Source organism: Thiopseudomonas acetoxidans (assembly GCF_030362935.1).
Classification (GTDB): Bacteria; Pseudomonadota; Gammaproteobacteria; order Pseudomonadales; family Pseudomonadaceae; genus Thiopseudomonas; species Thiopseudomonas acetoxidans.
The window spans coordinates 1-114,562 of record NZ_JAUCDY010000008.1 but is presented as its reverse complement, the minus strand read 5'-3'; the positions used below and the strand labels follow the sequence as shown (position 1 = coordinate 114,562).

The following is a 114,562-nucleotide window of genomic DNA, read 5'->3' as shown; positions in this document are numbered from 1 at the left end:
AAGAACGCGCTATGGAGTCCCAGTTACTACGCCGGTAGTGTTGGTGGTGCGCCTATTTCAGTGATACGCCAATACATAGAGCAGCAAACCCGACCCCATTAAGGAAGGCTACAGCCTTCCAGCGCTATCCTTCCCCGCACTAAAAGTACGGGGCTTGTCGCGCATTTTGGTCATCGCGCAGAAGGATGCGAACGGTAAACACCAATACCAATAACGCATGCAAAATCAAAATAACGTTCATCAACTACCTATAAATGAAAAAAACCACAGCAGGGGTTAATTTGCTGTGGTTTTTATTGTGTCAAAACAAAACTTTACTCGCTTTGTTTCTGCATCTTTATACGCAATGCAATGACTTTATGTTGCTTAGTCAGCATATGGGTGACGCAGAACGATGGTTTCGTTGCGGTCCGGACCTGTTGATACGATATCAATAGGCGTACCGACTAACTCCTGCAAACGCTCCACATAAGCCCGCGCATTCGCTGGCAACTCATCCATACTAGTCAAGCCCAGAGTAGAGTCTAACCAACCCGGCATTTCTTCGTACACAGGCGTTAAGCCGTCATAGCTGTCGGCATCGCTGGGTGCATCAGTGAGCACTTCGCCTTGAGCGTTCTTGTAAGCCACACAAATCTTAACGGTTTCTAAGCCATCCAACACATCCAGCTTGGTTAAACAAATACCGGAAATACTGTTCACTTCGGCGGTGCGACGCAAAATAACCGCATCAAACCAACCACAGCGACGCGCACGACCTGTAGTAGAGCCAAACTCATGGCCTTTTTCAGCCAAATACTGACCCGTTTCATCAAACAGCTCAGTAGGGAAAGGACCCGAACCCACACGTGTGGTGTAGGCCTTGGTAATACCCAAGATATAGTCCAGATATAGAGGACCAAAACCTGAACCCGTTGCTGTACCGCCCGCCGTGGTGTTGGAGCTGGTCACATACGGATAAGTACCGTGGTCGATATCCAGCAGCGCACCCTGCGCGCCTTCAAACATAATGCGTGCATTCTGCTTGCGCAGTTCATGCAGGCGCGCCGTTACATCTAACATTAACGGCTTAAGCGTTTCGGCATAACCCAGCGCATCGGCTAAAGTTTCCTCATAGCTTACTGGCGCAACTTTATAGAAATGCTCTAGAGTAAAGTTATGTAATTCCATCACTTCTTTGAGCTTAATAGCAAAGCGCTCTGGATTAAATAAGTCGCCAATTCGCAAACCACGACGCGCTACTTTATCTTCGTAAGCTGGGCCAATACCACGACCCGTTGTGCCAATCTTACCCTCGACACGAGACGCTTCACGCGCCTGATCCAGCGCCACGTGATAAGGCAGAATCAGCGTACAGGCTGGGCTAATGCGTAAACGCTCACGTACCGGAATACCTTTTTCTTCCAGCTTGATAATTTCTCGCATCAAAGCATCAGGAGCAACGACCACGCCATTACCAATCATACATTCGACGTTTTCACGCAAAATGCCTGAAGGGATCAGGTGTAAAACAGTTTTCTCACCGTCAATCACTAGAGTGTGACCTGCGTTATGGCCGCCCTGAAAGCGCACCACCGCATCGGCTTGATCGGTCAACAAATCAACAATTTTGCCTTTACCCTCATCACCCCATTGAGTGCCGAGAATGACTACGTTTTTACCCATAGGTATTTGCCCTCATACGTGCAAATAAGTAAGCCGTCGAGACGGAATTAAAAAGAAATTTTGTTAACGCACCAGCTGTTGTTTTGCCATTCTATCTGTCGGTCACAACCAGCGGCTTGCTGTGCATCTGGTAACTCTTGACCGGGCAAGGCTTGAATCACGCGCTCGCCTTCGCTACGTAGCTGCTGCATTAGCTGCCACAGCTGCGCATCGGATCTAAGCGGTGCCCAAATTGCACCCTTATTGACGACTTCTATTTTGCGCCCCAAGCTAACCACGGTTTTGAGATCCGTGGAAAAACCGGTTGCAGGACGTGAGCGACCAAACACAGCGCCAATATCATCATAGCGCCCGCCTTGTGCAATCGCTTGGCCTACGCTAGGTACAAAAGCAGCGAAGACAACTCCCGTGTGGTAGTTATAACCGCGCAACTCACTTAAATCTAAATAAATAAACAAGTCTGGATAACGCTGCTTGATTGCACTGGTAACTTTTTCCAAGTCTGCCAAGGCTTCAGTCACCTCGCCCGGTGCTTGGTCCAGCAGCTCATAGGCACGCTTTACAACCTCGGTATAGTTACCGCACAGACTGCTTAATGCATTGAGCATGCCGGCTAACTGCACGTCCAGGCCAGCAGTAAGCTCACGCACCTCACTAACGGCCTTGCGCTGTAAAGCATCAAACAGCAACTCTTCCAGCTCAGACGAAACACCAGCAGCTTTGGCTAAAGCGCGGTAAATGCCGACATGACCTAAATCCAAGTGCACTTGTTCAACGCCAGCGTGCTGCAGAGTTTCCAGCATCAAGCTGATAATCTCTATATCCGCGGCCGCACTCGCATCACCGTAGAGTTCAGCACCTATTTGAATAGGACTGCGTGAATTGGATGAGTCGCGCGCCCGCGTGTGGACCACGCTGCCGGCATAACAAAGACGGCTTGGACCTTCACGGCGCAAACTATGAGCATCTAAACGCGCCACCTGCGGCGTAATATCAGCACGAAAACCCATCAACTGACCACTTAATGGGTCCGTCACACTAAAGGTACGCAAAGCCAGTTCTTGCCCTACGCCAGTCAACAAAGAATCTAAAAACTCGATATGTGGTGTTACCACATATTCATAACCCCAAGCTGCAAAGAGATCCAATACCTGACGGCGTGCGACTTCAATCAGCGCTGCCTCTTGCGGCAACACCTCTTCAATACCATCAGGTAGCAACCATCTTTCTAATGTTGCCATGTATTAGATCCTCTTTTTTATCACTAACAACTTGGGTTTAAAAATTCAACTACTCACACGCGCAAAAAAGCCGGGAATTTCCCGGCTAATGCTAGATGGTGTTTATTGTCACCATCTAGCTATGCTTATTGAAGCGAGTCATTCGTCGGGAGTATAGCAAAAAAATATTCTTCTTTGCAGACTTTATCCCTTCGAGAGTCGGTTAAGGCTTCATACTCTCCATATAACGGAAAAACTCGTTATCTGGCGTTAGTACCAGCACATCTTCTTTACTGGAGAAGCTCTCACGGTAGGCTTGTAAGCTACGATAGAAGCTGTAGAACTCTTTGTCCAAACCAAAAGCTTTTGCATAAATCGCGGTTGATTTAGCATCTCCCTCACCGCGAATTTCTTCCGCTTCACGATAGGCTTCAGCCAGCAACACGCGACGTTGACGATCAGCATCAGCGCGAATACCTTCGGCCAACTCTTTACCCTTAGCACGGTGCTCACGGGCTTCACGCGCACGCTCAGAAATCATCCGTTCAAACACACTACGGTTAACTTCACGGGGTAAATCAATGGACTTGACCCGCACATCAATCACTTCAATACCTAGTTCTTTTTGCGCCAACGCATTTAGGCTTTTGGTGATACTAGCCATCAACTCATCACGTTGACCACTGACCACCTCATGCAGGGTGCGCTTACCAAATTGGTCACGCAAACCCGCTTCCAGACGACGTGCCAAACGCTCATCGGCTACCTGCTTAATGCCTGAAGTTGCTGTGTAGTACTGGTTCGCATTGGCAATACGCCATTTAGCAAACGCATCCACCATCACTGCTTTTTTCTCTAGCGTCAAAAAGCGTTGAGTCGGTGCATCCAAGGTTAACAAGCGGCCATCAAACTTGCGCACTTGGTTAACGTAAGGGATTTTCACATGCAAACCCGGCGGTACATCAGCTTGCGCAACCTTACCGAACTGCAGTAACACTGCACGTTCTGTTTGCAACACAATATAAAAACTATTCCATGCCACTAAACCCAGAACCGCAACAGCGATCAGGGCAAATATCGATTTATTGCTCATTTAACGACTCCCCCGTGAACGTAAACTACGCGATATAGCATCATTACTCGCCGGAGTATTGAGTGTCGACGAGTCAACGGGCTCATTGCTGATACGCGCTGCAGGAGCAGACTGACCTTGCTGTAACATCTTATCTAAAGGTAGATACAGCAAACTATTTTGTCCTTTATCACCGGTTAATAACACCTTACTAGAACGACTATACATCTCTTCCATGGTGTCCAAATACAAACGCTTGCGCGTTACTTCAGGAGCTTTGTGGTACTCAGTCACGAGCTTGGTAAAACGCTCAGACTCACCCTCAGCACGAGCTATTACTTCTTCACGATAACCATTAGCTTCTTCAAGGATTCGCTGCGCTAAACCGCGCGCTTCTGGCACGACACCGTTGGCATAGGTTTCAGCGTCGTTTTTCTCGCGCTGCTCATCTTCACGCGCTCGAATCACGTCATCAAAGGCTTCCTGAACTTCTTTAGGTGCCTGTGCGTTCTGTACGTTAACCCCCGTCACCACGATACCGGTACGGTACATATCAATGAAACGCTGCAAACGCTCACGCACATCAACGGCTAAAACCTCACGCCCTTCAGTCAGCACCTGATCCATTGATGTTGAACCCACTACGTGACGCAAGGCACTTTCAGTGGCTTGCTGCAGGCTTATTTCTGGGCCATCTACGTTCAATACAAAGTCTTCTAGGTTGCTAATTTTATACTGTACGGTCAGCGGTACTTCGATGATGTTTTCATCTTCCGTCAACATCGGACCTTGACGCGTATATGCACGCTCACGGGTCACGTTGTGCTGGAATTTTTGCTCAATCGGCGGGAAATAAATATTCAAGCCTGGGCCAACCGTTTCATGGTATTTACCCAAACGTAAAATCACCGCACGCTCTTGCTCATCCACCTTATAGACAGCAGTGGATAGCCAAAAGCCAACCAATACCACCAGTGCAATCAGTACGATTGCAACACCGCCACCAGAGCCTTGACCGCCAGGTTTCTTTTTACCGCCAAAAATTGAATTAAGCTTATCTTGTAGCTTGCGCAACGCTTCATCGAGGTCTGGCGGCCCTTGACGACCACCGCCTTTTTTGTTGCCACCACCCCAAGGGTCCTGATTATTCGAGTTTCCACCCGGCTCATTCCAAGCCATAGCGTTCTCCATCTAAAACAAAATTAAAAAGCTACCCAAGAGCAGCCATGCAAGTTAGAAATTTCTATCATTGTAAAGCAACTCGTTGTTTACGTCATGGGGGCAGTGCACTCCATTAAACAAACTGGCTTTACTGCTGCACATAACGCTGTACAAATTCTTCGTAATCTACGCCTTCATCACTTAAGGCGCGCTTAAGATCAATCAAAGGAATGCGCACACTTAAACAACTTTCACCCTGTTCGGTATGACTTTCTTGCTGCACAGCACTTAAAGCAAAAAAACGTGCCCTCAGTCGCGCTAAGTCATGCGGCAACTGCACCTGCGCAACAAACAGATCCTCAGCCAGCAACTCACTTACTGCCTGTAGCAGTAACTCAATGCCCTGCCCTGTTTGCGCGGACAACCACACCCTGTGCGGTTTACCCTGCTCATTGCGCTGTATGTGCGGCTTTACTGACTCTAGCAAATCAACTTTGTTGTAGACCTCAAGCACAGGGACTTGTTCTGCACCTATTTCTTTGAGGACCTGATTGACCTGCTTTATTTGCTCATCACGCTCAACCGCTTGCGCATCCACTAGGTGCAACAATAAGTCTGCGCTAGCTGACTCCTCAAGCGTGGCACGAAAAGCTTCAACCAGCTTATGCGGCAAATGACGAATGAAACCAACGGTATCCACCAAGGTAATGGGGCCAATATCAGGCACCTGTATTTTGCGTACCGTCGGATCCAGCGTGGCAAATAACTTATCCGCTGCATAGACAGTGGCTGAAGTCATCGCATTAAACAGCGTGGATTTACCGGCGTTGGTGTAACCCACCAAAGATACCGCTGGGATTTCCGCACGTTTTCTACTGCGCCGCGCCAACTCACGTTGGTTGCGTACTTTTTCAAGACGCGCTTTGATTTGTCGCATGCGAACGCGCAGCAAACGGCGATCTGTTTCCAGCTGAGTTTCGCCCGGACCTCGCAGACCAATACCACCCTGCTGACGGCTCAAATCCGTACGACTGCGCACCAGTCGCGTACTGATATGCTCTAACTGCGCCAGCTCAACTTGCAGCTTACCCTCATAGGTTTGCGCTCGCTGAGCAAAAATATCCAAAATTAAACCAACCCGATCAACCACACGACAATCTAAAGTGCGCTCTAAATTGCGCTCCTGACTGGGCGTTAAGCTCAGATTAAAAATAACTAAATCGGCTTGCTGTTCAGCAACAAGTTCACGCAGCTCTTGCGCCTTACCCGAACCAATAAGATAGCGTGCTGTGGGTTGAGTTCTGCCAATCGAAACAAAGCTTACAATCTCAGCGCCAGCCGAGAATGCAAGCTCTTTAAACTCTTCCGGTTCTTCGCGCTCTGTTAAGTTAAAACTATCTAGGTGCACCAAAACAGTACGATCAGCTCCCTTTAACTGAACATCGCTCAATGACGCACCTGCTTACTCATCCTGGGCATTCTCTTCATCAGCACTCAGAAGACGCACTGGACGACTAGGTACAACTGTAGAAATGGCATGCTTATAGACCATTTGGCTGACGGTGTTTTTCAGCAAAATCACAAACTGATCAAAGGATTCGATCTGACCTTGCAACTTAATACCGTTCACCAAATAAATGGAAACAGGGACGTGTTCCTTACGTAATAGGTTTAAGTAAGGGTCTTGTAGTGTGTGCCCTTTTGACATGGCGCAATCTCCTTTAGAGGATAAATTTTAAAGCCAAGCATAAATCTGGCTAATTGTTGTATTACTTACTGCAATATGGAGCTTTGTTTAAGGGTTTTCAAGGTCACGGCTAACTTATTGTCATCTAGGCTATCCAGCCAAGTTAACTCCTGCCAGCTACGCAACCAAGTAAACTGTCGTTTGGCCAACTGCCGAGTCGCTGCAATGCCTTTGGCCAGCATCGCATCGTATGCATATTGACCCAGCAAATAATCCCAAACTTGTCGATAGCCTACCGAACGCATGGATGGCAGCTCGGCATGCAAGTCGTCACGCTGCTGTAAAGCTCTGACCTCATCAATAAAGCCTTGTTCCACCATCTGCTGAAAGCGCTGCTCGATGCGTTGATGTAAAACTGAGCGTTGCTGCGGCGCAATGGCAAAAACCGCGACATTGTAGGGCAACTGCGCCCTGTGTTGTTGATTGTTTTTTTGCCGCAAGCGGTGTTCAGTCATTGTTACCCCGCTGACCAACCACACCTCTAAAGCACGCATAATGCGCTGGCTGTCATTGGGGTGAATGCGCGCTGCTGATTCGGGATCAACCTGCTGCAGTTGTTCGTGCAGCACATCCAACCCCTGCTCCGTTGCGCGCACATCCAGTGCAGCACGCACCTGCGCATCAGCTGGTGGCATGGTCGCCAAGCCCTCTAGCAGAGCCTTGTAATACAGCATGGTGCCGCCAACTAACACCGGTACTCGTGCTTTAGCCGCGGCTTGCGCCATCAAAGCTAACGCATCTTCACGAAACTGTGCCGCAGAATAACTTTCAACAGGATCAATAATATCGACCAGATGATGTGGAAAAGCAGCCAACACCTCGGCGCTCGGTTTGGCGGTGCCGATATCCATGCCACGATAAATCAGTGCCGAATCGACACTGATTAACTCGCAAGGAAAACGCTGTGCCAATTCAATGGCTAGATCCGTTTTACCTGAAGCCGTCGGCCCCATGATAAAAATAGCGCCGGGTAACTGCTGTGTATTCATAACCTGACTTATTGGTTCGCCATAAACTGCAGCAACCCTTTATCCTTGAATACCCGCTCCAAGGCATCACTCATCACCCAGCTAATCAAGCGGTTATTGGCTGAATCAGTTGGCGGTTTCACAAAGCCTTTATCTAAGTTGGCGGTATATCGACCACGATAAACCTGACCTTCTTTATGTACCTCGACCGCAAACACTGCCGTTAACTGCACCTTGCTCGCCACCGTGCGGTCTTCGACTACGCTGTATTTCAAATCGGCAATACTCAGTCTAAGTTGGCTACCTGCTTGGCCTTGCGGCACGGGAATAAAGCCGCGCATCCGCAACGCCGCTTCAGCTTCGGCTTGCAAGCGCGGAAAAGTGGTTCTGCCTTCAACGGTAAGTGTATTGGACTCAGCATATAAGCCGCCTCGGTGACCTATCACCGAAGTAGTGCGCTGATCATCAACCGCCACTGATACCGTCTGCCCGTTGGCTACGCGCTCTAATTGCCCCGCGATGCGTGGCTCGGGGTAAAGCTGCTGCGGACTTAAACCACAACCACTGAGCCCCAGCATAAACAGACCCACAACAGCTATAGGTACTAATAATTTTTTCACTTATTTAAGCTCCATTAAATCCCAGTAAAAATATGTCTAAATATGGCATACAGCCTTTAAAAAGACTATGCGCAAGATGCTTATTTAGCATCCCTTCGCGCCACAAACAGTGCTAAGTCAGAGTGCTGTTGTTAGGTAAAGTTTCTTCCAGCAACTGCTGCTTACGCTGTTTGGATAAAGGCGTACGCGCCGCCAAATAATGCTGATTAAAGCGTACAAACCACTCAGTTAAAGCATCAGCGGCCTGTCCGTCTTCTGCCAACTGCAAACAGAGCGCTGCCACCTCTGCAGTAGACAGATGCTCTATGTTAACGGAACGGCGTAAATGATAGCGCGAAACCTGTTCCGGTCTCAGGCTTAAAATGGGCAGATGCTGTAAATAAGCGGATTTACGAAACATTTTTCGCGCCTGCTGCCACGTTCCATCTAACACAATAAACAGAGGGCGTTTTTGTACTGCATCTTGTTCATGGGTCTGCATCGATTCGAGCTGCAACTCATGCACTACCTGTTGACTAGGCTGTGCATACTCCTGCGGGAACACCAAATAGGGCTGCCACTGTGGATCAGCCAGCACGTCAAGCAGCGCCGGCTCAACCTCAGTACGCGCCCAAGCAAACGCAAAGGTCTCCGCCACCACATCCGCAATAAGCCAGCCGGTATTACTGGGTTTGAGCGGCTCGGCATCATACATCAGTAAACACACCGCACTGCGCGCAGCAACCTGAGGCTGCCAAGCACAAATACAATACTCCTGCGCCACGCGGCAGCGCGGGCAGCGTACCAATAATGCGCCGCGCGCCTGAAAAGGCTTTTTACTGATAGCTAATCGCTTGGCTCGCAAGCGTGCTACGGCATGGGGCATATATGCGTCCTTAGGCAAAACAAACGAGCCGTATGTTAAACCTCTGTCAGTACTAGGCAAGAAAAACTTTTCTTGCGAGAAATGTTTCGCCCTGTGTTCTGTGCAAAGTATTGCAAAAACTATTATTGATGCAGGTCACGCCCAGCTTATCCGTTGATGGCATATTGACCAGCCATTCAAGTTAACGAGGAAATCATGCGTCGCGAACCTATAGTTTTGTTTGATGATGGAATACATCAATGTCTTTTATTCGATGACCTAGTCACGGGTGAAGGCATACAGTCTAACCAGTTTATGCTCACCAACAGCGGTCAGTCATTGCTGTTAGATCCGGGCGGAGACCTGACCTACACCCCTCTTTCAGTGGAAGTTTCCCGCAGAATTACATTGAGCGAACTCACCTACATTTTTGCTTCGCACCAAGACCCTGACATTATTGCTGCACTGGATAAGTGGCTACTCCACACCAAAGCTCAAATAATTACCTCGCAGTTGTGGGCGCGCTTTTTACCCCACCTAACCGCCAGCTATTTAACTGCCGCACACGGCATTAGCACCTCTGAACGAGTCATCGCCCTACCCGACTCGGGCAGCGTTTTTAACCTAGGCAAAGCACCGTTAAAAGCAATGCCGGCGCACTTTCTGCACTCTGTTGGCAACTTCCAGCTTTACGATCCAACCAGCAAAATTCTGTTTTCTGGCGACATGGGTGCTTCGTTAGTTGATGATGCGCAGCCCGTAACAGATTTCGCCGAACATATTCAGCACATGGATGACTTCCACCGTCGCTATATGGTGAGCAACAAAGTCATCAAACTATGGGTCAACATGGTACGCAAACTGGATTTGGACATAATAGCTCCTCAGCACGGCCGCATCTTTAAAGGCAAGGCAATGATTGATGCCTTCCTTAGTTGGGTTGAAAACCTTGAGTGTGGCATTGATGTACTGACACAAGACGATTACTGCGAACCCAAATAAGTAGCCACAGCCATAAAAAGCGAGTCAAGCAGCGCGCCAGCGACAAGTTGTCTGACGCGCTCACCTTTTGATTGTCCTATGCTCTACGTTAATGCTAGGCCTATACAGGCCTTGACGTCGAACACAGAGCTGGAGTTATTGAGCGCTCCAGTTTCTCAACTAGGATATTGAGCAATGAAAATCGCAGTAACCAGTCAAAATCACAAAACCATTACTAAACATGCCGGACGCTGCCGCAACTTCTGGGTATTCACCATTGAGAATAAGCAGATTGTCGACCGTCAATTATTAGAGCTACCCAAAGAGCAGTGCTTTCACGACAGCCCCGGGCACGCAACACACCCACTGGATAATGTCGACGTATTAATTAGCGCTGAGATGGGCCAAGGCTTGGTCAGACGCCTAGCGGAAAAAGATATACTCGGGTTGGTAACCACGCAAACCGATCCTGAAACAGCGGTTACTTTGTACTTGCAAGACGCTTTACCTACCGTGGCGCCTGAAGATCATTCACACGGGCATCATCATGAGCACTAAGCAGTGCTTAATCTGTACTGAACCTTGAAATTATGCAATTCAGCCGCATCTTCTTAAACATTCGTAAAGGTGAGTTAAGGTACATCTGTTCTGCTAGCCCAACTCGCCTCACTGCAATTTGAAGAGGACCTATACTCATGCGAGTCGATCGTTTAACCAGCCAATTACAAGTTGCTTTATCCGACGCCCAATCCATAGCGCTAGGCCGTGACCACACTGCCATCGAGCCTGTACACCTCCTACTGGCTTTACTTGAACAACAAGGCGGTGCAATTCGCCCGCTACTGATGCAAGTGGGCTTTGATGTATCCGCATTGCGTGCTGCGTTGGATAAAGAAATTAATCAGTTACCCGTTATTCAACAACCCACTGGTGATATCAGTCTGTCGCAAGACCTAGCGCGCCTGCTGAACCAAGCAGACCGCTTATCACAGCAGAAAAAAGACCAGTACATTTCTAGCGAATTAGTGCTGCTCGCGGCAATGGATGACAACACCAAGCTGGGCAAGATTCTGCTCGGTCAAGGCGTCAGTCGCCAAGCACTAGAGAACGCCATTACCAACCTACGCGGCGGTGCTAGCGTTGACGACCCCAACGCTGAGCAATCACGCCAAGCGTTGGACAAATACACCATTGACCTAACCGAGCGTGCCGAGCAAGGCAAGCTGGATCCGGTGATTGGCCGTGATGATGAAATTCGCCGCACCGTGCAAGTGCTGCAGCGCCGCACCAAAAACAACCCAGTGTTAATTGGTGAGCCGGGCGTGGGTAAAACCGCGATCGCCGAAGGCTTGGCCCAGCGTATTATTAACGGTGAAGTGCCGGACAACCTTAAGGGTAAGCGTTTGTTATCCCTAGATATGGGCGCGTTGATTGCCGGGGCCAAATATCGTGGCGAATTTGAAGAGCGCTTAAAATCCCTGCTCAATGAGCTGGCCAAGCAAGAAGGCCAAGTGATTCTATTTATTGATGAACTGCACACCATGGTCGGCGCGGGTAAAGGTGAAGGCGCGATGGATGCAGGTAATATGCTCAAACCCGCCCTAGCCCGCGGTGAGCTGCACTGCGTGGGTGCGACCACATTGGATGAGTACCGCCAGTACATTGAAAAAGACGCTGCGCTAGAGCGCCGCTTCCAGAAAGTGCAGGTGGATGAGCCCAACGAAGAAGACACCATTGCCATTTTACGTGGCCTGAAAGAGCGTTACGAAGTGCACCACGGGGTCAGCATTACCGACGGCGCGATCATTGCTGCGGCCAAGCTGTCACACCGCTACATCACCGACCGCCAGCTGCCAGATAAAGCCATCGATCTCATTGATGAAGCGGCCAGTATGATTCGCATGGAGATTGACTCCAAGCCTGAAGCACTGGATCGTTTGGATCGTCGTTTAATTCAACTAAAAATCGAACGTGAAGCATTGAAAAAAGAAGACGACGAAGCCACCAAAAAACGCCTAGCTAAGCTGGAAGATGACATTACCGAGTTTGAACGTGAATACGCCGATTTAGAAGAAATCTGGAAATCTGAAAAAGCTGAAGTGCAGGGCTCGGCTCAGCTACAGCAGCAAATCGAGCAATCGCGCCAAGAAATGGAGCTGGCACGCCGTAAAGGCGATTTAAACCGCATGGCCGAACTGCAGTACGGTATTATTCCAGACTTAGAGCGCAGCCTGCAAATGGTCGACCAGCACAGTAAGACTGAAAACGTCCTGCTGCGTAACAAAGTTACCGAAGAGGAAGTCGCAGATGTGGTTTCCAAGTGGACCGGTATTCCTGTGTCGAAGATGCTTGAAGGCGAGCGCGACAAGCTACTGAAGATGGAGGATTTACTGCACACCCGCGTGATTGGCCAGAACGAAGCCGTTACTGCAGTTGCCAATGCGGTACGCCGTTCACGTGCAGGGCTGGCTGATCCGAACCGCCCTAGTGGCTCATTTTTATTCTTGGGTCCTACGGGCGTGGGTAAAACCGAGCTATGTAAGGCACTAGCTGAGTTTTTATTCGACACCGAAGACGCCATGGTGCGTATTGATATGTCTGAATTTATGGAGAAACACTCGGTCGCCCGTTTAATTGGTGCGCCTCCGGGTTATGTCGGTTATGAAGAAGGCGGTTATCTAACCGAAGCCGTGCGTCGCAAACCCTATTCTGTGATTCTGCTGGATGAGGTGGAAAAAGCCCACCCGGATGTGTTTAACGTCTTGCTACAAGTGCTGGAAGACGGTCGTTTAACTGACAGCCATGGCCGTACGGTCGATTTTCGCAACGCTGTAGTGGTGATGACGTCCAACCTTGGCTCGATGCAAATTCAAGAGCTGGTCGGCGACCGTGATGCACAACGCGCCGCAGTTATGGATGCGGTGGGCGCACATTTCCGTCCTGAATTTATCAACCGTATTGATGAGCTGGTAATTTTCGAGCCGCTGGCCAAAGAACAGATTGCTGGCATCGCGCAGATTCAGCTGGGTCATTTACGCGCACGTATAGCGGAGCGTGATCTGACACTAGAACTCACTGATGAAGCACTGGAGAAGCTGATTGCTGTAGGTTATGACCCGCTGTATGGCGCACGTCCATTGAAGCGCGCGATTCAGCGCTGGATTGAAAACCCACTGGCGCAGCAAATACTCTCCGGGCAATTCAGCGAAGGCAGTCACATCAAAGCTAGAGTCGAGGGCGAGACTATCGTTTTCGAATAATTTCTATAACCCAACCAACAAAAAGTGCAGGCTAATCACCTGCACTTTTTTGCTTCTAGGCTGGCGAACTCACTACCTGCTGGCCAGCTAACACACGCAAAATCAGTTTCAGCAACAGACCATACAAAGGCACAAAAAACAACATGCTGACCGCCAACTTGGTTACATAGTCCACTATGCCAATCTCCACCCAGTGTTGCGCCATAAAGGGATCTGAGCTGTGCCAAAACGCTATAGCAAAGAACACCAATGTATCCAACATACTACCGAATATCGTCGAAGTCGCTGGGGCAACCCACCACTGGCGCAAAGAGCGCAGGCGATCAAATAACTGCACATCCAGCAACTGTCCAACCACATAAGCGGCAAAACTCGCAACTGAAATACGCAGTACAAACATATTCATACTGGACAGCGCTAGCCAACCATTAAACTGACCTTCCTGAAACAGCACGGAAAACACGTACGACACCAGCAAAGCTGGCAGCATTACATAGCCAATAACTTTGCGCGCCGGCTGTTTACCGAGTAATCGCACGGTTAAATCGGTCGCTAGAAAAATAAAAGGGAAGCTAAAAGCACCCCAAGTGGTTTGCCAACCAAAAATCTGAAACGGGAACTGCACCAGATAATTACTAGCAATGATGATCAGGATATGGAACGCGACCAGAACGGCAACGGCCACACGCATGCGTGTAGAGGACATTTTGAGCATAAGAAACCTTTTTGAATACTGGGGTTAGGGAACCCATAAACCAGCGGCAAGTATACGCTGTTAAACAAAAACTGCATCTTTGTTGCACGCAGGCATAATGCCCTGCTGTCTGTCCACTTGAACATAGGCCTAGTAAAAGCCGATAATAGCCAGCTATTTTCTCCGCCTGACTATGAGACCTGCATGAAAGATCATATCCGTCATCTAATCCAGACTGCCCTTAATACCCTTAGCACCGAAGATCAGCTTCCGGCTGAACTCAACGCCAATGTGCAGGTGGAAAATGCGCGCGATAAGACTCACGGCGACTTCGCCAGCAATATTGCCCTGATGCTAGCCAAACCCGCCGGCATGAAGCCGCGCGATCTGGCCGAAAAAATCATGGCTGCCCTGCCGCAAGATGCGCAAATCAGCAAAGTGGAAATCGCTGGTCCCGGCTTTTTAAACTTCTATCAAAACCACGCCGCCCTTGCCCAACGCTTGGATGCTGCGCTGAATGATGATCGGCTCGGCGTGCCGGTAGCCGAACCCAGCCAGCGCATTGTGGTGGACCTATCCTCACCAAACTTGGCCAAAGAAATGCACGTAGGCCATTTACGCTCCACCATCATTGGTGATGCGGTCGCCCGCACGCTGGAGTTTTTAGGCCATGACGTGATTCGTCAAAATCACGTGGGTGATTGGGGTACGCAGTTCGGCATGCTGCTGGCCTACCTACAGGAAAACCCTGAGGCGCAGCAAACTGAATTAGCCGACTTAGAAAACTTTTACCGCGCTGCCAAACAACGCTTTGATGAAAGCCCCGAGTTTGCCACCCACGCCCGCGAGCTGGTGGTCAAACTGCAAGCCGGTGATGCGGAGTGCTTGCGCCTTTGGCAGAGTTTCAACACAGTTTCTCTAAGCCACTGTCAGGAAGTCTATGATCGCCTAGGTGTGAAGCTGGGCATGGACGATATACGTGGTGAAAGCGCCTACAACAACGACTTACCCGAGATTATCCAAGCCCTGCAACAACAAGACTTGCTCACCCTCGACCAAGGCGCGCAGTGTGTGTTTGTCGACGGCTTTAAAAACAGTGAAGACCAGCCGCTGCCGCTGATTGTGCAGAAAGCCGATGGTGGCTATCTATATGCCACCACTGATTTAGCCGCTGTGCGTTACCGTCAACAACAACTCAACGCCGATCGCGTACTGTATTTTGTCGACCAGCGCCAAGCCCTGCACTTTCAAATGGTATTTACTGTGGCGCAGCAAGCAGGCTTTGCCAGCAAGGATATGCAACTTGAACACATGGGCTTTGGCACCATGAATGGCCCGGATGGCCGTCCATTTAAAACCCGTGACGGCGGCACAGTGAAACTGATTGACCTGCTCAACGAAGCCGAGCAGCGCGCCTACAATTTGGTCAAAGAGAAGAACCCAGAGCTAGACGAAAGTGATCTCAAACAGATTGCCCAGGCGGTGGGGATTGGTGCGGTTAAATATGCTGACTTGAGTAAACACCGCGCCAGCGATTACAGCTTTAACTTTGAGCAAATGCTTAGCTTTGAAGGCAACACCGCGCCCTACTTACTCTATGCTTACACCCGTGTGGCCAGTGTGTTTCGCCGTGCAGAGCAGTCCATGGATGCACCGATCGAGGGCGTGATTGAGCTAGCCAGCGAGCCCGAGCAAACGCTCGCTGCCAGTCTGGCGCGCTTTACTGAGGTGCTGAATAATCTGTCCGACAAAGGCACGCCGCATATTCTCTGTACCTACCTGTACGAGCTGGCCGGATTGTTTTCCAGTTTTTATGAGCAATGCCCCATTTTATCGGTTGAAGACAAGGCCACGCGCGCTAGTCGCTTGCGCTTGGCTGCCTTGACAGGGCGCACCCTGCGAACGGGTCTTAATTTACTGGGACTACAAACCCTGGAGCGTATGTAAGTATGGCAGCACGCAAAAAAGCAGCCGCACCAAAACGCGGTGCGAGTCGCTATCAAGAACCGGCAAAAAAACCTGTGCATCCAATTGTCTGGATTCTTGCTGGTCTTATTGTGGGGCTCTTTATCATGTCCCTGTTTCAGCTTGAGCCGGGTAAAGACGATATCAAGCGTGATAAAGAAGCAGAAAACAAAAAAACACCCTCAGCAAAAATTGACAACACTTCTCCAGCAAGCACGCAAGAGAGCAAGCCGAAGTTTGAGTTCTACACCATACTGCCCGAATCTGAGGTAATCGTACCGCCAGACGTCTTGCCGGAAAAAGCACCGCCACCACCCAGCGAAAAAGAAATCGCTGCTACTAAGAAAGCCGATGCTGCACGCGCCAAAGCCATTCTAGAAGGTAAAACTCCGCCCCCGGCGCCGCCACGCAAAGAGGTAACCCAGTTTTATTTACAAGCGGGTTCGTTTCCATCACGTGAAACCGCAGAAAGAGTGCGCGCACAATTACTGCTTACAGGACAAAACGTGCATATCGAAACCGGTCAGGTGGCCAGTAAAACATGGCACAGAGTATTGGTCGGTCCCTTTGCCAGCCGTGAACAGCTTGATAGCGCTCAACAACAACTCGCCAACAGCGGCTTTAAAAACCTTCTGCTGCAGCAACGTAAAGCTAGAATTTAACGCAGCGCCACGCCAAACGCCCTGTTGGTGCACAGTTTCTGGGCAATACGGATTAAAAAACCAATTAATACATTGCCCAGAAAAACCAAGCGCGCAAAAGTTGCGTTCCAACAGAAGGTGAAGAGGCAGTTAAAGGCTTGAGTTTACATCCCTTTGCATCTATCATTCGCCACGTCTTGGGGGAGTAGTCTACTGTGGTAACACAGTGTGTATGTCAACATCCTTGATCGGCAGATCATGGCATACACGACCTTAGGGTTTGACGAGACTCATGACACTGACAGCTTACCGGGTGGATAGCTGTCAGTGTCATGATTCTCGTAATAAATCCACCCTCGGAACTCGCACATGTTTGAAAGTTTTTTTGTCTCTACTGCGATAGTTGCTATTGCTGAAATTGGCGACAAAACCCAACTGCTCGCCTTTATTTTAGCCGCGCGTTATCGCAAAGCCTTACCTATCATTGCCGGCATTTTCATTGCCACCGTTGCCAACCATCTGCTCGCTGTTTCTGTTGGTCATCATGTTGCCAAGCTGTTTAGCCAGCAAGTGCTGTTATGGATCTTAGCCGTAAGCTTTTTACTGGTTGCCGCTTGGACTTTGATACCCGACAAAATGGATGATGAAGAAGGGTTTCTCAGTCAGTACGGTCCTTTTATAGCCAGTTTAGTCGCATTTTTTATTGCCGAAATGGCCGATAAAACCCAAGTTGCCACAGTGATGCTTGCCGCACAATTTCCGTACTTCTGGGCCGTTGTGATGGGAACCACTCTAGGCATGCTCATCACTAATGTACCGGTAGTTTTAGTTGGTCACTTTGCAGCAGAACGCTTACCCCTTAAACTTATCCGCAGCATTGCCGCACTCGGCTTTTTAGCCTTAGCTATCTACAGCGCAGCGCAAACACTAAACTTGCCGCTTTAAAGGAAACATAATGTACTTAACTATCTCTCTTTCACTTATTGCTGGACTGGTGCTACTGGTTTTCGGCGCTGAATTTCTCGTGCGTGGTGCAGCGCGTATTGCGGCCATGCTGAACATTTCCCCGCTTATCATTGGTTTAACCATTGTAGCTTTCGGCACCAGTACGCCGGAAATGGCTGTCAGTACCCAGTCAGCTTGGAGCGGTCAAGGCGACTTAGCCATAGGCAATGTTATCGGTAGCAACATTTTTAATGTGTTGTTTATTCTCGGCTTATCTGCGCTGATCACACCGCTCATAGTCTCACGCCAACTTATTCGTCTTGATGTTCCCGTGATGATTGCAGCCAGTATCCTTGCTTGGGTATTAGCTATTGATGGCTCGTACAGCCGCCTTGACGGGGTTATTCTCTTTAGCTGCGTCGTACTCTATACCAGCTATTTAATCTTTAGCAGTTTACGCAAATACAGACTGGGTAAAATGTCGGTGGATGACAGTGAATATGCTGAGCATGTCAATCCTGGTCGCTTCACCGTTGTTAAAAACATTGCGTTCATATTAGCGGGCCTAGTGCTGCTGCTGTTAGGCTCAAAATGGCTCGTGAATGGAGCAGTCGACTTGGCTAAGCTACTGGGGCTCTCCGAACTGATTATTGGTTTAACCGTGCTGGCGGTCGGTACCTCATTACCCGAGCTTGCCACATCCCTGATAGCCGCTTGGAAAGGTGAGCGTGATATTGCTGTAGGCAATGTAGTGGGCAGCAATATTTTCAACATGCTCTGTGTTTTAGGCTTGGCTGGACTGGTATCTCCCCTAGCAATCCCCATCGCCCCTAACGCGCTGAGCCTTGATTTTCCGGTGATGCTGGCCACAACTATCGCCTGCTTGCCCATTTTCTTTGCCGGTTATCGTATCAGCCGCTGGAACGGTGCTTTATTTTTCTTTTACTACATCACTTACACCTGTTACTTAATCCTGCACAGTCAAGAGCATAATCTTGCCCAAACCCTCAGCGATGCGATGCTCGGCTATGTTGTTCCTTTAACGGGTATCAGCCTATTCGTGATAGCCTTCCGTGCGTACTACAAGCAACCAAGCCTTTTACAGAGATAATAAAAACATGGCAAAGCGCAAACTTTCTCGCCGCCAAAGCTGGCGAATTGACAAGATTCAAGCAGAACGCACAGCACGAGCACAGCGACGAGAAGAGCGCACCTTAGAAGAACTGGATGGCAGTGACTTAGGAAGCGAGCAAGAAGGCTTGGTTATTTCCCATTTCGGGGTACAGGTCGAAGTAGAGGCGAGCTCAACCGAACTTGCCGGACAACGCTTGCGCTGCTATCTACGTGCCAACCTGCCCGCACTTGTTACAGGAGATAAAGTAATTTGGCGCGCTGGCAATCAAGGGCTGGGCGTAATTGTCGCTCAGCTGCCGCGCCAATCCGAGCTCTGTCGCCCTGATATGCAAGGCAAATTAAAACCGGTAGCAGCCAATATCGATCAAATATTGATCGTGTTTGCACCCTTACCCGAACCGCACGCCAATTTAATTGACCGCTATCTGGTTGCCGCCAGCCATGCGGGGATTAAACCCATTCTGCTATTAAACAAAGCCGATTTACTTGGGCAAGACAAAACGCATAAAGCCAAGAAGCTGCTGGATATCTACCAAAAACTTGGCTACTCGATTCTGCAGGTTTCTGCTTACAGCGGTTCGGGCATGCAGGAGCTGGAAAACGTACTCAAAGAACGTGTCAGCGTGGTCGTCGGCCAGTCGGGCGTGGGCAAGTCATCACTAATCAACCGCCTATTACCCGAAGCACAAGCGGCAGTCGGTGCGCTGTCTGAACTATCTGGCAAAGGCACTCACACCACCACCACAGCGCGTTTATTTTACTTTCCAAACGGCGGCAGCTTAATTGATTCACCCGGCATACGCGAGTTTGGTCTTGCGCATGTGAGCATTGACGATATTGAAGCGGGTTTTATTGAATTTCATCCGTTTTTAGGTCGCTGTCGTTTTCGCAACTGCAGCCACGAGCATGAACCCGGTTGCGCGCTGCTGGAAGCCGTTGCGCAAGGCCACATCAGTCATGAGCGCCTGACAAGCTTTAAATCTCTAACCGCCAATTTATCTGAGCGCTAGCAAGCACTAGCGCCTTGACCCACAGATATCTAGATAAGCACATACAGCTAAAACTATAAACGCCGATCAGGCTGCATATCCAGCAAACCGTCCTCGAACAGATTTAACCGCTCACGCATTGGCTTGGTCTGCTCTATAACCTGCTCTTTAGACTGATTCACTTCTTCGTTGGTTAAACCCGTCTCCGTGCCTTCAATTTCTTCTTGTGCACGCTTAGTCAGAACCAAAATATCAATGCGGCGATTTACAGGATTATATGGGTCTTTGCGATCAAACAACATAGACGATGCATAACCAGAAACACGCGCAATCTGCGCTTCCTCAAGCCCACCAGAGCGTAAAGCACGTCTGGCCGAATTGGCACGGCTGGCTGATAGCTCCCAGTTACCAAACTCTGCTGCACCCGAGTAGGGCTTAGCATCTGTGTGACCGCCGATGCTGATTTTATTAGGCACGGCGCGGAATGAGCCAGCCATCATATAAAGAATATCTTCAAAGTGCGGTTGCAGCTTGGCACTGCCTAAGGAAAACATGGGCCGGTTTTCCGCGTCGGAAATCTGAATACGCAAGCCATCTTGAGTGATAGCAAGCGATATTTGATCAAGATAAGGCTCTAGCTCTTTGCTTTCTTCTAACTTATTTTGCAACTCAAGCAATAATAAGTTTAGCCGCTCCTGCTCTAATTGCTCCAACAGGTTAGCGCTTTCTTTATCCAAGCCTTGCGATTGCTCTGTATCAACACGCAAGCTAATTTCATCATTGATTTCCGGATTGATAGTCGAGGTTGCAGAGGGTGTTGGCGTGCCGCCCAAGTCAATCACATAGGGACTGGCGCTTTGACTGTAACCAACGGGGTCTTGGAAATAACCAGAAATAGCTTTTAATTGCTCAGGTGTCGCTGAAGATAGCAGCCACATCACCAAGAAAAAAGCCATCATCGCTATAGCAAAGTCAGCAAACGCAATTTTCCATGAGCCTCCATGGCTACCACCTGAGACCTTTTTTACACGCTTAATTATTATGGGTTGGTTACCACCGCTCACTGACTAACTCCTGTCTTAACCGCCGCGAACGGCTTGCTCAAGCTCAATAAAGTTAGGTCGGTTAGCAGGCAGTAAGACCTTGCGACCAAATTCAACCGCTAAGCTGGGCGGCAAGCCTGAGGCTGAAGCCACCAAGGTTGCTTTGATCGCTTCGTACAAATTCAGCTCTTGCTTACCATCGTAATCCAGACTCGCGGCCAATGGCCCAACAAACCCGTAGGACGCCAAAATGCCTAAAAACGTACCTACCAGAGCCGCACCGACGTGACGACCAATTTCATTTTGCTCCGCTTCACCCAGCATCGCCATGGTCACCACAATACCCAAAACAGCAGCAACGATACCAAAACCCGGCAGCCCATCAGCAACCTGGTGTACAGCATGGCCCGGATGCTCCAGCTCACTTTTAAGGCTGTCGAGTTCCATATCGAACAACCCTTCAAACTCGTGGGGCGCCATATTACCGGTCGACATAATACGCAGATAATCACAGACAAACTCAGTCATGCGCTGGTCTTTTAATATGGCTGGATATTTACTAAAAATAGCACTAGCTGCTGGATCTTCGATATCCGACTCAATCGCCATCATGCCTTCACGTCGGCTTTTGTTGAGCACTTCATACAGCATTTTCAACACATCCAAATACAGTGTTTTATTAATGCGTGTTCCAAACATTTGTAAAGATTTTTTAACAACGTGACTTACGGTTTTGTTAGGGTTTGCCTGCATGAAAGCACCAAAGGCAGCACCAAGAATAATCAGCACCTCAAAAGGTTGGATAATGGCTGCAATCTGCCCTCCGGATAAAACGTATCCTCCCAACACACTACCAAAAACAACTAAAATCCCTACAATTTTTATCATAAAAAATCACACATTCTCGTTATCAAATTGTCTCATTGGCGTAGCTACTTAAAAAGCCATTTGGGTGCTAAACTGGTCCTGTTGCAATGGTAGATTATGCCATATTAAGCAAATATATAATATCTAACTCAGCAACAATCACCACATATCGGCCAAGATAGGAATATCTTAACCTCAATCAAGAGCTTCTGAAAAACGTTACCGAGGACGCTAACACAAGGCGCAACGACCAACGGGAGTAACAGCCAAAGGCTGACCTGAAGGGCGAGCGCTAGCGAGTCAAAACGTACGAAAAAGCGCAGTTTGTTTACATAAGTAAATAAGCATTATTCGCTTCGCTCCCCCTTCGGGACGTGCTAAAGCACGTTCAATCTAAAGATTGTGAGTACGTTTTTTAACGCGGTGGTAGCTAGACAGGTAGTTATTTAAAGGCTTCTCAAAATTAAGTCGCGGATTATAGTCCTTTTAGATGCGTAACAACACACCTAAACCCACACCAAAAAAGCTAAACGAATGGTTAGCTCTTTTAGACAATACAAAGCTGCCTGTTCCAAGCGGTCACAAGCGACGTGTGGAAACTGCGCTAAGCAATCCACGCAGCAGTTTAGGTGATATCGCTCAGGTTATAAGTTCCGCCCCTTCGATTGCGCTTATTTTCTTCCGCGAAGCCAATAAGCAACACAGCTCATTTAGCAAGCCTGCCCAGCATTTAGAAGCCGCCTTGACCCGACTAGGCATGACCCAATGTAAACAGCTTTTAAGCCGGTTAGACGACACACCCGAAGCAGAGATACACAAGCCTCTTAGACAGCTTTGGCTTATCAGCCAGCATGCTAATGCACAGGCCAATGCGCTCTTTGCCACCAAACTGGCTAGGATCTGGCAGGATATTCACTGGGGCAGCCTATTATTTCTTTCCCCTTTATGGCCGTTACTCACGCGCCATCCAGAGCTGTTCAAGCTGTGGGAGCAGCGCGTATTGGGCAATAAAGAGCCACAGTATAAAGTGGAACATGAATTATTTGGTACGTCCTTAACCTTATTGTGTCAAGCTTTGGCCGAGCGCTGGTCACTACCAGAGTGGGTTATTGAGGCGCACCGCATGCTTAACCAAAAGCGCCACATAATGGTGCGCACCCTCAGAGTTGCCAAATTACACGCACAGCCTTTAAAGCAGCAGCGGTTACTGGATGAGCAGAAAGATATTTTCCTTTGGTTTAGACAGCCTGCCAACACCATTATTTTGGCTAACGGCCTAGCAATAGACGCCCATTACTCTTGGTCACATGAGCATTGTTTACGCTGGCAACGATTTACCGCCCTATTCCTTGGTTGGCCGCTAGATAAAGTGCAAAAACACACACATCTAAATGCAGTGGAGCATGCCCGCCAACTAGGCAAGACGGATTTATGGCATCCCGCGCAAGCCTTACTCTGGCCATGGACAGCACGCCGTATCTGCAGACCTAAAAATGGCTTGCTAGCTCAGGACAGTGACCCACAACACTTACTGCCACCCACCACAGAAGACCTTAAAGACTGGCAACAGCAAGCCCAAAGCATGCTACAAAGACCCAGCCCTTTCGTTAACCATGCTCAATTACTGGAAAGTATGGCAAAAATGCTGGAAACGCTTGGTTTATCACGTATAGCGATGATTGCAATATCGGCAAAAACACAACAATTACGTCCTATTTACCAGCGCGGCTTTGCGTTTGCGTTGCAGCAACCCTTAACGCAAACAGCACAAAGTCCGTTCATGCAAAAGCTGCTCAAGAAAAACACTCAGCTGTATGTGCAGGATAAAAACCTGGCCCAACTACAAACACATTTAAGCCAAGACTTTACTGCGGCTATCGACAGCAGCCACTTTGTGATGGGCACGCTATGTTTGGACTATCAGCCCATAATGCTCATTATTGCTGATGCACAAAACCGGCAACTGCACGCCAATAGCCTTAAGGTGTTTAACGCCAGTTGCCGATATTTTGAACAAGCTTTAACCATTATGCGGTGCCGCACTTAACTCAGTTGCAGCACCAGTTTACCGTTCACCTGATTACTGGCTAGGCGTTCAAACGCAGCTACCGCATCGGTAAAGTCAAACACCTCTTCAGCTTGTGGCGTCAACTTACCCGCCGCAAACAGCGGCCAAACTTGATCTTTCAACGACTGTATCAGCGCCGCCTTAAAGTCATCATCACGTGTGCGCAGCGTTGACCCTATTAGCTGCACACGCTTGCCTAATAGCTGAGCCAAATCCAGCTCCACACGGCGCCCACCCATTAAACCTATATTCACCCAACGGCCGTCCACCGCCATCATTTTTAGGTTTTGCACCGCATAGCTCGCACCCACGGGATCGAGAATAACGTTAAAGGGCGCAAAGTCTTGCAGCCCCTCAATTCCATTACCGCGTAAAACACCGCCTTTGGCTCCTAAGGACTGGCAATACTCTAAACGTTCCTGACTGCCTACACTTACCCAGCAGTCGATACCCTGCGCCTTGCACAGCTGAATAGCGGCAGAACCCACGCCACTAGCACCCGCATGAATAAGCACTTTATCGCCCGCTGTTGCTTGACCGAGTTGAAACACATTCAACCAAGCTGTGGCATACACCTCAGGCAATGCAGCTGCTTCCAGTAAAGACATGCCTTCAGGAACTGGCAAGACGTGCCGCCCATCAATACAGGCTTCCTCGGCCATGCCGCCGCCAGCGAGTAAAGCACAGACTTTATCGCCTATTTCCCACTGCGCGCCATCCCCCACTTCAATGACGGTTCCGGCACACTCCAGTCCCAGAATATCGGTCACGCCGGGGGGTGGCGGGTATAAACCCGCCACCTGTAATAAATCTGCGCGATTCACGCCAACAGCCGCAACCTTAATACGTACTTGACCTGGACCACAATCAGGCGCATCAACCTTAACGAGCTGTGGCTGACCTTGATTTGCTTGCAATGCTTGCATACTGCCTCCATAGTGTACTTATCTTGTGTTGAGGGGAACTCTACCCCATTTCCCAACACTAATTCATACCAATTTAGTCAAAGCCCAATTATATGAATCAGACCATCGCCCGCACTTTTCTTGCCTTTTTATTAAGCCTTTTCCTTATTACTCCAGCCTTAGCAATCCCCAAGACTGAGCAATGGGAACACTTGCAACCTGAGCGTGCACAGGTTATCGCCAGCTTAAATATTGTTGAGCTACTCAAACGTCATCACTACAACAAGCCTCCCTTGGACAGTGAGCGTTCACAAAAAATATACGACAGCTACATCAAGATGCTAGACCCGGCGCGCATCTTCTTTACGGCTGAGGACTTAAAGCAGTTTCAGCCCTGGCAGACAGAGTTTGATAAATTCCTAACCAAAGGTGATTTACAGCCCGGCTTCACCATCTACAAACGCTACTTAGCGCGCTTTAATGGTTACCTAAATTATGCACAGACCCAGCTTGCGCAAGGCATCAACAGCTTCGATTTCAGCGTCGATGAAAGTTTCGAAACCGACCGTGAAAAAGCCGACTGGCCACACAACCAAGCTGAACTGGAAAACCTCTGGCGCATGCGTCTTAAAGATGAAGTATTGCGTTTAAAAATTACGGGCAAAGAAGACAGCGCTATTTTAGAGCTGTTGACCAAGCGGTATAAAAACCAACAAAAACGCCTGCTACAGACCCGCAGCGAAGACGTTTTCCAAGCCTATATCAATGCTTTTACGCAAAGCTACGACCCGCATACCAGCTACCTATCCCCTGAAAACGCTGAAAACTTCGATATCAACATGAGCCTTTCCTTAGAGGGCATTGGTGCAGTACTACAAAATGATAATGAATACGTCAAAATAGTACGCTTAGTACCTGCAGGACCGGCAGAAAAAAGCAAACAACTTGCACCTGCCGATAAAATTATTGCCGTTGGTCAGGGGAAAAAAGAGCTGGTCGATGTGATTGGCTGGCGTTTAGATGAAGTCGTCAAACTCATTCGCGGTCCTAAAGGTTCTATGGTACGCCTTGAAGTAATTCCAGCCAGTAATGCGCCTAACGATCAAAGCAGCAAAGTCGTCACCATTACCCGTGAAGCGGTAAAGCTGGAAGAACAAGCCGCTAAAAAATCCATTTTAGAACTGGAGCAAAACGGTCGCATCAGTAAAGTGGGCGTGATTGAAATCCCCACCTTTTATCTAGACTTTAAAGCTTATCGCAGCGGTGACCCTAACTACAAAAGCACTACCCGTGATGTTAGAAAACTGATAAGCGAGCTCAACCAAGAAGGCGTGGAAGGCATTGTGATTGACCTACGCAATAACGGTGGCGGTTCATTGCAAGAAGCCACCGAGCTTACGGGTTTGTTTATTGAACACGGCCCTACTGTATTAGTGCGCAGCAGCGATGGTCAGGTGGATATATTAGCGGATGAACAACAAGGCGCGTTTTACCGCGGCCCACTGACTGTGCTAGTTAACCGCCTATCAGCCTCCGCTTCAGAGATTTTTGCCGGCGCCATGCAGGACTACCACCGTGCCTTAGTCATTGGCGGACAAACCTTCGGTAAAGGCACCGTGCAAAGCATACAACCGCTTAATCACGGTGAACTGAAGCTCACGCTAGCCAAGTTTTATCGTGTCTCAGGCAAAAGCACACAGCATCAAGGCGTTATCCCCGACATTCACTATCCTGCAGATTTTGATATCGAACAAATCGGCGAAAGCAGCCTTCCCGAAGCGATGCCATGGGACAGCATTGAGCCGGCGGTTAAACCTTTTGCCAACCCTTTCAAGCCGTATTTAGATCAACTACAAACCCGCCATGAGCAGCGCACCGAGAAAAACCCAGACTTTATTTATAACCGTGAACGCTTAAATCTAGCGCAACAGCTCATGCAAGAAACTCGAGTAAGCCTGCATGAGCAAAAAAGACGCGCACAACAGCAACGCATAGAAAAAATGCAACTTGCGCTAGAGAATCAAAAACGTGTGGGCAAGGGAGAGGAGCCGTTAGCAGCTTTAGACAAACACGAAGACGATGACTTTAACGCTCACCAGGATGAAAACTCCGCTAAGGATGCTAAAGAAGATGCCTACCTAGTCGAAGCAGGGCACATTATGCTCGACTGGCTCAATCTCAGAGCCGTTGCCAAGCACCCATAATCGACTGCAGTAAAGGATGTGCGAGACTCCTGCACATCCTTTACTGAAGCGTTTAAGCCAGAACTAAAACTGCTGTCAACACACTAGGAACCAGCAGTGTTGCCACGACATTGGCGGCCATCGCGGGTGTATGTTCCGCTAACCGCTCGCCGTAACGCCACGCTGTCAATAAAGAAAACAGGCTAAAAGCCCAAGGTATCAGTGCCGTTAAAGCCCAAACCGGCCACACTGCATTGATCACCGCTGCAACAACAATCACAGGCACCACAAGGGTTCCCAGCCCATACGCATACACGCCAGACTTCACTCCATACCTAACCAGTAAATGACGTCTGCCCGCTTGGCGATCTGCTGCTATGTCGGGAAACTGATTCAGTAGTAATAAGTTATTGACCAAGAAAAAAACGACCAACGAGGCACAAAATACTGAGCTATTAAACTGACTGGTTAACACATAGTGAGCGCCTAACACCATAACCCCGCCAAAGCCCAGCCCGGGCGCAGCCCAGCACAGAAAAGCGAAGCGATTTAATACCGAGGTATAGGCTAACACTAGAAACACACCCACAATGCCTAACGGCAGCAACCAAATCCCAACCTGCCAAACCAAATAACAGCCAATCAAACAGGTCGCCAACAGGGTCGCCAGAGCATGCCAGAGCACATAACGAGCGGCTTGCGGTTTTTCCGGCAAAAAACCCGTACCCCCACTGAATGGAGTACGCTGAGTATGCAGGTCGAGTCCTGACTGAAAATCCAAATACTCGTTAAGCAAATTGACACTCATATGGGCCAATACAGACACCAAAAACAGCAACAGCAGCATGCCTATATTGACACTAGCAATCGTACCCCAAGCTGTGCCTAGCCCTAATAGCACGCAAATAGGCGCCAACAGTACAAAAGAGAAACGACTTGAACGCAGCAGCGCTTGTAACACGAGGTTCTCATCGTCACCTGTAGGTGCTGTGAGTGTATCTGTTGATATATTTTTAAGACTTTCCATACCACAACTTCCTTAATCTTTACTTGCTAGGAAAATCAATTCCAAACTCACGCAACGAAGTCACCAACTCAGCTAAGGGTAGACCCACTACAGAACTATAGCTGCCCGTAATGCTGCTAACAAAAACCCCACCTAAGCCCTGAATGGCATAACCGCCTGCCTTGTCATGTTGCTCGCCGGTTTGCCAGTACCAAGCCACTTCCGCTTCCAATACGTTGCGAAAAAACACAGTGGTATTCACTCTTTGGATACGGGTTTTATGCTGATTTTTAAGTGCAAAGGCAGTCATTACCACATGCGAACGCCCCGACAATGAGCGTAACATTGCTTGAGCATGCTGCTCATCCTTGGGCTTACCCAGCACCTGATCGCCCTGCACCACGATGGTGTCTGCGGCTAAAACAACGGCATTTTCTTGATCAGCCAAAGAAGCAATACCAAACTCTGCTTTTTCTTTGGCCATACGCTCTACGTAATTGATGGGTGTTTCTTTGTCTCGTTTCTGCTCATCAATATCAACATTAATCAGTTGGAAAGGGATACCTAGCTGACCCAATAACTCACGTCTTCGCTGTGACATAGAGGCTAGAAAAAAACTCATGCGCAAACCTTCTTAAATATGTTCGTTCATTGTAACACCATGAAAAACCCTACGACGAAGCGTCACTGCAAGTTCATAAAAGCATCAATAAACTTGCTTATTGCTGTTACATAACCAGCAAATTATCTCGATGTATTAATTCTTCTTCTGCTGCGGCATGACCCAGTATTAAACTGAGTTCTTCAGAGCTATGGCGCATAATCTTACGGGTTTCTTCGATGCTATAGTTGACTAATCCGCGCGCAATCTCTCGCCCCTGCTCATCAGTACAGAGCACCATTTCGCCTCGGCGAAATTTACCTTCCGCCGCCACCACACCCACAGGCAACAGGCTTTTATGTCCATCAAGCAGGGCTTTTACCGCACCTGCATCAAGCGTCAGTGTACCGCGCGTTTGTAAATGACCCGCCAACCATTGCTTGCGGGCGGTTTCCCGGCACTGATCAGCCGTAAGCAATGTACCCAACGCTTCACCCTCTTTGAGACGGTCAATAACGCGTTCGATGCTGCCACCAACAATAATTGTATTCGCCCCTGAACGAGCGGCTAAACGAGCAGCCCGTAATTTGGTTTGCATGCCACCACGTCCCAGAGCACCTGCACTGCCGCCGGCTGCGTTATCTAAGCTTGGATCTTCGGCACGCGCCTGCACAATCACCTGTGCCTGTGGGTTATTGCGTGGATCCGCATCATACATACCATCACGGTCGGTCAGAATGACGAGCAAATCCGCTTCAACAAGATTGGCTACCAAGGCAGCTAACGTATCGTTATCACCAAAACGAATTTCATCAGTGGCAACGGTATCGTTTTCATTAATGACAGGTACTACCCCAAGACCCAACAAAGTGGTTAGGGTGTTGCGAGCATTCAAATAGCGTTTACGATCCGATAGATCATCATGGGTGAGCAGTATCTGCGCGGTACGCTCGTTGTGCTCAGCAAAGCTGCTTTCCCACGCTTTAACCAAGCTCATCTGCCCAACTGCCGCCGCCGCTTGCAACTCATTAATGGCACTGGGGCGCTCCAACCAGCCTAGACGGCTCATGCCCGCCGCCACAGCTCCGGAAGACACCAACACCAAATCTATACCTGCTTGGCGTAGCGCCACCAGCTGACGCACCCAAACAGCCATAGCATTGCGATCCAGTCCGCGACCATCAGCGGTTAACAATGCACTGCCAATTTTTACCACCCAACGCTGGGCTTGAGTTACCTGTTCACGCATAAAAAACGTTCCAAAAACTATTTGTTCTGAAGGGCGTACCGCAGCGATGACACCCTAAACCAAGGTGCTATCTGACATAGAAAACTTCTGCTGCGTCTTCATCGTCTTCATCCCAATCATCCTCTTCTGCGTCATCGGCAGCCTTAACACCAGCTCGACGCAAGGCACGTTGGTCATCCAAAGCTTGCAAACGAGCGCGGCCTTCATCTTCGATACGCTGATCCAGATCGGTTAGATACTCTTTGTACTCTTCATCTTCAGCTAAGCGTAAATCACGCTCATCCAGATAGCGCATAATCGCCTGACTGAGTTCCTTAGTGCCTTCATGATCCAATGCGGAAATCATAAATACGGGACCTTCCCAACCAAGCTGCTCAATCACAGCTTGCTTGCGCTCTTCACGCTCATCATCTAGAAGCTGATCAATCTTGTTGAGTACCAACCAGCGGTCACGCTCTGCCAAGGACGGGCTAAAGGCTTCAATCTCATCCACAATAACCTGCGCGGCTTCGGCTGGGTCGCTTTGGTCAATAGGCGCCAAATCAACAATGTGCAACAACAAACGCGTACGTGTTAAATGTTTGAGAAAGCGTATCCCCAATCCTGCGCCCTCGGCAGCGCCTTCGATAAGACCTGGGATATCAGCTACCACAAAGGTTTTATAACCACCTACACTAACAACCCCCAAATTAGGCACCAGTGTGGTGAAAGGATAATCCGCCACTTTAGGCTTGGCCGCAGAGACAGAACGAATAAAGCTACTTTTACCCGCGTTGGGTAAACCAAGTAATCCCACATCCGCCAACACCTTCAATTCCAATTTCAAATTGCGCGCTTCACCTGCTGTACCGTCAGAGGTTTGGCGCGGCGCGCGATTGGTGCTGGATTTAAAGCGGGTGTTGCCTAAACCATGCCATCCCCCTTGCGCCACCAGCAAACGCTGACCATCTTCAAGTAGGTCGCCAATCACCTCTTGCGTATCCGCATCAATCACAGTTGTGCCAACAGGTACTTTAAGGATCAAGTCCTCACCCTTAGCACCGGTACAGTCGCTACCACGACCGTTCTCTCCACGCTGGGCATTAAACTTGCGTTTATAGCGGTAATCCAACAGTGTGTTATGGTTATGGTCAGCCTCTAAAAACACCGAGCCGCCATCACCGCCGTCGCCTCCATTAGGGCCACCAAATTCAATAAACTTTTCACGGCGAAAACTCATGCAGCCATTGCCGCCATCGCCCGCTTTAACACTAATTAAAACTTCATCAACGAACTTCATAAAGATCCCCTACGCTCTTAAAGCGCTTACGCGCAGGATACAGCAAACCCATAAAGTCCGCCTTAAAGAGCCTATAAAAAATAACGTTTTTGCCGCCATTTAGCCTTGGCAAAAACAAAAAAGCCCCGTCAAACTGACAGGGCTTTTTTGTTATGGATTATTTAAGCAGTCACTACACTTACGTAGCGGCGGTTAAATGCACCCTTAACTTCAAACTTAATCACACCTTCTTGCTTAGCAAACAGCGTGTGATCCTTGCCCATGCCTACACCGTAGCCAGGGTGGAATTCTGTACCGCGCTGACGCACGATAATGTTTCCTGCTTTAACTGCTTGGCCGCCGTACATTTTCACGCCTAAGCGTTTCGATTCCGAGTCGCGACCGTTGCGGGTACTACCGCCAGCTTTTTTCGTTGCCATGAGTTCAGTTCTCCTGTAGAAATCTCAAGCGCTTAGGCTTGAATACCAGTGATTTTGATTTCAGTGAACCACTGACGGTGGCCCTGACGCTTCATGCTGTGCTTACGACGACGAAACTTGATAATACGAATTTTGTCGTGACGGCCCTGCGCAATAACTTCTGCAGTAACCTTTGCACCATCAACAACAGGAGCACCGACCTGCACTTCTTCGCCGTTGCCGACCAGTAATACTCGGTCAAAAGTAATATTTGCGCCGGTTGCTTCTTCCAGCTTTTCAATTTTCAAGTAATCGCCTTCAGCGACCTTGTACTGCTTACCACCAGTTACAATAACTGCGTACATATTTTATCTCCGTAATTCCTGCTCACCCAAGGCTTTATCTGTATTAGTATCGCTTGGCATGGCTGTTAAGTGCTGGATTAAGGCAATTAACAATTGCGTAAGGCAGGTTTGCCTAGTTAACAGAATGCAGGTTTTGCCCAAACAGACAGCGCCTTTATTCCTTAAAGTTCAGGGCGCGAATTGTACGCAAGACTGCAATACTAAGCAAGCCCCTGACAAGCGACTTTTCTTGACTTATTGTATACCTCCACCTAGCATTCAGTGCAGTCTATTAGGAGCTTCAAAAAATCATGCAACCACAGAGCTTTTATCGCGTCGTCACTGAGGACTTTGCTAAGGTCGATAGCCTTATAAAACAGCAGCTTGTCTCCCAAGTACCTTTGGTAGAAAAAATTGGCGATTATATCGTTTCCGCTGGCGGTAAACGTTTACGTCCATTATTGGTGCTGCTCGCTGGTAAAGCGCTGAATAAAAGTGATGAAGATCTTTGTTTGCTGGCCGCTGTGATTGAGTTTCTACACACCTCAACACTATTGCACGATGACGTAGTGGATAAGTCCGATATGCGCCGTGGGCGTGCTACCGCTAATGCTAACTGGGGTAATGCACCAAGCGTATTAGTGGGCGATTTTTTATACGCACGCTCCTTTGAAATGATGGTGCGCTTGGCTTCTTTACCGGTTATGCAAATTATCGCTCACGCCACCTGCGTTATCGCCGAAGGTGAAGTGTTACAGCTCACCAAAATACGCGACGCCAGCACCACCGAAGAAATTTACATGCAAGTCATTCGCGGTAAAACCGCCATGCTATTTGAAGCCTCCACCCATAGTGCAGCTGTGCTGGCCAATGCTCCGCCAGAACAAGCCGAAGCACTGCGTTTATATGGCGACCGCCTAGGCATTGCATTCCAGCTGGTTGATGATCTGTTGGACTATCAGGGTGACGCTGACTCTCTAGGCAAAAACGTGGGTGATGACTTAGCCGAAGGCAAACCCACCCTACCGCTCATCGTCACCATGCGTAGCGGTACTGCCGAACAAGCAGCCCTAGTACGTACCGCCATTCAAAAAGGCGGCACAGAGAATTTCGAGCCTATTCGACAGGCTGTTCACGACAGCGGCGCTTTGACCTACACCGCACGCTTAGCACAAGAATATGCAGATAATGCTATCCAGTGCTTAGCCCCACTGCCTGAGTCTGAATACAAGACGGCTCTGATTGAACTCGCTCAGTTTGCTGTTCAGCGAACCAAGTAGGCCCTACACCTCACCGCACGTTTAAAGTGCGGTTTCTGCGCTCTAAAACCACTCAATTTAATGCCTTTAATCACGCTCGATTTTCCGCGCAACCAGCTGCTTTTTGCAAAATAAATAAGGCATAATGCTGTAATCAAATCAGACTAACAAGTCGCCGGTAGTTTGTTTATGCAAGCACTGATTCCTTATTCTAACCAACGAAAGAGAATAAACGCATGAGTATTTTAAGTGAGTTCAAAACCTTTGCTGTAAAAGGCAACGTTGTCGACATGGCTGTAGGTATCATCATTGGTGCCGCTTTTGGTAAAATCGTCACCTCATTTGTCGGTGACGTCATCATGCCGCCACTGGGCATTCTTATCGGTGGAGTCGACTTTTCCGATTTAGCCATCACCCTTAAAGCAGCAGAAGGTGATTTACCAGCGGTGATAATCGCTTACGGCAAGTTTATCCAGACGGTGATCGACTTCATCATTGTTGCTTTTGCTATGTTCATGGGCATTAAAGCCATTAACAAGCTCAAGCACGAAAAAGCAGCTGAAGAGCCCGCTGCAGAGGAGCCAGCCGCTGAGCCAGAAATCACCGCGCAAGAGCAATTGCTGACCGAAATACGCGACCTGCTTAAACAACAACATCGACCCTAAGCAAACACCCCCACAATTTGTAGGTTGACGCGCAAGGCTGGACTCGCCCCCTTAACCGGTCGACCTGCAATGCACAAGCACACGCATTCGCTGCTGTGCTTTTTATTGTGCGTAATAAGACTGTTATGCAGAGTTAATGGAAATGCGTCAGCCTTTATTGATAAGACGATCAAATTGCTTGATGGCTCGGCGCAAAGCCACTGTCTGGCCTAGCTGTTCTGCATAAACCACATCAGCCATTTCCGCAATAGCCGACTGGCTTGGCAAGGGGACTTGTTTTTCTAGCACGATCCGCATCCGCGGCAACAAAACCCATTGCAACCACTGTTCGAACGTCAGCGTATCTATACAAAACGGCTCTTGACTGAGCAGTGCTTGCTCATTGGGCGGGCTTTGTGTCCACCAACCCAGCTCGCGCAATTGCTGCTCAATACAGTGCAAACAATCCGCCAAAGAAGATAACTCACGCATTACAGACTAATCCGTGCTCTTTGGCGCGCCTGTGCAGCACCTGCCGCATCACCACGTTTTTCACGCGTCTCGGCAATCAGATCCCACAATCCCGCTTGCAGTGCTGGGCGTCCTGAACTGAGGCTTAGACCACGCTGTGCAATCTGCTCTGCTTGCTGCGCATCGCCTTGAGCCAAGCGTACTTCTGCTAAGCGGTATAGCACTTGTGGCTCACGCGGTGCGATACGTTGAGCACGCTCTAGACTGGCAGCAGCGCCATTAAGGTCACCCTGATTTTGTTGCTGCTGCGCGGTGCTGAGCAATGCCAGCACCGGCGGTTCAATTTGCGTCACCACAGCACTAGTCTGCTGCTCAGCCGCAATAGGTGTGGGCGTAGAGGGCGCGGTGCTCTCAAAGATTGACTCGGGCGTATGCAAGGGCGCATCAAACTCTTCGCCAAGAATCGGCGCGCTGGGCGTGTAAACGGTTTCAGGTTTCACATACTGGCTTTCAGGAGCACCGTAAGCTACCGGCGCCTCATTGCGCGAATCAGTAACCACTGCACCCTGTCGTGCATCCCTATCACGCATAACCCCAGGCGTAACCGGCGAACCTGAATCAACCACCGGAATCGACGGGCGTAATGTTCCACAACCAGACAGCACGGTGGCTGCCAACAAAAAAACTAAACTTTTATTTTTCACGCAAAATAATCCTCTGCTACCTGTTTAACCAACCTTTGATCCAATCTTTAAAACCACTTTCGCTTTTCTGCTTTACCTCTTCAGCAGGTTCAACCACCTCACCACAGAAATCGCCCAGCGGAGGCTCACTGCCTTTTAGGTAAGGCATTTTAACCACGCCAGCACAGCTACGGCTGACCGCAAAGCCCTGCACAGGATCAATTAGCACCTCAACTACGTTATCTGGCGGCACCTGCGCCAATGACGTCGGGCGCGCACTCTGCATAAAATTCGTCCATAACTGCAAAGCACCTGAGGCACCGGTTAACGAGGTCTGTCCGTTATCATCACGTCCCATCCATGCCACGGCTAAAATATCTTGTCCGTAACCGGCAAACCAACTGTCACGCAAATCATTACTGGTACCGGTCTTGCCAGCCAAGCGTAAATTCTTCGGCAGCTTATTATACGCAGAACGCCCTGTTCCTTCAGTCATTGCTCTGCGCAACGCTTCTTGGGTCAGATAAATAGCACCCGCATCAAAACGCTGCTCCACTTGCAGCGGATAACGCCCTAATGGTTCACCCTCGGCATTGAGCACGCTACGAATAGCACGCAAGGAGCTATTAAAACCCCCATTGGCCAGTGTTTGATACAGATGCGCCGTTTCAAACGGGGTCATACTTCCCGCCCCCAACAACATGGACGGATAAGCAGGCCAATCACGCTGCAAACCCAAACCTTTGAGTGTTTGCAGCACTTTTGGTAAGCCTAAATCCAAACCCAGTTTGGCCGAAGAAAGGTTGTGGGAAAATGCCAAGCCTTGGTATAAAAATATTGTGCCGTGCTCTTTACGATCATAGTTTTGCGGTGACCAAATCCGCCCTTTGGCATCCTGTACGGAAAACGCCTCATCCTGCAAATAACTGGTTAGCGTATATTTTTCTGGTTGTTGCAAGGCGGTTAAGTAAATCGCCGGTTTCACCAAAGAGCCAATCGGCCGTAGTGCGTCTAAAGCACGGTTAAAGCCTGCATAGCGCGGCTGGCGACTGCCTAACAAGGCTTGTACCTCACCTGTTTCCGGGTGAGTGACCACCATAGCAGTTTCAATCGCCTCAATACCCTTGCGTCCTGCTAATCCCTTAAACGTACGTTGCAAAGCATCTTCGGCTTTACGCTGTAAAATCGGATCCATACTGGTAAAAATGCGCAGACCTTCCTCGGTTAAATCCTGATCGCGGTAGTCTTCACGCAACTGGCGTTTAACCAAGTCCAAAAAAGCGGGATAGGTCGTATTGGCTAAACTGCCTTTTTTACTGATCCCCAAGGATTTTTTCTTGGCCTGTTCAGCGTCTTGTTGGCTAATAACGTCCTGATTGGCAAGCAAGTCAATCACCAGGTTGCGTCGCTCCAACGCACGTTCGGGCTGGCGTCGCGGATTATAAAAAGACGGCCCCTTCACCATGCCCACCAGCAAAGCCACTTGATGCACCTGTAACTCGGCCAAGGGCTGACTAAAATAATACTGACTGGCCAGACCAAAGCCATGGATAGCGCGCTCGCCGTCTTGGCCTAAAAACACCTCGTTTAAATAGGCTTCCAGTATTTCGTCCTTGTCGTAATGCATCTCCAACAGCAACGACATCAAGGCCTCGGTCGCCTTACGTTTTAAACTGCGCTCACTGGTAAGGAAAAAGTTTTTCACCAGCTGCTGCGTGAGCGTACTGCCCCCCTGACGCAACCCTCCAGCACTGGCATTCACCCACACCGCACGGGCAATGGATTTAGGTGACACACCCCAGTGCTGATAAAACTCTCTATCCTCGACCACCACCAGCGTTTGCGTTAATAATTCAGGCACTTGATCCAAACGCACCAAGATACGGTCTTCTTTATGCGCCGGATACAAACCGCCAATAAGCAAGGGTTCAATGCGCACCACCGCAACAGGCTTCCCCTGCGCATTGGTCAGTTTGGTTATATAACCATTGGTAAAACTGACACGCACACGCTGCGCGGATTCAGTCCCTTCATAAAAACGAAAACCGCGGCTATGGAACTCAATGGTGTTGGCATTTAACGAATAGGTACCAATACGCTCGGCGCTTCGTTCACGTTGATAGCCCAAGGCATTCAACTCGATCAGAAAATCTTCCTGTGCCAGCTTGCCGCCAACATACAATTCAAGAGGACGCGCATACACTCGCGCCGGAACAGTCCAGCGCTTACCTGAGAAGCGCTCCTGCACCACAGCATCCAAATAAACCATGACGGCTGCTAACACCAGCAGTGCTACCACAGCTAATTTAAACAGGAGCCTTAGCCAGCGACCTGAGCGCGGTGATGGTTTTTTTTTGTTCTTTTTACTGCCTCTGGTTGGTCGGCTTGTTCTGTTTTGCTGACTCATAACCGATCAAACCTGTAGATGTTTTGCATAAATACTTTATCTCAATGCTTGCGCTGACCATTCTAGTTGCGATAATGGCGCTAATTATAAATTGTAAAACAAGGAATTCCCGTGACTGACCCTTTAATTTGCGCGTTAAAAAATCCTGAATTCTACCCTCATCCGGTCGATAGCATCCAGGTCATCGAAACCCATATTTCATGGGTACTGCTTACGGGGCCTTACGCGTACAAAATCAAAAAACCCGTTGATTTTGGTTTTCTTAATTTTACCTCACTCGAGGATCGTAAGCACTTTTGCCATGAAGAGCTACGCCTCAACCAACGCCTTACCGCTGACTTATACCTTGAAGTACTGCCTATTACCGGCACTATCCAAGCGCCACAGCTCAACGGTGATGGCCCTGTACTTGATTACGCGCTAAAAATGCGGCAGTTCCCGCAGAACCAACTGCTTAGCGAAATGCAAAAAAACAGCGAGCTTAACGCAGGACATATTGATGCGTTAGCCCAACAAATTTCCCAATTTCATTTACAAGCGCCTCAGGTTTCAGCTTCACACCCACTGACTGAGCCGCAAGCCATCATGGCACCGGTAAGGCAGAACTTCGAGCAAATCCGCGCCATGCTCAATGAAAGTAACGATTTGCAGCAACTTGATGCACTAGAGGCTTGGGCAGAGGATAGCTTCGCGCGCTTGCTTCCCCTATTAGAGCAACGCAGCCATAATGGTTCCATCCGCGAGTGCCACGGCGATATTCACCTAGGTAACGCCACCGTGCTGGACGGTCAAGTCACTTTGTTTGACTGCATTGAGTTTAACGAGCCGTTTCGTTTGATTGATGTGGTTTCAGACGCTGCTTTTCTAGCCATGGACTTAGAGGACCGCGGTTTACACAGCTTAGCCAACCGCTTTATTAATACGTGGCTTGAGCAAACCAATCAGTACCAAGCCTTGCCGCTGCTTAATTTCTATAAAGCCTACCGCGCCATGGTACGCGGCAAAGTCAATCTGTTCCGCCTCGGACAAGAGCAAGATCCCACTGAACAAGCAGCGATTTTGCAGCAGTATCGCAGCTACGCCAATTTGGCTGAAAGCTACTGCGCCATTCCAGCGCGTTTTCTTGCCATCACCCATGGCACTTCAGCCATTGGCAAAAGTACTGTCGCCATGCAACTGGTTGAATCTTTAGGCGCCGTACGAATTCGTTCTGATTATGAGCGCAAGCGTTTATTTGGCGAACAGGATGCCGCACAGGGCAATGCTGTCGGCGAAGGTATTTACAATGCCAGCGCCAGCGCAGCAACCTATCAGCATATCCATGAACTCGCCAAGCTTGCCTTACAGTCCGGCTACGCCGTGGTGTTGGACGCAACCTACTTGCGCGCCGACTCTCGTCAGCAAGCCGGTGACGTGGCACAGGCGTGCGGTGTACCTTTTCTTATCTTGGATTGTCACGCACCGGAAGCAGTGGTGCAGAAGTGGCTGAACGAGCGTCGACAGGCTGGCCAAGACCCTTCTGATGCCACTGCAGAGGTCATTGCCGCCCAGCAAGCCAACCGAGAGCCGCTGAATGCCGAAGAACAACTGCAAACCCTCAAGGTACAAACTGACGATGCCAATTCCATGGCTGGGCTGGTTGGTTTGCTCAAGCAACGGCTACCGGGCTTTTAAGTAGGACATCACCCAACGCTAGCCTGCAACAATTTAGGCTTAAGGCTGTTGTTGCAGGCTAGCTTTGTTCATTGCCAACCACTGTAAGGTGATGATGCTAGGCGCGTTGTCAATCTGACCTGTTTCCAGCATATGCATGGCTTGAGCGAAACTCACAACCCGCGCACGAATGTCTTCGCTCTCTGCGGCCACACCCATGACTCGCCCATCCACTCCTTCCGTTGAGCACAGACCCAAATAAAGATGCACGCGCTCATCAGAGCCGCCGGGGGAAGGGTAATACTGCATGATGGGAATCAGCTGAGTAAACTCCAAGCCGACCTCTTCCTGCGCCTCGCGTGCTGCCGTTTGCTCAGGTTGTTCATCCTCATCAATCAATCCTGCAACTATTTCAAGTAACCAGGGATGCGTGCGATTATCTAACGCGCCGATACGAAATTGTTCCAGAAACACTAGGGTGTCGGTCTGCGGGTTATAGGGCAGCACACACACAGCGTTACGACGAACAAAGAGTTCACGGCTGATTACGGGTCCCATCGCACCGGAAAATAGCCTGTGACGTAGACTGAGCTTTTCTAGCCGGTAAAAACCCTGATAACAGACTTCTCGTTCGAGTATTTGCACATCTTGCTCAGACATGATTATTCCTGTTGTAACGCGAGAAGGGTTTGCGGTAATTGGCTGAGGCTATGCACCTGTGCATCTGGGGCGCGTTCGCCTTGCCATGGTTGTTGCTGTGGGTTAAACCAAATGGTACGCATGCCAACGCGCTGCGCACCAAAAATATCATCAAGGGGGTTGTCGCCTATATGCACGGCACGCTGGGCTGTGACCTGTGCTCGCGCTAACGCGGCTTGAAATACACTGGGATCAGGCTTGCTTACACCCAACGCATCAGCACTCAGGGCAAAGCTAAAATACTCTCCCAAGCCCACTCGACGCACATCGGCATTACCATTGCTGAGCGCACCTAGAACAAAATTTTGTGCTAACTGACCCAATACGGGCTTGGCATCCGCATACAACTGCACGTTTTGGCGGGCGCTCAGAAACACCTGAAAGGCGGCCTCAGCCGTTTCCTGCGCTACAGGCAAGGCATCACCTGCCTCTAGGCAGGCGCTTAATAAAACCCGGTATCTAAGCTCACTGACGCGGTGTACTAGCTCCGGTGTTTGACTCAGCACAGCGGCACGCAGGCTGTGCAAGCGTGGCACATCAACCACTCCTAGATGCGGTGCTTGTTGTGCCAGCCAATCCTGTAGCTGCTGTTCAGCTTGGGCAATCACTGGCTGCACCGGCCAAAGAGTATCATCCAAGTCAAAGGTAATTAATTGAATACTCATAAGGGTCTCTGCACAACTGATACAGCCGATGCTGGCTGCGAGTTGTTTACAGGTAAAGATATGCGTTGCAACTTGGCTTATTCAAGGCTGGTTCAGCCCTTTAATGCAAAAGACCACCCTAAGGTGGCCTTTAATTTCAGCGTTAAGCTTGTTCGGCCTTAGCCGCCGCAACATCCTTAATTGACAATTTGATACGGCCGCGGTTGTCAACGTCCAGCACCAGCACATCAACCATCTCGCCTTCTTTCAGATAGTCTGTGACTTTTTCTACACGATCATTGCTGATCATGGAGATATGCACCAAACCGTCTTTGCCTGGCAGAATGTTTACAAACGCACCAAAGTCGACAATACGCTCAACCTTACCGTGGTAAATCTTACCAATCTCGGCTTCGGCGGTGATGCTCAACACGCGGTCGCGTGCAGCAATAGCGTCTTCTTTCGTGTCACCAAAGATCTTGATGGAACCATCGTCTTCGATATCGATAGAGGCATTGGTTTCTTCACAGATGGCACGAATGGTTGCGCCGCCTTTACCAATCACGTCACGGATCTTGTCAGCATCAATACGCATGGTCAGCATTGACGGTGCGTTTTCAGACACTTCAGTGCGTGATGCTGCCAATACCTGATTCATCTGATTCAGAATATCGATACGTGCAGTGTGTGCCTGATTAAGGGCAATTTCCATGATTTCTTCGTTGATGCCTTCAATCTTGATGTCCATCTGCAGTGCGGTTACACCCAGAGCGGTACCAGCAACCTTGAAGTCCATGTCGCCCAAGTGGTCTTCGTCACCCAAGATGTCGGTTAGGACGGCAAATTTTTCGCCTTCTTTTACCAGACCCATAGCGATACCCGCCACTGGACCTTTCATAGGTACACCAGCATCCATAAGTGCTAAGGAGGCACCACACACAGAGGCCATGGAGCTAGAGCCGTTGGATTCGGTAATTTCAGACACTACGCGTACGGTGTACGGGAAATCATCAGCGCTTGGTAGCATCGCCGCCAAACCACGACGGGCTAGACGGCCGTGACCAATTTCACGACGACCCGTAGCACCCATACGACCACATTCACCTACAGAATAAGGAGGAAAGTTGTAGTGCAGCATGAAGTGATCACGCTTCTCGCCTTCGAGCGTATCTAAGAGCTGTGCGTCACGGGCAGTACCTAAAGTTGCCACCACCAGTGCTTGTGTTTCACCACGGGTAAACAAGCATGAACCATGGGTTTTACTCAGCACACCGACTTCGATATTGAGCGGACGTACCGTTTGGCCATCACGGCCATCAATACGCGGCTTACCGTTCACGATGTTTTCACGCACGGTGCGGTATTCGATCTCACCAAACGCATCTTTAACTTCTTGAACGCTTGGACCTTGTTCAGCGTCTTCGTTAACCAGCTGGGCAATCGCCTGTTCGCGTATCTCGCCTAAGCGAGCATAGCGGTCAAGTTTGATTGTGATGGTGTATGCCTTGGAAATTTCTTCGCCAAACTGATTGCGAATCGCATCCAACAAAGCAGTATTTTCTGCTTTTGGCTGCCAGTCCCAAGTAGGTTTAGCTGCCAGAGCAGCGAATTCTTTAATGGCTTGAATAGCAACCTGTGATTCTTCGTGGGCATAGAGCACTGCACCCAGCATTTGGTCTTCGGTTAACTCCTGTGCTTCTGACTCAACCATCAATACGGCATCTTCAGTACCAGCAACAACCATGTCGAGCAAAGATGCCTCGAGCTGCTCGTAGTTTGGGTTAAGGATGTAACCGGCCTCAGGGTGGAAGCCTACGCGTGCAGCACCAATAGGACCTTTAAACGGAATGCCTGAAATAGCCAGCGCTGCAGAAGTACCAAGCATAGCGGCGATATCTGGATCGGTCTTTTTATTGGTGGATACTACCGTACAGATAACCTGTACTTCGTTGTTAAAGCCATTAGGGAATAATGGACGGATTGGACGGTCGATAAGACGCGAGGTCAGCGTTTCTTTTTCTGATGGACGCGCTTCACGCTTGAAAAAGCCACCAGGGATTTTACCCGCTGCGTAGGTTTTTTCTTGGTAGTGCACGGACAGCGGGAAAAAGTCTTTGCTGGGATCAGCTTGCTTAGCGCCCACTACGGTGACTAATACTGATACGTCGTTATCTACTGTTACCAGAACTGCACCAGACGCTTGACGCGCGATGCGGCCTGTTTCTAAAGTTACGGTCGATTGACCAAATTCAAATGTTTTAATAACCGGATTCACGGTAGTTTCCTTCTCTTATGTTGCCTTTGGGGGAAATCGCAGACCTGTTGGGTAACGGCCCAAACAGTTCTAGCCAAATACTTACTGTTTCTTAAAAAAGAAAAGCTGGTGCCCGAAGCGCAACGGCATACAATACTGCCGTACTCCAAGTCACCAGCTTTTGTATCACGTCACTACAACTTAGCGACGCAGACCCAAGCGGGCAATTAATGCCGCGTAGCGAGACAGGTCTTTACCCTTCAAGTAGTCCAACAGCTTACGACGTTGGTTAACCATACGAATCAGACCACGACGTGAGTGGTGATCTTTTTTGTTTTCTTTGAAGTGTCCTTGTAGCTTGTTGATGTTTACAGTCAAAAGTGCAACCTGCACCTCTGGAGAACCTGTATCACCTTCAGCTTGCTGGTACTCGCTAACGATTTGGGCTTTTTCTTCAACGCTTAGTGCCATGATTGGCTCCTTAATATGGACAGGCCGGGAAAATCCCGTACTAATAAAATAGGTATGACCGCGCCTGCCAACAGCCACCCTTATATTTCTACTGCATTTACTGCAATTAGAAAGACGCTATTGTGACCGAATTAGGCGCCTTGGTGCAACCTGTCCGTCATCATCAATTTCTGCTACGCCAATAAACTCATGTTTGTGGTTGTACACCCGCATCAAACCACTGCTGGGTGCGCTGGGCGAGCGTACTGGTTGACCATTCTGCCAAAAAAACGCTGTATGTTCCGTCAGCTCGACTTTAGGCCAATCCAGCAGTCCTGCATCAGTGGGCAACAAGTACTGATCTAGAGCTTCGCTACCCGATTCTTCTTGCAGCTTGATTAGCTCGTCTAAAGTCACCGTTTGTGCCAGCGAAAAAGGACCTGCACTGGTGCGTCTTAACTCAGCCACATGAGCACCGCAACCCAGCGCGTTACCAATGTCTTCAGCTAAAGTACGAATATAGGTGCCTTTACTGCACGCGACATGCACACGCAATAGATCACCCTGCAAATCCAACAACTCCAGTTCTGCTATGTGCACAGGACGTGGCTTGCGTTCAACCACCTCACCAGCACGGGCCAACTTATACAACGGCTGGCCGTCTTTTTTCAGCGCTGAATACATGGGTGGTACTTGCATAATGTCGCCACGAAACTGCGGCAACACGGCTTCCACATCGGCCTGCGTACACTGAACTTCTTTTTGCTCCAGCACACGACCTTCACCATCTGCTGTGTCAGTAGTAACACCGAGACGAATCAGCGCTTCGTAACTTTTATCCGCATCCAGCAAATAACGCGAGAACTTGGTTGCCTCACCAAAACACAAAGGCAAAACACCGGTAGCCAACGGATCAAGGCTGCCAGTGTGGCCGCCTTTCTCTGCGTTGAGCAGCCAACGAACTTTTTGTAACGCGCCGTTGGAGCTAAAACCTACAGGTTTATCTAATAATAAAATACCGCTGACGCTGCGGCGCTCGCGTTTAACCTGTTGCGTCACTTACTCGTCTCCACCCGCGGGTTCATGACTGCGGTCGCTGGCGACAGCCTTTTCAATCAGTGCAGACATATAAGCACCACGACTGATACTTTCGTCATAACGAAAATGCAGCTGCGGGACACTACGCATCTTCATGGATTTACCCAACAACATGCGTAAATAACCCGCCACTTCGCTCAGCACCTCTAGGTTTTGCTCAATGTCTTCTGCGCTGTCGTTATTCATTAGGGTGATAAACACTTTTGCATGCCCCATATCACGACTGACATCCACACCTGTGACAGTGATAAAACCTAAGCGCGGGTCTTTAACTTCGCGCGGGATGAGCATCGCCAGTTCTCTTTGAATCTGATCGCCCACACGCTGGGCACGGCTGTATTGCTTTGCCATAGATTTACCTATAAGCGGCAAACGGCACGCTCAAAAGAACGTGCCGTTTTGGTTTGGGGTTGTAACTTAAAGTGTACGAGCGACTTCGATTTTTTCAAAGACTTCGATTTTATCGCCTGGACGTACGTCGTTATAGCTCTTCACTCCGATACCACATTCCATACCGGCACGTACTTCGCTGACGTCATCTTTAAAGCGGCGCAAGGACTCCAGCTCGCCCTCAAAGATTACTACATCATCACGCAATACGCGGATTGGACGGCTACGCAAGACGGTACCTTCGGTCACCATACAACCGGCAATTGCGCCAATTTTTGGTGAGCGGAACACGTCACGTACTTCTGCAATACCAACGATTTGTTCACGTACATCACTGCCAAGCATACCGGAGAGCGCCTTCTTAACGTCTTCGATAATATCGTAAATAATGTTGTAATAACGCATATCAAGACCTTCGGTCTCAACAATCTTACGAGCACCGGCATCAGCACGAACGTTAAAGCCGAAAATTACCGCATTTGAAGCCAGTGCTAGGTTTGCATCACTTTCGTTAATACCACCTACACCGCCAGCAACAATGCACACTTCAACTTCGTCGTTACCCAGCTCAGACAAGGAGGACTGCAGTGCTTCTAAAGTACCGCGCACGTCAGCCTTAACCACGATGTTAAGCACTTTCTTTTCATCTTGGCCCATGTTTTCAAACATGTTTTCTAACTTGCCTGCAGAGGCACGCGCCAACTTAACTTCGCGGAACTTGCCTTGACGAAAGAGTGCAATTTCACGTGCTTTACGCTCGTCCGTCACTACAGTCATTTCATCACCGGCTTCCGGGGTACCGTCTAGACCGAGAATCTCTACAGGAATAGAAGGACCTGCTTCTTTAATTGGCTTACCGTTCTCATCGAGCATGGCACGCACGCGACCAAAGTTAACACCCACTAACACCATATCGCCTTGGTGAAGCGTACCGTTCTGTACTAACACAGAAGCCACTGGACCACGCCCTTTATCTAGGCGCGACTCAATCACCACACCACGACCTGAGGCGCTTGGAATAGCTGTTAGCTCTAATACTTCAGACTGTAGCAATACCGCTTCAAGCAGCTCATCAATACCCGTACCTTGCTTAGCCGATACATGGACAAACTGGGTATCACCACCCCACTCTTCTGGAATGACACCGTGGACACCGAGGTCATTTTTAATGCGATCGGGATCAGCTTCTGGCTTATCAATTTTGTTGACCGCTACAATGATAGGTACGCCCGCAGCCTGTGCGTGCTGAATACCTTCAATAGTTTGCGGCATCACGCCGTCATCGGCTGCTACGACCAGAATAACGATATCGGTCGCCTTAGCACCACGTGCACGCATAGCTGTAAAGGCCGCGTGACCCGGGGTATCCAAGAAGGTGATCATGCCGCCTTCCGTTTTAACGTGATACGCACCAATGTGCTGGGTAATACCACCGGCCTCACCAGTTGCCACTTTGGCGCGACGAATATAGTCAAGTAGAGACGTTTTACCGTGGTCAACGTGACCCATCACTGTTACTACAGGTGCACGCTGAATCGCCTCACCTTCCAGCATGATGGATTGAGCTAGCTGCTCTTCGAGCACATCATCACTGACGCGCTTAACCTTATGACCCATTTCTTCTGCAATCAGAATGGCGGTATCTTGGTCCAGTACTTGGTTAATGGTTACCGGCGAGCCAAGTTTAAACATAAACTTAACCACCTCAACGCCTTTAACCGACATTTGCGCGGCCAGTTCAGCAACGGTAATGGTCTCGCCTACACGAACTTCGCGCACTAGCGGGCCCGTTGGTGCGTGGAAACCATGCTCATTGCGTTTCTTGGCCTTACCGCGACCACGTCCGCGACCACGAGTGCGTCCGTCTTCATCATCATCGCGCAAAGCTATTTTAGGCTTAGCCATACGCGGCGCAGGTTTACGATCACGACGCTCGTCTTCTTCGCGTTTGGCAGGACGACGTGGCGGCTCTTCTTTTTTGCGTTCAGGCTGCTTGGTAGCCGCTGGCTCTACGTCAGCCGGCTTCGGCTTCACCTCTGCCGTCGGCGTAGGCTCAGCAGCTGCTTGTGGGGCGGCAACTTGTGCTTGAGGCTCTGGCTGAGCTTCTTTTTTTGCTACAGCGGCCACAGGTGTTTCTGTTTTCGCAGGCACTTCAGGCGCTACTTCAGCTTGTTTCGGGCTGGCAGCCGCTTGCGCTGCTTGTTGCTGCTCGAGTTCTTTCTGCTTTTCAGCTTCCAGTTCTTCCGGGCTGCGTTTTACATAGGTGCGTTTTTTACGCACCTCAACACTGATCGTTTTGCTACCTGGCGCACGAATTGTTGTGGTCGTTTTACGCTGCAGGGTAATTTTTTTAGACTGCTCGGACTTCTCTCCAGCACCGTGCTGCAAATAAGCCAATAATTTTTGTTTCTCGGCATCACTAACAGTCTGATCCTTATCCGTGTGGGGCAACCCAGCTTCTTGCATTTGCTGTAGTAACCGCTCAACTGGGGTATCAACTGTAGTAGCCAGCTCTTTAACTGTGACTTGCGTCATGAACTTCTCTCCTCAAGCCGCAACGTGCTTATTCAAACCAATGGGCGCGGGCGGACATGATTAACTTGCCGGCATTTTCTTCATTCATACCGCTAATATCAAGCAATTCATCGATGGATTGCTCGGCAAGATCTTCACGATTCATTACACCACGTGCTGCCAATTCCACCGCTAGCTCTTTTGTCATACCTTCCAAATCAAGTAAATCTTGCGCCGGTTGGTTATCCGCTAGTTTTTCTTCGGTAGCAATTGCACGCGATAGCAGCCTGTCCTTAGCGCGAGCACGAAGCTCTTTAACGATGTCTTCATCAAAACCATCAATTTCCAACATCTCTTCCATGGGCACATAAGCAACTTCATCAAGGGTGGTAAAACCCTCTTCAACCAAGACCTGTGCTACGTCTTCATCAACTTCTAACTCATCAATAAACATACGCAGGGTATCGCCTGCTTCTTGTTGTTGACGCTCTTGGATATCTGTATCCGTCATTACGTTAAGCGTCCAGCCACTGAGTTGCGAAGCCAAACGTACGTTTTGACCGCCACGGCCAATGGCCTTAGCAAGATCATCCTCACTCACAGCAATATCCATCGCGTGTGCATCTTCATCAACAATAATGGCAACCACATCTGCAGGGGCCATCGCGTTGATCACAAACTGTGCTGGATTTTCATCCCACAAAACTATGTCTACCCGCTCACCATTTAGTTCAGTGGTAACCGCTTGCACACGAGAACCACGCATACCAATACAAGCACCCTGTGGATCAATACGCTTATCCTTGGAGCGTACCGCAATTTTCGCACGCGAACCTGGGTCACGCGCCGCGGCCATGATCTCAATTAACCCCTCAGAAATCTCAGGCACTTCAATACGGAATAGCTCCATAATCATTTCAGGTGCTGTACGCGATAATACCAGCTGTGAACCGCGATTATCTTGTCGTATTTCTTTTAGGTAAGCACGTACGCGTGAACCAACGCGAAAATTTTCACGTGGAATGATATCTTCACGGCCTAAAACAGCCTCGGCGTTATTACCCAAGTCAATAATCACGTTATCACGAGAGACTTTTTTCACTGTACCTAGGATAATTTCGCCCAGCTTACTGCGGTAAGACTCAATAATCTGAGCACGCTCAGCTTCGCGCACTTTTTGTACAATTACTTGCTTCGCTGTTTGTGCGGCAATACGCCCAAATTCTATGGATTCAACTTCCTCTTCAATCACATCACCAACAACCTTGTCCTGATATTTCTCAGGCAGCATATCTGGCGTATATTGGAAAGCCGGATCATCTAAGTGCTCATCATCAACGACATGCCAAATACGAAAGGTTTTGTAATTGCCGGTTTGTCTGTCGATTTCTACACGCAGTTCAACTTCATCTTCATAGTTCTTTTTGGTTGCGGTTGCTAATGCAATTTCTAATGCCTGAAATATATCTCCGGGCGGTACGCCCTTTTCATTAGAAACCGATTCCACTACCAGTAAAATTTCTTTACTCATCGCATGCCTCACACGCTTTAGCCTAAACAGCTAGACCATTTTATTAGTCAAAATTAGGGACGATATTTGCCTTTTCAATTAACTCAAAAGGCAACAGGTATTCATAGTTGTCTACCTGAATAACCACATCATCCTCTTCAATCCCGCGTATCAATCCTTGAAAGTGGCGCCGCTCTTCAATAGGCGCTCTTAGCTTTATTTTTGCGTTCTGTCCTATAAATGCAGAAAACTGATCTAGGGTAAATAAAGGACGGTCCATGCCAGGCGAAGAAACTTCCAAAGTGTACTCACCACTCACTGGGTCCTCTACATCCAATACCGCGCTAAGTTGGCGACTGACGAGTTCACAATCGTCTACCGTAATGCCATCTTCATGCTCAATATAAATGCGTAAAACGGAGTGACGACCCTGAGATAAAAATTCAATACCCCAGCACTGAAACTCTAACGCCTCAACAATTGGTGCCAACAAATCCTGCAATTTTTGCAGCTTAGTCATCCGGCCTCCGCAACTAGCCATTAACCAAAAATAAAAAAAGGGCACTAGGCCCATAATTTCAAGACGCTAAGCTAAGAGGTAACAAAAAGCCCCTATGCAGGGGCTTTAAAATTCATCTAGCTTTGTGCCAACTGGATTGGCTGCAAACGCGCTAGCCAACTTCTAAAGTCGGCGCAAATTTTACCTCTGCACGCTTACTAAGTCAAGCAAACAACAAAGCCCGCTAGAGCGGCCTTTGTCTTAATTGGTACCGAGGAGGGGACTCGAACCCCTACAGCCTTTAGGCCACTACCACCTCAAGGTAGCGTGTCTACCAATTCCACCACCTCGGCAAAACAATTAGTCCAACTGCGGAATACTGTCTTCACTCTCTTTTCTTTCTAGCGCAGGAATCTCAGCAGCCTCGCCCCCAAGCTTGGCATCCTTAGATATTTCCTGCACAGCTGGCGGCAAACCGAGGGTATCCAAACCCTTAGCCTGCTGTTTTGCATAGTAAGCCAAGCCCAAGCTTGTCGCAAAAAAGATAACCGCTAAAACCGCTGTGATACGGCTAAAAAATGTCCCTGTACCCTGCGCACCAAATACAGTCGCCGAAGCACCCGAACCAAAAGAAGCACCCGCCTCTGCACCCTTACCTTGCTGAATCAGCACGAAACCAACAATTGCAATAGCAACTACAAGGTGACCAATAATTATAACCGTTTCCAGCATTTTATTTACCTGCGGCGCGACAGATCGCACCAAATTCATCTGCTTTAAGTGAGGCGCCGCCAATCAGCCCGCCATCGATATCTTTCTGTGTAAAAAGCTCTACTGCATTAGCCGCTTTCACACTACCACCGTACAAAATTCTTAGCTGTTGGGCTATTTCTGCATCGTAGCCTGCTATGTGCTCACGCAAGGCCGCATGCACTTCTTGCGCTTGTTCTGGCGTAGCCGTTAAGCCTGTACCTATCGCCCAAACTGGCTCATAAGCCAAAACAGCATCAGCTAAAGCCTGCACACCAGCGCCTGCAATTACTGCATCGACCTGTGCCGCCACAGTGCTTACTGCTTGGCCTTGCTCACGCTGAGCCAGAGTCTCACCCACACATAAAACGGGAGTCAGACCTGCTGCTTGCGCGGCAATAAATTTGCGGCATATTACCTGATCATCTTCAGATTGCAACTCTCTTCTTTCAGAATGACCTACTAACACCAAGTCGCAGCCTACATCACGCAACTGCATAGCTGATGTTTCACCAGTCAGCGCACCTTCTTCTAGCTGTACCGCACAATCTTGTGCACCAAGCTGAATCCTTGAGCCTTGCACGATCTGCTGTGCAAGCTGCAAATGGGGCAAACTTGGAAAAACCGCCACATCAATGTTCTCAGGCAATTTCTCGCCCTTTAAAGCATTTAGCAAATCTGCAACGCTCTGCAGGGTGCCGTTCATTTTCCAATTACCAGCAACCATCGGACGACGCATAAAAAACCTCATGTTCTAAAGTGGGTGCAGATGTTACTCAAGCAGCGCATTCGATGCAAGTAAAATCACTGGCAGACATGCTCTACCACTTGCGCAAGCTGCTGTGCATAGCGCATTACCTGCGCCTCATCCTGCCCTTCAACCATCACACGCACTAAGGGCTCAGTGCCGGACTTGCGCAACAGCACTCGACCGCTTCCTGCCATTGCTTTAGTCACCTGCTCACAGGCTGCTTGCACATCTGGATGTTCAACGGGATTCTGTTCAGCACTGACATAACGCACATTGATTAACGTCTGTGGCAATTTTTTCCAAGCCAAACGCTCTTTTGCCAAACTTTGTCCACGACGCTTTAACGCTAAGATAACCTGCAATGCAGCAATAATTCCGTCACCGGTAGTATGATGCTGCGTGCAAAGAATATGCCCTGAACTTTCACCACCTACAACCCAGTTACGCTCCTGCATCTCTTGCATAACATAGCGGTCACCTACTTTGGCGCGCACAAAAGGAATGCCGCGCTCTTTTAATGCCAACTCCAGACCGTAGTTACTCATTAAGGTACCAACTACACCTGTGCCTTCCGGCAGGCGATCGCGCTCCTGAACATCTGTGGCAATGATAAACAGCAAATCATCCCCATCAAGAATGACGCCGGTATGGTCTACCATTTGCACACGATCACCATCACCATCAAAAGCAATGCCGAAATCAGCGCTGTGCTCGACCACTGCCTTTTGCAAAGCACCCAAATCCGTGGCACCAACACCTTGGTTGATATTCACGCCATCGGGCTGATTGGCAATGCTGATAACTTCAACACCTAGCTCACTAAACACATTAGGAGCAATCTTGTAGGTGGCACCGTGAGCGCAATCTATTACCACTTTCAAGCCTGAAAAATCACTGCTCGTCGGCACACTGCTTTTACAAAACTCGATATAACGACCTGCGGCATCATTCACCCGAAACGCTTTACCTAGATGCTCTGACTCCACAACCTGCATGGGCGTTTCGATTAGTTCTTCGATCATCTCTTCAAGCTCATCGGGTAGTTTTTTACCATGGGATGAAAAAAACTTAATACCGTTATCATAATGCGGATTATGTGAAGCACTGATAACGATGCCTGCTTCAGCCTTAAAGGTACGTGCCAGGTAAGCAATGCCTGGCGTAGGCATAGGACCCAGCAACATAACATCGGCACCGGCGGCCGATAAACCCGCCTGCAGTGCTGACTCGAACATATAACCGGAAATACGCGTATCTTTACCTACTAAAATCCGGCAGCGCCCTTGTTTACGAAATGCCATACCGGCAGCCCAGCCAAGTTTCAGCATAAACTCGGGGGTAATGGGATGCTCCCCGACGCGACCACGAATTCCATCGGTACCAAAATATTTTCTGCTCATTGTATTCTTTCCTTAGCTGTTCGTACTGCTTGAAACATCTTAACCGCATCTATAGTAGCCGCCACATCATGCACGCGTAAAATATTGGCACCACGCTCTAAAGCCATCACTGCTAAAGCCAAGCTGCCATACAGGCGCTCTGTTACAGGCTTATCCAATACTTGGCCTATCATGCTTTTACGTGACACCCCTACCAGCATCGGCAACTCTAATTGTCGCAATTCAGTTAAACGATTAAATAATTCTAGATTATGTGACAGGTTTTTCGCAAAACCAAAACCGGGATCAATCAGCAGCTTATCACTTGAAATACCGGCTTGATTACAACTCTGGATTCGTTCGCGCAGCAAGGCAATCACCTCGGCAGCGACATCCTCATAATGTGGTGCATCTTGCATATTGTGCGGCTCGCCACGCATATGCATAAGGCACACTGGCAAACCTGTTGCTACCGCTGCTGGCAACGCACCCTCACGACGTAAAGCGCGCACATCATTGATAAGACCTGCACCCAGCTTGGCGCTTTCACGCATCACTTGCGGTGTAGAGGTGTCAACAGAGACAATAACATCCAGCTCTTTGGTTATGGCTTCAACCAAAGGAGCTACACGCTCAAGCTCTTGCTCAACAGTTACAGTCTGCGCGCCGGGGCGGGTAGATTCGCCACCAATATCAATGATACTGGCACCCGCTTGCACCATTTCTCGGGCACGCGTTAGCGCCTGCTCAAAATGGTTATAGCAGCCACCATCTGAAAAAGAGTCGGGGGTAACATTGAGAATGCCCATCACATGGGGCACGGAGAGATCTAGGCTATGCTGACCGCAGCGCAAAATTCGGCTGTGCATGCTATTCCTTAAGCAGCGCCCCCCGGATGGAGGGCGCTCTGAACGATTAATATTCGCCCGCAGGACCACCTATAGGTGTTTCAGGACGTGACTCTGGTTCGCTCGGCTTTTCAGCGTTAGCGCTAGGTGGTGGTGTACTATCATCTTTCCAACCCTTCGGTTCACGCACTGTACGACCGGACATGATGTCATCAATTTGATCGCTGTCGATCGTTTCATACTTCATCAGCGCTTCAGCCATAGCATCTAACTTGTCACGGTTTTCGACCAAAATACGCTTGGCTGTTTCGTAGGATGAATCAATGATCTCACGCACTTCCTGATCGATAAGCTTAGCTGTTTCACCAGACACCTTACCAATATGGCTGCTGCCACCACGACCCAAGTAACTTTCATTTTCATCTTCGGCATACAACAAAGGACCTAATTTTTCTGACAAGCCCCACTTAGTTACCATATTGCGCGCTAACTGTGTGGCGCGCATAATGTCATTAGAAGCACCCGTTGTTACACCCTCAAAACCTAGCGTCATTTCCTCAGCAATACGACCGCCATACAGGGAGCAAATTTGGCTGATAATACCGCGCTTGGACAAACTGTAGCGATCTTCCTCAGGCAAGAACATAGTGACACCCAAGGCGCGCCCACGAGGAATAATAGACACTTTATACACAGGATCATGCTCTGGAACTAAACGACCCACAATGGCATGCCCTGCTTCATGGTATGCGGTATTAAGCTTTTCTTTTTCCGACATCACCATGGATTTGCGCTCAGCGCCCATCATGATTTTATCTTTCGCCAACTCGAACTCTTTCATGCCCACCAAGCGCTGATCAAAACGCGCGGCAAACAAAGCAGCTTCGTTAACCAGGTTAGCTAAGTCTGCACCTGAGAAGCCTGGCGTACCACGAGCAATAACCGCCGCGTCCACATCCTCATTTAGTGGCACTTTACGCATATGAACTTGCAGAATTTGCTCACGACCACGGATATCTGGCAAGCTCACCACCACTTGACGGTCAAAACGACCTGGGCGCAGCAAAGCAGGGTCCAGCACATCAGGACGGTTGGTCGCGGCAATCACGATCACACCGTCGTTGTCTTCAAAACCATCCATCTCAACCAGCAGCTGGTTCAGGGTTTGTTCACGCTCATCGTTACCGCCGCCCATGCCTGCACCACGATGACGACCGACCGCATCAATTTCATCAATAAAGATAATGCAGGGTGCGTGTTTTTTCGCTTGCTCGAACATATCGCGCACTCGCGAAGCACCCACACCGACAAACATTTCCACAAAGTCTGAACCGGATATAGTAAAAAACGGCACTTTCGCTTCACCGGCGATAGCCTTAGCCAACAGGGTTTTACCGGTACCGGGTTGACCTACCATCAATACGCCGCGAGGAATTTTACCGCCCAAGCGTTGGAATCGACTTGGATCACGCAAAAACTCAACCAGTTCACCCACTTCCTCTTTAGCTTCATCACAACCGGCAACATCGGCCAGTGTAGTTTTAATCTGGTCTTCAGCCAGCAGACGCGCTTTGCTTTTACCAAAGCTCATCGGTCCGCCCTTACCGCCAGCGCCACCTTGCATTTGGCGCATAAAAAACATGATGATGGCGAAAATTATTAAAATCGGAAAGCTGGCAACCAATAGCTGCATCCAGATGCTTTGGCGTTCTGGTTGCTTACCAACAATGGTCACTTGGTTATCTATCAGGTCGCCCATCAAGCCGTTATCCTGAATGGCAGGACGCACGGTTTCGAAACTCGAACCATCAACACGACGGCCTGAGATGGTAAACCCATCGACCGTCACTTGCTGCACCTTGCCGGCATTAACCTCTTCAATGAAGGTGCTGTAATTTAGCTTGCCGGTATCTGGCGATGCGGAGAAATTATTCATCACGGTCACTAAGACAGCAGCAATCACCATCCACATCAGTAGGTTTTTGGTTAAATCATTCACTTCTATCTACCCTCTGCTGCTCAACCCGCAACACTTAAAAACTTCACTACAAAGTTACACCACTTATTTCAACTTCGCAGAATCAGTTGTAACTATACATGAAATTGCATTAATGAATTATGAAACTCAGGGACGGAAACCGCGTGCTAATAAATACTGTTCGCGGGAGCGATCTCTTGATGAAGCAGGCTTGCGCATCTGCACTTTTTCAAACTGTTGCCTCACTTCTTTTAGGTACTCATCAAAGCCTTCACCGTGGAAGACTTTAATTAAAAAATCACCACCAGGACGCAAAACCTTAATGGCTAAATCAAGTGCAAGCTCACACAGCAACATCGCCGCCGCCTGATCAGCTGTCCTTATACCACTCATATTGGGGGCCATATCGGAAATTACAAGATCCACAGGTCTATTATTTATGACAGCCATTATTTTATCGAACACCTCCTGCTCGGTAAAATCACCTTGAATAAAAGCGACATCGGCCATACCGTCCATGGGCAAAATATCGGATGCAATCATGCATCCTTTTTCACCCACGATGCGACTGGCTACCTGCGACCAGCCTCCTGGCGCACTGCCTAGGTCAACCACGGTCATACCGGAGCGCATGATGCGATCTTTTTCTTGGATTTCTAACAGCTTATAACTGGCGCGGGATCGATACCCATCTCTTTGCGCCATTTTGACGTAAGGATCATCGAAATGTTCCTTTAACCAGCGTCCGCTACTTTTCGATCGTGCCACTGCTTACCTCTTAGCACTCACTAGGGTAAAATACCCAAACTTTATTATTCATTTCGACTCAGAGGTCGCCCATTATGTCGCTCACGCAAGAGCAAAAGAAACACTTTAAATCCATTGGTCATCACCTTAAGCCCGTGGTTACTGTCGCCGAGCAAGGTTTAAAAGAAAACCTAATGGCTGAATTAGATCGCGCGCTCAACGATCATGAGTTGATTAAAATTCAACTGCGTATCGCTGAACGCGAAGACCGTCAGGCCATTTTAACCGAACTGTGCCAGCAAAGTAGCTCGATCTTAGTGCAAAGCATCGGCAAGATGGCGCTTGTTTACCGCAAAAACCCAAAAGCCAACCCTAAACTATCTAACCTGCTGCGCTCTTAAAAATTCCTGCAAGTCGGGCTTGCGCCCGACTGCTCAGTTTTCAAGACAGTCTTAAAGTGAACGTTCAGGCGCTTCAGGCAAGGGCTGGATGAGCAACAACAAGCCCATACTCAACAACCCACCATAAGCAAGTCTTGCCCAAGGCGCTGCCGTTAGCTGCATCGACTGCGCAACGAGCAAAAGTAGGCACAGAGCCACAGCCATCACGACTAACAGCCCACGCAGCTCAGTAATCCATTGCATTAAAGGTTTGCTACGCCACAGTGCAAGTATTTGTATGCCCAGAGCCATCAGCGTTAACACCAACAACCCCGGGCGCACCACAGCATGCACTTCACTAAGCAACAGCGGCGCCAGTCCAATTTGCTGCAAAGCTGGCATAAAAATCAGCAGATAACTGGCATGAGCGCCCACCCATAGGGTTTGCGCCAACATCCAAATCACTGCCGCGGTATGCAGCATGCGTAATTTAAATATGTTTCACCTCAAGGATTTCGTACTCAACCACCCCCGAAGGTGTTTGCACTGCAGCGATTTCACCCTCTTCCTTGCCAATCAATCCGCGCGCAATGGGTGATGTGACTGATATTTTATTTTGTTTAAAGTCAGACTCATCTTCACCAACAATCTGGTAGACCACGGTCTCATTCGTATCCAGATTGCACAGCTCTACCGTGACACCGAAAATAACTTTTCCAGTGTAAGGCAGCGCAGTAACATCAATAATCTGCGCTGCGGATAAGCGCCCTTCGATATCTTGGATACGCGCCTCAACCATGCCTTGCTGCTCGCGTGCAGCATGGTATTCAGCATTTTCCTTTAAATCACCCAACTCACGTGCCGTAGCAATGGCATCAGTAATCTGTGGGCGCATCACGGTTTTTAAATGTTTTAGCTCCTGCTCTAGGGCTTTCGCTCCTAGAACAGTCATAGGATATTTACTCACACACTCATTCCTGCATGTAAATCTTGCAGTCGGCGCACAGTCCGTTCCGGACCAAATTTAAGCGCCTGACACACCGCCTGCCCTGCCGCCATAGTGGTGGCAATATAGACTTTGTTCTGCAAAGCGTTACGACGAATCGAGAAGGAGTCGGCAATGGACTGACGCCCCTCGGTAGTATTTATAATCAATGAAATTTCTTGGTTTTTAATCATATCCACAATATGTGGACGACCTTCGGTAACCTTGTTGACACGACGAACCGGTAAATTCGCTGCCTCAATTACCTTAGCCGTACCTGAGGTGGCAACCACACTAAAGCCTTGCTCTAACAGCTCTTTCGATAGTTTGGCCACATTAGCTTTATCGTCATCACGGACACTGATAAAGACACAGCCGCTAGTAGGTAAGGTCTCACCGGCACCCACTTGGGCTTTGGCAAAGGCTTCAGCAAAACTGTCGCCGACACCCATCACCTCACCGGTGGATTTCATCTCAGGTCCTAGAATAGTATCAACCCCGGGGAATTTAGCAAAGGGAAACACTGCTTCTTTCACACTAAAGAACGGCGGAATGATCTCTTGAGTGAAGCCAATTTCAGCCAATGTCTTACCCGCCATCACGCGTGCAGCCACTTTAGCCAAGGACTCACCAATACACTTAGACACAAAAGGTACGGTACGTGAAGCGCGCGGGTTGACTTCCAGCACGTAGATATCTTCGCCCTGCACCGCCATTTGCACGTTCATCAAACCCAGCACACCTAGCTCAAGCGCCATACGGCTGACCTGTTCACGAATTTGGTCTTGCACGGCTTGCGACAATGAATACGCCGGTAGGGAGCAGGCGGAGTCACCCGAGTGCACGCCAGCTTGCTCGATATGCTGCATAATTGCGCCGATAACCACTTGCTTACCATCACAAATTGCATCAATGTCTACTTCAATGGCGCTGTTGAGGAAGTGATCCAGTAGCACTGGGCTGTCGTTAGAGACTTGCACGGCATCACGCATGTAACGCTTGAGCTCTTCTTCATCATAAACAATCTCCATCGCTCGCCCGCCTAACACATAGGAGGGACGCACCACCAACGGATAGCCGATGGCTTTGGAGTGTAAAATGGCTTCTTCTTCACTACGCGCTGTGGCGTTTTGCGGCTGCTTGAGCTGTAAACGCTGCACCATCTGCTGGAAACGCTCACGGTCTTCGGCACGGTCAATGGCATCTGGGCTGGTACCAATAATAGGCACACCAGCTTGCTGTAAGGCACGGCAAATTTTTAAGGGCGTCTGCCCACCGTATTGCACAATCACGCCTTTTGGCTGCTCAATGCGCACAATTTCCAGCACATCTTCTAGAGTGACCGGCTCAAAATACAGGCGATCGGAGGTGTCATAATCGGTTGAAACGGTTTCTGGGTTACAGTTGACCATGATGGTTTCATAGCCATCCTCACGTAACGCTAGCGCAGCATGAACACAGCAATAATCAAATTCAATCCCCTGACCAATACGGTTGGGGCCACCACCCAGAATCATAATTTTATCGCGCGTTGAGGGCACGGCTTCGCACTCGTCTTCATAGGTGGAATACATATAAGCGATATCGGTAGCAAACTGCCCTGCACAGGTATCCACGCGTTTATACACGGGTAACAGTTCGAACTGTTGACGGCGTGCACGTACTTCTTTTTCTGAAACAGCGAGCAGTTTTGCCAAACGTGCATCACTAAACCCTTTACGTTTTAGGCGCAGCAGGTTAGCGCGATCCAGTTGGGCAAAGCCCATTTGTCTTAGCTGTTCTGCCTCTAAATACAGATCCTCAATTTGCACGAGGAACCACGGGTCGATCTGGGTTAATTGGTGAATCTCATCACGACTCATGCCCGCACGAAAGGCATCAGCGATGTACCAAATACGTTCAGCACCGGGCACGGTGAGTTCACGACGCAAAATAGTGGCAAGTTCTGGATCATTCTGGTCAACAATCGCATCCAACCCACTAACCCCCACTTCCAAACCACGCATGGCTTTCTGTAAGGATTCTTGGAAGGTGCGCCCCATCGCCATCACCTCACCCACGGATTTCATCTGCGTGGTCAAACGCGCATCGGCTTTAGGGAATTTCTCAAAGGCAAAGCGCGGCATCTTGGTGACGACGTAATCAATGGTCGGCTCAAACACTGCCGGTGTGCGCCCATCAACAATGTCATTCGCCAGCTCATCCAGGGTATAGCCGACCGCCAACTTGGCCGAAATTTTAGCAATGGGGAAACCGGTTGCCTTAGAGGCCAGCGCTGATGAACGCGACACCCTAGGATTCATTTCAATCACCACCATACGCCCATTCACTGGATTTATGCCGAACTGCACATTGGCGCCACCGGTTTGCACGCCAATTTCACGCATAATCGCAAAGGAGGCGTTGCGCATGATTTGATATTCTTTATCGGTTAATGTTTGCGCCGGTGCTACGGTTATGGAATCCCCGGTATGCACGCCCATGGGGTCAAAGTTTTCAATCGAACAGACAATGATGCAGTTATCCAGCTTGTCGCGCACCACTTCCATTTCAAATTCTTTCCAACCAATCAGCGACTCATCAATCAGCAGCTCTTTGGTGGGTGATAAATCTAAACCGCGGCTACAGATTTCTTCAAACTCTTCACGGTTGTAGGCAATGCCACCACCTGTGCCGCCCATGGTAAAGCTGGGGCGAATAATGCAGGGAAAGCCCACCTCATCCAACACCTGATAGGCTTCATCCATGGTATGGGCAATACCAGAGCGCGGACACTCTAAGCCAATGGCACGCATGGCTTTATCAAAACGCGAACGGTCTTCGGCTTTATCGATGGTGTCGGCGTTAGCACCGATCATTTCAACGCCATATTTCGCCAACACGCCTTCGCGCTCTAATGCCAGCGCGCAGTTAAGTGCGGTCTGCCCACCCATGGTCGGCAAAATTGCATCTGGCCGTTCTTTTTCAATGATTTTATCCACGGTTTGCCACTGAATCGGCTCAATATAGGTGGCATCGGCCATCGCCGGGTCGGTCATGATGGTGGCTGGGTTGGAGTTGACTAAGATGACTCGATAGCCTTCTTCGCGCAGTGCTTTACAGGCTTGCGCGCCAGAGTAGTCAAACTCACAGGCCTGGCCGATGACAATCGGGCCGGCGCCAATAATTAAAATGCTGTTAATGTCGGTACGTTTTGGCATGGGATTCTCGTCGTGTTAGGTCAGGGTTGCGGTGGCCAGCTTCACGCCAAAGCTGACGAACATGGCACCAACGCTGGTTAGTGCGCCGGTCGCCAAGCGCTTACGCTGACGAAACCAGTGCGCTAAGCGTGCGCCGGTAAAAATCAAAAGACTGAGATACAGAAAACTAATGATCTGCACAATCAATCCCAGAATCAAAAATGACACACCCGGGTGGGCGTAACCCGGGTCGACAAACTGAATAAAGAAAGACACGAAAAACAAAATGGCTTTCGGATTGGATAGGCTCAGCATCAAGGCCTTGCGTAACGGCTGGCCGATTTTTTGCTGCTCAATACGCTCACTGGTCAGCGACTTGTCACGCATATTGCGCCACGCAGACAGCAGCATATTAATCCCAAGCCAGCACAAATAGGCCGCGCCAAGGTACTTGAGCACACTAAAAAACATAGGCTCAGTGCGCAGCAATGAAGCAATGCCAATGGCTGATAACAGCATCAGAATCGTATCGCCGATAAACACACCGCATGCCGCACTGTAACCTGCGCCTACGCCACGCTGAGCGGCAGTTGCCAGCACAAACAAAGAGTTCGGCCCCGGCAGCAGCACAACAAATACCGTACCCAGCACGTAGGTCCAGATATCCGTAACGCCCAAACTAATTAGCATGACGGATTATTACCCTCAGCTTGCATGGCTGTAATAAAGCGGTCAATAAAAACCGCGCTGGTATTAGGCTCTGCGCTCAACTCAGGCACGCCTTGGAAACCAAACACCGGTTTATCAAGGTACTGCAGCCCCTGAGCACTACCATCAAACAACGACACATGCGTCAACTTCAACGCAACTGGCAAACGCTCTGCACTCACAGCAAAGCTGTGATTCTGTTGGGTGATCATGCATTGCTTGGTAGCTATGTCTTGCACTGGCTGGTTAACACCATATTGACCGCAAGCCAGCTTATGTGTCTGTGCTCCCGTGGCAAGCGCCAACAGTTGAAAACCCAAGCCAGTGGCCAATACCGGCACAGACGTACTGAGCAAGGCTTTAACGGTGTTAATCGCCTCGCTACAGGCGGCTGGATCGCCTGGCCCGCCCGACAACACTACGCCCTGCGGTTGTAACGCGAGCACTTCATGCACCGCCGTATTGGCAGGTACAACAGTGACGCGACAACCCTGGCTGACCAATGCACGCAACAGACTGCGACGTACGCCAAAGTCATAGACCACTACATGCTGTTTGAGCTGCGTGGTATCCACCTCTGGACAGGTATTGCTAGCCAGCTGCCAACTCGCCTGCGTCCAGGTATACGGCTGCTGTGTGCTGACACTAGCAATCAGTGCTTGCCCCTGCAGACCCGCATAGCCTTGCGCCAACTCCAAGGCGCGCGCCTCTGTCGCTTGCGCACCGCTGACAATGCAGCCGCCTAAATTACCTTTTTCACGCAGAATACGCGTCAGGCGGCGTGTATCAATGCCGGCAATCGCCACGACCTGTTGCGCCGCCAAGTAATCAGACAGGCTCTGTTCATCACGCCAACTGCTTGCCAGTAACGGCAAGTCGCGGATAATCATGCCTGCGGCCCAAACTCGCTCAGACTCCGCATCATCTGCGTTAGTACCGCTATTGCCTATATGCGGATAGGTAAAGGCAAGTAGCTGCTGTGCCGATGCCGGATCGGTCAGGCTTTCTTGGTAGCCGGTCATGGCGGTATTAAACACCACCTCCCCGACTGTCTGCCCCTCACAGCCAAGTGCTTGACCATGAAAAATGCTGCCATCAGCAAGGGCGAGTATGGCTGGCTTATTCAAACAGACCTCCGATTGATGCGTTGTTTGCGTACGTTCAGGCGAAAAAAAACGGAATGACGTGTTGACATCATTCCGTTTCTTTAAATATTTGCATGCTGAATACGCTTCTAGTGGATACACTAGCGACAAATTGTACGGGTTTTTTCAGCAAACAAAAAGCGTCAACAACGACTTTTTTAACGTTTTTATTTCAGCCCTAATACATCCTGCATATCGTACAAACCCGCTGGCTTACCCACTACCCAACGTGCTGAACGTGCCGCGCCTTTAGCAAAGGTCATGCGACTTGATGCTTTATGGGTAATTTCTATGCGCTCACCGTCGGCAGCAAATAAAACCGTATGCTCACCCACAATGTCGCCGGCACGAATTGTCGCAAAACCAATGGCTTCACGTGTACGTGCGCCGGTCTGGCCTTCACGACCGTACACCGCAACTTTGGCTAAATCGCGGCCTAAGGCATCGGCTACCACTTCACCCATGCGTAAGGCTGTACCAGACGGGGCATCCACCTTATCACGATGATGGGCTTCGATAATTTCGATATCAACGTCATTGCCCAGCACGCGTGCGGCCGTTTCAACCAATTTAAAGCACAGGTTGACACCCACACTGAAGTTCGCTGCAAACACAATAGGAATCGTATTGCATGCTGCTTCCAACTGACCACGTTCTGCCGAATTAAAGCCCGTGGTACCAATAACCATGGCTTTTTTTGCTTTACAGCAAATCTCAATATTTTTCAGGGTAACGGTAGGGTGGGTAAAATCGATCAGCACATCAAAACTGTCGAGTACCTGAGTCAAGTCACCAACAATCTGAATACCGATTTTATCTAAACCCACAACCTCGCCGACATCAGCGCCAATTAAACTACTGTCAGGACGATCAACAGCTGCAGTCAGCACCATTTGTGGTGAAGTTTGCACTGTCTCGATTAGGGTTTTGCCCATCCGCCCTACGGCACCTGTAATAGCCACTCGTAGCATAGTTTTTCATCTCTTAGTTGAACTAGTGTAGGCGATAGCCTAATAGTAGTTTATTTATTAAACAACTATACCAGTTGCTTATTTATCACCGAAAAAACGCTTCATGCCATCAAACCAACCCTTGGCTTTTGGCGAGTGTGAATTGTCTTTTAACGTTTCACGCAACTCTTCCAACAACTCACGCTGACGCTTATTCAGGCTGACTGGCGTCTCTACTACCACACGACAAATCAAGTCACCTACACCGCCACCTCGTACCGGAGTAACGCCTTTGCCACGCAAGCGAAATAGCTTACCGGTCTGTGTGCCCTCAGGGATTTTAAGCTTTACACGCCCGTCCAGTGTTGGCACTTCAAGCTCTCCACCCAAAGCCGCATCAACAATACTGATGGGGACTTCGCAATGCAGATTACGTCCGTCACGCTCAAAGAAATCGTGCGCCTTAACATTGACCACCACATAGAGATCACCTGCCGGGCCACCTTGCACGCCTGCTTCGCCTTCGCCACTTAAACGAATACGATCACCGACATCTACGCCAGCTGGAACTTTAACCGACAGCGTTTTAGTCTCTTCCACTCGACCCTGTCCGCGACAAGTCTGGCAAGGATCAGTAATAGTTTGTCCACTACCATGACAGCGCGGACAGGTTTGCTGCACAGCAAAGAAACCTTGCTGCATCCGAATTTGACCTACGCCCTGACAGGTACTACAGGTTGAAGGGCTAGTCCCTTTTTTCGCGCCGCTACCGTCACAGGTTTTACACTCTGCTAGCGTAGGCACACGAATTTCTACCGTAGTACCGCGTACAGCTTCTTCTAGGGAAATCTCAATGGTGTAGCGTAAATCACTGCCACGCTGTGGTCCGCCACGCGAACGCCCCGCACCGCCGCCAAAGAAATCACTAAACACATCACCGAAAATATCCGAGAAGCCTGCTCCGCCCTGACCGGCACCACCCATTTGCGGATCAATTCCGGCATGGCCAAACTGATCATAGGCTTGGCGCTTTTGTGCATCTGAAAGCACTTCATAAGCCGCTGTGGCTTCTTTAAACTTATCGTCGGCGTCCTTATCATCTGGGTTGCGGTCAGGATGGTACTTCATCGCTAAACGGCGATAAGCCTTCTTAATTTCCGCTTCACTCGCCCCACGCTCAACGCCGAGCACTTCATAAAAATCACGTTTTGACATAACTCACTTTCACTCCGGTATGCTCGCCGGCTAGAAAGATCAACGCGGGAGCAAGCTCCCGCGTGATCATGGTTAGCATTAAGTGTTAACTGCTGATGACAACAAGATTACTTCTTGTCATTGTCCTTGACTTCTTCAAACTCAGCGTCAACCACATCGTCCGCGTCATCGGCCTGACCTGCTTGCGCAGCATCACCCTGAGCTTGCTCTGCTTCGGCGTACATTTTCTGCGCCACAGGAGCACTGGCTTGTGACAAGGCTTCGATTTTGGCATTAATGGCATCTTTGTCATCGCCTTTGACGGCTTCTTCTAAGTCTGCCAAGGCTGCTTCAATGGCTGTTTTTTCATCAGCCGTCATTTTGTCAGCAGCTTCGGTGAGCATTTTCTTAGTACCGTGCACCAGCTGATCGCCTTGGTTGCGCGCCGTTACCAGCTCTTCGAACTTACGATCTTCCTCAGCGTTAACCTCAGCATCACGCACCATTTGCTCGATTTCTTCTTCACTCAAGCCGGAGTTAGCTTTAATAACAATAGACTGCTTCTTACCGGTCGCCTTGTCCACTGCTGATACGTTCAAAATACCGTTAGCATCAATGTCGAAGGTCACTTCAATCTGCGGCATGCCACGCGGCGCAGGTGGAATATCTGTCAAATCAAACTTACCGAGCGACTTGTTTTGTACTGCTTGCTTACGCTCACCCTGCAGCACGTGAATGGTCACTGCGCTTTGGTTGTCGTCTGCGGTTGAGAACACCTGAGATTTCTTGGTTGGAATCGTGGTGTTTTTCTCAATCAACGCGGTCATTACGCCGCCCATGGTTTCAATACCTAGGGTTAGCGGGGTCACGTCTAGCAACAATACGTCTTTTACATCACCGGCCAGTACCGCGCCCTGAATCGCAGCACCCATGGCGACTGCTTCATCTGGGTTCACGTCTTTACGCGCTTCGGTGCCGAAAAAATCAGCAACGGTTTTCTGCACTAAAGGCATACGGGTTTGACCACCCACCAAAATTACGTCGTTGATAGCCTTAGCATCCAAGCCTGCATCCTGTAAGGCAATGCGGCAAGGCTCAAGCGTGCGCTTAACCAAGTCCTCAACTAAGGACTCTAATTTAGCGCGTGTTACTTTTACCGTCAGGTGCTTAGGACCACTGGCATCTGCAGTAATATAGGGCAGGTTCACATCAGTCTGCTGCGCCGATGACAGTTCAATTTTGGCTTTTTCAGCAGCTTCTTTTAGACGCTGCATCGCCAGCGGGTCACCTTTAAGGTCCATACCGCTTTCTTTCTTAAACTCATCAACCAAGTAGTCGATCATGCGAATATCGAAATCTTCACCACCTAAGAAGGTGTCACCGTTGGTGGCCAACACTTCAAACTGATGTTCACCATCGATTTCAGCGATTTCAATCACCGACACGTCAAAGGTACCACCACCCAGGTCATAAACGATGATGGTGCGGTCGCCTTTGGCTTTATCCATACCGTACGCCAACGCGGCAGCAGTCGGTTCGTTAATAATCCGCTTAACATCCAGCCCCGCAATACGGCCCGCATCTTTTGTGGCTTGCCGCTGGCTGTCGTTAAAATACGCTGGTACGGTTACCACGGCTTCAGTAACGGTTTCGCCAAGGTAATCCTCAGCGGTTTTTTTCATTTTCTTAAGCACTTCCGCAGAAACTTGCGGGGGCGCCATTTTCTCGCCTTTTACATCGATCCACGCATCGCCATTGTCAGCTTTAACGATAGTGTAAGGCACCATTTTAATGTCTTTCTGCACCACTTCTTCATCATAACGACGACCGATCAGACGTTTCACCGCATACAGAGTGTTCTGTGGGTTGGTCACGGCTTGACGCTTAGCAGATTGACCCACCAAAATCTCGCCATCGTTGGTGTAGGCGATAATGGATGGGGTGGTACGGCCACCCTCGGCGTTCTCAATAATCTTTGCAACACCGTTTTCGAGGACTGAAACGCACGAGTTAGTGGTTCCTAAGTCAATACCAATTATTTTGCTCATCTTGCGACTCCGATAATACGGCCCTTTCAGCGTTAGTCTGTTCAGGCCTTAACTTAAATTCTTGTATGTTTAATGGGGCTATAGATTTTAATTTCAAGCCTGCTCGTCAATTTTCACTGGCGGCTCTGCAGGCGCTTTGCTAACCACGACCATGGCAGGACGCAACAAGCGATCATGAATCGAATAACCACACTGGAATACCTTAAGCACGCTATCCGGCTCAGCCTGGGTGCTTTCTTGAATACTCATGGCTTGGTGTAGTTCAGGATTGAACGGCTGACCATGAGGATCGATACGCTCAACATTGTAACGTCTCAAGGTATCGAGCAGCTGCTTGAAAGTCAGCTGCATACCTTCACGCATGGGCCGTAGCGTCTCATTAGTAGCGTCCGCCACTTCAAGGCCGCGCTCTAAACTATCCACCACTGCAAGCAAATCACCGGCAAATTTTTCTAGAGCAAACTTATGCGCTTTTTGCACATCCTGCTCGGCGCGGCGACGGGTATTTTGAACTTCTGCCGCAGCGCGTATCACTTGTTCTTTTGCCTCTGCCAACTGAGCCTCTAGTTCTTCAATGCGCGCATTAACATCTATCTCAGGCTGTGCCTGTTCAGTGTCTTGCTCCGCTAACTCTGGCTCTTGCGCTGGATTCTGCTCATCGGACATACCAGTCTCCTTTCATGTTTTACAAAAATAAAATGCTTAAAGAATTAATGTCAGCTTATATGGGGGCAACACGTCCACGCTTCAAGTGCTAACACGATCTTTTTGCTTATTTAACGCGTATTGATAGCCATACCATGAACATTGACCCTGTTAGATCTTTGTAATCCAGCCACATCAAGCCTGAAACAAGACCGCCAAACTGCAAATAAAAATCTAGCATGCTCTTGATCGACAAAAACAAACACTGTATAAATAAACAGTCATCTTGCAATAAGTGAGCGCAACATGCTTATACAATTATCTGTGCACAATTACGCTATTGTCGAACATCTTGACCTTGAATTAAAACAAGGCATGAGTGCGATTACCGGTGAAACCGGTGCGGGCAAATCCATTATGCTCGACGCACTTAGCCTCACGTTGGGCGCCCGAGCTGACAGCGGTGCCGTGCGACCCAACAGCGATAAAGCGGATATCCTTAGCAGCTTTGACATCAGCCAAATACCCGAAGCACAACGCTGGCTTAGTGCACGTGATTTGGATAATGACGGGCAATGTTTGTTGCGGCGCATTATTACTCAAGAAGGTCGCTCGCGCGCTTACATTAACGGCACGCCCTGCACGCAAACCGATCTCAAAGAGCTGGGCGCTATGTTAATTGATGTGCATAGCCAACACGAACACCAGTCGCTGTTAAAAACTGACACGCACAGACGCCTGCTGGATGAGTTTGCCGGACTCAAGCCCCTGGCAGCAGAAGTCAGCCAACTCGCACAACAATGGCGCGAACAAAGCAACACCTTGGCGCGCCTGAGCCAAAACAGCGACGAGCAACAAGCTCGCATTCAATTACTCAGTTATCAGCTAGAAGAACTGGAAGCCCTGTCCCTAGGTGACACCGAGCTTAGTCAGTTGGAGCAAGAACAGCACATCCTAGCGCAATCGGCACAGCTAATTGAGCACTGCCGTTTTATTATTAACATCTGCAGTGACAATGAAGACAGCACTGTATTAAGCGCACTTAACAGCAGCCTTACGCGCAGCCGTGCCTTTCAACAGCCGCCAGCCGCCTTACAGCTGTGTGATGAACTGCTAACCAGCGCCCAAATCCAAATCGAAGAAGCCGTCGGTGAACTTAACCGCTTCCTTGATAGTTTTGACTGTGATCCAGAACGTCAGCGTTGGGTTGAGGAACGTCTAGATAGCATCTATACCTTGGCACGCAAACATAAAGTCCAGCCAGAAGAACTTAATCATTTGCAGCAACAATTGCTGCACGAGCTGGAAACACTCCAAGGCGATGACTGCAAACTGGAAACACTGGTTGGGAACATTGCCCGCTGCGAAAAGGCATATCAAAAATCCGCGGCTCAGCTATCCAAAGCCAGAACCACAGCAGCCAAACAACTAAGCCAAGCCGTTAGCGCACGCATGCAAGATTTAGGTATGCCCGGCGGACGTTTTAATATTGAATTACAGCCGCATGCTGATAACAAACCCAACGTGCAGGGCGCAGAAAATATTGAATTTTTAGTCAGCGCCAACCCCGGCCAACCTTTAAAAAGCCTAGCCAAAGTGGCTTCTGGCGGCGAATTGTCACGCATTAGCTTGGCGATTCAGGTGATTACTGCACAAACGTCCCGAGTACCTACACTGGTTTTTGACGAGGTTGATGTGGGTATTGGCGGCCCTACTGCAGAGATAGTGGGCCAACTTTTGCGCCAGCTTGGTGGTGAGGGGCAGGTGATAACCGTCACCCACCTTCCGCAAGTTGCAGCGCAGGCGCATCAGCATCTGTACGTCTACAAAGAACGCGGCAAAAACGCTACCAGCACCGCCATTAAAGAGTTATCTGATGCTGAGCGTGTCGAAGAAATCGCTCGCATGCTGGGCGGTATCGACCTTACCGATGAATCTCTAGCCCATGCCAAGCAAATGCTTAGCGGTGCAGTCAACTGAACGACTAACCGGTACAAAATGCTAAGGGATGCCGCACACTAATGCAGTGTCTTGCAGGTTCAATATCCACCCCATACGCCAAAACCTCCACTCCGGCCCGCTGCGCTGTAACGAGCGCAGCAGCGTAATCTGGGTCTATTTCCTTGGCAGCACGCACGGCGGTAATTCCGGTTAAATTAACGCAATAGAGCAACACCGCCCGCTGACCTGCTAAGGCGAGCTGCGTGAGTTCGCGCAAATGCCTAGTGCCACGCGTGGTTACCGCATCAGGAAAGGCAGCTACACTGCTATCAGCAAAACCCAGGGTGACGCTTTTGACTTCAACAAACACCTGCTGCGCGCCAAATTCAAGGCAAAAATCTGCACGGCTATTTTCTTCACCGTAACGTACTTCACGGCGCAACCGCTCAAAACCGGCCAACTCTTTGATAATGCCAACCTGCAATGCCTCTTCAATCAACGCATTAGCGCGATTGGTATTCACACAAGCCAAACGACCCTGAGGAGTTTTCACTATTTCCCACGTTGCTTTAAGTTTGCGCTTGGGATCATCGTTGCGCGTAAACCACACCTGCGCACCTTCGGCCATGCAGTTTTTCATCGAGCCGGTATTTGGGCAATGCGCTGTAACTACAGAACCATCAGCACATCTAATATCAGCAAAAAAGCGCTTGTAACGCTTAATTAAGTGCCCTTGCTCTAACTCTGTAGCGAATTTCATTGCGCTGCTTGCCAGCCAATAAGCCCTTGCTTAATGCGCGCAACTGCTTCCTGCAAACGTGGTATCGGACGAGTATAGGCAAAGCGTACATGCTGACTGGACTTATACCGACCAAAATCCACTCCTGGAGTAATGGCTACATGCTGGTTTTCCAGAAAATAACGGCAAAACTCAAAAGCATCGCAGCCAAAAGCAGAAATATCGGCGTACAGATAGAACGCGCCTTGCGGCTCGACTTCAATCTTAAAGCCCAATTCACGCAGCGCTGGCAGCAAATAATCACGCCGCGCAGCAAACTCATCTCGGCGCTGCTCGAAAATGGCCTGCGCCTCTGGCTCAAAACAAGCTAATGCAGCATATTGCGACAATGTCGGGGCGCTAATAAAAAAGTTTTGCGCCATTTTCTCCAGCTCTGGCACGGCATCCTCTGGTGCAACCAACCAACCCAAGCGCCAGCCGGTCATGCCGAAATACTTCGAAAAGCTATTTAACACAAAAGCATTGTTATCCACTTCCAGCACGCTGGCCGCATCCATACCATAAGTCAGCCCATGATAAATTTCATCCACCAATAAATGCCCACGTTTATCGGACACGCTCTGGCTTAGCGCCTGCAATTCTTCTCTGCTTAATACAGTACCTGTTGGGTTCGCTGGTGAAGCCACCAAAGCACCTACACACGAATCATCCCAATAGCGCTGCACCAAATCAGGGGTCAGTTGATAGTTCGTCTCGGGTCCGACCGGCACCATTTGCGCACCCCCCTCAACCAAGCGTAAAAAATTACGGTTACAGGGATAGCCAGGATCTGCCAGCAACCAGTGCTTGCCCGGGTCAACCAATAAGGCGCTGGCTAACAACAGTGCGCCTGACCCACCTGAAGTAATCACAATGCGCTGTGCTGGCACCGACAAACCATAACGTGTTTGATAATAACCGCTGATTGCCTCACGCAACTGCGGCAAACCCAACGCCGGGGTGTAGTTTGTGTGCCCAGCGGCTAAAGCAGCCTGACCAGCCGCCACTATTGGCTCGGCGGTAGTGAAATCCGGCTCGCCAATTTCCAGATGAATCACATCATGGCCTGCCTGCTGCAATTCATTGGCTCGCTGCAATAAAGCCATCACATGAAAGGGTTCAATTGCACGACTGCGCGCACTGTAAGCAAAACTCATTATTTTTCCTTTATAGCCTCATCAATTGCCTGACACAGCTTTTGCAAAGCATTAAACATTTGCCAGCTAGGCCGCTCCAACCCATTATCTGGCACGGTAATCATTGGTGTTTTTATTGTTTCTGGCCAGCTATCACGCAATTGATCATGGGTGATCACAATCAAATCCGGCTTGGCTGCCAACACAGTCTCCAAGTTTACTTGGGGGGCTAGTACGGGTAATTGAGCGAAAACATTTTCAGCACCACAATAGCTCAACGCATCAGAAATAATTTGCCCGCCGCCAAGGGTGTACATGGGTTTATCCCATAACTGATAAAACACACGTATCGGTTTTTTTCGTTGATAGCGTTGCTCTAAAGAATCAAGCTGTTGATGGGCTTGCGCAGTAAGCTGTTTGCCTCGCTGTGTAGCATTCACCAAGGCACCGATTTCCGTAAACTGCCGGGCAAGCTCACGCAACGTTTTAGCCTGCGCATGATAAACTGGAATGTGTAACTGCTGTACTTGCTGGAGCTGACGCGGGCTGATACTGCCGGGCCAGTTTAGTAATAAATCTGGCTGCAGCTCAAGCAAGCGCTCGATATTGAGCTGCCCTAAACTGCCAACCTTAGCCACTGACTCAAGCTCTTTCGCCAAAGGCCCGGCATCCAGCACTCCAACAAGGTAATGCTCTGCCTGAAGGTCTTGCATTATTTCGGTTAACGATGGCGCTAGACTGATGACGCGTTCAGCGGCGCTAGCCGGAGCCAGCCACAGCAACAGCATCAGACTGCAGAGTGTACGTACCATACTTGTCTCGGAGTGCGATAAAGCCAAAACAATAGCAAGCTACAGAGTAGCAGGAGTGCTTTTGCGATGGATTCTAACCCCAGTGTTGCACCTAAAGTGGCGCAGTAAGCCGGCAAGCTGGCAAACCAAAGCGCTCTTTGCCGTACAAGAAAATAATCCTGCCACAGGCCTATTTCCTGCAACCGTTGCGGCTCTTTGCCAAGGCAAATCAGGCTTTGTTTAAATTGATGGAAACATTTGCGGCTAGCAAAAATGGTTAGCAAACTGAGCACAAAAAACAGCAATCCCCAAGGTTCTTGCTGTAAAACGGTTGAAAACTTAACTTGGCCTGCAGCAAAGAAAAGTGCCAATAACACCAGCAAAGGTCGCCACCACTGCCATGCCAAACGTCGTTGTAGAATTGCCAGCATGATTAGTCGTGATGCTCATCTTGATGTTGTCGACCGAGCAAATGCCCTAGCTTGTCAGCTTTGGTCGCCAAATACAGTGCGTTATACGGATTTTCGCCTACCTGTAAAGGCTTGCGCTCACTGATCAGCACACCAAACCCCTTCATGGCTGAAACTTTACGCGGATTATTGGTCATCAGCTTGAGTGATTTAACACCCAGATAATCCAGCATCGGCTTACAAATAGAGTAATCACGTAAGTCTGCTGCAAAGCCCAACAATTCGTTGGCCTCCACGGTATCCGCACCACCATCTTGCAACTGATACGCACGGATTTTATTTAACAGACCTATGCCGCGACCTTCTTGGCGCAAATACAGCAGTACACCCCGCCCTTCTGCAGCAATTGCTTGCAACGCCGCATGTAACTGAGCACCGCAGTCACAGCGCTGGCTAAATAAAGCATCGCCCGTCAAACACTCAGAATGCAGACGTGCGAGTACCGGCTCGCCATCGGCAATTTCACCTAGCGTCAATGCAATATGCTCTTTACCGGTTTCTTCATCTAAAAAACCATGCATGGTGAATTCAGCAAAAGGTGTGGGTAGTTTGGATGCGGCAACAAAAACGACAGCCACCAGAGAACTCCTAGGATTCTAAAAGGACTGAATTGTACTGCTTTATGGCAACAGTGTCCTGAATAAATTACAGCTTCATAGCTGTAGCTTTCTAGTCTCTTAAACTCACCTGCACAGATCCGGCACAGAACAATATCAATCTAAATGATAATGACTTGCATTAACATTTAGATTCATTTAATCTGCGTCACCTGTTAACACTCAAACAACAATCCACCACTAATAGGGACTTGCAATGACCGCAAAATTCCATCCGCTTTATGCGGCAATACTGCTCTGCACTGCCACTTCTCTTCAGGCCGCTGATAACTTACAACTCGACAAAACCACCGTAGTCAGCACGGCCGCAGGTTATGAGCAAAAAATCACTGATGCACCTGCCAGCATTTCAGTGATTAGCAACGAAGATCTACAGAGAAAACGCTACAGCAACCTAGCCCAAGCTTTAGATGACGTTGAAGGTATTGATATTAAGCAAGGCACGGGGAAAACCGGTGGGCTGAATATCAGTATTCGTGGCATGCCCAGCGAATACACCTTGATTTTGATTGATGGCCGTCGGCAAAACCCAGCAGGTGACGTCACCCCTAACGGTTTTAACGAAACCTCTACCAGCTTTATGCCGCCCATGTCGGCTATTGAGCGCATTGAGGTGATCCGCGGCCCGATGTCCACCCTGTACGGCTCCGACGCCATGGGCGGGGTGATTAATATCATCACTAAAAAAGTTTCAGCTGAGTGGCACGGCAGCGTTACCGCCGACTACACCTTGCAAGAAGAGCGTGATTTTGGTGATTCCGGTGGTACCAGCTTTTATGCCAGCGGTCCGGTGGTTGATGAGTTAGTTGGCCTGAATGTGCGCGGTAGCTTCTGGGATCGGCAGGAGTCCAAGCTCAAGTACAGTGACGGCACCCGCGTCAGCTCACGCGGCATGTCCCCCGTTTCCGGTCAGAAATTCAATATCGGTGGCCGTCTGGATTTTACTCCGACTGACAACCACGACTTTGCGCTGGATTTTGAGAAGGGGCGCCAGCGCTATGACAACGACAACTGCCAGCTAGGAACATTAGATGGAAGAGATGATAATTGCCTTCCAGGCCCAATAGTTGCGTCAGGCTACTCGGATGAATTGAAGTTTGAAAGAACTCAGTATGCTTTAAGTCATGCTGGCCGTTTTAATGCCGGAACGTTAGAAAACGCTGTAACATACAACACGACTGAAACACTAGGCCGGACCATTTTTGGCGACATCATTGGGCAATCACCAAATACTACTCACCTACCTCATGTAATTGCTGGCGACAGTCGGAAATTGAAGGGCGATGAACTGGTAATCGATACTAAGTTCGTTAGCACGCTGCTCGAAAACCACATTACTACAGTCGGCGCACAGTATCGAGACTCCCAACTCAAAGACAGTGTGGCTACTAGTACGTTCAAGCAAGAGTCAGCTGCTGCATTTGCTGAGAACGAATGGCGTTTTCATCCAGACTTTGCTCTGACTTTGGGTGGCCGAATGGATCGTCACCAAGCCTTTGGCAGTCACTTTAGTCCTCGTGCCTATCTGGTCTGGAACAGCACGGATAACTGGACATTCAAAGGTGGCGTGAGCCAGGGTTATAAAACACCAGACATCAACGACTTGCATAGCGGCATCAACGGTGCCACCAGCCAAGGGAAAACCATCACCATCGGCAACCCCGATCTTAAGCCGGAAAAAAGCACCAGTACCGAACTGGCCGCCTATTACGACAACTTTGCAGGCTTCAACGCCAATGCCACCATCTTCCATAATAAATTCAAGGACAAAATTGGGTCAGGTCCAAATATTTCCTGCCCATATAACACCAACAATGAATGCAGCCAATCCATCAATATTGGCGAGGCCGTAACCAAAGGGTTCGAATTAGCCGCTCGTTGGCAGTTCCTTGACAACTGGAGTGTTTCAGGCAACTACACCTACACCGATAGCGAACAGAAGAAAGGCAAAGACAAAGGCGCACCTCTGACCAACACTCCCAAGCATGTGGCCAATGCCACTCTGCATTGGGATACCACTGACCGCCTGAGCCTGTGGCTGAAAAACGAGTATCGCGGCAAGCGTGCACGCTTTACCTCTAAAACAGCCAATCTCGATGCCAATGAACAAGCAATCTATGGCATCTATGGAAACAAAACCAAAGCTTACAATCTGTTCCACCTAGGTGGCTCATATAAAGCAACAGACGCCCTTATCCTGAATGCCAGCATCTACAACTTGCTGGATAAAAACTTTGTTAAAGGAAAAAAATATTCGTATGTAAGTCGAGGCAAAGTTGTTGAGTCTCACGCAACTGCCTACGCCCACTCAGGCCGCTCTACCACAGGCACCGTCGAAGAAGGTCGTCGTCTCTGGCTATCTGCCACCTACGCCTTCTAACATTCGCCATAACACCGCGCGGTATCCCCGCGCGGCCGTTTATGCCCGCCAAACCACTGACTCGTCTGTGGGAGCACAACTTTAGGGGGGCATTCCACATTCCACACTCACAATCGCGCATAAGATGCGCTCCCACAAAAGCTGTACCCAAAGACCGGCAACACAGCGACCGCTCTACTGTGGGAGCGCAACTTTTGCGCGAATGAACATTCACCATAAAACTCCGCATGCACGATAAACCCCATCACGCAAAAGTTGCGCTCCAACAAAGTATCTACGTTTTAAATTCGCGCTTAGGCTTCTTGATTGGGATCAATTTACTTTCCTGCACAACTCTCTACTATCACCACATCTTGTGCCGTCAAGGCGCACAAAACACAACATACAGTGCAGAGACCCTTCATGAACGCCATTCAAATGATATTAAAAGTCAGCAAAAGAGACGGTTCTGCGCATCCGTTTAATGCTGAAAAAATCGAACGTGCCATTATCGCAGCCGCACAGGCCACGCAAGAATTTTCTACTCAAGAAGCCGCCGCGCTCTGTCAGCACGTCATCGACCAGCTCCCCCAACAAGGCACACTCGATATTGAACGCATTCAAGACGCCGTAGAAATGACACTGATGCAGGCCGGTTACTACCACACTGCCCGCGCTTACATCGTCTATCGCGAAAAACATCAACGTCTGCGCCGTGACAAGCAAGATTTGGTTGAAGTGGCGTCCTCCATGAACGAATACCTAGACCAAGAAGACTGGCGCGTTAAAGCCAACGCTAATCAAGGCTACTCTCTGGGCGGCCTGATTCTCAATGTGTCCGGCAAGGTCACCGCCAACTACTGGCTTAACGAAGTCTACAGTCCTGAAATTGGCACCGCGCATCGCAATGCTGACTTACACATTCATGATCTGGATATGCTCGCCGGCTACTGCGCTGGCTGGTCATTACGTACCCTATTAACCGAAGGGTTTAACGGTATCCCTGGGCGTGTTGAGGCCGGCCCACCCAAGCATCTCAGTAGCGCCATGGGGCAGATGGTGAACTTTCTGGGTACGCTGCAAAATGAGTGGGCCGGAGCCCAGGCCTTTAGTTCCTTTGATACCTACCTAGCACCTTATGTGCGCAAAGATAACCTGAGCTACAAGCAAGTACGGCAAAGCATGCAGGAATTTATCTACAACCTCAACGTGCCCTCGCGCTGGGGTACACAAACTCCCTTTACCAACCTGACCTTTGACTGGGTTTGCCCTGAAGATCTGCGTGAGCAAATCCCCTACATTGGCGGCGAAGAAATGCCCTTCAGCTACGGCGATTTACAGACGGAAATGGAGCTGATCAACCGCGCCTATATCGACGTCATGCAAGCAGGTGATGGGCTTGGGCGTGTATTCACCTTCCCCATTCCCACCTACAACATCACCAAAGACTTTCCGTGGGACAGCGAAAACGCCGACCGACTCTTTGCCATGACCGCACGCTATGGCCTGCCCTATTTCCAAAACTTTATTAACTCCGACATGGAGCCCAACCAAGTACGCTCTATGTGCTGCCGCTTACAACTAGATGTGCGCGAGCTACTCAAACGTGGCGGTGGGCTCTTTGGTTCGGCAGAACAAACCGGCTCTCTGGGCGTAGTGACCATTAACTGTGCGCGACTGGGTTATTTGTATCGTGGTGATTCGGCTGGACTCTACCAGCGCATGGATGAACTACTGGACATGGCCAAGCAAAGCTTAGAAGTCAAGCGTAAAGTGATTCAACAACACATGGATGCCGGACTCTACCCCTACACCAAGCGCTATCTGGGTACGTTACGTAACCACTTCTCCACTGTTGGCGTGAATGGCCTGCATGAAATGCTGCGCAATCTCACCAATGATCAAGAAGGTATGCACACCCCAGCCGGACGCGCACAGGCCATCAGGTTGCTCGATCATGTCCGCGCACGCCTAGTGGAATTTCAAGAACAAACCGGCAACCTATACAACCTCGAAGCCACACCTGCCGAGGGCACCACGTACCGTTTTGCCAAAGAAGATCAAAACCGTTTTCCAGATATTCTCCAAGCCGGCAGCCAGGATGCACCCTACTACACCAACTCATCCCAGTTACCTGTTGGCTTTACCGCAGACGCCTTTGAAGCACTGGAGCTACAGGATGAACTGCAATGCAAATACACCGGCGGCACAGTGCTGCATCTGTATATGAACGAACACATCTCATCAGTGAAAGCCTGTAAAACCCTTGTGTATACCGCACTGAGCCGCTTCCGCCTGCCCTACATCACCATCACACCCACCTTCTCGATTTGCCCAAAACATGGCTATCTATCTGGCGAGCATGAATTCTGCCCGCAGTGTGATGCCCTGTTAAAAGCAGAACTGGTTCAAGAGGCTGCTAGCTAATCACCGCGGCACAAGTATTAGCAAAAATGTGAACGCAATGCGGATTTTTTACAAATTCAGGCCTAAGTCATGTAAACCCTGTGCCGCCATAAATGACGACGCAGAGCCTAGATGGATGTACTCGCTGCGCGTTTGCGGTACTCAAACCCCAAAACCCACAACCTATCCGTATCCCAACACTACAAACACAAAACCAACCAAGAGGAAATACCCATGCAAAACCAAACCCTCCCCCTAGAACGTCGTCAACGCTGTGAGGTCTGGACCCGCGTGATGGGCTATCACCGCCCCGTCAGTGCTTTTAACAAAGGCAAGCAGTCTGAGCACCGCGAGCGCCAGCACTTTACCGAAAGCGCCAGCCGTTAACCGTGTCGCGCACTGATTTAATCCGTGTTGGGGGGCTCGTCCCCCTGACCACCATCGACTACCCCGACCATCTTTCCTGCGTGCTGTTTTGCCAAGGCTGCGCATGGCGTTGTCACTACTGCCACAATCCTGATTTGATCCCACCCACAGGCGCAGACAACATTGCTTGGTCAGAGGTATTGGAGTTTCTGCAGCGTCGCCAAGGCTTACTGCAAGCCGTAGTTTTTAGCGGTGGTGAAGCCACCTTACAGCCGCACTTAGCTCAAGCTATGCAACAGGTCGCAGATTTAGGTTTCAAAATAGGCTTGCATACCGCTGGCATTAAGCCCAGCGCTTTGGCGCAAGCACTGCCTTGGTGCGACTGGATCGGCTTTGATGTAAAAGCGCCCCAAGGTGCGGTGGATTCCATCACTCAGGTAATCGGCAGCGATGCCGCCAACTGGGACAGTTTAAGACTGTTACTCGACAGCGGCGTGGACTATGAGTGTCGCACCACGGTGCATTGGGACCTGCTCAACCCAGAGCAACTCAAACTACTCGCCGCACAACTGGCCGCTATGAGTGTTCGGCGCTGGGTGATTCAAATCGCCCGTAACGGTAATCTACTCAACCAACAACTAGCAGCAAATCAGCAGCCGCTTGAATTAGAGCAACTGTGGCAAACCCTTGGCTCAAGCTTCGCTGAGTTTGCCGTGCGCGAGCATTAACATCCGCGCACCCCCACCAAACAAAAACATCAGTCCACAAAAAACGCTTCTAATGCTTGCTCTAGTCGCTCGACCGCTACTACTTCCATGCCTGGGGGTGCCTGCTTAGAAGCATTTGCTTTGGGAATGACGGCGCGCTTGAATCCATGCTTGGCGGCTTCTTTAAGTCGCTCTTGGCCGCTAGGCACGGGTCGAATTTCGCCCGACAGACCAATTTCGCCAAACACTAACAAATCATGCGGCAAAGCTTTATTACGCAAACTCGAGATGATGGCCGCCATTAACGCCAAATCTGAGGCTGTTTCCAAAACCTTAACGCCACCTACTACGTTCAAGAAAACATCCTGATCATAGCTAGCAATACCACCATGACGGTGCAGTACTGCCAGCAGCATCGCGAGGCGGTTATAATCCAACCCCAGCGTCACGCGCCTTGGATTCGCTAAATGGCTGGTATCAACAAGCGCCTGCACCTCTACCAGCATAGGTCGCGAGCCTTCCCAAGTCGCCATCACCACACTGCCGGGCACTGCTGTTTGCGCACGGTTAAGAAAGATAGCCGAGGGGTTCGAGACTTCTTTTAAGCCGCGATCGGTCATACCAAAAACGCCCAACTCGTTAACTGCACCAAAGCGATTTTTAACCGCGCGCAGCATACGCAAACGGCCATCCGCTTCGCCCTCAAAATACAGCACGGTATCCACCATGTGTTCCAGCACCCGCGGGCCTGCCAATGAGCCTTCTTTGGTAACATGGCCGACCAGAAAAATGGCCGTATTGTTTTGTTTGGCATAACGCACCAACAGTGCCGCGCTTTCGCGCACTTGCGCCACACCACCGGGTGCTGATGCTAGCTGCTCGGTAAAAATAGTTTGGATAGAGTCAATCACCATGACCTTGGGACGTTCACGGCTAGCCACGGCAAGAATGCTTTCGATGCAGGTTTCTGTCATCACCTTCAGCTTATCCAAAGGCAACTCCAAACGCCGACCACGCATGGCGACCTGCTGCTGCGACTCTTCGCCTGTTACATAGAGTGCGGGGATATGCTCCGCGATATTGCAGAGAGTTTGCAGCAAGATAGTGGACTTACCAATGCCGGGATCGCCACCAATAAGTACGACAGAACCATCCACCAAGCCACCACCGAGTACGCGATCAAGTTCTTGGGAACGGGTAGAAAATCGGGGGATTTCTTCAACGCTGACTTGCGCGAGAGTTTTGAGTGTTACTTGCTCACCTGTCCAGCCACTACGGGTGTTTTTACTGGGACTGGGGGTTTCAATGAGCGTTTCTAAGAGCGTGTTCCATGCTCCACAGTCTGGGCACTGGCCTGCCCATTTTGGCTGGGTTGCACCACAATCGGTGCAACCATACATCCGTTTAGCTTTAGCCATTTATACCACCCTGCAAACAAACCAATAAAGCTAGGCAGTATAGAAAGCCAAAGACGCAGCCGCAAGGAAGGGAATTATTCCATAGATAAAAGCAGCTCGATTAATGTCCGCTGCCGCCACAACCGCCACAGCAACTTGAGGCTGCTGGCTTGTTTAGCTCACCCAGGAGTTGCTCACGCAACTGAGAATATTCTTGCTGAGCTTGCGCATCAGCACCTGACTGAATCTGAGTGTCTAACTGCGCGTAGCGCTGCGCTTTTTGCGCAAAAGAACTGTCGGCCATACTACGGTTAAGTAGCTTATCTGCCAGTTCTGGGTTGTCACGTAATAATGGATGATTTTCAACATTCATAGCTGCATGCTCCAGTTATTCGAAAATAATACTACATAGAGCACTAAGACAATCGACCCGCCAAACTGCACGGGTCGATTGCTTAGCTTGCGCCCTAATACTCGGGCGTAGCCTAAGCTTTCGGGCGGAAAAACCCCCTTGATGCTGATCAAGCAAAAAAAACAGATCAGCTCAACACCTCTAGCAATTCAACATCAAAAATCAATGTGCTGTGCGCTGGAATACTACCTACGCCCTGCGCACCGTAAGCCAGCTCACTCGGCACATACAAACGCCACTTGCTACCTGCCTTCATTAATTGAAGCGCCTCTGTCCAGCCAGCAATAACGCCAGAAACCGGAAACTCAGCAGGCTGACCACGCTGGTAGGAGCTATCAAAAACAGAACCATCAATTAAAGTGCCGTGGTAGTGCGTACGCACGTTAGATTCACGAGTAGGTTGAGCACCTTCACCTTCTGTCAGTACTTCGTATTGCAGTCCCGACTCAAGAGTAATGACGCCTTCTTTTTTAGCGTTTTCGGCCAAAAACTCAAGCCCAGCAGATGCTGCTTGCTCAGCTTTTACAGCAGCCTCGGCTTCCATTTGCTCGCGAATCACTGCGAAACTTGCATTTAATTCTTCTGGCGTAACCGGGCTAGGCTCGGCATTAAAGCCTGCTCGCAAACCTTCCATTACCGCCTCAATATCAGTATTTGGCGGTGGATTCTGGCGTAACTGGTCGCCCATTTGACGGCCAATACCGTAACTTACTCGCGCTTCGTCAGTGGTTAGATTTAGTTTGGACACGCTCACCTCGTTTAATGTTAGTCAATTTATGGGAATACTCTGTGTGCAGTAATCAATCCGTCACAACCCCAATCCCGCGCAATGCTAACAGATAAGCCGGATATTTTGTTTGCAAACCTTGCAAGAGAATGCACTCACTACGCCTAACCTTCAAAACCTCTAAATGAAAACATAATGTGCTACGAGTTGTTTATACCCACACCGCCAAGAACTACTTACCCCCTACCCAATAGTAGTGCTTGTACTTAATTCATTAGCTTTGTTAAGATTTCATGTTGAATTTCTGGGTATTTTTTACACGCCCCTAACTTCTACCGACTTACCTATTTAGTTAAAACTTGGAGACGCACAATGAAAGCACCCGTACGTGTTGCTGTCACAGGCGCAGCTGGTCAGATTGGCTATGCTTTATTATTCCGTATTGCCAGTGGCGAAATGCTCGGCAAGGATCAACCTGTTGTTTTGCAGTTATTGGATCTACCACAAGCACAAGACGCACTCAAAGGCGTAATGATGGAGCTGCAAGACTGTGCATTTCCACTCTTAGCTGGCATGATCGCTTCCGATGACCCAGAAGTAGCTTTCAAAGATGCACAAGTAGCTATTTTAGTAGGCGCTCGCCCACGCTCAAAAGGCATGGAGCGTGCTGACCTATTGGCTGCTAACGCAGAAATCTTCACCGTGCAAGGCCGCGCACTCAACAAAGCCGCTGCCCGCGACGTTAAAGTATTGGTAGTAGGCAACCCTGCGAACACCAACGCTTACATTGCCATGAAGTCTGCCCCAGATCTGAACCCAAAGAACTTCACCGCTATGCTGCGCTTAGACCACAACCGCGCGCTAAGCCAGGTTGCTGAGAAAACCGGTAAAGATGTTAAAGACATCAAAAACCTGTGCGTTTGGGGCAACCACAGCCCAACCATGTACGCCGACTACCGCTTTGCCACCATTAACGGCGAAAGCGTAAAAGACATGATTAACGACCAAGAGTGGAATGCTAACGTATTCCTACCTACAGTTGGTAAGCGTGGCGCAGCAATCATTGAGGCGCGCGGTCTTTCTTCTGCAGCTTCTGCGGCTAACGCTGCCATTGACCACATCCGCGACTGGTGGTTAGGTACGAACGGCGAGTGGACCACTATGGGTGTTCCTTCCGACGGTTCTTACGGTATCCCTGAAGGCACCATGTTCGGCTTCCCTGTTATTTGCGCTAATGGCGAATACGAAATCGTCCAAGGTCTAGAAATTGATGCGTTCAGCCAAGAACGCATCAACGTGACTCTGGATGAGCTAGAGCAAGAAAAGCAAGGCGTTGCACACCTGCTGTAATGACCTAGATGCCCAGCTGGCTAGCGCTAGCTGGGCTCTTTATAGCTCGATAGCCCAACTCTCTAGGCAAGCTTCTTTATGCACACCCAGACTCTGTGGCTTCTGTTCTGTATGGCCTTTATCTCTGGGGCCTTCATGCCGTTACAAGCCGGTATTAACGGCTTATTGGCTCGGGAATTATCCAGCACCCTAACCGCAGCAACCCTCTCTTTTATAATTGGCACTATAGGCCTGTTAATCGTCATGCTTTATCAGCGTGAAACCATCACCCTCAGCAGCTTAAAAAACCTTTCCTGGTGGCATTGGACCGGCGGCTTTATGGGCGCTTTTCTTGTTTTTACGGCTGCGTTCGTCGCCCCTCGTATTGGCGCTCTATTATTTATGGCTCTAGTACTGGCTGGACAATTAACGGCTGCCGTCTTGCTCGATCAGCAAGGCTGGGCCGGTTTTCGTGAAGCACCCATTAGCCTTAGCAAAACTCTTGGCTTGACGTGCATCCTCGCCGGCGTATGGCTTATACGTCGCGGCTAGCACGCACGGGAACAACACTGTGGTAGCGCGAAAAGAAATTCATCTGCGAAAAAGTTGCGCTCCAACAAATATCCACGCGAAGTCTCCAACAGCCCAGCGCAAAACATCCTTAGTCGTATTTTCTGTTAAAGTTGCTGACTTTTAACGCAAAGTTAGGCATATTTGCCCGATTGGTCGATTTTCAAGGAATACGCATGGGCAAAATATTAGTGTTACATGGCCCCAACTTAAACCTACTAGGTACACGCGAGCCCGATGTATATGGTGCCGCCACCTTGGCACACATTAACCAGAGTTTACAGCAACAAGCTCAAATCGCTGGTCACCAGTTAGAGTTTTTACAAAGCAATGCTGAGTTTCAGTTGATTGAGCGTATTCATGCCGCTAAAAACGAGCAAATCGAGTTCATTTTGTTTAATCCTGCTGCATTTACTCATACAAGTGTCGCTTTACGTGACGCATTGCTTGCGGTGAGCATCCCATTCATCGAAGTGCATCTTTCCAACGTTTTTCAACGGGAAAAATTTCGTCATCATTCCTACTTTTCAGATGTAGCCGTAGGGGTGATTTGTGGTCTCGGAGCACAAGGCTATAACCTTGCTTTGCAGGCTGCTATTGAACATATCCAACAAAAACATTAACTTGGAGTCAATCTCAATGGATATCCGTAAAGTAAAAAAACTAATCGAGCTACTTGAAGTGTCAAATATTGACGAACTGGAAATTCACGAAGGTGAAGAGTCTGTTCGCATTAGCCGTCACTCTAACAAAGTAGCTGCCGCCCCCGTATATACTCCAGCGCCTGTTGCTGCGCCTGCACCCGCTGCAGCTGCTGCGCCAGTAGCAGAAGCAGCACCTGAGCTCAAAGGTACAGTGATACGCTCACCTATGGTGGGAACCTTCTACCGCGCACCATCACCCACCTCGGGCAACTTCGTTGAAGTGGGTCAATCCGTTAAGAAAGGTGATGTTGTCTGTATTGTTGAAGCGATGAAGATGATGAACCACATTGAAACCGATGTTGGCGGCACCATTGACAGCATTCTGGTCGAGAACGGGCAACCTGTTGAGTACGACCAACCTTTATTCACCATAGTTTAATTGCTCCAGGAGTCCACAATGCTGGAAAAAGTCCTGATTGCTAACCGTGGCGAAATTGCTTTACGCATTTTGCGTGCCTGTAAAGAAATGGGCATTAAGACGGTAGCTGTTTATTCAAGTGCGGATCGCGATTTAATGCATCTATCACTGGCCGATGAGACCGTATGTATCGGGCCTGCGCCGGGCGCACAATCCTATTTACATATTCCATCCATTATTGCTGCTGCTGAGGTGACAGGCGCTACTGCGATTCACCCAGGTTATGGTTTCCTCGCTGAAAACCCAGACTTTGCTGAGCAAGTTGAAAACTCTGGCTTCACCTTTATCGGTCCCAAAGCAGATGTTATTCGCATGATGGGTGACAAGGTTGCCGCTAAAGCCGCCATGCAAGCGGCGGGTGTTCCTGTAGTTCCTGGCTCTGAAGGCGAGTTGCCTGAAGACGAGGAAGAAGCACTGCGCATTGCCCGCGAAGTTGGCTATCCTGTCATTATTAAAGCTGCCGGTGGTGGTGGTGGTCGTGGGATGCGTGTCGTGCGTAGCGAAGAAGACTTAATTCGCGCCGCCGTACATACCAGAAACGAAGCAGCTGCTGCGTTTGGTAACCCTGTTGTTTATCTTGAAAAATTCTTGGAAAACCCACGTCACGTTGAAGTTCAGGTTATGTCCGATGGTCAAGGCAATGCCGTCCATTTCGGCGACCGTGACTGCTCACTACAACGTCGTCACCAAAAGGTTATCGAAGAAGCGCCGGCTCCATTTATCGATGAAGAAGCACGCCAAAAAGTATTCGCCCGCTGCGTACAGGCCTGTAAAGATATTGGCTACCGTGGTGCAGGTACCTTTGAGTTTTTATATGAAAACGGTCATTTTTACTTTATTGAGATGAACACCCGTATTCAGGTAGAACACCCTGTAACCGAAATGATTACCGGCTTTGATTTGCTCAAAGAAATGCTCAATATTGCCGCTGGCAATCCATTGTCCATCAAGCAAAGCGATATCAAATTCCGTGGCCATGCGTTTGAGTGTCGCATTAACGCTGAAGATCCAGACAACTTCATGCCAAGTCCTGGATTTGTTAAGCATTATCACGCGCCTGGCGGTAACGGCGTGCGTATGGATTCCCATCTCTACAGCGGCTACCGCGTGCCACCTAACTATGACTCGCTGATTGGTAAGATCATTACTTGGGGTGAAACACGCGAAGAGGCGATGGGCAGAATGCGCAACGCTCTGGATGAAATCATCATTGATGGCATCAAGACCAACGTTCCTCTGCATCGCGATCTAATGAATGACAAAGGCTTTATGAAAGGTGGTGTGAACATTCATTATCTCGAGAAAAAGCTCAAGATGTAATTGCTCGCTCAATGTGCTTGTAGTGTGGGCAGTCTATAAGCTGCTCACGCTACACACATCAATACCTTCCCCATGCACTCCTCTTCACCAAGCGCGAAAAAGTTACGCGCCTACCAAAAACTGCGTTCCAAAGCACCGCTCTTGTGGGAGCGCAGCTTCTGCGCGATGCGAACGATAAAACCAACTCAAGCGCTACCTGTTAAGGAACCTCTGAATAACGTTACCGAGGACGCTAACACAAGGCAAAAACGTGCGAAAAAGCGCAGTTTACACCGAGTAAATGAGCATTTTGAGTACGTTTTTAACGCAGTGGTAGCTACGCAGGTAGTTATTCAGAGGCTTCTTAATCCTAATCGCCCAAAAGTTGCGCTCCTGTAGGTTTTCAACAGGCGTTGCAACAGCAATTAAGTCTGGCGGCGGGCGGTTTTTCGTAGATCTTCTGCGCTGATAAAGCCAACAACCGAATCTCGGCTTCCTGATTGTGGGCTGTTAAAGATGTGCGGCTTAATCTTGCCGATGACATGCATTTCACAGGGTTTGCAATCAAACTTCAGCGTTAATACTTCATCGCCATGCATCAACTGCATATCACTTACTTTATTCTGTACACCGGTATAGCCTTTAGCCTGCTTGGGGCACAGATTAAAAGAGTAGCGCAGGCAATGCTTGGTTATCATCACCGGCACATCACCCTTCTGCTCGTGCGCTTCATAGGCCGCCTCAATCAGCTGAACACCATACTGATGGTAAAACTCGCGCGCTTTGGCGTTATACACGTTAGCTAAAAAAGATAACTGTGTATCTGGGTAAACCGGTGGTGGCGTGCTTACCGCTTTGCGTCCACCTCGAGGGCGTGCTACTAAACGCGCTTGCTCAAGTCGTTCAATCGCCTCGCGGCGCAAAGTTTTTAATTGTGATGCCGGAATAAACCAAGCCTGCGCCGCATCTACTTGCACTGATTCGCTATGATAAATGGTGTTACCTAACTGGCTAAACAGCTCTTCCAATTGCTGCAGGCTTTTTTGCGCATCTTTCGCAACCCCAAAAGGACCAGCCAGCTCAACGACCGCAGCAGCACCCTCCTCACTCTCCACTCTTGCCAACAGACGTTCAGCATCCAACTGCAATTGCCAGCGTACGAATACGCGTCGTTCAGCAGACTTTTTCGTGAGCGCTTGCTGCCAGTTGTGATCCATATTGCGATTGAGTGCACAGGGTAGTTTCATCCGTGCAAACTCTGCCGGCATTTCATTAGGTACCAACTGATACTGCCAAAACTCCTGACCGTCTTGTTCATACCGCACCAGCTGCTGCACGGTATTCACGCGAAATCCAATAACCTCACGTTTATGCAACACATTCAAACCGTCACCGTTGGCTAAAGGCACTGTTGTCTGCACCTGCAGGGATTTTTTGCCTGCGGTTAAAATTTCGCCCACTGGCAAACCGACAAATTTGGGCGAATCAAAAGCGCCAATATCTGTTTTACGTTCATTAACAAAGTAATCCGTGCTGCCGCGATGAAAGCTTTGCTCTGGGTCAGGGGTAAAGAAGTGTTCGGTAACGCCACTAGAGGCACGCACTAATTCAGGGCGCTCCGTCAAGATGGCATCGAGCAACTGACGGTAATGAGCGGTGATATTTTTCACATAGCCCATATCCTTGTAGCGCCCCTCGATCTTAAAGGAGCGCACGCCTGCATCGACTAGGTGATGTAAATTGGCTGTCTGATTATTATCCTTCATAGACAACAAGTGTTTCTCAAAGGCGACTACACGCCCTTGATCATCTTTAAGAGTGTAAGGCAACCGGCAAGCCTGTGAGCAATCCCCACGGTTTGCGCTGCGCCCAGTTTGCGCGTGGGAAATATTGCACTGCCCTGAAAAGGCTACACATAATGCGCCATGAATAAAAAACTCAATGCTTGCGTCTACTGACTGGCTAATGGTTTGAATTTCTTGCAAGTTCAACTCTCGCGCCAGCACTAATTGTGAAAACCCCACTTGCGATAAAAACTGTGCCTTTTCTAATGTGCGGATATCACACTGGGTACTGGCGTGTAGCTCAATCGGCGGAATGTCTAGCTGTAACACGCCCATGTCCTGCACGATTAATGCATCGACGCCTGCATCGTACAGCTGGTTAATCTGCTGCTGCGCTGGCTCAAGCTCATCGTCATGCAAAATGGTATTCAGCGTGACAAATACCTTGGCGTGATAGCGGTGAGCAAACTCCGTTAATCTTGCAATATCAACCACCGAGTTACTGGCATTATGACGTGCACCAAAGCCTGGCCCACCGATATACACCGCATCAGCACCATGCAAAATAGCTTGTTGCGCGATTTCCACATCGCGTGCAGGACTTAATAATTCTAAATGATGGGCAGGTAAAGACATAAGTAACAAAACACTCAATAATAAAAGCGTAGGAAGGATTATAAAAAATTATCGCGCAGTCGATCATACAGGCATATGACGGCCGGGGCATATTGTTAAAGCGACTGTTGGAGCAATGCTTTGGAACGCAACCCTCGGTAGGAACAGGTCATACCTGCGACAGCTGTGTGTTAGACGGCACGGTGTTGGCAGGTGTAGCAACACGCGTAACAGTTTTGGTGGGAGCACAACTTTTGCGCGATTGGGATTAACCTGCAGCACTGAAGCTTACTGCTCGTCCCCATCGCCAGAAGCAGGTGGATTTTCCGGCAGCATTTGCGTTGGTTTTATCGCTCGCATCGCGCAGAAGCTGCGCCCCCACAAGAACGGTGCTCCCACAAGGCTATCTGCACAGATTAATTCGCTTTATAGCAGCAAAAATTATTACGGCCTGCCTGTTTAGCCTGATACATTGCACTGTCCGCACAGTCAATAAGCTCATCGGGGGTTTGCGCATCACTTGGAAACAGCGCCACACCAACCGAAGCTGAGATACTCACGCTGACATGCTCTAGTTGAAATGGCTGCGCCAATGAATGAACAATTTTCTTGGCCACATGCTGCGCCGCAGAACGCTCTAAAATGCCTGCCAGCGTCACAGTAAACTCATCTCCACCAAGACGCGCAACATTGTCCGTATCGCGCACACAGGCTGACAACCTCTTGGCCGCTTTCACCAGTAACTCATCGCCCGTAGCATGGCCGTACTCATCATTGACCGCCTTAAAGCCATCCAAGTCGATATAAAGCAAAGCCAGCAAGGTGTTTTCCTGCGCTGCGGTTGCAATGGCTTTTTGTAACTCTTTAATAAACAACTCACGATTAGGCAAATTGGTCAGGCTATCGTGGTGGGCCTGATGCCATATCTGTTTATCTTGTAATTTACGTTCAGTAATGTCTTCTTTTACCGCAACAAAATGAGTAACAACCCCGTCTTCATTTTTAATCGGTGATATACGTGCCATTTCCCAGAACAGTTGACCGTTTTTAGCTTTGTTAAGCACTTCACCCTGCCATACATGACCACATTTTAGGGCTTGCCACATTTGCTGGTAAGTTTCTGGCTTGGTTTGTCCTGACTGCCAAATACGTGGATTTTTACCAATCACCTCTTCGGCTTGATAACCGCTCATAGCCTCGAAACTTGGGTTTACATACTCAATAACACCATCAATATCAGTAATAATGGCCGCTGCTGGAATATGCTCCACCGCACTCGACAACTTAAGCAGTTGCGCTTCGGCTTTTTTACGCTCGGTGATATCACTAAAACTCACTACCGCACCCAGTACACGCCCCTCAACAAACAATGGGTGCGAGCGATATTCAACTGGAAAACTACTGCCATCCATGCGCCAAAAAATATCCGTATCGTCATGGATGATGCGCCCTGAGCGCAACGTGTCATACAGCGGACAATCATCGAATTCGTGCATTTGACCATCCGCCATGCTGTGGTGAATCACGTCGTGCACTGATTTACCCAATAATTCTTCAGCCTTGTGCATACCCAACAAACGTATGGCTTCAGGGTTAACCAGAGTGCACAAGCCTTGCCCATTCATACCGATAATCCCTTCACCGGTAGACTCTATAAACAAGCGCAACTGAGCTTCTGCTTGCGTGCGCTCACTCACTTCTGTACGTAACTCAGCGGTACGCTGCTCCACCAGTTTCTCGGTCTGTATTTTAGCCGTTTCTAGCGTCAGCAGTTGATGACGGTAACGTGACAGGGTAACTAACGTCAGCATGGACAGTATTAACCAAACAAGCATATGCGTCAGACCAATACTTCTGAGCTGCTCCGTTTCTGCCAAGAACAACGGCTCAACCGGAAAAGAGACACTCAGTCCGCCGCGGATATCACCCAGCTTATAACCTTGATGCTCATGGCATTTTAGACACAGCTTTTCAACATGCAGAGGTGCGATAAAGCGAAAGGAAGCATCACGTCCTTGACCTATAATTTCACTTACGTCTTGCGCTTTATGCTCAAACTTTTCCAGTTGCACGCGCTCCCAAACATCTGGTTGATTATTGGGATTAAGCGGTTGCAAACTGGTTAAATTCAAACGCAACCCACTCAGAGCCTCTACCACACCAGTAAGCTGGCGTGTCATATAGGCTGGGTTGATCAGGGTGAGCGCTTTACCCGAAGGGGTAGAGATATCGCGCTCGGGTATTATTAGATAGGGATTAGGTGGCGTGACTTCATCAACAGGGGCATAGACCCCGCCGTGCTGTGTATTCCATAAACGCACGGATTCAACCATCTTAAACACAAAGTAGGCGCGGTCATTAGCTAGATGAAACACCTTGTGCTCCACCTGTGCGCGGTTCCACATAAAAGAACCCAGCACCAGAGCGGCCCAAAGCAAAATGGGAATGGGCCAGTAACGATACTGCAGGATAATCTTTTTCAATGAGCTAAAACCCCAGCATGAAAAGCCTATCTACTGACGCATCCATTGCATACACAGCTTAGCTTCGAAAAAATTCAGACAAAGCAATAACAATCGTGCAGTTTTGTATACTTTCAAAGTATTTTACTTTTTTTATTATGGTAAAACCAGATTTAAATCAAATAGCCTTGGGTTAGCCAACAGTAAAAAATGTATTCTTCAACTCACTACGTGCAAGCTATTTTCCCACACTACTAACCTGTTTAACTGCCTGAACAGCTCTGCGGCATACTGCGAATTATTTCAATCAATGCATTTAAGGCATCGGTAGCGGTAAAGATACCCAGAAACTGACCATCTTCCAGAACAATCACACTGCCTATTTTGTTCTCAGACATAAGAAACGCCACCTCATCCAGCGCAGCGGTGGAACTCACGGTTAAAGGTTCAGGTGACATTATATCGCCTGCACTTACTTGAAATCTTTCCGCCAACGACAAGCCGGCACACAGACGTACATCACGATCGCTGATCACGCCCACTGCCACACCATCGCGCAAAACGGGTAAGTGACGAATTGCATGCTCACTCATCAATGTATTCAGCTCTTCTATGTTCATGTCTTCGGTGACAGTAATGGGGTCAGGGGTGGTAAATTCATCAACAGGCATATTGGCTGGTAACATGATAGTTCTCCTAAAACGAATCTACAATTTTATAGAGTAGCCAGATTAACCGATCTGCACTTATAAGGCATTACATTGAGATAATTTTGCCCTGGGTTGGTCCGGCTGCCGCACAATACTTACGTTAAAGACCTAGCGTTAGCAATAGAGCGGCAAGCACTGACTCCCTGCCAATCTTCCAATTCTAGTTCTGGCTTTTGCGAGCAAAAGCGTGCGTACAAGGCTATTCCTTGCTCATCTTCGAGGATATCAAGCTGAATACCTCGCTCCTGCAAGAATACTTCAGTGCCCGAAGCATTGGTAACGTCACCAACGACCACGCGGTTAAAGCCACGTAAAGACAACAACGTTGCGCAAACCTCGCAGGGACTCAGACTGGTATAAAGCGTGGTGTCACTAAAATCAATTCGCCCTGCATCCTTGATTGCCGATGTTTCACCATGGCTGTACGGATGGTTATCTTGCACCAACGTGTTATGACCCTTGCCAAGGATTTGCTTGGTCGTGTTATCTACTATTACCGCACCAATTGGGCAGCCGCCTTCGTCATAGCTCTTTTGCGCCAGCAACACAGCAATACGCATAAAGTCGTCATCTGTTAAACTCTGCGCAAAGTCCTTATCCATTAAAACAGCCAAGCTGCTGGTTGGCATATGGGCGATGGCTCTTAATGCCTGCTCGGTTTTAACGCTTTTTTGATTTAGAAGAGCTTTCATAGGTATCGCGTACACGTCCTTATTTTATAAATACTGCAGCCATAACGGTCACAGTATCAAGAAGCCTCTGAATAACTACCTGCGTAGCTACCACTGCGTTAAAAACGTACTCAAAATGCTCATTTACTCGGTGTAAACTGCGCTTTTTCGCACGTTTTTGCCTTGTGTTAGCGTCCTCGGTAACGTTATTCAGAGGTTCCTCAACTTAATTTATTTGGCTAAAATCAACCGCTGGTAAGCATTCAAAGCCCGGGCTGGCAAACAGGTAGCCCTGCATTAGCTCAATGCCAGCGTCGCGTAGCCAGCGCATCTCGCCTTGGGTTTCGACACCTTCAGCCAAGGGGCGGATATTGAGATCTGAAAAAATGTTTAAGCAGTTTCTAATGATAGATTGCCGTGATACGTCTTGATCGATATTACGAATCAGCTCCATATCAAACTTCACAATATTGGTCTGGAAATCTGCCAACAAACCCAAGCCTGCATAGCCTGAACCAAAGTCATCAATAGCCGTTTTAAAGCCAGATTGTTTATAGAACTCAACAATTTGCTTAATGAAATCGCTGTCTTCAATTCTCTCAACCTCGGTAAACTCAAACATGATTTTATCGGTTGAGAAACCGTATTTTTCAGCCGCTTCTAACGTGGTACGAATACAGCGCTCAGGTCTGTAGATAGCATTGGGTAGAAAATTAATACTCAGCATCGAATCAAGTTTTAGTTTGGCGGCCAACGCAATTGCTTTAACGCGGCACAGCTGATCAAATAAGTAACGGTTATCATCGTTTACTTTGGAGATAATGGAGTAAGCGGACTCATTATTTAAGCCACGAACCAAGGCTTCATAACCAAAAATTTGCTTAACTTTGCAGTTTATAATGGGTTGAAATGCCATGGTGAAATCAAAATCCAAGCTGCCTTTATCTGCGCATTTATTACACGAAAACCTATCATAGATTATGGGCTCTTCGTTCATTCTCTCGACCTTATTCACTGATACATTCAAACAGAGCGCTGACATATTGCACAGCATCACTTTCAGAGCCTAGCTTAACATCAACTTGATTGTATGCGCGCCGATTTACGTAGCCAAATCCATTCAATTAAGCAACAAGCTTGAGTCTATGGGAATAAATTTGCTTGCCGCCTGGATTAATGAATCCGCGGTTAGCTTTTTAACGCCATAGACCTCTACCGCAGTGTCTTTTTTGCGTCTTATTCTCTCGACCAGCAAATCAAAATCACCATCACCCGATACTAAAACAACCGTATCACTTAGCTCGGCAAACTCCATGGCATCCAGCGCCAGGCCCACATCCCAGTCACCCTTTGCAGAGCCATCGGCGCGCTGTATATAGGGCTTTAGCTTTACTTCAAAACCGATAGCTTTGAGAATATTTTGAAATTGCTTTTGTTTTTCGTCTCCACGCTCAATCGCATAAGCAACGGCTTTTACCACCTTTCTGTTATGGGTCGCATGAGCCCAAAATTTGTTGTAATCAAAGTTGCGACCAAAGGCTTGCCGGGTTGTGTAGTAGACGTTTTGCACATCCACCAAAATAGATACTGTTTGCATCGTGACCCCATGGGTTAAAAATCTGCACGGTTAAGGAACCTCTGAATAACGTTACCGAGGACGCTAACACAAGGCAAAAACGTGCGAAAAAGCGCAGTTTACACCGAGTAAATGAGCATTTTGAGTACGTTTTTAACGCAGTGGTAGCTACGCAGGTAGTTATTCAGAGGCTTCTTAAGCGCGTTCAGCGTAATTGACTGTCTTTACTGCCTCGACGATTAATACCGCCCACGGCAACCTCGTCCTGCTCAGCGGCTGATTGACAGGTTATGCACAGCCGCACGCCCGGAACTGCGGCGCGTCTTGCTTCTGGAATGCTGGCATCACAATCCTCACAAACCTGAGCGCTTTCTCCAGATTGTAAATTACTTCTTGCTTGCTGCACTGCATCTTCAATACTGGCGTCGATTTGATCCTGCACTGCACCATCACGTGTCCAACCGCTTGCCATATCTAGCTCCTAAATCGTACCAAGCTCAACTTAAGTTTACACATAACCGATCAGCCAAGTCGCACTCAAACCCAATCACCCCCCTGCCTAAGTGCTTATTGCAGACCAATGACTAAGCAGTACACTCATCGTAAGGAGCACTGCTATGACTACTCAGCCGTACGACATTCAGCCACTGCGTAAAAGCGACCTACTCGCGGCGGCAAAGCTTTGTGCTGAGGCCATGCGCGATAATCCTATTCACATTAGAGTGTTTGGTACTGTTGCCACATTACGCCAGCAGCGGCTGCAGCGCTTTTTTCCGGGAATGCTCAACTACCTGTACCGCAAAGGGTATTTGTATGGGATTTTTAACGATGAGTGTTTGATTGGTGTACTGGGCATGTTACCTCCGGGGCACTGCCAGCCCTCAATGCTCGACTTGCTGCGCCTGCTGCCAACTCTACTGACCTCAAATAGCCCTGCCGGTACGGCGCGGCTGGTTGCGTGGCTAAGTACCTGGGCTCGCATCGACCCAACCACACCCCACTGGCACCTTGGTCCACTGTCGGTAGCGCCCGCATGGCAAGGACAGGGCATCGGCACACAACTGATTGAGTTTGCCTGCAGCCAAGGCCAGGAGGACAACCTCTACCTAGAAACAGACAAACAAAGCAACGTTGAACTCTATGCAAAATTCGGCTTTTCTACTCTAGCCACACTGACCACCCTAGACATTCCCAGCTGGGTGATGATGCGTCACGCTGCCCAGCAAGACACCTAAACGCAGCAGTGTCTACCTGAGCGCTAAGGGACTATCTTCAAGATCTCTCGCTCCTCAAGGCACTCATGGGAACCCATTTCAAACTCGCGACAAATCCAAGGACGGTTTTCGTAAATAGTGCAGCTGTAAGTTTCGCGGTCCAGCGCAGAACACCAGCCATCGGCTAAACGCAGCATGGTTTCCCCACCCCACTCATCAACCGCAATATGCTCCTCAGGAACACCTGTTTGGCTAATGAGTATAACTTCTAAACGGCAACAGCACGCTCGGCAATTGGCACAACTGATTCCGTTTGTATCAGTTTTAGCTGGATTATTAATAATAAGTACGCTCAGGTTATAAATTCGCTGCAATAACATAGCTTAAGGACGTTATATTAAAATGCATCCGTCACCGCACCCTCAGAAGCAGAACCAACCGTTTTGGCGTATTTAGCTAACACACCGCGCTTGACGTTGGGTTCTGGGGCTTGCCATGCGCTCAAGCGTTGCTGCATTTCTTCTGCCGAGACAAGTAAATTAATTTCATCCTTTTCAGCGTCAATCACAATAGTGTCCCCGTCTTCAATAACAGCGATCGGTCCACCTACCATAGCTTCGGGCGTGATGTGCCCAACAACAAAACCATGACTGCCACCCGAAAAACGACCGTCGGTAATTAACGCTACTTCATTACCTAGGCCGCGCCCCATAATGGCTGAGGTGGGCGAAAGCATTTCACGCATACCCGGGCCGCCCTTAGGACCTTCGTAACGAATCACCACCACATCACCGGCAACCACTGCACCTGATAAGATAGCGGCCATGGACTCCTCTTCTGAATTAAACACCCGCGCTTTACCAGTGAATTTCATCCCTTCTTGCCCACTGATTTTGGCTACCGCGCCGGTTGGAGCAAGACTGCCACGCAGAATACGTAAATGACTGTCCGCTTTTAACGGCTTATCAAATGGCATAATGATTTTCTGTCCCGGAGGATAGTCTTCTACACCCGCAAGGTTTTCAGCCAGTGTTTTACCGTTGACGGTTAAGCAGTCGCCATGCAACAACCCCTTGTCCAGCAAGCGCTTCATTAAGGGTGCGATACCCCCAATCTCAATCAGGTCAGACATCAGGTAGCGACCCGATGGGCGCAGGTCAGCTAATACAGGCACACGCTTGCCAATTTCGGTGAAGTCATCAATCGTCAGCTCGACACCGACCGCATCTGCCATGGCTAATAAATGCAGCACAGCATTGGTTGAGCCGCCAAAGGCAATCACCACAGTAATGGCGTTTTCAAAAGCTTGGCGCGTCATGATATCGCTGGGTTTAACATTGTTCTCAATCAGCCAGCGAATAGCTTGTCCAGCATGCTGGCAATCTGTACGCTTTTCAGCAGACACCGCCTCTTGAGCAGAACTGCCCGGCAGACTCATGCCCAAGGCTTCAATCGCAGACGCCATGGTGTTTGCTGTATACATCCCACCACAAGACCCGGGCCCTGGAATGGCGCTTTTTTCAATGGCAATAACCTCTACTTCGCTTAAATCACCACGCGCATTAGCACCCACAGCCTCAAACACGGATACAATATCGGTGTGGTTTTTACCGGGTTTGATCGTGCCGCCATAAATAAATAATGAGGGGCGGTCTAAGCGCGCCATAGCTATTAAGCAACCCGGCATATTCTTATCACACCCCCCTAGGGTAATTAACGCATCAAAACCTTGGCAGCCAACAACGGTTTCCACCGAGTCGGCAATCACCTCGCGTGACACTAGGGAATATTTCATGCCCTGATAACCATTAGCGATGCCGTCAGAGATGGTGATGGTGTTGAAAATCACCGGCTTAGCATCTACGCCATACACACCCTTGGCCACCTCATCGGCTAAACCATTGATATGTATATTGCAGGGTGTTACTTGACTCCAAGTCGAAGCAATACCGACCTGCGGACGTTGAAAGTCTTTATCCTCAAAACCGACCGCACGCAGCATGGAACGTGCCGGAGCTTTTTGAATGCCATCGACCAAAACGGAAGAATATTTTCTGTTGGTATCATCTTTTGTAGTCATGTTCGCTCCAATAGCACGCAGTTAATTGGCCACTATAAGCCCAAAGAAAAGCTCAAAATACCCGACGTTCGAGACGCTGAGTCCAGCGCATTAATAGATTAGCAGCCAAGGATTATAGATACAGGCGCGCGCGCGCCAGCAGTCGATAAAAATATTCTCTAATAATCGATGGCACGATTTTAAACACCCTGAGCAAAAACCATAACCCACCCAAATGCCGGGTTATTTCCAGTGCGGCATTGGTGCGAGCAAAACACTGCCCGCTTTTGAACAAAATAAAACTGTCTTCGCTCAACCCTTGAATGCCATGTTTTGTCATCAGCTGTTGGGCTGTTTCACTTTGCATAGAAGAAAATTTAAACACCTCCTGCGCATCTCTTTTGATAATGAAATTAACTGCACCATTGCAATGGTTACACGCGCCATCAAAAATAATTACTTGGTGTTTTTCCATAACCCCTCCAAGAGCACAAAACGAGAAATTCGGGGACAACACCGCTGCAGCTAACAAAAGCACCTCATTTTAGGTACGCTTCAGCTTTGTATTTGTGGAGCGGCCTTCACAGTGCTGCTTATCTAAAATGACTCACCCACTAAGGAAGCCCTAACCATGGCCAGCGATCTTTACCAAAAAGGTATCAACAAAATCCAAGAACTAACCGCCTCACCTGATAGCAACCCAACGGGGTTTATGAATATCGGCGCAGATTTTCAAGACATAGCACCGGATTTAACCAAGTATGTCGTTGAGTTTGCTTTTGGCGAGATTTATTCACGCCCCGGCTTAGACAACAAACAAAAAGTGCTCACCACCATCACCGCACTGGTTGCCCAAGGCAAACCGCAAATTGCCATGCATATCAAAACGGGGCTGGCGGTGGGCTTAACGCCTGAAGAAATCGTTGGTTGCATTATGCATCTGATTCCCTACACAGGTTTCCCAAGTGTGCTGAATGCGTTAACCGTCACCAAAGAAGTCTTTAAAGAACAAGGCGTAACTGTTGACACCTCAGCTTTGAGCTCCTAGCAGCACGGTATTTTGTGCTGCGGTCGGAATTTCCAAAGGCGCTGACGTTCATTGGTTGATAACCTTTGACTACCAATAGTTCTCCACTGCCACCTGACCGGGCCGGCGCGTAAGTGACAGCTGCATATCTCTGGTTTTCAACAGCTTGCGGCTGTCATCGACCATTTGCGGGTTGCCACAAATCAAAACCCGCGAATCTTCAACACTCAATGGTGTGCCTGCCTTGCGCTCCAACTCTCCGTTTTCAATCAGCTTCGTGATGCGCTGACTTAAACAGCCATCAACCTCCTCGCGGGTAACCACTGGAATAAACTTAAACTTATGCGCATGGGGCTTGATGTATTCGCGGCTGAGTATTTCCCGCAACAGTTCTTGATACGCCAGCTCCGCTTCAGTGCGCACGCTAAACACCAGCACAACAGTGGCGAAGCGCTCCCACACCTCAAAGTCCTGCAAAATAGATAAAAAGGGTGCTACGCCCGTGCCAGTCGCCAGCATCCACAGGTTTTCACCATCGACAAAGCGATCCAAGGTTAAAAAACCCTGCGCTTGTTTTTCGATGAGTATCTCGTCGCACACCTGTAACTGACTCAGTTGTGAAGTGAACTCCCCGTCAGGCACAACGATGGAATAAAACTCCAGAAACTCATCAAAAGGGCTGGAGACCATGGAATAAGCGCGCCACACAATATTGCCCTTACTGGTACGCACGCCTAAACGGGCAAATTGCCCAGCAGTAAAGCGAAATCCGTCAAAGCGAGTGCAACGAAAACTAAATAAATTAGGCGTCCATTGGTGAATTGAAGTTATTGTTTCAACGGTGAATTTTTCCTCTTTGGGATTCATACTCCATCTCCTTAAGTTCTGATGTACTATTCATACGCCTTTTTCAGCCCAATTAAAACAGACAAACTGTATGCCTATTTTTTCTAATCCCTATGCATCTCTTGATTTGGTTCGTGTACCCCAAGACAGTCACGTCTCTTTACAAGCCTTTAATGCGGCTGATGAATACCTGCTAGAAGAACTGCATGCGCGGGCTTTGCCGCCTCACTCATCAGTACTACTGCTCAATGACAGTTTTGGTGCGTTAGCACTCAGTTTGGCTGCGGCGGGTTATCGGGTGACTAGCTGTGGTGACTCCTACTTGGCCGCACAAGGCTTAGGTATTAACCAGCAGCGCAATAGTCTGCAGCATCTCAGTATTGACTTTGTTAGCCAGCCTGAGCAACTTCAGGGACCCTTTGCTGCCGTACTGCTGCACATACCCAAAACTTTAGCCTTACTCGAACAACAATTAATCCGCATACAACCACACATAGATAGCAACAGCTTGGTGGTTGCCGGCGCTATGATCAAACACTTGTCGCGCGCAGCAGGTGAACTGATAGAAAAACACATAGGCCCTGTACAGGCCAGTTTGGCAAAAAAGAAAGCGCGCCTGTTATGGGCAACACCAAGCGGTATACGCACAGCTCAATCACCCTACCCCAGTCGCTATTCAATACCTGAGTACGGACTACAACTGGTTAATCATGCAGGTATTTTTAGCCGTGAAGGGTTGGATATTGGCACCCGTGCTTTTTTACCTCACCTGCCTAACAACCTTGGTCACAAACAGGTCGCCGATCTTGGTTGCGGCAATGGAGTATTGGCGTTGGTTTGTGCCCAGCAGAATCCTGCAGCGGAATTTATTTTGCTGGACGAGGCTTATTCAGCGGTACGCTCCGCTCAAGAAAACTGGCACGCAGCTTTTGCTCAGCGTCCAGCGCAGTTCATCGTGGGTGATGGGTTGGCGGCATTCACGGCCAATAGTTTGGATGTGGTGCTCTGCAATCCGCCCTTCCATCAGCAACAGGTAGTGGGTGATTTTTTGGCGCTGCGTATGTTTCAACAAGCCGCACGCTGCTTGCGTCCCGGCGGTGAGCTTTGGCTGGTCGGCAACAGGCATCTAGGCTATCACGTCAAACTTAAACGTTGGTTTAGCCATGTCGAGCAAATTGCCGCGCTGCCCAAATTTGTCGTGTTGCGCGCAAGTAAGGCCGAGCATGCTTAACTGAATCAAGCTACAAGGATGGTCGCGCACCAAGAAAATCCACATTGCCAATCACATGCGCTATCTTGCCTGACATATAGCGCTGCAGCAGCTTGATGTCTGCCTGCGCTGCCAGAGGTATGTCATACACCTCATCGCCCTGCAAATACTCAAGCAGCGCTGGCTCAAGCTGCTCATGCACGGCTTGCACCAGTGTCTCTGCTGTTTTATCACGCGATACTACAATCAAGCAGCCAATATCATTCAGCGCACCAAATACTTTATCTGACAAAAACGGCTCTTTAACTAAAAACACAAAGCCCAGCCCAAACTCCTGTTCCAGCTTTTTGTGTGTAGTTGCCCAAGCTTTTTTACAGCGCGCATCACGGGTAAATGCGGTAACAGAGAAAGCTACAGGATTGCTTTTGCTTAGATGCTTGAACTGCTCAGGCGCGCCAGAAACCACGCGTGCATCCAGATTGGCATACAGACGCGCCACCACAAAATAGGCAAGTCCTGCCATCAACATCGGCGACAGATCGGGGAAATAAGTGCTGTAACTGACAGAAACAAACAGCACCACAAAGCCAAGCAATTCCAGCGCCGTGAACAGCAAATCCAGTTTCTTAGGTGTGTATTTTGCGCTAAACAAAGCCGCCAGCAAGATCAGGAAGGCAATCGCCACCACGGCCATTAACCACGCGGGAAGCAGCCTGATATAGGTGCCTTGCACAGCATCATTAAGTGCCGTAGCAAGGATTTCGTTGTCATCCATAATCGGATTAATCGGGGTCGGTTTAAGATTGCTAATTCCCGGTGCAGAAGCGCCCAGCACAACATACTTACCTTGGAAGAAACCCGTATCAAACTCGCCCTCACCATTGAGCGCAAGCATATAATCCGAGAAAGACACACGCTGATAAGCGCCGCGTTTATTACGCCAATTCAAATAATAAGGCATTGTATCGACCTGCGGCTGCACCCCAGCCAACGCCAACACACGACCCACCAAGGTTGGCATTTCCCATTCGCCGTCTTGGTGCTGCAAGCTCATTTGCCGCACGATACCGTCATCATCGGCTTGCAGATTGGCTATCCCCATCGACTGCTGCATACCCGCAAGAAACGGAAGCAAAGCAGCCACCGCTGGATCTGCAGCTCCGCGCAAAGTCACTCCAGGAATAGCGCTTGCCTTAAGCTGGCTTTGCTCATCATTAGCAGCCGGCAATCTAACCATTGGATAGGCAGTTACCTGCGTATCCGCGGTAACAAAGTCCAGCAAGGCATCGCTGTCCTCATGCCCCAGATCGGCGTCGGTAAAGAGGATATTAACAATCAGCCCCTTGACCTCGCTGGCTTCGAGCTCGGCAATTGCTTGGGCAAAAACCTCACGCTGCCAAGGCCAACGTCCGTATATCGGCGCCAGCGTGGCGAGGGTTTTCTCATCAATATCTAAAATAACCACATCCGCAGAGGGCGCCGGAGAAGCTAAACGATACTTAAGCACAGAGTCATACACACGCCCATCCACCGTGCCAATTTTGACGTCGAGCACTGTTGCAAAAAACACAGCCATACTGAGCACAAGCGCCAGCAACCAGTAAAATTTAGTACCGGTAGCATGGCATAACCGACTTACCCCTAGAAACAAAGTAGCGCCAGCGGCGGTCATTCCCAGTATTTTGTGTGCTTTTTTCATCAGCGCTTAATCCTTTAGCGATAGTGTTTAATACGCCCTTGTGCAGGACTGAGAACGGCAGCTGCTTCAATATCACTATTCACGACTTTAACGATTTCCTGCTCACGCACCGCAGGAGCCGGATGCGTCGCAAACATGTGCGCCAACGCAGTTTGGTCACGCTTACCATGCAGCTCTAAGCTTTCCAGTACGCGCAGCATGGCGGAAGAGTCATAACCCGCGCGCGCCGCCAACACAAGACCATCACGATCAGCTTCGTACTCGGACGATTTATCCAAACCACGCGCCATCATGTTACCCAGCATAGAGGTTGCCATTTGCGCGATTTTCTTATCGTTTTTCTGGTTAGCCAAATCAGCCCCAAGCGCCACCATCGATTGTTTTTTAATAACATTAAAGTGGTGCTTGTGTACCACGTGCGCTATTTCATGCCCTAACACAGCCGCGAGCTCGTCTTCGGTTTTCAGCAAGTCATACAAACCCTTACTGATTAGCACATAGCCGCCGGGCGCTGAAAACGCATTGACAGATGTGGTATCAAGTACGCCAAACGTCCAAGGCAAGTCTGGACGCTCTGATTGACTGGCTATATTTCTGCCCACCAGATTGACGTAGTTTTGAATTTTTTTGTTGGTATGCAGCTTGGCCGCACCGAGGATCATCGAAGCCATATCCTGCCCCATGGCCACTTCTTCCTCAGTTGACTCAGTCTTGACCAGCCCAACCAGCACGTTTAATGCAGCGGCCTCGGTGCTCTTTTTATCGGATGAGCTTGATTCAGTGGTGGGGTTGTTTAGCGGTAGATTTTTAAGCCGCTCCGCAAACTTACCCAAACCCCACGCCTGCGTTGCAGTTAAGCTCATAGTTGTGAGCAAGATAGCCAGCGTTACTTTCTTTATTGAGTTCATCATTACTTCCTTTTCAGCCAGCTGCTTGATTTTTTGGATTTAGCTTGCGTGCCCGTTTGCACATAATCAAGCGTGCGCGTTTGCAGTTTACCCGCTTTGGCGAAAGCAGCGGCGCTGTCTTTGCTTTCCATAAAAGCAACCAGCTTGGCGAACTCTTCAGGATTAGGTTGAGCTTTTTCCAAGTCACCGCCATCCAGTCCTCTGACACCCGAAGTGGAAACGATATTACCACTGGCCTGACGACCCGTTTCCAATGAAGCAAGCCCCACACTGGATGATTCGGCTTTAACGTTATTAAGCTTAGTCCAGCCCACCACTTCACCGGCTTTTACCTGCACCCAAAACCCTTTTTTTGCCAGCACGCTCACTTCTTGGCCTTTTTTTCCTTGCCCCGCTGCAGCAGCTTTCGGGCTCGGCTCTGCGAGTAAGTCTTGATCCGATAATAGCGTTTCTGCAAACGTATTCGTGGAGATAACTAATCCGCCCATCAAGGCACAGCTTAGCGTTAGTGTTTGAAGTCGAAATTTCATAGAGCTCCCCTCATAAGTCGACCTATGTATGACTTAGTATCAGTCCCTTCGCTGCCGACACGTTCGCACGGCAGTCTAATTGAATATTCACCTAAACGCGATAGTCTACAGCACCATCGCTGCAATCCAACCAAATACGATTAGCGGAATATTGTAGTGAATAAAAGTGGGCACGACTGTATCCCAAATATGGTTATGCTGACCGTCCATATTTAAACCCGCGGTTGGACCTAGCGTAGAGTCCGAAGCAGGTGAACCTGCATCACCCAACGCACCGGCGGTGCCCACTAGACTTACAATCGCCAAAGGACCAAAGCCCAATTGCACTGCTAAGGGTACAAAAATAGCGGCGATAATCGGCACCGTAGAGAACGATGAGCCAATTCCCATCGTCACCAACAAGCCCACCAACAACATCAACAACGCGCCAGTCGCTTTGCTGTCGCCAATAATCGCCACGGAGGCATCAACCAAGGTTTGCACTTGACCTGTTTCGCGCATGACCTCGGCAAACCCCGAGGCGGCAATCATGATAAAGCCAATCATAGCCATCATTTTCATGCCTTCGGTAAACAAGTCATCCACCTCTTTCCAACGCACCACACCGGAAATAGAAAACACCACAAAGCCACATAGCGCGCCGATAATCATTGAACCCAGCCACAACTGAGCAGCAAAGGCTACTATTACCGCGACAGCAGCCGCTAGCAGGCTTTTAGGGTTATAGGAGCTAGTAGTTTTAACCGACTCTTGTCGCTCAGGCAGTGCATAGACGCGCTTGCCACGGTAACTGAAGAAAATGGCCGTTAATAAGCCCACCAGCATACCTAGTGCAGGAATCGCCATGGCTTGCATCACACTAATATCAGCCACCTCTACCCCGCCGCGCGCCACATTGGCCAGCAAGATTTCTTTTAAGAAAATCCCACCAAAGCCCACGGGTAAAAACATATAGGGCGTAATCAAACCAAAGGTCAGCACGCAAGCGATCAAGCGGCGATCCAACTGCAGCTTGCTCATTACATACAGCAACGGTGGCACCAGCAGCGGTACAAAGGCTATGTGAATGGGCAGTATGTTTTGCGAGGAAATCGCCGCAATCAGCAGTAAAGCCACCAGCATCAGCTTGACCATCTCGACGCCCTTGCCCTCTTGTCGACCGATCATGGCCAGAATTTTTTCGGCTAAAGCATCGGCCACACCGGACTTACCAATGGCTACCGCAAACGCGCCCAGCAATGCATAGGACAAAGCAACTGTTGCCCCACCACCCAAACCTTTATTAAAAGCTGCTAGGGTGTTTTCGACACCCAAACCGCCCAGCAAACCACCGGTAATAGCCCCTATAATCAGCGCTGCCACAACATGCACACGGAGCAAACTAAGCACCAGCATGAGCGCAACGGCCACAACAACAGCGTTCATCATTAATCCTTTTTGATTTTAAAACGCGCGTACTGTGCGTCAATACAGCCTTAGAGTCAAAAAATAATTGCAATTAAGCCCACAGTCTTGCCAAGCCTAGGCTTCTTTGTATACTGCAAAATATGCGTATAAAAAACACTAGCCCCCAAGTTCATTTCCGTTCCTTTTGGATAATTTTGCTCTGTTCTTTACTGCTTAACAGCTGTACAGATGACAGCCCTTTTAAGACGCTTACTGTTCTAGAAAAAATCAAAGAACAAGGCACGCTGCATGTGATTACCCGCAATACGCCTGCCACTTACTTCCAAGACAAAAATGGCGAAACCGGCTTTGAGTATGAACTGGTTAAACGCTTTGCCGAACACCTTGGCGTCGAACTAGCCATAGAAACAGCTGATAACATCGAGCTGTTGTTTGCACGCCTACAAGACCCCAAAGGCCCTGCACTGCTGGCGGCGGGCATCACGTACAGCCCAAGACGTGAACACCAAGCCAAGTTCACCGATGGGTATTTAGATGTTGTGCCGCAGGTTATTTATAACAGTCGCTCAAAACGACCCAAACAAGCCAAAGATCTTGTCGGTAAACGTATTTTAATCGTCAAAGACAGCGTGCATGAAGAACGCCTATTGCAGCTGCAACAAGAACATCCCGAGCTAAGTTTTGAGGTCTCTGACCAAGTAGAAACAATCGACTTGCTGCGCATGGTGGACGAAAACCAAATTGATGCCACCTTGGTTAACTCCAACGAGCTGGCGATGAATCAGGTTTATTTCCCCAATATCCAACTTGCGTTTAGCTTGAATCCCAGTATGCAGCTGCAATGGGCTTTAAACCGGGCATTTACCACACTAGACGACAGCCTAATCACTGAAATTAATACGTTTTTCAGCCGGCTTGAGCAAGATGAAACTATCTCTCAGCTTAGTGAGCGTTATTTTGGTCACGTCGATACGCTTGGTTATGTGGGGGTTAATTCGTTTGCCAAACACCTACAACAACGTCTACCACGCTACGAAACCTCTTTTCGCCGCAATGCGACCAAGTTTAATTTAGACTGGCGTTTATTAGCTGCTACGGCCTACCAAGAATCACACTGGGATCCTATGGCACGCTCTAAGACAGGGGTGCGCGGGATTATGATGCTAACCATGGCTACGGCGAAAGAAGTGAACGTCATGAACCGTCTAGATCCATTACAAAGTATTCGCGGTGGCGCGCAATACTTAGCACAAATGCTCGATCGCCTTGATGATGGCGTACGTGAACAGGACAGACTGTGGTTTGCCTTAGCCGCTTACAACGTTGGTTTAGGTCATTTAGAAGATGCGCGTATGCTGACGGAAAAAGCCGGTTTTAACCCCAACAGTTGGCTGGATGTACGTCTGCACTTACCGCGCTTAGCGGAAAAACAGTGGTACAGCCAAACCCGTTATGGCTATGCCCGTGGCGGCGAGCCGGTACACTATGTCAATAATATTCGCCGTTATTACGACATTCTTACCTGGGTCACTCAACCACAGTTGGAAGACACCAGCATTGCGGGGCAAATTCTGCATGCCCCGGGAATTAAAACACAAACAACTACTGAGAATTAACGCGCTGCAGTAAAGCAGAGCCCCACGACAGCCCCACACCAAAACCGCTAATCAGCACATTCTTCCATTGCGGATTATCCGCATAGTGCTCAAGTAGCATAGGGATGGAAGAAGAAACTGTATTGCCAGCACCAAACATATCCTTGATGACTTTCTCGGCATGCTCTTCACCCAGACGCTTAGCAATCGCGTCAACAATTGCACCACTGCCCTGATGCAGACAAATCGCTTGTACATCAGCAAAGCTCAGTCCAACCTTATCGAGCACTTCCTGCATATTGGGAATAATTTTTACACTGGCGAAATTAAATACCTGACGACCATTCATAAAGAAATGGCCGTCTTCAACCTTCAGATACTCAGCCCCTGCGCCATCACCACCAAAGCTTTGCGCGCTTAATTTCCACACAGGCTCATCACTGGTCATCCAGGTAGCTGTAGCGGCATCGCCAAACAGCAAAGTAGTCATGCGGTCATTGCGATCCATGATTTTTGAGTAGGGATCCGCGGTAACCATTACCGCATTTTTCATGCCTGTAGCCTGCATAAAGCCTTGCACTATATATAAGCCGTACACATAGCCAGAACAGCCTAAAGAAATATCAAAACACGCGGTGGTCGTTGGCAAACCAAGTTTGTGCTGCGCGATTGCTGAGGTATGTGGCAACGCCTCGGCATCACCATTTTGTGTAATCACCACCAAGGCTTGGATATCTTCTTTTTTTAGCTGTGGGTTCTTCGCTAATAAATTGTCTACGGCCTTGACGCACAGATCGGAGGTTTCCTGCGCCTCATCCTTTACCGATAAGGTCTTAGTGCCTAGCTTATTGACCACAAACTCTTCGTCACGCCCAAACGACTGTGCCTGCGCAACGTTATCAATTCTGCCTTCCGGGATGTAACTTGCTATGCTGCGAATACCGATCATTGTGTTTTTTCCAATACTAAAGAAAGCGCTGAATAATGTTTGCAAGGCCGTCAGGGCTAGGCGCAAAGACCAACGGGAGTAACAGCCAAAGGCTGGCCCAAAGGGTGAGCGCGAGCGAATCAAATCGGCGAAAAAGCGCAGTTTACACGAAGTAAATGAGCATTTTGAGCCGATTTTTAACAACGCCCTAACAACGTAGATAATTATTCAGTGCTTACTAAACTCGCACGGATGACTAGCGGCTCTAGTTCAGACTTGCCAGTCACCAACAGCTAAAAATATATACTTCAAATAGAGTACACCAACCAACAATACCCTCTGTGACGCAGTAACATACACAAACGACACATACACTACCATAGGCTAAAAGACGTAAGCTTAATCTTTACCGACACTCAAACGCCTATCCATTGAAAACACTTAAAACTCAAGCCAAAACTATGCAGCTATCTTACCAAGTTAAACTTCCAAATAATTTCCGCGTGCAGGATTTTCTCTCTTTTTATCTGCGCGATCCGCACAGTCCCTCTGAAAAAATTGACGGACAAACCATTATTAAGGCGTTGATGTACCAACAGCAGCCAGCATTATTGAGCTTGGTTTTTACTCCTTCACATGTACAAGCTGAACTGCAAATTGATAACCCTGCTAAGGGTTCATATGCGCAAGAACCCTTTAATGCTTGGATTGAACACATTACCGGGCTTCAGCAGGATGTCAGCGGTTTTGAGCAAGCCTTCTTAACGCATCCACAGTTGGGCGCTATTATTCAACAGCAACGAGGCTTACGTTTTGCCCAAACCACCACGCCGTTTGAAGCCGTGAGCTGGGCCATACTTGGGCAACAGGTCAGCGTTGCCGCTGCTGTGAGTTTACGCAGAAAACTTATTCAGCTTATTAATCACAGCCACAGCAGTGGCTTTTTGTGTTACCCAAATGCGCAGCAGGTTAGCCAGTTTAGTGTTGAACAACTTAGAAGTGTTGGCCTGTCAAACACTAAAGCCCAAGCGCTGCAAACGGTTAGCCAGCAAATCGCTGGGGGTGTGATTCAGATTGATTATCAAAGTAACGCACAGCAAGTAGAGCAGCTACAAGAGCAATTACTGCGCATACGCGGCATCGGTCCGTGGACGGTCAATTACACACTGATGCGCGGCTGTGCTTGGCTAGATAGCTCAGTGCATGGCGATGCGGCTGTACAGCGCTATTTAAAAATAGTGCTCAACCAAGAAACCATCAGCGCCAAACAAACCCAAGCCTGGCTCGCCCAATTTGCCCCTTGGCGCGCGCTGGCAGCGGCGCATCTGTGGCAATCAGCCGGCCTAGCGGCATAACGCGTCAGCTGGGGTTTGACTTCTTGAATGGAGCGCACTCCACTTCGCGCAAAAGTTGCGCTCCCGCAGGTGCAGCGCCTTGGTGCAAAAACAACAGCACAGAATGCCCACCCGTCCTTTGGTTGGAGCGCTAAGCCGTAATCTCTGCCGAAACTCCAGCGGTTAACTGCAACAGATCGTCAGCCTGCAATTCAATCTCCAAACCTCGCCTGCCGGCACTGACAAAGATAGTCGCAAAATCCGCAGCACTTTGATCCACAAAGGTACGCAACGCTTTTTTCTGTCCTAGAGGACTTATCCCGCCCAAAAGATAACCTGTGGTGCGCTGCGCCTGCTGGGGATCAGCCATTTCAAGTTTCTTCACCTTAGCTGCACTGGCAAGCTGTTTTAAATTCAAACTGTTCTTAACCGGCAAAATCGCCACCAACAGCTCTTTGGCTTCTGTTTGCACCAGCAACGTTTTAAATACCCGCGCTGGATCTAAAGCCAGCTTTTCCGCTGCTTCTAGGCCATAGGAAGCTGCACGGGGATCATGCTCATAGCTATGTATTTGATAGTTTATTTTTTTCTTCTTAAGCAAATTGATCGCTGGAGTCATCTACAGAACCCTTGAAATAAATACTCACGCTTTGTCGGTTTACTAACATACATCAATGTATGTATATTACTGCCCTACCCAAAAACACTGTATTCTACGCTTAATAGAGTTCATAATTAGAGTTGCTTTTTTCCCTCGCGTCAGCATTAACGCAGACATAATAAAAACAGCTCAAAATCATCTGCTAGGCACTCACCAAGGTTCTTCTAGCTAGGTAGCTCTAATTAGTCGGTATTTTATTTTTATTGTTGTTTAAAGTGACCACGTTACTTTAAGTGTTACAACCCAATTTCAGGACTGCTCGACATGAATCATCCTTTTTCTCGCGCCAAGGCTTTATCGTTAACTTTGGCTACCAGCCTATTGATCAGCGCTTGTAATGCACCCGATGAAACCCCGCAGCAAGCCCAGCCTGCACCCAAAGTGGGCATCTACACTATCACTACCCAAGCCTACACTCTCACCAGCGAACTCCCGGGGCGTACTGCTGCGTATCGCATCGCTGAAGTTCGGCCACAGGTTAGTGGAATCGTTTTACAGCGCTTATTTAAAGAAGGCAGCGAGGTTAAGGCTAATCAGCAGCTGTACCAAATCGATCCCGCTATCTATGCCGCCACACTGAAGAGCGCACAAGCAAGCTACCTTTCAGCAAGCTCCTTAGCTGAGCGCTATAAAACCCTAGTGGCCGACCAAGCGGTTAGCCGTCAGCAATACGACGATGCTAAAGCCGCCAGCCTACAGGCAGAAGCCGCTCTTGAAAAAGCCAAAATTGACCTGCAGTACACCAAAGTGCTTGCACCTATTTCAGGTCGTATTGGACGCTCCTCGGTAAGCGAAGGGGCGCTGGTTAATAACGGCCAAGTACAAGAACTGGCTGTTATCCAACAACTGGACCCTATTTATGTGGATGTAACCCAATCCGCTAATGATTTGCTACGTTTACGCCGCGAAATGGCCAGCGGTCAGCTGGAAAAAGCTGGCGAAACTGCAGCACAGGTGAGCTTAAAGCTACAAGACGGCAGCGTCTATCCGCACCAAGGCACACTTGAGTTTTCTGAGGTTTCTGTAGATCCCAGTACCGGCTCTGTCACGCTGCGCGCAGTATTCCCCAACCCCGACGGTTTGCTATTACCCGGCATGTTTGTCCAAGCCAGCCTTGTTTCTGGTGTTAACAGCCAAGCTATCTTGGCACCTCAGCAAGGTGTATCACGCAACCCAAGAGGAGATGCTATCGCCATGGTTGTCAACCAAGACAATCAAGTCGAATTGCGCACCCTTAAAGCAGAAAGAACCTCTGGCAATTTCTGGCTCGTCAGCGAAGGTTTGCAGGACGGCGACCGAATCATTACTGAAGGGCTACAGTTTATTCAGCCGGGCGTGACCGTAGAAACTTATCCGGCTAAAAATGTGGCGCACAGCAACTCCACCGATTCAGCCAAATAAGCGAGTTACTTCATGTCGAATTTTTTTATTGATCGCCCCATTTTTGCTTGGGTTCTCGCCCTCGTAACCATGTTGATTGGTGGCTTGTCTATTTTAAAGCTGCCCGTTAACCAATACCCCAGCATTGCACCGCCCACCGTTGGCATTAGCGTGTCCTACCGTGGTGCTTCAGCTAAGACAGTGCAAGATACCGTCGTGCAGGTGATTGAGCAGCAGCTCAACGGCCTTGATGGTCTGCGTTATATTTCCTCGGAAAGCAACTCGGACGGTAGCATGTCCATTAGCGTGACCTTTGAACCAACCACCGACCCCGATGTCGCGCAGGTGCAGGTACAAAACAAGCTACAGCTAGCCACACCGCTGCTGCCCCAAGAAGTGCAACAACAGGGAATTCGCGTGACCAAATCCGCGCGTAACTTCTTAATGGTGTTGGGTTTCGTCTCCGAAGACGGCAGCATGGACAAGAATGACATTGCTGATTATGTTATCTCCAACGTACAGGATGCTATTTCTCGTACTGCTGGCGTGGGTGACTTCCAGGTGTTTGGTGCGCAGTATGCGATGCGTATCTGGCTTGATCCCGCCAAACTGAATAACTTCGCGTTAACACCCGTTGATGTCGCCAATGCCATACGCACACAAAACGTACAGGTTTCATCGGGACAGCTTGGCGGCTTGCCGGCCTCACCCGGCCAACAACTCACAGCGACTATTATTGGTAAAACCCGTCTAGAAACACCGGAGCAGTTTGGCAATATTTTGCTGAAAGTGAAAAATGACGGTGCACAAGTCCGTCTGAAAGATGTTGCCGATATTGAGTTTGGTGGTGAAAACTACGCCATTACCGCTGAGTTTAACGGCATGCCGGCAACGGGTTTAGGTATCAAATTGGCAACCGGTGCCAACGCACTCGATACCGCCAAAGCAGTACGGCAAACCATTGCTGAAATTGAACCCTTCTTTCCGCAAGGTTTAAAAGTTGTCTACCCTTATGACACCACGCCCGTAATTTCCGCTTCCATTAAAGGTGTAGTCATCACCCTAGCCGAAGCCTTTGCGCTGGTGTTCTTAGTGATGTACTTATTCCTGCAAAACCTGCGCGTTACGCTTATTCCCGCATTAGCCGTGCCTGTGGTTATTCTAGGAACCTTTGGTGTGTTGGCTGCCTTTGGTTACAGCATTAACACCCTCACCATGTTTGCCATGGTTTTGGCTATTGGTTTGCTGGTGGATGACGCCATTGTGGTGGTTGAAAACGTTGAACGGGTGATGGAAGAAGAGGGTTTGCCGCCGCTTGAAGCCACCCGTAAGTCGATGGGGCAGATTCAAGGCGCACTGGTCGGTATTGGCTTGGTGTTGTCGGCGGTATTTATTCCTATGGCCTTCTTTGAGGGTTCTGTAGGTGCTATTTACAAGCAGTTCTCCGTCACCATTGTTGCAGCGATGGTGCTTTCGGTGCTGGTAGCGTTAATCTTTACCCCGGCGCTGTGCGTCACCATGCTTAAACCTATCCCCAAAGGTCAAAATATTGAAAAACGTGGTTTTTTTGGCTGGTTTAACCGCTCCTTTCAAAAAGGTGTCAATGGCTATGAACGCGGTGTAGGCAGCATCTTACGTCGTAAAGCACCCTACTTCTTTTTGTACCTAATCATTGTCGCCATTATGGGCTGGATGTTTACTAAGATTCCTAGCGCGTTCTTGCCGGATGAGGACCAAGGCGTTCTTTACGCGCAAGTGCAAACACCAGCTGGTTCTAGTTTTGAGCGCACCTATGATGTAGTTAAGCAGATGCGCGAATATTTACTCACAGAAGAGGCAGACACCGTACGCTCTGTGTTTACCATTAACGGTTTTAACTTTGCCGGTCGTGGACAAAACTCAGCCATGGCGTTTATTGGCTTAAAACCTTGGGAAGAGCGTACTCGTCCTGAGCAGAATGTATTCTCGCTAGCACAGCGAGCGCAAATGCATTTCTTCTCATTGCGTGATGCCATGGTGTTTGCCTTTGCCCCGCCTGCGGTAATGGAGCTGGGTAACGCCTCGGGCTTTAACTTTTTCTTACAAGATCGCGCCAGTGTGGGCCATGAAACCTTAAGTCAGGCACGTGACCAGTTCGTGCAACTGGCTAACCAAGACCCGCGCTTATTCCAAGTGCGTCCGAACGGCTTGCGTGATGAGGCGCAGTTTCAGCTGACTATTGATGATGAAAAAGCCAGCAGCATGGGCATTACCCTCAGCGACATCAACCAAACCCTGTCTATCGGTTGGGGCAGTAGTTATATCAATGACTTTATCGACCGCGGTCGGGTTAAGAAAGTCATGCTGCAAGGTCAAGCTGATGCACGCATGAACCCGGAAGACTTAGACAAATGGTACGTACGCAACAACGAAGGTAAGATGATTGCGTTCTCCAGTTTTGCATCCGGCGAGTGGGTGTTTGGCCCACCCAAGCTATCGCGTTATAACGGTATTGCAGCAATGGAAATCCAAGGTGCAGCTGCGCCGGGCTACAGTTCGGGTGACGCTATGCTGGCCGTAGAAGAAATTATGCAAAAAATGCCTGCAGGTATCGGCATGTCGTGGACGGGACTTTCCTATGAAGAGCGTCTCTCGGGCGACCAAGCATTATCGCTCTACGCCATTTCGATCTTGGTTGTATTTCTCTGTCTAGCGGCTCTGTATGAAAGCTGGTCAGTACCCTTTGCCGTGATTTTAGTCGTACCCTTGGGAATCATTGGTGCGTTACTCGCCACCTACGGTCGCGGTCTGTCCAATGACGTTTATTTCCAAATTGGCTTACTCACCACTATTGGCTTGTCCTCACGTAACGCCATTTTGATTGTTGAATTTGCTAAGTCTTTGTACGAGCAAGGTATGGGACTGACTGAGGCAACCATTGAAGCCTGCCGTATTCGTTTCCGTCCCATCATTATGACCTCACTGGCGTTTATCCTTGGGGTAACACCGCTGGCCATTTCCTCAGGTGCCGGTGCGGGCAGTAAACATGCCATTGGTACAGGTGTGATTGGCGGGATGATTGCAGCCATGGTAATGGCCGTATTCTTTGTGCCCTTCTTCTATGTGATAGTCACCAGTTTATTTAGCCGCAAAGCCAATACAAATACACAGGAGAATGCAGAATGAAGCTCCGCACTTTAACCTTGGCTGCTGCCTTAGGTCTTAGCGGCTGTAGCATGGCGCCAAAATACCAACAGCCCGAAGCACCCTTTGCGGCAAGCTGGCAAGCACAAGCACAGCAAAACGCAGAAACGCCTGATTGGCAGCATTTCTTTGCGGATGAAAACCTGCAGCTCTTAATTGAAACAGCGCTTGAGCACAATAAAGATTTACGAGTTGCAGCACTCAACGTCGAAGCCTTTCGCGCGCAGTACCGCATTGATCGTAGTGCGCTATTCCCTGCTGTGGATGCAGCTGGTGGCGGCAACAGACAACGTATTCCCAAAAATATGTCTCCCACAGAGGAGTCGACTATTAACAGTCAGTACTCCGCCTCTTTGGGTATCACAGCGTGGGAAATCGACTTTTTCGGCCGTTTAAACAGCTTGCGTCAACAGGCATTAGAAACCTATTTTGCTAGTGAGCAAGCCCAGCGCAGTGCCGAACTCAGCCTCATCGCCAACGTCGCTACGGCTTGGTTAAGCCATCAAGCCGATCAGGCTTCCTTGGCACTAGTGCAATCCACCTTAGAGACCTATGAAAGCAGCCTAAAACTGGTGCAAAGCCGCTATGACGCAGGCGTTGCTTCAGCGCTGGAGCTACAACAAGCCCGTACGGCTGCTGATAATGCCCGCGTAAGTCTGGCGCAATTCCAGCGTCAGGTTGCGCAAAGCCGCAATGCCTTACAGATGGTTTTAGGCGCACCTATTCCTGAATTAAAGCAAAACGTGGAGCTGTCTAGCGTGCAGCTTGCAGAGTTGCCGGTTGCGCTACCGGCAGAACTGCTACAGCGTCGCCCAGATATCCTACAAGCTGAGCATCAGCTTAAAGCGGCCAACGCCAATATCGGTGCGGCACGTGCAGCTTTCTTTCCCAGTATTAGCCTCACGACTACGGCTGGCAGCATGAGCAATGAGCTCTCTGACTTGTTCAGTTCTGGCAGCGGTACTTGGTTGTTTCAACCCCAGTTGCGCCTGCCGATCTTTAACTCAGGTCGACTCAAAGCCAGCTTAGATTACAGCAAAGTGCAAAAAGATATACGCATTGCGCAGTACGAAAAAAGCATTCAAACCGCTTTCCAAGAAGTGGCTGATGGACTAATCGCACGCAGCACCTACAACGAGCAGCTGGCTGCGCAAGATAAGCTGCTGGAATCCAGCCAAGCCTACCTTGATTTGGCCGAACGCCGTTACCGCGAAGGGGTGGATAACCAACTCACCTTGCTTGATGCCCAGCGTTTACTCTTCAGCACTCAGCAACAACGCATCAATACGCAACTGGCGCTGCTGACCAGCGAGATCAATCTCTATAAATCTCTGGGTGGTAGCTACCAAGCAACAAGCGAAACCGCGGAGTAGCTTTAATTTTTGGGAGCGCAACTCTTGCGCGATTGATTGCCCAGCAGTACCGAAGCTGGTTTTTAGTCCGCATCGCCCAGAAGCTGGGCTGCCACAAAAGCGGTGCTGTGTAACGCACTCTTAGGTAGGAGCGCAACTCTTGCGCGAATGATTGCCCTGCAGCACCGAAGCTGGCTTTTAGTCCGCATCGCCCAGAAGCTGGGCTGCCACAAAAGCGGTGCTGTGTAACGCACTCTTAGGTAGGAGCGCAAC

The 114,562-nt window shown here is 49.2% G+C and carries 104 protein-coding genes, 1 tRNA gene and 1 riboswitch; of the genes, 34 read left to right on the top strand and 71 right to left on the bottom strand.

Going from position 1 to position 114,562, the window contains the following annotated elements:
• Positions 1–102, top strand: a 102-nt coding sequence (locus QEZ41_RS08175) for a transposase (RefSeq protein ID WP_289410933.1), incomplete at its 5' end; no start/stop codon positions are given.
• Positions 103–366: 264 nt separating this feature from the next.
• On the opposite strand, the gene QEZ41_RS08170 is transcribed toward QEZ41_RS08175, so the two are convergent.
• The 9 genes from QEZ41_RS08170 to QEZ41_RS08130 all read right to left on the bottom strand — a co-directional run bounded on the left by QEZ41_RS08170 (position 367) and on the right by QEZ41_RS08130 (position 9,318).
• Entirely contained in the window at positions 367–1,665 is a 1,299-nt protein-coding gene (locus QEZ41_RS08170; RefSeq protein ID WP_289410929.1) for an adenylosuccinate synthase, read from the bottom strand.
• 47 nt (positions 1,666–1,712) lie between these two features.
• Positions 1,713–2,906, bottom strand: a complete 1,194-nt coding sequence (locus tag QEZ41_RS08165; RefSeq protein ID WP_289410928.1) for an ATP phosphoribosyltransferase regulatory subunit — start codon at positions 2,904–2,906, stop codon at positions 1,713–1,715.
• Between the two features lie 202 nt (positions 2,907–3,108).
• Entirely contained in the window at positions 3,109–3,978 is an 870-nt protein-coding gene (gene hflC, locus QEZ41_RS08160; protein WP_289410926.1) for a protease modulator HflC, read from the bottom strand.
• Positions 3,979–5,136, bottom strand: coding sequence for an FtsH protease activity modulator HflK (gene hflK / locus QEZ41_RS08155; protein ID WP_289410925.1), 1,158 nt, complete (start codon positions 5,134–5,136; stop codon positions 3,979–3,981).
• A gap of 130 nt (positions 5,137–5,266) precedes the next feature.
• Positions 5,267–6,568, bottom strand: a complete 1,302-nt coding sequence (gene hflX / locus QEZ41_RS08150; protein WP_289410923.1) for a ribosome rescue GTPase HflX — start codon at positions 6,566–6,568, stop codon at positions 5,267–5,269.
• 12 nt (positions 6,569–6,580) lie between these two features.
• Entirely contained in the window at positions 6,581–6,826 is a 246-nt protein-coding gene (hfq, locus tag QEZ41_RS08145) for an RNA chaperone Hfq (protein ID WP_289410922.1), read from the bottom strand.
• 65 nt (positions 6,827–6,891) lie between these two features.
• Positions 6,892–7,854 (bottom strand): tRNA (adenosine(37)-N6)-dimethylallyltransferase MiaA, encoded by a 963-nt coding sequence (miaA, locus tag QEZ41_RS08140; protein ID WP_289410921.1) that lies wholly within the window; start codon positions 7,852–7,854, stop codon positions 6,892–6,894.
• Positions 7,855–7,862: 8 nt separating this feature from the next.
• Positions 7,863–8,453 carry a YajG family lipoprotein gene (locus QEZ41_RS08135; RefSeq protein WP_289410920.1) on the bottom strand — a complete coding sequence of 197 codons (591 nt, stop codon included), beginning with the start codon at positions 8,451–8,453 and terminating at the stop codon, positions 7,863–7,865.
• Positions 8,454–8,565: 112 nt separating this feature from the next.
• Positions 8,566–9,318 carry a tRNA-uridine aminocarboxypropyltransferase gene (locus QEZ41_RS08130; RefSeq protein WP_289410919.1) on the bottom strand — a complete coding sequence of 251 codons (753 nt, stop codon included), beginning with the start codon at positions 9,316–9,318 and terminating at the stop codon, positions 8,566–8,568.
• A gap of 195 nt (positions 9,319–9,513) precedes the next feature.
• On the opposite strand from QEZ41_RS08130, the gene QEZ41_RS08125 reads away from it, so the two are divergent.
• The 3 genes from QEZ41_RS08125 (at position 9,514) to clpB (ending at position 13,538) form a co-directional block, all read left to right on the top strand.
• Positions 9,514–10,299, top strand: coding sequence for an oxygen-binding di-iron domain-containing protein (locus QEZ41_RS08125; RefSeq protein ID WP_289410918.1), 786 nt, complete (start codon positions 9,514–9,516; stop codon positions 10,297–10,299).
• A gap of 174 nt (positions 10,300–10,473) precedes the next feature.
• Positions 10,474–10,836, top strand: coding sequence for a NifB/NifX family molybdenum-iron cluster-binding protein (locus tag QEZ41_RS08120; protein WP_289410917.1), 363 nt, complete (start codon positions 10,474–10,476; stop codon positions 10,834–10,836).
• Between the two features lie 137 nt (positions 10,837–10,973).
• A complete protein-coding gene (gene clpB / locus QEZ41_RS08115; RefSeq protein ID WP_289410916.1) occupies positions 10,974–13,538 on the top strand; it encodes an ATP-dependent chaperone ClpB in 2,565 nt (854 codons plus the stop codon).
• Positions 13,539–13,593: 55 nt separating this feature from the next.
• Here clpB and QEZ41_RS08110 read toward each other — a convergent pair whose 3' ends face one another.
• Positions 13,594–14,253: a 7-cyano-7-deazaguanine/7-aminomethyl-7-deazaguanine transporter gene (locus tag QEZ41_RS08110; protein WP_289410915.1), complete on the bottom strand. Its 660-nt coding sequence runs from the start codon at positions 14,251–14,253 to the stop codon at positions 13,594–13,596.
• Between the two features lie 183 nt (positions 14,254–14,436).
• Here QEZ41_RS08110 and argS point away from each other — a divergent pair, with 183 nt between their 5' ends.
• From argS to rsgA, 5 genes are all read left to right on the top strand, one after another.
• A complete protein-coding gene (argS, locus tag QEZ41_RS08105; RefSeq protein WP_289410914.1) occupies positions 14,437–16,179 on the top strand; it encodes an arginine--tRNA ligase in 1,743 nt (580 codons plus the stop codon).
• 2 nt (positions 16,180–16,181) lie between these two features.
• Complete coding sequence (locus tag QEZ41_RS08100) at positions 16,182–16,859, top strand: SPOR domain-containing protein (protein WP_289410913.1); 678 nt, start codon at positions 16,182–16,184, stop codon at positions 16,857–16,859.
• Positions 16,860–17,026: 167 nt separating this feature from the next.
• A riboswitch (yybP-ykoY riboswitch) is annotated at positions 17,027–17,186 on the top strand.
• A gap of 21 nt (positions 17,187–17,207) precedes the next feature.
• A complete protein-coding gene (locus QEZ41_RS08095; protein ID WP_289410912.1) occupies positions 17,208–17,783 on the top strand; it encodes a TMEM165/GDT1 family protein in 576 nt (191 codons plus the stop codon).
• Between the two features lie 10 nt (positions 17,784–17,793).
• Positions 17,794–18,894, top strand: coding sequence for a calcium/sodium antiporter (locus tag QEZ41_RS08090; RefSeq protein WP_289410911.1), 1,101 nt, complete (start codon positions 17,794–17,796; stop codon positions 18,892–18,894).
• A gap of 7 nt (positions 18,895–18,901) precedes the next feature.
• Entirely contained in the window at positions 18,902–19,927 is a 1,026-nt protein-coding gene (rsgA, locus tag QEZ41_RS08085; RefSeq protein WP_289410910.1) for a small ribosomal subunit biogenesis GTPase RsgA, read from the top strand.
• A gap of 53 nt (positions 19,928–19,980) precedes the next feature.
• Here the strand turns inward: rsgA and motB are convergent, their stop codons facing one another.
• Together motB and motA are read right to left on the bottom strand one after the other, a co-directional pair.
• Positions 19,981–20,970: a flagellar motor protein MotB gene (gene motB / locus QEZ41_RS08080; protein ID WP_289410908.1), complete on the bottom strand. Its 990-nt coding sequence runs from the start codon at positions 20,968–20,970 to the stop codon at positions 19,981–19,983.
• A 15-nt stretch (positions 20,971–20,985) separates the two neighbouring features.
• Positions 20,986–21,837 carry a flagellar motor stator protein MotA gene (motA, locus tag QEZ41_RS08075; protein ID WP_289410907.1) on the bottom strand — a complete coding sequence of 284 codons (852 nt, stop codon included), beginning with the start codon at positions 21,835–21,837 and terminating at the stop codon, positions 20,986–20,988.
• Positions 21,838–22,306: 469 nt separating this feature from the next.
• Between motA and QEZ41_RS08070 the strand changes: the two genes are divergently transcribed.
• Positions 22,307–23,863: an HDOD domain-containing protein gene (locus QEZ41_RS08070; protein WP_289410904.1), complete on the top strand. Its 1,557-nt coding sequence runs from the start codon at positions 22,307–22,309 to the stop codon at positions 23,861–23,863.
• On the opposite strand, the gene QEZ41_RS08065 is transcribed toward QEZ41_RS08070, so the two are convergent.
• Positions 23,860–24,810, bottom strand: a complete 951-nt coding sequence (locus QEZ41_RS08065) for an NAD(P)H-quinone oxidoreductase (RefSeq protein ID WP_289410903.1) — start codon at positions 24,808–24,810, stop codon at positions 23,860–23,862. The two genes, QEZ41_RS08070 and QEZ41_RS08065, sit on opposite strands and share 4 nt — an antisense overlap.
• 92 nt (positions 24,811–24,902) lie before the next feature.
• Here QEZ41_RS08065 and QEZ41_RS08060 point away from each other — a divergent pair, with 92 nt between their 5' ends.
• A complete protein-coding gene (locus QEZ41_RS08060; protein ID WP_289410902.1) occupies positions 24,903–26,993 on the top strand; it encodes a carboxy terminal-processing peptidase in 2,091 nt (696 codons plus the stop codon).
• 52 nt (positions 26,994–27,045) lie between these two features.
• Here the strand turns inward: QEZ41_RS08060 and QEZ41_RS08055 are convergent, their stop codons facing one another.
• From QEZ41_RS08055 to rplU, 6 genes are all read right to left on the bottom strand, one after another.
• Positions 27,046–27,999, bottom strand: coding sequence for a prenyltransferase (locus tag QEZ41_RS08055; protein WP_289410900.1), 954 nt, complete (start codon positions 27,997–27,999; stop codon positions 27,046–27,048).
• 19 nt (positions 28,000–28,018) lie between these two features.
• Entirely contained in the window at positions 28,019–28,600 is a 582-nt protein-coding gene (locus QEZ41_RS08050) for a Maf family protein (protein WP_289410899.1), read from the bottom strand.
• A 106-nt stretch (positions 28,601–28,706) separates the two neighbouring features.
• A complete protein-coding gene (gene proB, locus QEZ41_RS08045) occupies positions 28,707–29,828 on the bottom strand; it encodes a glutamate 5-kinase (protein WP_289410898.1) in 1,122 nt (373 codons plus the stop codon).
• A 67-nt stretch (positions 29,829–29,895) separates the two neighbouring features.
• The gene (gene cgtA / locus QEZ41_RS08040; RefSeq protein WP_289410897.1) at positions 29,896–31,107 is read right to left on the bottom strand and encodes an Obg family GTPase CgtA; all 1,212 of its coding nucleotides are present in this window, start codon (positions 31,105–31,107) and stop codon (positions 29,896–29,898) included.
• 161 nt (positions 31,108–31,268) lie between these two features.
• Complete coding sequence (gene rpmA, locus QEZ41_RS08035; protein WP_289410896.1) at positions 31,269–31,526, bottom strand: 50S ribosomal protein L27; 258 nt, start codon at positions 31,524–31,526, stop codon at positions 31,269–31,271.
• Between the two features lie 32 nt (positions 31,527–31,558).
• A complete protein-coding gene (rplU, locus tag QEZ41_RS08030) occupies positions 31,559–31,870 on the bottom strand; it encodes a 50S ribosomal protein L21 (RefSeq protein WP_289410895.1) in 312 nt (103 codons plus the stop codon).
• A 290-nt stretch (positions 31,871–32,160) separates the two neighbouring features.
• On the opposite strand from rplU, the gene QEZ41_RS08025 reads away from it, so the two are divergent.
• Positions 32,161–33,129, top strand: coding sequence for a polyprenyl synthetase family protein (locus QEZ41_RS08025; RefSeq protein ID WP_289410894.1), 969 nt, complete (start codon positions 32,161–32,163; stop codon positions 33,127–33,129).
• Between the two features lie 215 nt (positions 33,130–33,344).
• Positions 33,345–33,773 carry a large-conductance mechanosensitive channel protein MscL gene (gene mscL, locus QEZ41_RS08020; RefSeq protein WP_289410893.1) on the top strand — a complete coding sequence of 143 codons (429 nt, stop codon included), beginning with the start codon at positions 33,345–33,347 and terminating at the stop codon, positions 33,771–33,773.
• A gap of 147 nt (positions 33,774–33,920) precedes the next feature.
• Here the strand turns inward: mscL and QEZ41_RS08015 are convergent, their stop codons facing one another.
• From QEZ41_RS08015 to mrcB, 3 genes are read right to left on the bottom strand one after another with little or no spacing between them, the layout of a single operon-like run.
• Positions 33,921–34,244: a YqcC family protein gene (locus QEZ41_RS08015; RefSeq protein WP_289410892.1), complete on the bottom strand. Its 324-nt coding sequence runs from the start codon at positions 34,242–34,244 to the stop codon at positions 33,921–33,923.
• Positions 34,244–34,927 (bottom strand): tetratricopeptide repeat protein, encoded by a 684-nt coding sequence (locus QEZ41_RS08010; protein WP_289410891.1) that lies wholly within the window; start codon positions 34,925–34,927, stop codon positions 34,244–34,246. Before QEZ41_RS08010 ends, QEZ41_RS08015 begins: the two co-directional genes overlap by 1 nt.
• A gap of 16 nt (positions 34,928–34,943) precedes the next feature.
• Positions 34,944–37,313 (bottom strand): penicillin-binding protein 1B, encoded by a 2,370-nt coding sequence (gene mrcB, locus QEZ41_RS08005; protein ID WP_289410890.1) that lies wholly within the window; start codon positions 37,311–37,313, stop codon positions 34,944–34,946.
• 111 nt (positions 37,314–37,424) lie between these two features.
• Between mrcB and QEZ41_RS08000 the strand changes: the two genes are divergently transcribed.
• On the top strand, positions 37,425–38,987 hold the full coding sequence (locus QEZ41_RS08000) for a bifunctional aminoglycoside phosphotransferase/ATP-binding protein (RefSeq protein WP_289410889.1): 1,563 nt from the start codon (positions 37,425–37,427) through the stop codon (positions 38,985–38,987).
• 39 nt (positions 38,988–39,026) lie between these two features.
• On the opposite strand, the gene QEZ41_RS07995 is transcribed toward QEZ41_RS08000, so the two are convergent.
• From QEZ41_RS07995 to rlmE, 16 genes are all read right to left on the bottom strand, one after another.
• Positions 39,027–39,626, bottom strand: a complete 600-nt coding sequence (locus QEZ41_RS07995; RefSeq protein ID WP_289410888.1) for an NUDIX domain-containing protein — start codon at positions 39,624–39,626, stop codon at positions 39,027–39,029.
• Positions 39,627–39,628: 2 nt separating this feature from the next.
• Entirely contained in the window at positions 39,629–40,330 is a 702-nt protein-coding gene (locus QEZ41_RS07990) for an HAD family hydrolase (RefSeq protein WP_289410887.1), read from the bottom strand.
• Positions 40,331–40,472: 142 nt separating this feature from the next.
• Positions 40,473–42,584 (bottom strand): polyribonucleotide nucleotidyltransferase, encoded by a 2,112-nt coding sequence (pnp, locus tag QEZ41_RS07985; RefSeq protein WP_289410886.1) that lies wholly within the window; start codon positions 42,582–42,584, stop codon positions 40,473–40,475.
• A 180-nt stretch (positions 42,585–42,764) separates the two neighbouring features.
• Positions 42,765–43,034 (bottom strand): 30S ribosomal protein S15, encoded by a 270-nt coding sequence (gene rpsO, locus QEZ41_RS07980; protein WP_289410885.1) that lies wholly within the window; start codon positions 43,032–43,034, stop codon positions 42,765–42,767.
• Positions 43,035–43,151: 117 nt separating this feature from the next.
• Entirely contained in the window at positions 43,152–44,072 is a 921-nt protein-coding gene (truB, locus tag QEZ41_RS07975) for a tRNA pseudouridine(55) synthase TruB (RefSeq protein ID WP_289410884.1), read from the bottom strand.
• A complete protein-coding gene (gene rbfA, locus QEZ41_RS07970; protein ID WP_289410883.1) occupies positions 44,073–44,462 on the bottom strand; it encodes a 30S ribosome-binding factor RbfA in 390 nt (129 codons plus the stop codon).
• Between the two features lie 66 nt (positions 44,463–44,528).
• A complete protein-coding gene (infB, locus tag QEZ41_RS07965; protein WP_289410881.1) occupies positions 44,529–47,036 on the bottom strand; it encodes a translation initiation factor IF-2 in 2,508 nt (835 codons plus the stop codon).
• Positions 47,037–47,064: 28 nt separating this feature from the next.
• Complete coding sequence (gene nusA / locus QEZ41_RS07960) at positions 47,065–48,546, bottom strand: transcription termination factor NusA (protein WP_289410880.1); 1,482 nt, start codon at positions 48,544–48,546, stop codon at positions 47,065–47,067.
• Positions 48,547–48,589: 43 nt separating this feature from the next.
• Positions 48,590–49,045, bottom strand: coding sequence for a ribosome maturation factor RimP (gene rimP / locus QEZ41_RS07955; RefSeq protein ID WP_289410879.1), 456 nt, complete (start codon positions 49,043–49,045; stop codon positions 48,590–48,592).
• A 245-nt stretch (positions 49,046–49,290) separates the two neighbouring features.
• Positions 49,291–49,377, bottom strand: a tRNA-Leu gene (locus QEZ41_RS07950).
• 7 nt (positions 49,378–49,384) lie between these two features.
• On the bottom strand, positions 49,385–49,756 hold the full coding sequence (gene secG / locus QEZ41_RS07945; protein ID WP_289410878.1) for a preprotein translocase subunit SecG: 372 nt from the start codon (positions 49,754–49,756) through the stop codon (positions 49,385–49,387).
• A 1-nt stretch (position 49,757) separates the two neighbouring features.
• Positions 49,758–50,513, bottom strand: a complete 756-nt coding sequence (gene tpiA, locus QEZ41_RS07940) for a triose-phosphate isomerase (RefSeq protein ID WP_289410877.1) — start codon at positions 50,511–50,513, stop codon at positions 49,758–49,760.
• Positions 50,514–50,578: 65 nt separating this feature from the next.
• The gene (gene glmM / locus QEZ41_RS07935; RefSeq protein WP_289410876.1) at positions 50,579–51,925 is read right to left on the bottom strand and encodes a phosphoglucosamine mutase; all 1,347 of its coding nucleotides are present in this window, start codon (positions 51,923–51,925) and stop codon (positions 50,579–50,581) included.
• Positions 51,922–52,773: a dihydropteroate synthase gene (folP, locus tag QEZ41_RS07930; RefSeq protein ID WP_289410875.1), complete on the bottom strand. Its 852-nt coding sequence runs from the start codon at positions 52,771–52,773 to the stop codon at positions 51,922–51,924. The genes glmM and folP overlap by 4 nt, the downstream gene beginning before the upstream one ends.
• Positions 52,774–52,819: 46 nt before the next feature.
• Positions 52,820–54,751, bottom strand: coding sequence for an ATP-dependent zinc metalloprotease FtsH (ftsH, locus tag QEZ41_RS07925; RefSeq protein WP_289410874.1), 1,932 nt, complete (start codon positions 54,749–54,751; stop codon positions 52,820–52,822).
• 126 nt (positions 54,752–54,877) lie between these two features.
• Positions 54,878–55,498, bottom strand: a complete 621-nt coding sequence (gene rlmE, locus QEZ41_RS07920; protein WP_289410873.1) for a 23S rRNA (uridine(2552)-2'-O)-methyltransferase RlmE — start codon at positions 55,496–55,498, stop codon at positions 54,878–54,880.
• Between the two features lie 74 nt (positions 55,499–55,572).
• Between rlmE and yhbY the strand changes: the two genes are divergently transcribed.
• Positions 55,573–55,878, top strand: a complete 306-nt coding sequence (yhbY, locus tag QEZ41_RS07915) for a ribosome assembly RNA-binding protein YhbY (RefSeq protein WP_289410872.1) — start codon at positions 55,573–55,575, stop codon at positions 55,876–55,878.
• 51 nt (positions 55,879–55,929) lie between these two features.
• Here yhbY and QEZ41_RS07910 read toward each other — a convergent pair whose 3' ends face one another.
• From QEZ41_RS07910 to grpE, 9 genes are all read right to left on the bottom strand, one after another.
• On the bottom strand, positions 55,930–56,340 hold the full coding sequence (locus QEZ41_RS07910) for a DUF4149 domain-containing protein (RefSeq protein ID WP_289410871.1): 411 nt from the start codon (positions 56,338–56,340) through the stop codon (positions 55,930–55,932).
• 7 nt (positions 56,341–56,347) lie between these two features.
• Positions 56,348–56,824, bottom strand: a complete 477-nt coding sequence (greA, locus tag QEZ41_RS07905) for a transcription elongation factor GreA (RefSeq protein WP_289410870.1) — start codon at positions 56,822–56,824, stop codon at positions 56,348–56,350.
• On the bottom strand, positions 56,821–60,042 hold the full coding sequence (gene carB / locus QEZ41_RS07900) for a carbamoyl-phosphate synthase large subunit (RefSeq protein ID WP_289410868.1): 3,222 nt from the start codon (positions 60,040–60,042) through the stop codon (positions 56,821–56,823). The genes greA and carB overlap by 4 nt, the downstream gene beginning before the upstream one ends.
• Before the next feature lie 15 nt (positions 60,043–60,057).
• Positions 60,058–60,711, bottom strand: a complete 654-nt coding sequence (leuE, locus tag QEZ41_RS07895) for a leucine efflux protein LeuE (protein ID WP_289410867.1) — start codon at positions 60,709–60,711, stop codon at positions 60,058–60,060.
• Positions 60,705–61,856: a glutamine-hydrolyzing carbamoyl-phosphate synthase small subunit gene (gene carA / locus QEZ41_RS07890; RefSeq protein WP_289410866.1), complete on the bottom strand. Its 1,152-nt coding sequence runs from the start codon at positions 61,854–61,856 to the stop codon at positions 60,705–60,707. The genes leuE and carA overlap by 7 nt, the downstream gene beginning before the upstream one ends.
• Before the next feature lie 185 nt (positions 61,857–62,041).
• On the bottom strand, positions 62,042–62,845 hold the full coding sequence (gene dapB, locus QEZ41_RS07885; protein ID WP_289410864.1) for a 4-hydroxy-tetrahydrodipicolinate reductase: 804 nt from the start codon (positions 62,843–62,845) through the stop codon (positions 62,042–62,044).
• 78 nt (positions 62,846–62,923) lie between these two features.
• A complete protein-coding gene (dnaJ, locus tag QEZ41_RS07880) occupies positions 62,924–64,039 on the bottom strand; it encodes a molecular chaperone DnaJ (protein ID WP_289410862.1) in 1,116 nt (371 codons plus the stop codon).
• 107 nt (positions 64,040–64,146) lie between these two features.
• Complete coding sequence (dnaK, locus tag QEZ41_RS07875) at positions 64,147–66,066, bottom strand: molecular chaperone DnaK (RefSeq protein ID WP_289410860.1); 1,920 nt, start codon at positions 66,064–66,066, stop codon at positions 64,147–64,149.
• 93 nt (positions 66,067–66,159) lie between these two features.
• Complete coding sequence (grpE, locus tag QEZ41_RS07870; RefSeq protein ID WP_289410858.1) at positions 66,160–66,732, bottom strand: nucleotide exchange factor GrpE; 573 nt, start codon at positions 66,730–66,732, stop codon at positions 66,160–66,162.
• Positions 66,733–67,017: 285 nt separating this feature from the next.
• Here grpE and recN point away from each other — a divergent pair, with 285 nt between their 5' ends.
• Complete coding sequence (gene recN, locus QEZ41_RS07865) at positions 67,018–68,691, top strand: DNA repair protein RecN (RefSeq protein ID WP_289410857.1); 1,674 nt, start codon at positions 67,018–67,020, stop codon at positions 68,689–68,691.
• Positions 68,692–68,695: 4 nt separating this feature from the next.
• On the opposite strand, the gene sfsA is transcribed toward recN, so the two are convergent.
• From sfsA to QEZ41_RS07850, 3 genes are read right to left on the bottom strand one after another with little or no spacing between them, the layout of a single operon-like run.
• Positions 68,696–69,412 carry a DNA/RNA nuclease SfsA gene (gene sfsA, locus QEZ41_RS07860; protein WP_289410856.1) on the bottom strand — a complete coding sequence of 239 codons (717 nt, stop codon included), beginning with the start codon at positions 69,410–69,412 and terminating at the stop codon, positions 68,696–68,698.
• Positions 69,409–70,587 carry a pyridoxal phosphate-dependent aminotransferase gene (locus tag QEZ41_RS07855; protein ID WP_289410855.1) on the bottom strand — a complete coding sequence of 393 codons (1,179 nt, stop codon included), beginning with the start codon at positions 70,585–70,587 and terminating at the stop codon, positions 69,409–69,411. Before QEZ41_RS07855 ends, sfsA begins: the two co-directional genes overlap by 4 nt.
• A complete protein-coding gene (locus tag QEZ41_RS07850; protein ID WP_289410854.1) occupies positions 70,587–71,378 on the bottom strand; it encodes a helical backbone metal receptor in 792 nt (263 codons plus the stop codon). Before QEZ41_RS07850 ends, QEZ41_RS07855 begins: the two co-directional genes overlap by 1 nt.
• Positions 71,379–71,439: 61 nt before the next feature.
• Between QEZ41_RS07850 and QEZ41_RS07845 the strand changes: the two genes are divergently transcribed.
• Positions 71,440–71,601 carry a hypothetical protein gene (locus tag QEZ41_RS07845; RefSeq protein WP_289410853.1) on the top strand — a complete coding sequence of 54 codons (162 nt, stop codon included), beginning with the start codon at positions 71,440–71,442 and terminating at the stop codon, positions 71,599–71,601.
• Between the two features lie 189 nt (positions 71,602–71,790).
• On the opposite strand, the gene ribA is transcribed toward QEZ41_RS07845, so the two are convergent.
• Positions 71,791–72,405 carry a GTP cyclohydrolase II gene (ribA, locus tag QEZ41_RS07840; RefSeq protein WP_289410852.1) on the bottom strand — a complete coding sequence of 205 codons (615 nt, stop codon included), beginning with the start codon at positions 72,403–72,405 and terminating at the stop codon, positions 71,791–71,793.
• A 235-nt stretch (positions 72,406–72,640) separates the two neighbouring features.
• On the opposite strand from ribA, the gene QEZ41_RS07835 reads away from it, so the two are divergent.
• The 4 genes from QEZ41_RS07835 to QEZ41_RS07820 all read left to right on the top strand — a co-directional run bounded on the left by QEZ41_RS07835 (position 72,641) and on the right by QEZ41_RS07820 (position 78,303).
• On the top strand, positions 72,641–74,824 hold the full coding sequence (locus QEZ41_RS07835) for a TonB-dependent receptor domain-containing protein (RefSeq protein WP_289410851.1): 2,184 nt from the start codon (positions 72,641–72,643) through the stop codon (positions 74,822–74,824).
• Positions 74,825–75,226: 402 nt separating this feature from the next.
• The gene (locus QEZ41_RS07830) at positions 75,227–77,230 is read left to right on the top strand and encodes a ribonucleoside triphosphate reductase (RefSeq protein WP_434556804.1); all 2,004 of its coding nucleotides are present in this window, start codon (positions 75,227–75,229) and stop codon (positions 77,228–77,230) included.
• Positions 77,231–77,443: 213 nt separating this feature from the next.
• Complete coding sequence (gene nrdD, locus QEZ41_RS07825; RefSeq protein WP_289410930.1) at positions 77,444–77,596, top strand: anaerobic ribonucleoside-triphosphate reductase; 153 nt, start codon at positions 77,444–77,446, stop codon at positions 77,594–77,596.
• 2 nt (positions 77,597–77,598) lie between these two features.
• A complete protein-coding gene (locus tag QEZ41_RS07820) occupies positions 77,599–78,303 on the top strand; it encodes an anaerobic ribonucleoside-triphosphate reductase activating protein (protein WP_289410850.1) in 705 nt (234 codons plus the stop codon).
• Positions 78,304–78,332: 29 nt separating this feature from the next.
• On the opposite strand, the gene radA is transcribed toward QEZ41_RS07820, so the two are convergent.
• The 3 genes from radA to bamJ form a co-directional block, all read right to left on the bottom strand.
• On the bottom strand, positions 78,333–79,700 hold the full coding sequence (gene radA, locus QEZ41_RS07815; RefSeq protein ID WP_289410849.1) for a DNA repair protein RadA: 1,368 nt from the start codon (positions 79,698–79,700) through the stop codon (positions 78,333–78,335).
• 100 nt (positions 79,701–79,800) lie between these two features.
• Positions 79,801–80,052, bottom strand: a complete 252-nt coding sequence (locus QEZ41_RS07810) for a hypothetical protein (RefSeq protein ID WP_289410848.1) — start codon at positions 80,050–80,052, stop codon at positions 79,801–79,803.
• Between the two features lie 166 nt (positions 80,053–80,218).
• Entirely contained in the window at positions 80,219–80,839 is a 621-nt protein-coding gene (gene bamJ / locus QEZ41_RS07805; protein WP_289410847.1) for a BamJ family beta-barrel-assembly machinery protein, read from the bottom strand.
• A gap of 351 nt (positions 80,840–81,190) precedes the next feature.
• On the opposite strand from bamJ, the gene QEZ41_RS07800 reads away from it, so the two are divergent.
• The 5 genes from QEZ41_RS07800 to accC all read left to right on the top strand — a co-directional run bounded on the left by QEZ41_RS07800 (position 81,191) and on the right by accC (position 85,159).
• Positions 81,191–82,168: a malate dehydrogenase gene (locus QEZ41_RS07800; protein WP_289410845.1), complete on the top strand. Its 978-nt coding sequence runs from the start codon at positions 81,191–81,193 to the stop codon at positions 82,166–82,168.
• Between the two features lie 78 nt (positions 82,169–82,246).
• Positions 82,247–82,699, top strand: a complete 453-nt coding sequence (locus QEZ41_RS07795; protein WP_289410844.1) for a DMT family transporter — start codon at positions 82,247–82,249, stop codon at positions 82,697–82,699.
• Positions 82,700–82,893: 194 nt separating this feature from the next.
• Positions 82,894–83,340, top strand: a complete 447-nt coding sequence (gene aroQ / locus QEZ41_RS07790) for a type II 3-dehydroquinate dehydratase (protein WP_289410843.1) — start codon at positions 82,894–82,896, stop codon at positions 83,338–83,340.
• Between the two features lie 16 nt (positions 83,341–83,356).
• Positions 83,357–83,800, top strand: a complete 444-nt coding sequence (gene accB / locus QEZ41_RS07785; RefSeq protein ID WP_289410842.1) for an acetyl-CoA carboxylase biotin carboxyl carrier protein — start codon at positions 83,357–83,359, stop codon at positions 83,798–83,800.
• A gap of 18 nt (positions 83,801–83,818) precedes the next feature.
• Positions 83,819–85,159: an acetyl-CoA carboxylase biotin carboxylase subunit gene (gene accC / locus QEZ41_RS07780; RefSeq protein WP_289410841.1), complete on the top strand. Its 1,341-nt coding sequence runs from the start codon at positions 83,819–83,821 to the stop codon at positions 85,157–85,159.
• A 404-nt stretch (positions 85,160–85,563) separates the two neighbouring features.
• Here the strand turns inward: accC and QEZ41_RS07775 are convergent, their stop codons facing one another.
• The 7 genes from QEZ41_RS07775 to QEZ41_RS07745 form a co-directional block, all read right to left on the bottom strand.
• Positions 85,564–87,558, bottom strand: a complete 1,995-nt coding sequence (locus QEZ41_RS07775) for a peptidase U32 family protein (protein WP_289410839.1) — start codon at positions 87,556–87,558, stop codon at positions 85,564–85,566.
• A gap of 395 nt (positions 87,559–87,953) precedes the next feature.
• Entirely contained in the window at positions 87,954–90,020 is a 2,067-nt protein-coding gene (locus tag QEZ41_RS07770) for a diguanylate cyclase domain-containing protein (RefSeq protein ID WP_289410838.1), read from the bottom strand.
• Positions 90,021–90,262: 242 nt separating this feature from the next.
• Entirely contained in the window at positions 90,263–90,685 is a 423-nt protein-coding gene (locus QEZ41_RS07765; RefSeq protein WP_289410837.1) for a CBS domain-containing protein, read from the bottom strand.
• A gap of 119 nt (positions 90,686–90,804) precedes the next feature.
• On the bottom strand, positions 90,805–91,401 hold the full coding sequence (locus QEZ41_RS07760; protein ID WP_289410835.1) for a nucleoside deaminase: 597 nt from the start codon (positions 91,399–91,401) through the stop codon (positions 90,805–90,807).
• A gap of 205 nt (positions 91,402–91,606) precedes the next feature.
• Positions 91,607–92,377, bottom strand: coding sequence for an EAL domain-containing protein (locus QEZ41_RS07755; RefSeq protein ID WP_289410834.1), 771 nt, complete (start codon positions 92,375–92,377; stop codon positions 91,607–91,609).
• A 123-nt stretch (positions 92,378–92,500) separates the two neighbouring features.
• Positions 92,501–92,977, bottom strand: coding sequence for a LabA-like NYN domain-containing protein (locus tag QEZ41_RS07750; protein ID WP_289410832.1), 477 nt, complete (start codon positions 92,975–92,977; stop codon positions 92,501–92,503).
• A gap of 184 nt (positions 92,978–93,161) precedes the next feature.
• Positions 93,162–93,428 carry a DksA/TraR family C4-type zinc finger protein gene (locus QEZ41_RS07745; protein ID WP_289410831.1) on the bottom strand — a complete coding sequence of 89 codons (267 nt, stop codon included), beginning with the start codon at positions 93,426–93,428 and terminating at the stop codon, positions 93,162–93,164.
• 145 nt (positions 93,429–93,573) lie between these two features.
• Here QEZ41_RS07745 and QEZ41_RS07740 point away from each other — a divergent pair, with 145 nt between their 5' ends.
• Positions 93,574–94,191 (top strand): GNAT family N-acetyltransferase, encoded by a 618-nt coding sequence (locus tag QEZ41_RS07740; protein ID WP_289410830.1) that lies wholly within the window; start codon positions 93,574–93,576, stop codon positions 94,189–94,191.
• A 23-nt stretch (positions 94,192–94,214) separates the two neighbouring features.
• On the opposite strand, the gene QEZ41_RS07735 is transcribed toward QEZ41_RS07740, so the two are convergent.
• The 3 genes from QEZ41_RS07735 to QEZ41_RS07725 all read right to left on the bottom strand — a co-directional run bounded on the left by QEZ41_RS07735 (position 94,215) and on the right by QEZ41_RS07725 (position 96,761).
• Entirely contained in the window at positions 94,215–94,550 is a 336-nt protein-coding gene (locus QEZ41_RS07735) for a YkgJ family cysteine cluster protein (RefSeq protein ID WP_289410828.1), read from the bottom strand.
• A gap of 17 nt (positions 94,551–94,567) precedes the next feature.
• The gene (gene ilvD, locus QEZ41_RS07730) at positions 94,568–96,250 is read right to left on the bottom strand and encodes a dihydroxy-acid dehydratase (RefSeq protein ID WP_289410827.1); all 1,683 of its coding nucleotides are present in this window, start codon (positions 96,248–96,250) and stop codon (positions 94,568–94,570) included.
• Between the two features lie 112 nt (positions 96,251–96,362).
• Positions 96,363–96,761, bottom strand: coding sequence for a thiol-disulfide oxidoreductase DCC family protein (locus QEZ41_RS07725; RefSeq protein ID WP_289410826.1), 399 nt, complete (start codon positions 96,759–96,761; stop codon positions 96,363–96,365).
• A gap of 99 nt (positions 96,762–96,860) precedes the next feature.
• Here QEZ41_RS07725 and QEZ41_RS07720 point away from each other — a divergent pair, with 99 nt between their 5' ends.
• Positions 96,861–97,277: a carboxymuconolactone decarboxylase family protein gene (locus QEZ41_RS07720; RefSeq protein ID WP_289410825.1), complete on the top strand. Its 417-nt coding sequence runs from the start codon at positions 96,861–96,863 to the stop codon at positions 97,275–97,277.
• Between the two features lie 69 nt (positions 97,278–97,346).
• Here the strand turns inward: QEZ41_RS07720 and QEZ41_RS07715 are convergent, their stop codons facing one another.
• A complete protein-coding gene (locus QEZ41_RS07715; protein WP_289410824.1) occupies positions 97,347–98,123 on the bottom strand; it encodes a ferredoxin--NADP reductase in 777 nt (258 codons plus the stop codon).
• A gap of 70 nt (positions 98,124–98,193) precedes the next feature.
• Here QEZ41_RS07715 and QEZ41_RS07710 point away from each other — a divergent pair, with 70 nt between their 5' ends.
• The gene (locus tag QEZ41_RS07710; protein ID WP_289410823.1) at positions 98,194–99,333 is read left to right on the top strand and encodes a methyltransferase; all 1,140 of its coding nucleotides are present in this window, start codon (positions 98,194–98,196) and stop codon (positions 99,331–99,333) included.
• Positions 99,334–99,343: 10 nt separating this feature from the next.
• On the opposite strand, the gene QEZ41_RS07705 is transcribed toward QEZ41_RS07710, so the two are convergent.
• The 4 genes from QEZ41_RS07705 to QEZ41_RS07690 all read right to left on the bottom strand — a co-directional run bounded on the left by QEZ41_RS07705 (position 99,344) and on the right by QEZ41_RS07690 (position 103,874).
• Positions 99,344–101,011: a CHASE2 domain-containing protein gene (locus QEZ41_RS07705; RefSeq protein ID WP_289410822.1), complete on the bottom strand. Its 1,668-nt coding sequence runs from the start codon at positions 101,009–101,011 to the stop codon at positions 99,344–99,346.
• 14 nt (positions 101,012–101,025) lie between these two features.
• On the bottom strand, positions 101,026–101,922 hold the full coding sequence (locus tag QEZ41_RS07700) for a M48 family metalloprotease (RefSeq protein ID WP_289410821.1): 897 nt from the start codon (positions 101,920–101,922) through the stop codon (positions 101,026–101,028).
• Positions 101,922–102,449 (bottom strand): hypothetical protein, encoded by a 528-nt coding sequence (locus tag QEZ41_RS07695; RefSeq protein ID WP_289410820.1) that lies wholly within the window; start codon positions 102,447–102,449, stop codon positions 101,922–101,924. The genes QEZ41_RS07700 and QEZ41_RS07695 overlap by 1 nt, the downstream gene beginning before the upstream one ends.
• Before the next feature lie 105 nt (positions 102,450–102,554).
• Positions 102,555–103,874: a Na+/H+ antiporter family protein gene (locus QEZ41_RS07690; RefSeq protein ID WP_289410819.1), complete on the bottom strand. Its 1,320-nt coding sequence runs from the start codon at positions 103,872–103,874 to the stop codon at positions 102,555–102,557.
• Positions 103,875–103,996: 122 nt separating this feature from the next.
• On the opposite strand from QEZ41_RS07690, the gene mltF reads away from it, so the two are divergent.
• Positions 103,997–105,472: a membrane-bound lytic murein transglycosylase MltF gene (gene mltF, locus QEZ41_RS07685; protein ID WP_434556803.1), complete on the top strand. Its 1,476-nt coding sequence runs from the start codon at positions 103,997–103,999 to the stop codon at positions 105,470–105,472.
• Here the strand turns inward: mltF and QEZ41_RS07680 are convergent.
• Positions 105,459–106,400, bottom strand: coding sequence for a ketoacyl-ACP synthase III (locus QEZ41_RS07680; protein ID WP_289410816.1), 942 nt, complete (start codon positions 106,398–106,400; stop codon positions 105,459–105,461). The genes mltF and QEZ41_RS07680 overlap by 14 nt on opposite strands.
• 440 nt (positions 106,401–106,840) lie before the next feature.
• Here QEZ41_RS07680 and QEZ41_RS07675 point away from each other — a divergent pair, with 440 nt between their 5' ends.
• A complete protein-coding gene (locus QEZ41_RS07675; RefSeq protein ID WP_289410815.1) occupies positions 106,841–107,734 on the top strand; it encodes a DNA-3-methyladenine glycosylase family protein in 894 nt (297 codons plus the stop codon).
• Positions 107,735–107,864: 130 nt separating this feature from the next.
• On the opposite strand, the gene ybaK is transcribed toward QEZ41_RS07675, so the two are convergent.
• The gene (gene ybaK / locus QEZ41_RS07670) at positions 107,865–108,332 is read right to left on the bottom strand and encodes a Cys-tRNA(Pro) deacylase (protein ID WP_289410814.1); all 468 of its coding nucleotides are present in this window, start codon (positions 108,330–108,332) and stop codon (positions 107,865–107,867) included.
• 306 nt (positions 108,333–108,638) lie between these two features.
• On the opposite strand from ybaK, the gene QEZ41_RS07665 reads away from it, so the two are divergent.
• Genes QEZ41_RS07665 through QEZ41_RS07655 form a run of 3 tightly spaced genes read left to right on the top strand, consistent with a single transcriptional unit; the run spans position 108,639 to position 114,310 of the window.
• Positions 108,639–109,775 carry an efflux RND transporter periplasmic adaptor subunit gene (locus QEZ41_RS07665; protein WP_289410813.1) on the top strand — a complete coding sequence of 379 codons (1,137 nt, stop codon included), beginning with the start codon at positions 108,639–108,641 and terminating at the stop codon, positions 109,773–109,775.
• Positions 109,776–109,787: 12 nt separating this feature from the next.
• A complete protein-coding gene (locus tag QEZ41_RS07660; RefSeq protein WP_289410812.1) occupies positions 109,788–112,919 on the top strand; it encodes an efflux RND transporter permease subunit in 3,132 nt (1,043 codons plus the stop codon).
• Positions 112,916–114,310: an efflux transporter outer membrane subunit gene (locus tag QEZ41_RS07655; RefSeq protein ID WP_289410811.1), complete on the top strand. Its 1,395-nt coding sequence runs from the start codon at positions 112,916–112,918 to the stop codon at positions 114,308–114,310. Before QEZ41_RS07660 ends, QEZ41_RS07655 begins: the two co-directional genes overlap by 4 nt.
• Positions 114,311–114,562: the final 252 nt, after the last annotated feature.

Coding starts and splice junctions, on each gene's coding strand:
- folP (WP_289410875.1), bottom strand. CDS start 52,773: ATGCACAGCCGAATTTTGCGCTGCGGTCAGCATAGCCTAGATCTCTCC.
- QEZ41_RS07690 (WP_289410819.1), bottom strand. CDS start 103,874: ATGAACGCTGTTGTTGTGGCCGTTGCGCTCATGCTGGTGCTTAGTTTG.
- ybaK (WP_289410814.1), bottom strand. CDS start 108,332: ATGACTCCAGCGATCAATTTGCTTAAGAAGAAAAAAATAAACTATCAA.
- QEZ41_RS08060 (WP_289410902.1), top strand. CDS start 24,903: ATGAATCAGACCATCGCCCGCACTTTTCTTGCCTTTTTATTAAGCCTT.
- glmM (WP_289410876.1), bottom strand. CDS start 51,925: ATGAGCAGAAAATATTTTGGTACCGATGGAATTCGTGGTCGCGTCGGG.
- QEZ41_RS07990 (WP_289410887.1), bottom strand. CDS start 40,330: ATGAGTATTCAATTAATTACCTTTGACTTGGATGATACTCTTTGGCCG.
- motA (WP_289410907.1), bottom strand. CDS start 21,837: ATGATAAAAATTGTAGGGATTTTAGTTGTTTTTGGTAGTGTGTTGGGA.
- dnaK (WP_289410860.1), bottom strand. CDS start 66,066: ATGAGCAAAATAATTGGTATTGACTTAGGAACCACTAACTCGTGCGTT.
- QEZ41_RS07850 (WP_289410854.1), bottom strand. CDS start 71,378: ATGGTACGTACACTCTGCAGTCTGATGCTGTTGCTGTGGCTGGCTCCG.
- QEZ41_RS08070 (WP_289410904.1), top strand. CDS start 22,307: ATGCGTAACAACACACCTAAACCCACACCAAAAAAGCTAAACGAATGG.
- QEZ41_RS07720 (WP_289410825.1), top strand. CDS start 96,861: ATGGCCAGCGATCTTTACCAAAAAGGTATCAACAAAATCCAAGAACTA.
- accC (WP_289410841.1), top strand. CDS start 83,819: ATGCTGGAAAAAGTCCTGATTGCTAACCGTGGCGAAATTGCTTTACGC.
- QEZ41_RS07660 (WP_289410812.1), top strand. CDS start 109,788: ATGTCGAATTTTTTTATTGATCGCCCCATTTTTGCTTGGGTTCTCGCC.
- QEZ41_RS07995 (WP_289410888.1), bottom strand. CDS start 39,626: ATGTCTGAGCAAGATGTGCAAATACTCGAACGAGAAGTCTGTTATCAG.
- rimP (WP_289410879.1), bottom strand. CDS start 49,045: ATGACTAAGCTGCAAAAATTGCAGGATTTGTTGGCACCAATTGTTGAG.
- QEZ41_RS07675 (WP_289410815.1), top strand. CDS start 106,841: ATGCAGCTATCTTACCAAGTTAAACTTCCAAATAATTTCCGCGTGCAG.
- QEZ41_RS07760 (WP_289410835.1), bottom strand. CDS start 91,401: ATGAAAGCTCTTCTAAATCAAAAAAGCGTTAAAACCGAGCAGGCATTA.
- rbfA (WP_289410883.1), bottom strand. CDS start 44,462: ATGGCAAAGCAATACAGCCGTGCCCAGCGTGTGGGCGATCAGATTCAA.
- rpsO (WP_289410885.1), bottom strand. CDS start 43,034: ATGGCACTAAGCGTTGAAGAAAAAGCCCAAATCGTTAGCGAGTACCAG.
- QEZ41_RS07740 (WP_289410830.1), top strand. CDS start 93,574: ATGACTACTCAGCCGTACGACATTCAGCCACTGCGTAAAAGCGACCTA.
- recN (WP_289410857.1), top strand. CDS start 67,018: ATGCTTATACAATTATCTGTGCACAATTACGCTATTGTCGAACATCTT.
- QEZ41_RS07695 (WP_289410820.1), bottom strand. CDS start 102,449: ATGAAATTTCGACTTCAAACACTAACGCTAAGCTGTGCCTTGATGGGC.
- QEZ41_RS08110 (WP_289410915.1), bottom strand. CDS start 14,253: ATGCTCAAAATGTCCTCTACACGCATGCGTGTGGCCGTTGCCGTTCTG.
- QEZ41_RS07715 (WP_289410824.1), bottom strand. CDS start 98,123: ATGAATCCCAAAGAGGAAAAATTCACCGTTGAAACAATAACTTCAATT.
- hflC (WP_289410926.1), bottom strand. CDS start 3,978: ATGAGCAATAAATCGATATTTGCCCTGATCGCTGTTGCGGTTCTGGGT.
- QEZ41_RS08015 (WP_289410892.1), bottom strand. CDS start 34,244: ATGCGTGAGTTATCTTCTTTGGCGGATTGTTTGCACTGTATTGAGCAG.
- QEZ41_RS08170 (WP_289410929.1), bottom strand. CDS start 1,665: ATGGGTAAAAACGTAGTCATTCTCGGCACTCAATGGGGTGATGAGGGT.
- QEZ41_RS08095 (WP_289410912.1), top strand. CDS start 17,208: ATGTTTGAAAGTTTTTTTGTCTCTACTGCGATAGTTGCTATTGCTGAA.
- QEZ41_RS08050 (WP_289410899.1), bottom strand. CDS start 28,600: ATGAGTTTTTTTCTAGCCTCTATGTCACAGCGAAGACGTGAGTTATTG.
- dapB (WP_289410864.1), bottom strand. CDS start 62,845: ATGCTACGAGTGGCTATTACAGGTGCCGTAGGGCGGATGGGCAAAACC.
- nusA (WP_289410880.1), bottom strand. CDS start 48,546: ATGAGTAAAGAAATTTTACTGGTAGTGGAATCGGTTTCTAATGAAAAG.
- miaA (WP_289410921.1), bottom strand. CDS start 7,854: ATGAATACACAGCAGTTACCCGGCGCTATTTTTATCATGGGGCCGACG.
- QEZ41_RS07800 (WP_289410845.1), top strand. CDS start 81,191: ATGAAAGCACCCGTACGTGTTGCTGTCACAGGCGCAGCTGGTCAGATT.
- QEZ41_RS08125 (WP_289410918.1), top strand. CDS start 9,514: ATGCGTCGCGAACCTATAGTTTTGTTTGATGATGGAATACATCAATGT.
- QEZ41_RS07705 (WP_289410822.1), bottom strand. CDS start 101,011: ATGAAAAAAGCACACAAAATACTGGGAATGACCGCCGCTGGCGCTACT.
- leuE (WP_289410867.1), bottom strand. CDS start 60,711: ATGCTAATTAGTTTGGGCGTTACGGATATCTGGACCTACGTGCTGGGT.
- mltF (WP_434556803.1), top strand. CDS start 103,997: ATGCGTATAAAAAACACTAGCCCCCAAGTTCATTTCCGTTCCTTTTGG.
- QEZ41_RS07910 (WP_289410871.1), bottom strand. CDS start 56,340: ATGCTGCATACCGCGGCAGTGATTTGGATGTTGGCGCAAACCCTATGG.
- QEZ41_RS07830 (WP_434556804.1), top strand. CDS start 75,227: ATGAACGCCATTCAAATGATATTAAAAGTCAGCAAAAGAGACGGTTCT.
- QEZ41_RS08090 (WP_289410911.1), top strand. CDS start 17,794: ATGTACTTAACTATCTCTCTTTCACTTATTGCTGGACTGGTGCTACTG.
- radA (WP_289410849.1), bottom strand. CDS start 79,700: ATGGCTAAAGCTAAACGGATGTATGGTTGCACCGATTGTGGTGCAACC.
- clpB (WP_289410916.1), top strand. CDS start 10,974: ATGCGAGTCGATCGTTTAACCAGCCAATTACAAGTTGCTTTATCCGAC.
- QEZ41_RS07700 (WP_289410821.1), bottom strand. CDS start 101,922: ATGATGAACTCAATAAAGAAAGTAACGCTGGCTATCTTGCTCACAACT.
- QEZ41_RS08100 (WP_289410913.1), top strand. CDS start 16,182: ATGGCAGCACGCAAAAAAGCAGCCGCACCAAAACGCGGTGCGAGTCGC.
- QEZ41_RS07855 (WP_289410855.1), bottom strand. CDS start 70,587: ATGAGTTTTGCTTACAGTGCGCGCAGTCGTGCAATTGAACCCTTTCAT.
- proB (WP_289410898.1), bottom strand. CDS start 29,828: ATGCGTGAACAGGTAACTCAAGCCCAGCGTTGGGTGGTAAAAATTGGC.
- yhbY (WP_289410872.1), top strand. CDS start 55,573: ATGTCGCTCACGCAAGAGCAAAAGAAACACTTTAAATCCATTGGTCAT.
- cgtA (WP_289410897.1), bottom strand. CDS start 31,107: ATGAAGTTCGTTGATGAAGTTTTAATTAGTGTTAAAGCGGGCGATGGC.
- aroQ (WP_289410843.1), top strand. CDS start 82,894: ATGGGCAAAATATTAGTGTTACATGGCCCCAACTTAAACCTACTAGGT.
- QEZ41_RS07735 (WP_289410828.1), bottom strand. CDS start 94,550: ATGTTATTGCAGCGAATTTATAACCTGAGCGTACTTATTATTAATAAT.
- QEZ41_RS07775 (WP_289410839.1), bottom strand. CDS start 87,558: ATGTCTTTACCTGCCCATCATTTAGAATTATTAAGTCCTGCACGCGAT.
- carB (WP_289410868.1), bottom strand. CDS start 60,042: ATGCCAAAACGTACCGACATTAACAGCATTTTAATTATTGGCGCCGGC.
- QEZ41_RS07655 (WP_289410811.1), top strand. CDS start 112,916: ATGAAGCTCCGCACTTTAACCTTGGCTGCTGCCTTAGGTCTTAGCGGC.
- QEZ41_RS08055 (WP_289410900.1), bottom strand. CDS start 27,999: ATGGAAAGTCTTAAAAATATATCAACAGATACACTCACAGCACCTACA.
- QEZ41_RS07710 (WP_289410823.1), top strand. CDS start 98,194: ATGCCTATTTTTTCTAATCCCTATGCATCTCTTGATTTGGTTCGTGTA.
- nrdD (WP_289410930.1), top strand. CDS start 77,444: ATGCAAAACCAAACCCTCCCCCTAGAACGTCGTCAACGCTGTGAGGTC.
- hfq (WP_289410922.1), bottom strand. CDS start 6,826: ATGTCAAAAGGGCACACACTACAAGACCCTTACTTAAACCTATTACGT.
- hflK (WP_289410925.1), bottom strand. CDS start 5,136: ATGGCTTGGAATGAGCCGGGTGGAAACTCGAATAATCAGGACCCTTGG.
- QEZ41_RS07835 (WP_289410851.1), top strand. CDS start 72,641: ATGACCGCAAAATTCCATCCGCTTTATGCGGCAATACTGCTCTGCACT.
- QEZ41_RS07750 (WP_289410832.1), bottom strand. CDS start 92,977: ATGCAAACAGTATCTATTTTGGTGGATGTGCAAAACGTCTACTACACA.
- QEZ41_RS07665 (WP_289410813.1), top strand. CDS start 108,639: ATGAATCATCCTTTTTCTCGCGCCAAGGCTTTATCGTTAACTTTGGCT.
- grpE (WP_289410858.1), bottom strand. CDS start 66,732: ATGTCCGATGAGCAGAATCCAGCGCAAGAGCCAGAGTTAGCGGAGCAA.
- QEZ41_RS07680 (WP_289410816.1), bottom strand. CDS start 106,400: ATGATCGGTATTCGCAGCATAGCAAGTTACATCCCGGAAGGCAGAATT.
- QEZ41_RS07745 (WP_289410831.1), bottom strand. CDS start 93,428: ATGGCAAGCGGTTGGACACGTGATGGTGCAGTGCAGGATCAAATCGAC.
- sfsA (WP_289410856.1), bottom strand. CDS start 69,412: ATGAAATTCGCTACAGAGTTAGAGCAAGGGCACTTAATTAAGCGTTAC.
- QEZ41_RS08065 (WP_289410903.1), bottom strand. CDS start 24,810: ATGCAAGCATTGCAAGCAAATCAAGGTCAGCCACAGCTCGTTAAGGTT.
- tpiA (WP_289410877.1), bottom strand. CDS start 50,513: ATGCGTCGTCCGATGGTTGCTGGTAATTGGAAAATGAACGGCACCCTG.
- rsgA (WP_289410910.1), top strand. CDS start 18,902: ATGGCAAAGCGCAAACTTTCTCGCCGCCAAAGCTGGCGAATTGACAAG.
- rpmA (WP_289410896.1), bottom strand. CDS start 31,526: ATGGCAACGAAAAAAGCTGGCGGTAGTACCCGCAACGGTCGCGACTCG.
- QEZ41_RS07765 (WP_289410837.1), bottom strand. CDS start 90,685: ATGTTACCAGCCAATATGCCTGTTGATGAATTTACCACCCCTGACCCC.
- QEZ41_RS07795 (WP_289410844.1), top strand. CDS start 82,247: ATGCACACCCAGACTCTGTGGCTTCTGTTCTGTATGGCCTTTATCTCT.
- argS (WP_289410914.1), top strand. CDS start 14,437: ATGAAAGATCATATCCGTCATCTAATCCAGACTGCCCTTAATACCCTT.
- QEZ41_RS07810 (WP_289410848.1), bottom strand. CDS start 80,052: ATGAATGTTGAAAATCATCCATTATTACGTGACAACCCAGAACTGGCA.
- accB (WP_289410842.1), top strand. CDS start 83,357: ATGGATATCCGTAAAGTAAAAAAACTAATCGAGCTACTTGAAGTGTCA.
- QEZ41_RS08120 (WP_289410917.1), top strand. CDS start 10,474: ATGAAAATCGCAGTAACCAGTCAAAATCACAAAACCATTACTAAACAT.
- QEZ41_RS07755 (WP_289410834.1), bottom strand. CDS start 92,377: ATGAACGAAGAGCCCATAATCTATGATAGGTTTTCGTGTAATAAATGC.
- QEZ41_RS08025 (WP_289410894.1), top strand. CDS start 32,161: ATGCAACCACAGAGCTTTTATCGCGTCGTCACTGAGGACTTTGCTAAG.
- rplU (WP_289410895.1), bottom strand. CDS start 31,870: ATGTACGCAGTTATTGTAACTGGTGGTAAGCAGTACAAGGTCGCTGAA.
- mscL (WP_289410893.1), top strand. CDS start 33,345: ATGAGTATTTTAAGTGAGTTCAAAACCTTTGCTGTAAAAGGCAACGTT.
- QEZ41_RS08165 (WP_289410928.1), bottom strand. CDS start 2,906: ATGGCAACATTAGAAAGATGGTTGCTACCTGATGGTATTGAAGAGGTG.
- dnaJ (WP_289410862.1), bottom strand. CDS start 64,039: ATGTCAAAACGTGATTTTTATGAAGTGCTCGGCGTTGAGCGTGGGGCG.
- QEZ41_RS08130 (WP_289410919.1), bottom strand. CDS start 9,318: ATGCCCCATGCCGTAGCACGCTTGCGAGCCAAGCGATTAGCTATCAGT.
- secG (WP_289410878.1), bottom strand. CDS start 49,756: ATGCTGGAAACGGTTATAATTATTGGTCACCTTGTAGTTGCTATTGCA.
- mrcB (WP_289410890.1), bottom strand. CDS start 37,313: ATGAGTCAGCAAAACAGAACAAGCCGACCAACCAGAGGCAGTAAAAAG.
- ilvD (WP_289410827.1), bottom strand. CDS start 96,250: ATGACTACAAAAGATGATACCAACAGAAAATATTCTTCCGTTTTGGTC.
- infB (WP_289410881.1), bottom strand. CDS start 47,036: ATGACGCAAGTCACAGTTAAAGAGCTGGCTACTACAGTTGATACCCCA.